The sequence below is a fragment of the Catenulispora sp. GAS73 genome, from assembly GCF_041262085.1.
Lineage (GTDB): Bacteria > Actinomycetota > Actinomycetes > Streptomycetales > Catenulisporaceae > Catenulispora.
The window spans coordinates 170,684-269,819 of the sequence record NZ_JBGCCM010000013.1; the positions used below are offsets into that span (position 1 = coordinate 170,684).

The following is a 99,136-nucleotide window of genomic DNA, read 5'->3' on the forward strand; positions in this document are numbered from 1 at the left end:
AGTTCGAGCTGAGCTCGGCCAACTCCGTGCGACTGAATCCGCGTCGCGTGCCGAGCAGCCAGAAGGCCAGCAGGACGGCGATCGTCAGTGCCACCGCGGGGGTGCCGAGGAACGTGAGCACCGGGAGCGCTGAGCTCTTCTTCAGATAGACCGTCCCGAAGGTCGCGCCGAGGATCAGCACTAGCGGCACCGCGATGAGGCCGATGATCATCGACAGCAGCGGGGCCTTGCGCTCTACTGCCGCGCCCGTCTCCGCGGTGGCCTCTCCCGTCGGCGCACTCAACTCATCGCCATCGCCATCGCCATCGCCACTCCGGCCGTCCATCTCGGGCACGGCGATGATCACTCGCTTGCCGATCCAGCTTCCCCACGCCACACCGGCCACCAGGAACGCCGGCAGACCGCAGATCAGCCCCATGATGAGCATCCACCCGAGACTGACGCCGAGCAGCCCGGTGACGGCGACCGGGCCGGGGTGCGGCGGCAGGAACGCGTGCGTCATCGACAGGCCGGCGAGCATCGGGAGCGCGTAGACCACCAGCGAGTGGCCGCCGCGCCGGGCCGCGACGTAGACCAGGGGCGCCAGGACGAAGATGCCGACGTCGAAGAACACCGGGATGCCGAAGATGAGGCCGGTCAGCCCCATCGCCAGCGGCGCGCCCCGCTCCCCGAAGGCCGTCTGCAGCCGCGCGGCCAGCACGTCGGCCCCGCCGGAGCGTTCGAGCAGCGCGCCGAAGATCGTGCCGAGCCCGATGATGGCCGCGCTGTGGCCGAGGATCGAGCCGAACCCGGTCTCCAGCAACGACTTGTTGCTGACCAGCGCGGTCCCGACGATCGTCGAGACCGGGAGCCCGGCCGCCAGGGCGAGGACCAGGCTGGCGGCGATCAGGGCGATGAAGGGTTCGAGCTTGATCTTGATGATGAGGAACAGCAGCAGGGCTATGGAGCATCCGCAGAGCGTGAGCAGGCCGCCGGTGTCGTGCTGCAGCCAATGGACGAAGCCGTGCAAAGTGAACCTCCGCGCTGATCGGGGTCGAGGCAGACCTTGACAGGTGCAGGGGATGATCAGCCCAGCTCAGCGGCGTTGTCCACCGCCGGAGGGCTTGATGACGGCTGACGTTAGGCGGGCCGGAGGCGGCCGGACAAGGACTTGCGTTGAGTCTTTTGCATAGCAAAATGGCATGTCGAATACAGCGCCAACACAAGGTCGGCCACAGCAGAGGAAGGGGAGCGACCCGATGGCGGAACAAGACGGCAAAGCACGACCGGCTTCAGGAGATCGCAACCAGTCGTCGTCGCTCCGGCGCGCGCTGGCGGTCCTCGGGTACGTCCGCGAACACGCAGACAGCGGCCGCGGCGTCCCGCTCGGCAAGCTGGCCGAAGCCCTCGGACTGAACAAGAGCACCGTGCTGCGCCTGACCGTTCCCCTGCTCGAAGAGCACCTGCTGGACCGCGACCGCGAGACCGGCTGGTTCCGCCTCGGGCACGGCGCGCTCCGCCTCGGCCAGGCCTACCTGTCCACGCTGGACCTGCGGAGCATCGCCGTGGAACACCTCCGCAGACTCCAGCGGGAGGTCGGGGAGACGGTGCACCTGACAGTCTGGGAGTGCCCTGACATCGTCTACGTCGACAAGGTCGAGAACGAGACCAACGTCCGCATGGCGTCCCGGGTCGGCAGCCGCGCTCCGGCCTACTGCACAGCCAGCGGAAAGGCGATGCTCGCCTGGCTTCCGGAGGAGACGGTCCAGCAGGTGGCCGCCGCCGGAATGCGCCCGATCACCACCTGGACCCTCTCCGACGAATCCCAGCTCCGAGCGGACCTGGCCCGCACCCGCGCCCGCGGCTACTCCATCGACGACCGCGAGAACGAACCGGAGGTCCGCTGCGTGGCGGCGCCGATCTTCGACCACACCGGCGAGGTCGCCGCGGCCCTGTCGGTCTCCGGCCTGACCTCGCGGATGACGGTGGCCCGGGTACGCACGCTGGGATCGGTGGTCGCGCAGGTCGGCCAGCGGATATCCCGGGAACTCGGCGCCGACGTCGGCGGTGCGTCGATTGCGTCTTCTCCGGTCTCTCAGCCCTCTTAGTCACCTTCGAGACCGGCGCGCTTCGGCTCAGCGGTTCTTCGTGGAGAACTCGGTGAGCCGGTCGGCGAACCTCGCCCGGTTCAACTTCCTCAACCCGCTCGCCCGCACATACTGGGGGAATTGGGAGTCGTCGGCGAACTGCACCTGTCCTACGAGGTCATGGAGCTACCCGCCGCCCCGGGCCTGACCATGGTCGCGTTCAGCGCCGAAGCAGGCACATCCGACGACGGCGCCCTCAAGCTCCTCGCCAGTTGGAGTGCCACCCACAACCCGGCCGGCACCATTGCCCCGTCTCGGTGGTCACGGGTCTCCCGTCCCTTCTCGCTGAGTCTCAGGACGCGGTGCGTTGTTCGCCGAGCCGCCGCTGTCGCTCGACGACAGCCAGGTAGAGGGCCCAGGGGAAGGCGAAGCTCGTGAACAGGCTGGCGACGAAGAACAGCCATGGGCGCCTGACGCCCCGACGCCGGCCGTCGACGATGGTCATCAGCGGCAGCAGGACGAGGTTCCCGATCGTGTAGTCCTGGCCGGCGGAACTCGCTGCGGGGTTCGCGTACATGAGCTTGATGTACTGAGCCCAGCTGCCGTCGCCCCAGATCGGGTTGGTGTGGCCGTGGGCGTATTCGTGCACGAAGCGGATGTTGAAGTACCAGCCGACGGCGACCGAGGCGATGCCGGCCGTGTAGTAGAGGAATTCGAGCATTGAGATCGCGGGACCGGTCTCCGGGCGGCGGAACACCGCCGGGTTCGAAGCGACGATGAGCCAGACGACCGTCACGCCGAGGATCGCGTGCACGATGAGAGCGACCATTCCGCGAGCGTCGATCCAGCGCCTTGTTTTGTCAATGGTGACAAAACAAGGTCGGGACGTCCGACCGCCGACCGCCCGGCAACGGTATCTTCTGCTCATGGCGAGGTCGGCGCAGACGGTGCGCAGCGAGCGGACGCGGGAGGCGCTGCGGCGTGCCGCGCTGGTGCGGTTCCTCGCTCAGGGCGTCGAGGACACCTCGGCCGAACAGATCGCGGCCGACGCGGGCGTATCGCTTCGGACCTTCTACCGTCACTTCACGTCCAAACACGACCTGCTGTTCGCCGACTACGACGCCGGCCTGCACTGGTTCCGCAGCGCGCTGGCCGCACGCCCGGACGACGAGCCCATCACGGAATCGGTGCGGGTGGCCGTCCTGGCCTTCCCCTACGACGTCCAGGCCGTGACACAGATCGCAACACTGCGCTCCGGCACGCTCGACGCCGAGCGGATCGTCCGCCACATCCGGGGCGTCGAGGCGGACTTCGCGCAGGCCGTCGCCGAGCGGCTGGCGTCCCGGCCGTCCGCACGCGGCCTTGATCGGGACGCGGTCGCCGAGCGCCTGGCCGTCACGGTGACCGCGCGGTGCGTCGCCGCCGCGGTCTTCGGCGCGATGGAGGTCTGGATGCTGCGAGACGAGCGTTCGTTGCCGGATTTGGCAGAGCTCTGCCGCGCCGCGCTGGCGTCGCTGGACGGTGGGCTCGTCGACGGCATGTTTCGTCAATATTGACAATACGAGCCCCGAGTGCGACGGTGCGCCGTGAACGGGAAGGCGGCGGATCCGCGACCCGGGAAGGCGGCGCGCGATGCAGCGCTACGACGCGATCGTCATCGGTTCGGGCCACAACGGCCTGGCGGCGGCCGTCCTGCTCCAACAGGCGGGCCTGGCCACGGTGTGCCTGGAGGCGAACCGCTACGCGGGCGGCATGGCTTCGACCGTGGAGCTCTTCGACGGCTACAGTTTCGAGATCGCGGGCTCCGTCCAGTTCCCGACGTCGGCGGTGGTCAGCCGCGCCCTCGGCCTCGACAAGCTGCCGACCATCGACATGGACGTCATGTCGGTGTCGATGCGCGGCATCGGTGACGAACCCCTCGTCTACTTCACCGATCCGATGCGTATGTTCACGCACCTGGTCGAGGTCCACGGTGAGGAGGCGGCCAACGGCTTGGCCATGCTCATGGCCTGGAGCCAGGCGCCGACTCGTGCGCTCGGCCGCTTCGACGCGGCGCAGCCGGCGAAGTCCTTGGACGAGATGTACGCCTGCGCGACGAACGAGCTCGAACGCACCAGCATCACCGATCTCCTCTTCGGCTCGGTGACGGACGTCCTGGACCGCTACCTCCCGGACAAGGAGCGGCACGGCGCCCTGCGCGGCATGCTCGCGCTCCTCGCCTGCAACACCACCTACCGCGGACCCGCGACACCGGGCAGCGCAGCGGCTCTGGCCTTCGGCCTCGCGGTCCCGGACGAGAACACGGTCCTGACCCACAAGCTCCGCGGCGGCATCGGAACCCTCACCGAGCACCTGGAACGCCGACTCCGGTCCGACGGCGGCGAACTGCTGCTGCGCAGCGAGGTCGCGCAGATCCTGGTCGCTGATTCACGGGTGACAGGCGTGCGCCTCACCGACGGGACGACGTTCGAGGCACCGATCGTCGTCTCTTGCGTCTCCCCGGACCTGACGGTCACGGGCCTGGTGCCGCCCGAAGCGATCAGCGCGGACGTCCGCGACCGCTACTCCCGCGTCGACCACCGTGGCAGCTACGTCCAGATGCACTTCGCCCTGGACGGAGCCCCGCAGTTCGCCAAGCCGTACGAACTGCTCAACGAACCGACAATGCAGGCCGCCATCGGCCTGTTCAGCACACCGGAGGAACTCCAGCAGCAATGGGAGGACTGCCGCCGCGGCATCGTGCCGGCCGACCCGACCATCGCCTTGCAGATCCCCTCAGCCCAGGACCCCGACCTGGCCCCACCCGGCAAACACGCGGCATCGGCGTTCGCCCTATGGTTCCCAGTCGAGGCCGACCACGCGCACTACGGCCGCCTCAAGGCCGAGATGGGCCAACGCGTCATCGACAAGATCACCCGCATCGCCCCCAACTTCGAAAGCCTCATCACAAAGCACACGACGTTCACGCCGCGCCACATGAACACGATGTTCGCAGCCCCAGGCGGCGACTTCTGCCACGGCCTATTCCACCCGGAACAGATGGGCCCGAACCGCCCGGGCCCGAAAGGCCACCCGGACCAGCCCCTGGGCATCGAAGGGCTCTACCTCGGCAGCGCCGGCTGCCACGGCGGCCCGGGGATCACGTTCATCCCCGGCTACAACGCCGCACAGGCGGTACTGGGCGAAGCCTGAAGCCCCGCCCTGACGGGCACGGCGGGTCAGGCAATCGGCTAAGGGATGGCACCGGCCGTTCAGGTGAAGCTGTGAGAACCGGCCACCCGCCCGGGATCACGGCCGGACCGGTGAGGATGGCTTCACCTGCCGACCGACGACGACCAGCCCGCTGATGCCCGACTGGCCGCGACGACAGGCAGTAGCGAGTGGCTTTGGGATGCCGCCGAGTACTTGAGGTTCGACCGCACCTTGTCAGAGTTGGTGCGGCTCATCGCGGCCCTGCCCGCGGACAACGCTCCGGAACCGGATCCTGAAGCCTGGGCGGAGGCGCCGACGGTCACCGGGACCATCGAGCTCGCCACCCCCGGGGACCTCGCCCGAGCGGAAGGGGCCACTCGCTGGATCGACGACGTCCCGTCCGCCGGACCGACGACGCGTTCGTCTGGCCGAGGGCTGCTTCCTGCTCATCGAAAGTGATCGGGTCGCGGGCTGGCAGCTGGAGCGTCCGGCCAGGTTCATCACCGGGGATTCAGGCGGCGCACCGCTGTCCGGTGTCGAGGTGGACGCAGAACTCGGCCGACTGTTCAGCACCTTGATCACCTTCGCTGACGACCACGCCGCCGGAGGACGGAAACGGAGTGGAGCATGAGGCGCCAGACGACGCGCGGAGCGCGGAATAGGGCTGAAAGTGCGCTATTCGAGTAGTCATTTCGAATGGTCAATTCGCATTGGGCGGCGCGACTCCGGCACCATCTGTACATGGCCCGTTCGTCGCGCCGCCGACAGCGACCGGCGTCGCCTAATGCCTCGCCGATAGGTTCTGCTCCCGCACCGGCGGCTCCCGCCCCGCGCATTCCGCCGGCTGTTTTTGCGCCTCCTACTCCAACGTCTGGCCAGCCCGTGACGGTTTCCCAGTACCCGTCTGCGGAAACCGTCTTCGGGTTGGTCGAGCGCGAGTACGATCGCGGGGCCGCCCACTTCCGTGCACTCGACGTGAAGGCCGCGACGCTGGTCACCCTTGCGGGAGCCCTAATTGCCCTTGGCAAGGACCTGGCTGAGCCGTGGAGAGCGTTGTGCGTGGCCTTTGCCGTACTAAGCGCTCTTTGCGGCCTGGGGTGCTATCTGCCACGGGAGCGCGCGGGCTTGGACCCGGCTGGGCTTCAGGAATACATGGTCAGGACTACCGAGGAGACGACCTATCAGATCACGCGGGAATTAGTACTTCACTACCACGCGAACGAGAAGTCGGCGAAGGCCAAGCGGAAGTGGCTGAAGTACAGTCTCGCGTCCCTCTGCGTGACGGCTGTGCTGTACGGCATCGGAACTGTCAATCCACACCTTCCGAAAGGCGGAACAAAACATGTCCACCAACAGCCCAGCCCAGCCCAGCCGGGCCAGGGCGGCCCAGCCCAACAGGCCTCTCCTCCACAGCCAGCCGCGCCGCCGCCTCCGCCAGCGCAGCCTCAGGCTCCGGCGCAGTCCGCTCTGCCAGCGTTCGTCCCTGACCCCCGGCTGACGATCCGCATCCAGGAGGCGGCTAAGCCTTCTCTGAACAAGCTCGTCCAGCCGTCGCCCGAGCGCACAGACAGTTGATCCGCTGCGTACCAGTCACGTGACGTGGAGGCCGTAGTGATGGAAAGCAATGAGATCGAGTCCACTCTGCGAGGCTGGCTCGCGGACGGCACCTTCAGCGCTGGAGACGAACTTTCGTCGAAGAGCCTTGCCGAACGGCTCGGGACTAACGGCTTTAGAGTCCGACGGGTCCTGGTACAGCTGGCCGAGGAGGGTCTGATTCGCCACCGGATCGGGATCGGATACGTGGTGGAGGCGGCACCATCCGCTCCGCCGCCGTTCACCCGTGACCCCCGGTTGACGATTCGGCGCAGGGAAGTCAGGGTCCCCGTGACCCGAGCGCGGACTGGGACGGAAACTGAGACGAACAACGAAATGAGCCGGACCCAGAGGGGTCCGGCTCAACATCTTGAGAGCTGCAAGGCTGCTCAAGTGGCGGTGACGGTGGGATTTGAACCCACGGAGGCTTGCACCTCACACGCTTTCGAGGCGTGCTCCTTAGGCCGCTCGGACACGTCACCGTGGAACACCTTACCGGATCTGTGCCGGTGCTCCGGTCACTTTTGGCGGCGGCCTTTGAAGAAGCGGTCGAGCGCTTCTGTGCACTCCTGTGCGAGGACTCCGGTGATCACTTCCGGGTTGTGGTTGAGGCGTGGATCCCGGAGTACGTCGTACAGCGACCCGGCTGCGCCCGCCTTCGGGTCCCAGGCGCCGAAGACGACGCGGGTCAGGCGGGACAGCACGATTGCTCCCGCGCACATGGTGCATGGTTCGAGCGTGACGACGAGGGTGCAGTCGGTCAGTCGCCAGCCGGCCGGGCTTGTGGGGTCGGTCTGGGCTGCGCGTTTGCGGAGGGTGCGGGCTGCGGCGCGGATGGCGACGATCTCCGCGTGGCCGGTGGGGTCGCCTTCGGCTTCGCGGGTGTTGCGGCCGGTGGCGATCATGGTGCCGGTGGGGTCGAGGATGACCGCGCCGATGGGGACGTCGCCGGTGGCTTCGGCTGCGGTCGCCTCGGCCAGCGCCTGGCGCATCCAGGGTTCGTAGCGGCGCTGGGTGGGCGTCGTCATGGGTTCAGTCTGGCCGTTCGCCGGGAGTTGTGGGGCACCGAGGGTCGCGGGGGGGGGGCGTCGGTGGAGCGGGCGCATGCCAGCCCCATCGCCTGTGACCGAAGCCACAGGCGATCAACCTCACAGGCGATCAACCTCACAATAGAGCGCCGCCGTCCCCATCGGGGGAACCGGCGGCGTCGCAACCGATCAGCGTTATCGGCCCAGGACCGCCCAAGCGGCGTCCCGTGGCGAACCCTCTGGCCTAATCGAACCTCTAGTAAAAGAAAGTCCTCAACAGCTGCTGCTGCCTGAGGCGCGCCATCCGGGCCCGCCGCGGCGCCACGCGCTCGCGCAGGCGCTGGGCCTCGGCCAGGTCGGCGAGGAAGTCCTCGCGACGGCGTTTGCGCTCTCGTGCCTCCCGCGCGGGTGCGGGCTGCGGTTGCGGCTGGTCTGCGGGCATCTGCTCGTCACCGCCTTCCCATAGCGCCGGTCCCCATTTCCGGAAGCCGGCGGTTTGACCTTTTTGAGAGGTTACCTTGTCACCGTATGTGCTTGTCCAGTGCTTACCGGTGCAGCACCTCGGCTCGTCGGATACCGTTTGCCCATGCCCACCGTGTCCATTCATGTCGTCGACCACCCGCTTGTCGCTCACAAGCTGACCGTGCTGCGGGACGCGCGCACCGACACCCCCACTTTCCGCGCGCTCGCCGACGAGCTGGTGACGCTCCTGGCCTACGAGGCCACCCGCAACGTGCAGGTGGAGCCGACCACGGTGGTCACCCCCGTCGCCGAGGCGCGCGGGGTCACCTTCACCGGTCCGCGGCACCTCGTGGTCCCCGTCCTGCGGGCCGGCCTCGGCATGCTCGACGGCATGGTCCGCCTGCTCCCGACCGCCGAGGTCGGCTTCCTGGGCATGGTCCGCAACGAGGACACGCTGCAGGCCTCCACTTACGCCACCCGCCTCCCCGAGCACCTGGCCGGCCGCCAGTGCTACCTGCTGGACCCGATGCTGGCCACCGGCGGCACGCTCATCGCCGCCATCCGCCTGCTCGCCGACCGCGGCGCGGCCTCGGTCACCGCCGTCTGCCTGCTCGCCGCGCCCGAGGGCGTCGCTGCCGTGCAGGAGGCGTTGGCGGACCTGGACGTGCCCGTGGCGATCGTCACAGCGGCCATCGACGAGCGGCTCAACGAGAACGGCTACATCGTCCCCGGCCTCGGCGACGCCGGAGACCGCCTCTACGGGACCGTCTCGGCCTAGAACACACCTGAGCGAGAAAACATCTGTGGGGCCGGAGATCCGGCCCCACAATCGTCTCTGATGCCCACTGGGCCCTCTGCCCGCGCAGGCCTCACTGCGCCTTGAGCGCCGCCAACACCTTCGCCATGCTCTCCTTCGCGTCCCCGAAGAGGAGCGAAGTGTTCTGCGCGTACAGCAACTCGTTCTCGACCCCCGCGAACCCCGGACGCATCGACCGCTTGCAGAACACCACCTGCTGTGCGAGGTCCACGTCCAGAATCGGCATCCCCGAGATCGGCGAGCCGGTCGGCTGCCGGGCCGCCGGGTTCACCACGTCGTTCGCGCCGATCACCACGGCCACGTCCGCCGAGGCCAGCTCCGAGTTCGCCGCGTCCAGCTCCAACAGCGACTCGTAAGGCACGTTCGCCTCCGCCAGCAGCACGTTCATATGCCCCGGCATCCGCCCCGCGACCGGGTGGATCCCGTACGACACCTGCACCCCGCGCGAAGTCAGCAGGTCCGCGACCTCGCGCACGGTGTGCTGGGCCTGCGCCACCGCGAGCCCGTAGCCCGGCACGATGACCACCTTGCGCGCGTACCCCAGCAGGATCGCGACGTCCTCCGGCGAAGACGTCCGCACCGGCCGCGCCGCGCCGTCACCACTGGCCCCGGCACCGCCGGCGGTAGCGGTGAACGCCCCGAACAGCGTGCCGGTCAGCGGACGTCCCATCGCGGCGGCCATCATCCGGGTCAGCAGCGTCCCGGACGCCCCGACCAGCGTGCCCGCGATCACCAGCAGCGTGTTGCTGAGCACGTAACCGCTCGCGGCGACCGTGAGACCGGTGAAGGCGTTCAGCAGCGAGATGACGATCGGCACGTCCGCGCCGCCCACCGGCAGCACGAACAGTACGCCGAAGGCCAGCGCCAGCAGCCCCAACAGCACCATCAGCGCCGTGCTCGGCCACGGCACGAGGAACACCGCGAACAGCACGCTCGCCGCCGCGACCCCGATGGTCAGCCAGCGTCCCGCCGGCAGTACCACCGGCCGCGTCGTCATCAGCTCCTGCAGCTTGGCGAACGTGATCAGCGATCCGGAGAACGAGACCCCGCCGACCAGGATGGTGAACGCGGTCGCCGCCAGATCCGCGGTGGCCGCGTGCTCGATCCCCTTGCCGGGCCGCAGGAACTCCACGGAGGCCACCAGCGCCGCCGCCCCGCCGCCGACCCCGTTGAACAGCGCGACCAGCTGCGGCATCGCGGTCATCCGCACCTGCCGGGCGGTCGGCAGGCCGATCGCGGTGCCGACCACGATCGCGCCGATGATCAGACCCAAGTGCTTCAGATGCGGCGTGGTCAGGGCGACGATCACGGCCAGCGCGGCACCGCAGGACCCGAGAAGCGTCCCCAGACGCGCGGTGCGCGGCGCCGACAGGCCCTTGAGGGTGAGGATGAAGCAGATCCCTGCGATCAAGTACGCGGTGTCTCTCCAGGCGCTGCTCACTTGCCGCCCTCCCCGGAGGAAGCGGAGGAAGAGGAAGCAGAGGGAGAGGCCGGCGAGGTCGAGGGGGCACCCGCCGCGCCAGCAGCACCGCCAGCCCCGCCCCCGCCCCCGGGATCACCGGGAGCCCGCCGCGGTTTCGCGAACATCCCCAGCATCCGGTCCGTCACCGCGAACCCGCCGACCATGTTCACCGTCGCCATCACGATCGCCAGCAGCCCGATCACCAGCTGCAGGTTGTCGGTCGTCGACCCGGTGGCGATGATCGCGCCGACCAGGATTACGCCGTGCACCGCGTTGGCGCCGGACATCAGCGGGGTGTGCAGGATCGAGGAGACCTTGGAGATGACCTCGAAGCCGAGGAAGACGGCCAGCACGAAGACCGTCAACCACGCGGTGGAACTCATCTGAACTCACCCTTCAGCAGCACGCAGCAGGCGGCGGCGATCTCGTCGGCGGCGATGTCCTCGGGAGTTGATAAAAGCACTCCGTCCTGGCAGATGGCCAGGATGAAAGCGGACATGTTCGCGCCGTAGAGCCGCGAGGCGTGCGCGGCGAGCTGACTGGGGACGTTGCGGCCGCCGTGGACCAGCACGCCCTGGTGCCGGACGTCCTCGCCGGGGCGCGAGACCTCGCAGTTGCCGCCGTTCGGGTTGTCCGCGGCCAGGTCGACGATCACCGAGCCGGGGCGCATCTTCTCCACCATCTCGGTGGTGACCAGCAGCGGGGCCGGACGGCCGGGGACCGCGGCGGTCGTGATCACGACGTCGGCGGCGGCCACGAACGGAGTCAGGGCCTTGCGTTGCCGGTCGGCCGCGTCGGCGGCCTGCTCGCTGGCGTAGCCGCCGCTGCCCGAGGTCTGACTTTCGACGTCCAATGTGATCGACTTGGCGCCCAGCGAGCGGATCTCCTCGGCCGCGGCGGCGCGCACGTCGTACGCCTCCACCACCGCGCCGAGCCGTTTGGCCGTCGCGATCGCCTGCAAACCGGCCACGCCGGCGCCGAGGACCACGACCTTCGCCGGCGGCACGGTTCCGGCGGCGGTCATCAACAGTGGGAAGAAGCGGGGGAGTCGTTCGGCGGCGATCAGGGCGGCGCGGTAGCCGGCCACCATCGCCTGGGAGGACAGGGCGTCCATGGACTGTGCGCGGGTGATGCGGGGCAGCAGTTCCAGGGCGAAGAAGCTGGCGTGCCGGCCCACCAGGACGCCGGCCGGGCCGCGGCCGTCCTTGGGGGAGGACAGGCCGATCACCGCGGTGCCGGGCTTGAGTTTGGCGGCGGTCTGCTGATCGAGTTGTCCGACGGCGGTTAAGAGATCGATGTTCGCCAAGACTTCTTCCGGGCTCTTCGCGATGATCGCGCCCGCCGCGCGGTACGCGTCGTCGTCTTCGGCGGACGCTTCGCCCGCGCCGGATTGGACGTACACACTGTGGCCGGCCGCGATCAGGCGCCCCGCGGACTCGGGAGTGAGCGCCACCCGGCGCTCGAACGGGGCGTTTTCGGTCAAGACACCGATCTGCATGCGATCAACCTAGCCGGGGAATGGTCCGTATGTGTGCCCCCTGACACAGAAGTCCACTGAGTCGTTATCGTCAGCCTTGCCGCTGGACGAGATCAAAACCCTTTGCCCCGGCTAGGCTTTGACACAGTGGGGAAGCTGTTAGGTAGGAGTGAACCGGGAACGCCTCGCATGATGCTGACTCCGGTCGCGCGGCACCTCGACCGTCCAGATGAAGGGGATCTGACGTGAAACTCAAGCCGGCCGTGCAGTGGGGCATTGTGCTCTTCTTGATCTACTTTGTGGTCCAGAACCCGTCTGGCGCGGGCAACCTGGTCCAGGGAGCGTTGAACTGGGTGGCCAGCGTCGGCAAGACGCTCGGCGACACGTTCCACAACCTGGTCGCAAGCTGATCGACGCGAGACGGTAACCCGACGTGTCCGACTCATCGCCACCGCTCTATGGCCGGAAGTTGCTCAGGCCCGAGCTCGAAGACCGCGCCAAACGGTTCCTCGTGCCGGGTGAGCGTCTGGTCATAGCGGTACGACATCATCTGGCCGCGATCATCATTCCGGTGCTGATCGCGGTCGCGGCGGCGGTCGCCGCCATGGGTATCGACATCTTCTCCACTCCGGACGCGGACAAACTGCGGCTCGGGGCGTGGGTGGTGGCCGGTATCGCGTTCCTCTACACGGCTTGGAACGTCGCGGTGTGGAACCAGGACCTGCTGATCGTGACCAACAAGCGGATCCTGCACACCCACGGCGTGATCACCCGGTCCTTCGACGCGCTGCCGTTGGGCAAGGTCAACGACATGCGGGTGGAGCAGGACCTACTGGGCCGGATCCTCGGCTACGGCAGGTTCAACGCCAAGGCCGTGGGTGATGCCCCGCTGGGCAGACGCGGTCTGGACTACATATCGCATGTCGAGCAGACCTGGCTGGAAATCAGCAACCTGTTGTACGGCCCGGGCGCCAAGTCCGGTCCGAAGGATCCACAGGAGGTCCGCCTGGTCGGGGTCGTCCTGCCGGACATGAACGGCGAACCGGTCGAGATCGTCATGCCTCCGGCGTCCGTGAAGAGTCCTGCCGATGACGACAAGGCACACCCTGTGAACGCCGCCATGCTCCCGGTGCGGGTATTCCGTGACGACAAGGGCGAGCGGGCGTTTGAGACGGACGTCACAACGTCGAGCAACAAACGTCGCAGGATACGCTTTTTCCGCTAACCGGACATCTGGCTCTCAGGCCCAGGTCGCGCCCGAAAACGGCACGCCTGGGCCTTTGATTTCGTTTACAGCCGGTGCTCGTCCCCGCCCGAAGGGTGGCCGGTATCTAAGCGTTCGCTGAACGAATCATGGACTTGTCGCTTGTTAGGCAGGCTGCCGGTGACTAACGTCCACAGGGCTTCGCCGCTCCCAACGGGCCAGCAGGTTCCGGGCGTCGAGGCACCGCCGAGTCCGCGCACGTTGCGGAGCCGGGGAACCAGGTTCGTCGGCGCGACCCGAGCGGCAACGCGGGGGTGGCGCCAGTGGGGTGAATCGGTCGGCGTGCACTCGCCGTCGTGTGTGCGCGTGCGACCGTAGGGCTACTTCTTCAGTCCGAATCCGTCAGCTAACCCGGTAGGCGGACAAGGAGGAGATGGAGCCCAGAAGCTCGCATGACTGTCAATGCCCGACATCGTCGTCCGCGTGCCCCTAAATACACCAAGCTCGCGATCGGCGCGGCCGCGGCCGGGACCATGGTCCTGGTGCCCAGCGTCGCCAACGCCGACCCGCAGCCCACCATCGCCCAGGTGAACGACCAGCTGAACAAGCTCTACCAGCAGGCCGCCCACGCCGACGAGGCGTACAACACCGCGCAGGACGCGGAAGCCAAGCTCCAGCAGCAGGTCGACGGCATCAACCGTGAGATCACCGCCGAGCAGGCGACCATGACGCAGACCAAGTCTCGCCTCGGCAGCCTGGCCGCCGCGCAGTACCGCAGCGGCGGCATAGACCCCACCCTGCAGCTGCTGATGCAGTCGGACCCCTCCACGATGCTCAACATGTCAGCGACCGTGGGCCGGGTCCAGGCCGACAACGCCGGCACGCTGGGCCTGCTGGCGCAGCAGAAGGCGGACCTGGCGGCCAAGGCCAGGGAGGCGGCGGCCAAGATGGCGCTGCTGGACCAGCAGACCAAGTCCGCCGAGGCGACCAAGAAGGAATTCGACGGCGACGTGGCCAAGGCCCAGGCGCTGCTGAACTCGCTCCAGGCGCAGCAGCGGGCCGCGCTGAAGGCCGAGCAGGACCGGCAGCAGGCCGCGGCCCTGGCGGCGGCTCAGGCGGCGGCGCAGCACTCGACCACGACGACGTCGTCTTCGGGCTCAGGCTCGGGGTCGGGTTCCGGCTCGGGCTCGGGCACCACCAACGGCGGCGGCACCAAGGTGACGATCCCGACGGTGTCCGGCCGCGCGGCAGCGGCGGTGGCGTTCGCCCAGGCACAGCTCGGCAAGCCGTACATCTTCGGCGCGACGGGCCCGGGCGGCTACGACTGCTCGGGGCTGACGCAGGCGGCGTGGAAGGCGGCCGGGGTGGCGATCCCGCGGACCGCCACGGCGCAGATGCAGGGGCTGCCGGCGATTCCGGGGTCCTCGGCGCAGCCCGGTGACCTGGTGTTCTTCTATGGGAACAGCAGCTATGTGGACCACGTCGGGATGTACATCGGGAACGGCATGCTGATCCACTCGCCGCACCCGGGTGCTTCGGTCGAGGTTGTCGCGGTGAGCTCGATGCCGCTGGTTTCTTACGCGCGGCCGTAGGGCTTCCCTTTTTGGTTGGTGAATTTCGGCCGGCTGCCGGTCGGTGCGGCGATAGCCGGCCGGCCGGTCGCCACCAGGCCGCCGTTCGGCTCGTCCCGGGCTGTGTGGGCCCGGGACGTCAGCGGTGCCCGGTCGGCCCCGGCCGGTGTCGCGTACTCCTCCCCAACGCGACTCCGGCCGGAGCCCGCCGGGTCCCCGCACGACGCCATTCGGGCGCCTCCCGGGCGCCCTCCGGACATCAACGCGCCACGCCGTGCCAGGCGGCCGCCCCCGAGCCGCCAGACCCTGGACAGGGCGCGTAGACATCCGTACCCGGGACGAGTGGAACAGCTCCGCATTTTTGCGTAGTACCGCTCACAGCTCCTATTGGGCCCCGCTGCTGTTAAGCTCAGGGGCACAGACGTTTACCAGAAGGGAGGTGGCCACGTGAAGAAACTGCTTCTGCTCGTAGTGGCTGCCATCGGCGGTCTGCTGGTCTACCGGCAGGTCCAGTCCGACAAGTCGGAGCAGGACCTCTGGACCGAGGCGACCGACCCGGTTCCTTCGGCCTGAGAACCGCTCATCCGGCTTCCTCGGCAGCTAGAGCCGGGGCACGGTCCGTCTCCCGGGTTCGGGAGGCGGACCGCTCTGACGGGGCCATGGCGCAATTGGTAGCGCACCTGCTTTGCAAGCAGGGGGTTAGGGGTTCGAGTCCCCTTGGCTCCACAGGTAGTACAAACCAACCCGTTTCGGAGATACCCGAAACGGGTTGGTTCCGCATTGGCGCCGAGTCACAAGGTTCCCGTTGGACGTCACAGCGCTCACTGCCGGGTCACGCCGATTGGGTCCAGCGCGTGTGGGTGCTGACGTAGCCCTGGTCGGCGAGCCAGGCGGCGGCGCGTTGGTGCTTTCGCGCGTTTGCAAAGGCGAAGTACGGTTCCAGGGTGCCGGTGCGGTCTGCGAGGACGTCTTTGAACCGACGGAAGGGGCCGCGGCCGGTGACGGCTACGGTAAGTAGGTCGGCCAGGTGATCGTCGGTGAGGGTGGCGATGTAATCCACCATGTCCTGGTAGGCCTCGTGGGAGCCGAGGCGGTCGACACCCAGCTGGTTCTCGACCGTCTCGTACAGGTCGATGCCCTCGTCGTCGCGCATGTACTCGATGACGCACTCGGGGAAGACTTCGCCGGTCTCCAGGTCGAGGATTCCGCCGCCGGTCATGGGATCGCCTTCGAGCGCGTCGGCAAGATCTTCCAGGTCCACGGGGACCGGTTTCAGGCTATCTTCGCCGCTCTCCATGCTCGTGAGTGTAGGTCTCGTCGGCGCGTGGCAGGCCGGGACCAAAGTCGGTCGGCCTTGTCGGGAAGACCTCAACGGGACCGTGGAGGTGTCGCAGGGCTGGGAGGATGGGATCGTGCATGACCTCTTCAGTTCTCTGGCACACCATGTCGCATCGCTTCCGCAGGATGGGGTCGATGCGCTGATGGGCGCCCGGCCCGATGTCGCCGAGGTGCTGTTCGGCGATGTACCCGACGGGCAGGAGGCGCAGACCGATGTCGGATCGATCACTGAGGCACTGGTGGATCCCGATGGGGTCGCCGAGGCGGTGCTGCGGCTTTCCCGACCCGCGGTCCAGGTGCTCATGGCATTGGTCGACGCAGCTGAGGGGGACTACGGCGGGCCTCGTGACTGGTTCGGCGGGCCGGGGTTCGCCGACCTGGCGCGTAGGGGAGCCGGCCGGATCGGAGCCGCGGAGGTCGTTCGCGTGTTGTCGATGGCCGGCGGTGCGGTCGAGGTGGAGCCGCACTCGGTGCGGGCCGCGCTGTGTGAGTCGCTGACGGCGGCTGCCAGACCTGCCGCGATGGAGGAGTTTGACCGGATTCTCGTTGGCTTGACGTATTCCTGCCTGGTATGGCCGGAACCCGGGGGCCGGTCCTTCCGGATCCACGACGCCGTGATGGATGTCCTGCCCGTACCGGCACCGGAGTGGGAGGGTTTCGACCTGGTGCAGCCGCTGCCGGAGGTGGCGCGTCGCCTCCCGATCGCGGACGTCGCCGGCGAGGCGCAGGCCGCGGCGACCGCGGCCCTGGAGAGCGTCGAGCGGCTGCTCAGGCAGGTCGCAACCGATGCGGTGCCGTTACTCAAGGCTGGCGGGGTCGGCGCTCGCGAGGTCAAGCGGCTCGTGCGGGCCAGTGGACTGACCGAGGAGGCGATCAGGTTCTGGCTGTACATCGCGGACAGCGCCGGCCTCGTGGCATGCCAGGACGGCAAGCTGTGGGCGACGCCGGAATACGACCAGTGGATCTCAGCCGAGCCGAGTCAGCGCTACGCGGTGTTACTCGGGGCGTGGCTGGTCCTGCCGACGTCGGTGCTCGGCCCGTTCGCCTTGACTGATGCGGCGGGGAAGCCGCCTGCGGTGTTCTCCGGCTCTGCGTTCGACGGCGTCGGGCACTACGTTCGGGCGGTCGTCCTGGAACTGATGGCCACTCGTGGCAGCGGTGCGGTCGTGGAGGTCGGATCCTTGGCCGATGCGTTGGTGTGGCGCATGCCTCTGGTCATGGAACCGGAGGACGAAGGTATTGCCTGCGGCTGCGGCGAGTGCAACAGTCAGCCAGCTGGCGATGGCTTGTCGGGAAAGGAAGCGGCCACGGCTGCCGTGGCCACCGTGTTCGCCGAAGGTGGCCTTCTCGGCGCTGTGGTGTTCGGCGCGCTCGCGCCGGTCGCTCGGGCACTTCTCACCGGATCGCAGGATGATGTCTCGGCCATGGTGGCTGACTTCGCTGCGGCGTTGACCGCGACGGTGCCGGAGTCTGTTGGACATGTCCGATTGCAGGGCGACATGACTGTGGTGGCCGCCGGGTTGCCGTCAGCCAGGCTGACAGCGTTCTTCGACGCTGCCGCCGAGCGCGAAGCCGCCGGCGCCGCGACGGTCTGGCGGATCACCGACAGCTCGGTTCGCAGATGGCTGGACTCAGGTCGCTCTGCCGAGGAATTGCGCTCGGGTCTGGCGGAATTCTGTGCGGATGAGCCGTCTCAGGCTCTGAGCTACCTCATCGAGGACGCCGCCCGCCGCCATGGCCTGGTGGACGTGATCGCGGCTCAGGCCGTGATCGTGACCGCCGACGAGAAACTCGGCGACGAACTGGCGATGGTCCCTGTTCTGCTCCGCCTCGGCGTGCGCCGCATCGCTGGCACCGTGCTGGTCCTGGACGCGCCCCAGCAGGAGGTACTCAGCGTGCTGCGATTCGCCGGATATCTGCCGTCTGCTCACAAAGCGGATGGTGCGGTGACCGTGACCGTGGTCGCCCCGCCGAGAGCTTCGCCCGAGGCTTTGCCGCGGTTCTGATCCGGGCTATGGCAATCGTCGTGACGCGCTCTTGGCACTGAGGGGCATCACGGGCGGTTCATCGCCTGAAGATATCCACGGATCCGCTGTTCGTGGCCGAGGTTGTGAGCACTCACAGACTGGGGCACGCGAGGTCAGCCAGCAGGCTCTCGATAACGTGTTCTTCTTCGATGCGGAGTGCGTGAGTTGCAATGTGGTGTCGCAGCTCTGGATCCCACGGCGTGTCGCGGGGCTCGGCCGGTTGGAGGGGGGCGCCGAGTCCTCGGGCCACGGCGTCGAGATAGGCCGCGTGGTCGTAACGCCATGGGGTGGCGGGGGTCCCGGCGCGTTCGGCCAGGGCGAAGACGCCGGCGGCGATGCGGGTGCCTCCCCAGTCGAAATCGCCGTGGTAGCGGAATGCGGCGCCGCGCGCGATGAGCCAGCGGAGGGTGCGGATCGCGGCCACCGATGGGCTCCCTTCCAGGCAGATCAGTGGTGGGCAGGTGGGGCCCAGTTCGGTGGCTGCCGCTGATACCACGGCGGGGTTTTCGCAGACGCTGATGGTGATTCCGGACAGGTCACGGTTGATCGCGGGCGCGGTGGATGTCGTTCCCGACAGGGATTCGAGGTGGCGCAGGGTGAGTACGAGCGGTTCGCCGGCCGTGATGCCGAGAGCGAGGACGCTGGACAGGAAGCACTCATCGTGCGGGGGCGGGATGTTGAAGACCAGGGCGCGGGAGGACAAGTCGTCCGTGGCGACGCCTGCGGTGGCCCAGGCGTGGCGGCGGCCTTCGGCGTCGGCCGTGTCGGCGGCCGCCATGCCGGCGAGTGATCGGACCGCGCTCATCACCAGTGCTGTGAGCGGGCGGCCGTCGTCCAGGGCGTGGGCGTCGCCGACGGCGCGGGCGGCCAGGACCGGCCGGACGATGCCGGGGTGCGGCAGCATGGCCAGGACGCGTGCCGTTTGGCGGGCGAGATCGGCGCCGTCGGCCGGGTCTGACGCCTGCCGCTTGAGCAGGCCGGTGGTGCGGACCCGGTGCAGCCATGCGGTGAGGTCGGGGTGCTGGGCCGCCACCAGGTGGTCGAGCGGTTCGTGGGCGGATGCCCACGCGGCCTGCGCGGCGGACACGGCTTCGTGGCGGACGGTGATCGGGCCGCGGAGTGCCCCGACCGCGGCGGCCAGGCCGGCGGGGCAGATGCCTGAATCCTTCAGGACGGCGTCGACGTCTGACAATCTGACCGACAAGGATCTACCACGGCTGGGAGGTCTTCCCAGCAGCCGCTCGACGGCGCGGCGTTGCTCCGGCGTGGGGTCGGCCAACGTCGCGGTTCCCCCGGTCGCCGGGGACCCGCCGGCGATCCGTTCCGTGACGCGGTCCACCAGCCATTCCAGGTCTGGCGCGCCGAGCAGCCGGTGCAGGCGTGCGGTGTCGACGGCTGCCGAGTGCCCGTGGTCCTCAGCCATGTGGATCAGGCATCGAACAAGGTCGGGCCGGGCTCGCCCGACGGCGTGGTGGTCTCGCGTGCCCGTTGCGGCGGCAGATACGGTTCGGGCCGTTGCACGCGCACGCGGTCGTGTCCGTCCCAGCGCCACGGGGTGACCAGGACCGCATCGATGCCCTCGTGCCGGGCCAGCTGGGCGATACCGATGCCGGGCACGGTGGGGTAGCAGGCCCATTCCCGTTCGGAGGTCATGACGACGTCCAGGTCGAAGGCCGCGAGCAGGCCGAGGCACTTGGCGCGGGAATCGTCGTCGACGCCCGCGAAGGCCTCGTCGAGGGCGATCAGGCGTGGGGCATGCGGGTGCCCTGAAGAGTAATGCGAGGACGCCGCCGCGAACAGGGGTACGGAGGCGGCCAGGACGCGCTCGCCGCCGGAAGCGGGTCCGGCGGCCGAGCTCCAGGCGCCGTCGGTGCGGCGCTGGATGGCGAACGCGTGCCACGCGCGATAGTCGAAGGCGCGCGCCAGTTGGTCGTGCCAGGTGTCGGCCGGGTTGGCGGCGCGCTCGTCGGTGATGCGGCGCTGGAGGAAATCGCCGACGGTGGCGCGGTCGGCCGGACTCCACGCGTCCACCGCCTTGCGCAGCAGTCGGGTCCGGACCGCTTCCAAACCCTCGGGCGCGGCTTTGGAAGTGCGCCAGACCAGCCGCAGCGCCATGCCGGTGGAGGTGGGGCGGGACTCCAGGTCCTGGTTCATGGCCGCCACCATGCCCTCGGCCTCGGTGATCAGCTCCTGCAGGGCGCCGGCGACCTCGCCGACCAGATGGTTCTCCAGCAGCTCCCGCTCCTTGGCCGACAGCAGCCGGTCCCGCTGAGCCACCTCCGTGTCCAAGACGACGGCCAGCGACGGTACGTCCTGGACACGGCCGGCGAACAGGACCTCCACGACCATCAGGCCGTCCTGGGAAAGCGTCATGGAAACCTGGTGTCCGTGGCGGGCCAGGGCCCCGGACAGTTCCTGCTGCTCGCGCGAGACACGTTGCTGGACGCGCTCCCAGGCGCCGTCGGTCTCGTCGAGGGCGGACAGGGCGGCGTCGGCGGCGCGGGCCAGGGCCACAGCCGGGGCTGGAACCCACGGCTCGGCCGGGTCGGGATGTTCGAGGTCCGGAAGGGCCGCGGTGAGCAGGCCGGTCATGGTGAAGCGGCGTAGGGAGGCGATCGCTTCGTCGCGAACGGCGGTCGCTTCGGTGATGGTGTCTTGAAGCTGCTGAAGACGGCCCTCAGCGCGCTCGCGCTCAGTGAGAGCCTGTTCGCGGCGGGCACCGACGGACGACGCGGCGGACTCCGCGGCGGCGAGCGCGGCGCGCACCTCGTCGAGCCGGCGGTAGAGCTCTTCCACAGCCGCACCGGACGTCGCGATGAGCGTGCGATGCCTTTCGGCGGCTGCCTCGGCGTCGTGACGGGCCTCCAGTTCTGCCTCGTCGGCCTCGGCCAGGCGGGCGGTGGCCAGCCGACGCTCGTTCTCGGCCTCGGCGGCGCCCGCCATGGAGCGCGCCGCCGCTGTCAGCGCCGGCCACAGCTCGGACAAGGTGTTGCGATAGTTGTTCAGGGCGTCGGCGACGGCGTCCAGAGCGCCCGCCTCCGGCGGGAGACGGGCGTCCTTGGCGAAGGTGAGCACAGCCGAGGCGGCCTGGGAGGCGGCCTCGGAGGCGGGCTCGACGGCCGCCACCGCCTCGTCGCGACGCACGGCGGCGATCCGGGCCGCGTCGGCGTGCTCCGCGGAACGGACGTGGGAGTCGCGGAGCTCGGTGTCGGATGGCTGGGCGAGCCGTTCCTCCGCGACGGTGTCAAGCCGCCGGGAGACCGCGTTGGACTCGTCGATCAGCGTACTGATGTCAGCGTCGAGCCGCTCGGTCTGGACTCTGAGCTCGGCCAGGCGGGCCCGCCGCGCGGTCTCGCGGGCGCCTTCACCGATGTGGCGAGCCGAATCCTTGCGCCAGGCGCCCCGCAGCGCTCCTGTTCGGAACCGCCCGTCCGCGCTGATCCAGGTGTGATGGCCGAGCTCGGCCGCTCCCGCGGTGATCAGACCGATCCCGGCGAGCACTGCGGAGACCGCCGACTCGGACAGGGCTGCCGTCTGCGGATTCGCCGCGTCGATCGCGGGGCGCAGTGCCGAGGCGAGATCGGCGGCCGGCGCGGGTCCGAAAGGCGCCACGACGGTGTCCCCGGCGGCGTCGAGCAGCCGGCCGTCCGGAGCGACCCAGGCGTCCAGCAGCCCGGATGCCTCAAGCGCGGCCTCCAGCCCGGCCCGATCGGCATCGGTGACGTGCTCGTGGAAGTCCACGACCTTCCACAGGGGCGCGCCGGGCCGGTTGCTGCGGATATCCGCGTCGCGAGTGTGCGGGATCGGCGGAGCGTCGTGGTGCCCCTGTTCCAGACGCCGGGTCTCCTCGGCTAGTGCGGACCGTTCCTGTTCGGTCCGCACTCGGCGGCCCTCGATGTCCGCGATGCGCCGGTTCAGCTGTGCCTCGTGGTGGCGAGCAGCCTCCTCCGCACGGCGTGCGACCGGGTTCGGTCCGTTGACCGTGGTGACCCACAGCTCAAGTTCGGACAGAGCCGCATCCCGGTCTGGCAGCGTGATCTCGGCGCACCCGGCGCTCCATGATTCCCACGCGCGCACCAAAGACTGGCCGTTGGCCGCCACGGTGTCGGCCGCTTCCGACGCGCGTTCCGCCGCCGCGGTAGCCTCGCCCGCGGCTGACTCGGCAGCCACCCGCGCGGCGGCGAGGGTGCGGCTGGCGGCCTCGCCGGCACTGTGCAGCTCGCGAAGGCCGCTGATCGCTTGATGCCGATTGCGGATCAGCGCATCGGCAGACTGCCGGGCCGGCGAGACATCGCCGTCGCCCGCGGCGAGCACGGTGCGGACCGCGGAATGAGCGATGCCGGCGGCGTCGGCGGCATCACCGGCGGCACGGTGCAGGTTCTCCACCGCGACCGTGTCGGTGTCAGCACGGGCGCGGGCCTGGTCGGCGCGCGCCGACCAGGTTTCCGTGTCGCTCACGGCCCGACGCCGGTCTTCGCCCCGGCTGTGCGCGACACCGGCCAGCGCCCTGGCGGACTGAGCCAGCCGTTCGATCTCCCGGGCCGCGTCCATCGCGGGATCGCGGTTCAGCGCGTCCTTCTGCGCGGTCAGCAGGATTCTCCGCTCGCCGAGCCCGGCCAGCTCCTCCTCGGCGGCAGTGAACATGGTGTGCGCCTGGTCCCGTGCGGCTGTCGCGGCTCCGAGATCACGGCCCAGCTGCTCGTACCGACTGTGGGCCTGCCGTACCCCGGTAGCCGTGCGTTTGGTCGCGACCTGGGCGTAACGGCGGTAATGGGCCAGGAATGCCGAGGCCGCACCTTGAGCCTCGACCAGGGCGGCCAAGGCATCGCGTTCGTCCTGCAGGCCGCGGAAGGCTTCGGCGATCTCACCGATCAGGCTGTCGGACAGCGGCGGCAGCGCCTCGGTGAGCGCTTTCGACAGCAGCTTCTCGTCGGGCTTCTTCGACAGCTGTGGCTGTCGCAGCTGGATCAGCAGGTTCACCAGCGCCTCGTAGCGTCCCGCCCCCAGCCCGAACAGCGCTTCGTCGACCGCGCGCCGATAGGCCTTCGCGGTGGTGAACACCGCGTGCGTGCCGATCTTCTCCTCAAGCGTTTTGCGGGAGTAGGAGACCCGGTGTTCGTTGCGCAACGGCAGATCTGGTCCGATCCGCTGGTCGGTGACGAAGAACCAGTGGTCGGCGATGCCCCGGTGGCGGACGGCCTTCAGGCCACAGCCGATGGTGCGGTAGTGCGCCGCGCCGTCCTCGCCGATACGGCCGAACTCAAGCCAGGTGTAGCCCAGCCGTTCGTCGTGCGGGTGCTTGTCGCCGAGCAGGAGATTCCACTCCATGCGCTTGGCGCGGTCACCGTCGGGCTCGACACGGGACGGGATGAGTTCGCCGTCCAGGAGGAACGGCAGCGTGAGCGCCAGGACCTTCGACTTGCCGGTGCCGTTGTTGCCGCGCAGCAGCAGACGGCCGTCGTGGAACCGGAATTCCTCGGCATCGTAGTAGAACACGTCGATCAGGCCGGCGCGCAGCGGCTGCCAGCGGTCACGACCCGGCGTGGGCAGCGCCTGGGCCGCGAGCATGGTCGGGGTGGTCACGGGTGGGCTCCGGCCTTCTTGATCGTGGGTTCGGCCATAGCGAAGCGCATCAGCGCCGAGCGAGGGTGGATCCGTGTCCGGCCCTGGTCGTCGGGGAGGCGGGCGACGAGGTTGAGGGCCTCCAGCTTGGTGACGGCCTGCTCGGCCAGGTCCGCGGCGGCGGCCGGTTCGGTCGCGGTCTTCCGCCAGTACGAGGCGTGTGCTTTGGCCTGTGCTTGGACGAACCGGATGAGTTCGGGCACGGTCGGCGCCGAGCCGTCGGTGGCGATCTTGGTGGCGATCAGCAGGGTGACGTGACCGTCGGTGCCCTGCTCGGGCATGCGGACGTCGGTGAGCGTGTCCTCGGGGTCGACCATGGAGATGCCTTCCGCGCGCATCTCCGGGATCAGGCCGGTCAGCTCGGTGATGCGGCGGCTGATGGAGACGCGCTGGCTGACCAGGTAAGCGCGTTCGGCTTCGGTGAGGTCGGCGTAGTAGACGACCGGATCGTCCAGCAGGCGACGGGTCATCGCGTGCCGCAGGGAGCGCAGACGCAGGTCGTCCGTTTCCGGCAACGGTTCGGCGGCCAGCGCGGTCAGGCGTTCTTCGAAGGACGCCGCGGTCACCGTGGAGGCGCCGCGCGACGTGGCGAGCAAACCGCCGCTGATCCGGCGGTCCACGTCGTAGAGCACGTCGTTGCCGCCGTCGGCGACGAAGGCCTCCTCATCGCCCTGCACGCGGGTCAGCACGCCCCAGGACAGCAGCAGCCTGACGACGGCGACCAGGTCGGCGCGCTCCTCGCGGCGACCCATGCCGAAGCTGATCCCGGCCTCCGTCAACGCCGGGTCGGTCGCACCCGTCAGCACACCCTCGGCCAGCCGGCCGAGAGTGGTCTGGGATTCCGAACGCTCCAACGCGGCCAGGGCGAGGCACAGCAGGACGTAGCGACGCCTGGTGAACGGGACCTTGGTCTTCGGGGCGCGCGCCGGCCGGGTCGCGTCGTCCAGCGCGGCCGGCTTCTTGACCAGCCGCGCGGTCTCGGCGTCCACGGTCAGTCGCCAGCCGGCCTGGTCGGCGAACCAGCCCGCCAGCTCGGCGGCGTGCTTGCGGACCAGGCGGAAGTCGTCGTCGCGCGCGGTCAGCAGCGGGTGCGCCAGCAAGGCGCGAGCGGCTCGGCGGAGTTCGACGTCGTGGTCGGTCGGGAGCGCCGAAATCGTCGTGGTCGTGGTCGAGACGGTCGTGGTCGAGGTCGAGGTCGAGGTCGAGACGGTCATCGTGCTGCGGCCTGCCGCTCGCGTGCCGTGAGGTCGATGATCTCCACGACGTGTTCCGGGCCGGACAGGACGCCGTCATCGGTGCGGACGGTGACGACCCGGCCGGCGTCCACAAGCTTGAGGCGGATCTCCATGGTGCCGTCACCGCTGGTGGCGGTCGTGGTGGTGGCGCCGGGACGGCGGGCGGCCAGCGCGTCGCCGAGAACCGACAGGAACAGCCGGAACGTCCTGGGGTCCAGGCCGTCCGGCCCGGCAAGCTCCGACAACAGCACCGGACCGTCTGTGGCCAGCAGTCGGCGGGCCTCGGCGATCTCGGCCGCCTCCCGCTCGGCTCTGTCAGCCAGCAGACGGCGGCCGACATCCCGGTCGATCGCCCGGTTCGGGGAACCGCGGCGCTCGTAGGAGCCGGTCTCGCGCAGCCTGGGGCTGATCCGCAGCGGCGCCGCGTCGGCCCATGGCGTCCCCGGCGGGTATTCGGCCGCTTCCCAGATGTCCTCGGTCTGCGCGTCGACCGTCAGGTGGCGGGCCGGCGCGAGGGCGAACGCTGCCCGCCACAGGCGATGCGCGGCAGCGTCGTCCGGAGCTTGGGCGAAGAACCGGGCCAGGGCGCGCAGGTCGGCCGATCGGTCGGAGCGCCCGCCGCGGCGTTCGTTGAGCGCGGCGACGGTGTTCACCAAGTTCGTGATGCCGCTGACGGCGGCATTGCGCAGCAACCGGGCCTGCGACGGTCGTCGGGTCCCGGCGCTGACGAACCACTCACGCAGCCCCCGCCAGCGGTTCTCCCAGTCCCGGGTCGCGGCGTGGACGGCCGCGGCGTAGATGTCGTGAACGTCGGCGTCCGCGTCATGGTCGGGAACCGCGTCCACAGCGTCGCGGCGGGCCGCTGCCTCCAGGATCCGCTCTATGCCCGCCGCCTCGATCCGCTCGATCAGGCCCGCGATCTGCGCACCGCGGTTGGCCAGGTCGGCGATGAACTTGTCGATGTACTCGATCAGCCGATCCTTGTAAGCGAGGAACGCGTTCTCGTCGCCGTCGGTGAAATCGATGGTTCGGCGCAACGAGGACATGAACGCTTCGGCGTTGTCGGCCAGGCCGGTGAACCGCTCTGTGAGCGCGAACAGCAGCAGGCCGACCGTGGCCTGGTCCGGCGGCTCCGGGGCTTCGGCGTGGGCCAGGACCGCGGTGAGTTGCTCGGCGATGTCGGCCAAGGCCACCGTCTGCAGGCTTCCGCGCTGACCGAGAGCCTGTTCGTAGTGATCGATCGCGGCCAGGGCGGCCTGGCCGTGCCGGGTCAGCTGGTAGATCTTCCGGGCCCGGTTGAAATCCTCGACCGTGGTCACCCGCCCGGTGTCGGCGTCCGAGCGCAGGTTGCCCCACTCGACGAGCTTGTCGAGGGCCTGGACAAGCGCCTCCGTGTCGGGCAGGGACATGGTCCGACCAGGTTCGCCGGGCCAGTCGGCCAGGACGTCCTCGGGCCGCAAATGGACTGTGAAACGCTGCTTGGCCAGGGAGAACACTCCGAGGACGGCCGCGTACAGTTCGACATTCGGGGCGCCGAGGTAGGCAAACGGCTGCGGCGTCGGCACGTCAGTCACAGCGCCAATTGTGACATCTCGGCGAACCCGCCCTGACTCAAACGGGTGAATCAGGCACATAGTAGGCGCGGACCGGGCCGTCTCCGCCTCGGCGAGCCGACCGCGGCTCCGACACGCTACCTCGTCGGTTGCCATGGCACCTCCACGTCGACGTCCGTCCAGCGAAGAGTCACGCCGATCGCGGCGACGGGCGCGTATCGGTGGGCCTGCTTCGTGGATCAACTGTCGCCAGCCAACGCGATCAACCGCAAACCGCGCCTCGGGAGCCTGTGGAAAACCGATGCTGTGTCAGCGGTCGCATCGCCCAATTGCCGCAGCGGCCAGCCGTCGTAGCAGGTGACCGGCAACGCCTCAGCTCACACCCCTCTGGCCGCGAATCCGGCGAGCATCTCGTCGTAGTACGTGGTCGGCGCGACCAGGACGCCGCGTAGATACACCGGCATCGCGGTGTCGTCCTCGTCGATGTCGGCGTCGAAGGGGATGTCGTCGCGGGGATTCCAGTTGAGGCCGAAGGAGAGTCCCGGGACCAGCGGGTTCCAGCGCTCCCGGTGGTTGATCGGATGGCCCGCGGCCTCGATCTGCTGCATCAGCTCGCGGGCCGGGGTGCGGAACACGTCGATGCCGCGCCAGGTCACCGTCACGTCCGCGTCGTCCTCGTAGGGGCGGGCGATGTCCAGGGAGGTCAGGGTTTTGCCGTCCTCGGAGGCGAACATGATGTCGAAATCCGGGAGCTGGGTGTAGATCTGCATGAAGCGCACCTTCGTCGGCGGGCCCTCGTTGCTGACGCTGATGTCGCCGAGGGCCGCCGCCGCTTCCTTGAGCTCCTCGACGGGCATGCCGAAACGGAAGCCGGTGATGCCGTTCGGGGGGTCGAGTTCGATGTGCATGGCCGTCATTTTAGGATGCACGTCCTGATCGTCCACCCGTTCTTGGACAGGAAGTCCTGGAGATGGGTGTTGTTCGGCAGGTCGGCGACCATCTCGGCGATCGCTGCGTCGTACTTCGTGCCGAACTGCGCGCGGATGTTGACGATGTCCATCTTCATGGCCACGTCCATCCGGCCCCTGGCGATCAGTTTGGCCTGGAACTCGCGGTACTGGGCGGAGGCGGTGCCGCTTCCGGTGCTGATGAAGGCACGGTGGTCGGCGTACTCCATACGGATCGAGGGCCCGTAGTTCGAGTTCATCGAGTTGGCCAGGTGGAGCTGCTCCCACGCGTTCTTGGCCGGCATGTGGTTGATCTCGAAGGAGCCCGCGCTGCGCGGCTTGACGCCGGGCGGGTTCGACGGCCGCATGTCGTACCAGTTGCCGCCGTCCTTGTCCCACTGCGTGCCCTTGCCGGACGCCAGGCCCATCGGGTCGATCCATGCCGTGGGATTCGCGACGTAGGCGTAGGGGTTCGGCGACGGGTCCAGGCCGAGCGGGTCGCTCGACAGGTACCGGCCGGTCTCCGGGTCGTAGTACCGCGCGTTGTTGTAGTCCAGGCCGGTCTCGTCGTCGTGGTACTGGCCGGGGAAGCCCAGCGGGCAGCGGCCCGGCGCCTCGGCGGCGACGCGGCGTCCCCACAGATCGGTCGTCGCGGTCGGCAGCACCTGGCCGTCCATCGTCACCAGTTCCGCGGGCGCCCCGACGAGGTCGCCGACGATCGCGAAGAACCTGCGGTCTACGTCGTCGGAGTCGGAGCCCGAGCCCGAGTCCGGCCCGGTACCCGGCACCGTGGCCTCGCGCCCGGTCTGTGCGACGGCCTCGGCCCGCGTGACAGCCTCGGTCTGGGCGACGACCTGCCAGGTCCCGGGCTCCCAGTCCCAGGTGACGGTGCGCCGCCGGCCGTCGCCGTCGGTCCGGACCTGCTCGGCGAGCTGGGCGTCGTCCCAGACGAACAGCACCTCCTCGGCGACCGAGACGCCGTCCGCGGCGAGTCGCTGCTTGGCCGTCCGGCGGCCGAGCGGGTCGTAGCGGTACGTCCACACCGTGCCGTCCGGCAGGACCACGCGCGAGAGCCGGTCCTCGGCGTCCCACTCGTACCGGCGCTCGTGCCGCCCGCCGGACAGCAAGCGGGTCAGGACCCTGACGACGCGTCCGCGCTCGTCGTACTCGTAGGTCCGGCGGCCCGCCGAGCGAAGCCGGGTCCCGCTGTACACGCGATCGCCGCCGACCGGATCGCCGGCGACCGCATCGCTACCGACCGCATCGCCGCCGACGGCGCTGTTCACGGCGCGGGTGATGTTGCCGACCCCGTCGTACGTGTACGCCTCGGTCCAGCCCTGCGCCTCGACGCGCGTCACCCGGCCGCCCGGCGAGACCTCCAGCCGCCGCGATCCGCGCAGCTGGTCGGCGACGGACACCAGCGTGTTGTCGGCCCGGTAGCCGTACGAGCGCTGCTGAGCGGGACGCTGCGCGTCGCGCCCGCCCTCCGACGCGGTCGGCGGCGCCAGCAGTTGCCCGGTCAGCCGGTCGGCGACGTCCCACTGCTGGGCCAGCACCAGCGAGCCCAGCGACCGGAAGCTCTCGCGTCCGGCCTCGTCGTGGGCGAACCGCACCGCCCCGCTGTCCGACTCCAGCGCCGACGGCTGTCCGGCGAGGTCGTAGCTCCAGGTCGAGACCACGCCGCCGGGCGTCGTGCGCCGCACCCGGCGGCCCAGCGCGTCGTACTCGTAGCGGCTGGTCCGGCCGTCGACCGTCTCGGCCAGGACGCGGCCCATCGCGTCCCGGGCGTACTCGATGACGCCGTCGGGCCCGGCGATCCGCGACGGCTCTCCGAGCGGCCCGTACTCGATCGTCGACCGGCCGCCGCCGGTTTCCCACGCCGCGAGCCGGCCGGCCGCGTCGAAGGCGAAGCGCGTGCCGGCCCCGGCGTCGACCCGCTCGACGACCTGCCCGGCGGCATCGTGCGTGTAGGCGGTGCGGTGGCCGTTGAAGTCGGTCTCGGCGACCAGGCGTCCGGCCGCGTCCCGCTCGTAGGACCAGATCCGTCCGTCCGGGCCGGTGACGGAGACCAGGCGGAGCTCGGTGTCGTACCCGAACTCGTGCCGCGCGCCGTCGGCGGTGACCCGGGCGCGCATCATCCCGAAGGGCCCGAACTCGAAGTGCGTGGCGTTCCCGGCCGCGTCGTATTCGACGGCCAGCCGCCCCTGCGCGTCGTACTCCCAGGACTCGACGGATCCGTCCGGCAGCGTCCGCGACACCATCCGGCCGTCGATCCCGCGCCGCTTCTCGCTGCGCCGGCCCAGCGGGCCCACCGCCGCGACCTCCAGCCCGAAGGCGTCGTGTTCCAGCCGGCTGACGCGGCCCAGCGGATCGGTGATCTCGACGGCCTGCCCGGCGGCGCCGGTGACGAACCGGTGGGTGCCGCCGAGCGCGTCCGTGCCGGCGACACAGTGTCCGAACTCGTTGTACTCATAGCGGGTGATCGCGCCGCTCGCGTCCGCCCGGGCGATCAGGTTCCCGCGTTCGTCGTACGTGTAGAGCCCGCGGACCGTTTCGCCTTCCCGGACCGAGGTCAGCAGTCGCAGGTCGTTGTAGCCGAGCTCGGCGACGGCGCCGTCCGGTCCGGTGATCCGCACGATGTCGCCGTGCTCGTCCAGCTCGAACGACGTCACCCGGCCGAGCTCGTCGGTCCGGGACAGCAGCCGCCCGAACGCGTCGTACGCCGTCTCGACCGCCGCGCCCATCGGGTTCACGACCCGGACGACGTGCCCGAGCTCGTCGTAGTGGAACTCGGTCGCGTGACCCAGGCTGTCCCGGACGACGGTGACCCGATCGTCCGGGTCGTAGGCGAAGGACGCCGACAGGATTCCTTCCAGGCCGACGCCGCGTGCCACGCGGCTGTCCGGACCGTATTCGTACGCGTACCGGTACCCCGTACGGTCGGTCCACCCGCACAGCCGGTCCTGGTCGTCATAGTCGTAGACGAGCGCGCGCCCGGCCGGGTCCAGCACCGCGGCCAGCCGGCCGCGATCGTCGAAGCGGAAGCCGCGGACGACCGCCTCTGTGGATTCGCCCGGCTCCGAGCCCTCGACGAGGCGGATCTCGGAAGCCCGCGGGCCGTGAGCGCTCGCGACGGTGTCGATCACCAGCCGGTAGCCGGGCAGTGAGACGCCGGTCGGCGTGCCGTCCTCGGTGCGGTGGAAGTGGATCCGGTTCCCGTTGCGGTCGGAGATCGCTGTCAGATCCCTGATCTGACCGTCGTCGGCGGCGTGGTGGACGACGGCGAAGTGCCGGACGTTTCCGGTCGCGGGATCGGTGATCCGTATCTCGTCGGCCACCCGGTCCCAGATCAGCGGCCACCGCAGTCCCTCGGTCGGAAGCACCGGCGCACCGCCGTCGGCCGGCATCGGGTAGTGCAGCTGCTGCGCGTCGTCCCCGACGAAGTGGATGCCGGCGGCGTTGACCGCCACCCGCTGGTCGAGTGTCGAGGACCACCCCGGCCCGAACAGCCGCCCGAACTCGTAGTCCGAGGCGTAGGCACGGGACAGGACCAGCCCGAGCACGCCGGGCAGTCCGAGATCGACCTCGGACATGATCATCTGCCCGGACACGACGTCGACGGGGTCCCCGGCGGAGAAGCAGCCGATGTTGCCCTCACCCCGCTGCCCGAACTTCTCCAGCAGCTTCCCGCCGTACTTGTCCATCAGCTTGCCGCCGACCTTCTCGATCGCCTTCCCGCCGACGAAGGTCAGACCGAGCATCCCGGCGCCCATCAGGGCGTCGCCCCAGTGGCCCTGCATGGCGTCGCCGGCGATCTGCATGCCGGTGCCGACCAGCGCGATGATGTTGTCGGCCTCGGCCAGCGCGGCGGTGATCACGTCCACGCCCGGGATCCACGAGGTGGCCAGGGCCAGGACGTCGAGGAACGGTGCGAGATCGTTGGCGATCTCGGCGATCTTGCCGCCCCATTCGGAGAGGTCCTCGGCGACGTGGTCCCACCAGGACTTGTTGTGGATCCCGTCGGATTGGGCGTGGTGCAGGGCGTTGGCACAGGTCTTGGCGGCGCTGACGCGGTCGTTGTAGGCGTCGTGGGCCTGCTTGGCCAGGTCCGCCATGCGCGCCTTGGCGTTGGTCAGGTTGGTCTGCGCGGTGTTGTGCGCGTTCTGCGCGTCGGTGACCGCCTGCGGGTTGGGGCTGGCGGTGTGGTTCTGCTGAGCCGTCTTCAGATCGGCGGCGGCGGTGTTGGCCGTGGTGGTGGCGCGTTGCAGGTCGGAGTTGGCGTCTTGGGCCTGACGCAGGGCACTGTCGGCCTTGGCTTGTGCCGCCTGCAACTGCGGCGCGTAGGCGTTCAAGGCGTCGGAGGCTTCGCTGTAGGAGGTGTACAGCTTCTGCAGCCGCCCCGGCAGCGGGCCGAACTGGCCCTTGAACGCATCAGCGGTCTGACCCACCCACTCCAACGCCGTGGCATCCGAGCCGAACGAGTTCAGACTCCGATACGCCGACTCCACATCGTGGGCGAAGTCGCCGAACTCCTTGGCCAGAGCCTGGACAGACTCCACCACACCCGGCGTCGGATCCCCATCCAGACCCAGGATGTCCCACCCCGTAGGACGCGCCATCAGCGAACCCCTCCCCCGTGTTCAAAAGTCAAGCAGACGCCTATGACAGTGTCTTGTTACAAGAGCGTCGAGCCAGATGGGGAGTTTACCCAGATGGGCCGGTCTGAGTAAGTGGGCGGTAGTGGAGACCCAAGGCGCGCCCACTTACTGAGAGCCGTGCGATGCTGAGCGCTTTCCAACGCTACGAGTGCGTGGCAGGCACCGTGATCGCGTCGATATCCGGCGCTGACGCGCTCGGGTTCGTGATGGTGATCGTGTTCGTCCCAGCGGCCAGGGCGAGGGCGACCGCCTGGTTCCCCGGGGTCGAGAAGGAGCCGGTGGTGCCGAAGATCACAGACTGCGCCGGGCCGCCGTTGACGCTGATCGAGGCGGCGCGGCTCGCGGAGCCGTCGGTGAAGGCCACCGTGATCTGATACGTGCCGGCGCCGTCGGGGGCGACGATGCCGTTGAACTGCAGCGTGCCGGTTCCGGTGCTCTGCTTCCCGATGTGGCCGACGCGGGCGCCGCCGGAGCAGGCGGTGCAGGTGATGACGCTTGCGGGTGCGGTGATGGTGTTCGCCGTGGACTCGGCTTCGTACAGGGTCGGGCCGGTAGTGGTTCCGGTCACGGTCAGGGTGAACGTCGTGCTGTGGGTGGCTGAGGACGTTGCGCCGGTGATCGTGATCGGGTAGGTGCCGGCGGAGGTGTTTGCGGCGGTGGTGATGGTCAGTGTCGAGGTGCCGCCTGCGGTGATCGAGGCGGGCGCGAAGGTGGCTGTCGCGCCGCTCGGCAGGCCTGAGGTGCTCAGTGCCACCGGCTCCGCGGTGCCGGAGGTGAGAGCGGTGGTGACCGTGGTGCTCGATGTCGAGCCTGCGGTGGTTGTTGCCGACGCCGGGCTCGCGCTCAGTGTGAAGTCGTTGCCGACGGAGCTCGACGGCAGCAGGTAGAACGGATCGGTCGCGGTGGCAGCCAGCAGGTACCACGAGGTGGCGCCGGTGTGGGGCGCTGCGTAGTAGTAGTCGGAGTCGCAGTCGGACAGCTTGTCGTGCGATGCGGCGACGATGCCCTTCCCGTTGTTGTGCGGTGCCGTCGTCTGCGCGAGTTGGATCGCGTTCAGGTAGTTCTGGGCCTTCGTCGCGTCGCCGCCGCCGTTGCGGATCGCCAGCGCGTCGGCCAGGTGTGCCGTGCCCTCGAACCAGACCTTGGACTTGTCGCAGGCGCCGAAGCTGACGCCGCTGAAGGCGCCGTCGGTCGCCGCCAGGTTGGTCACGTCCCAGTCGATCGACGCGGCGCGGGCGGGGTCCTTGAACGCCAGGTACGTCCAGGTGTTGACGTCCTCCGGCAGGAAGCCCTTGTTCAGGCTGGTGCCGTCGGGGTTGGTGCCGACCCAGTACTTGCTGTTCGTGCTGTCCCACATCGCGGCGACGAACGACTTGGCATGCGCCGCACGCGTGGTCCAGGTGCTGTCGCCGGTTTCGGTCGCCAGCATTGCGAACAGCGCGTAGACGTCGAGGTTGTGCTCGGTCGACTTCCACGTCAGCTTGCCGCTGGAGTCGTAGCCGCCGGTGTATCCGCCGGGGCCGTTGGTGGCGTACGCGTTCGTCTGGATCCAGGTCGCGAGGTTTGTCGCGCCGGTGAGGTAGGAGGCGTCCGCGGTCTTGGCGTAGAGCTGGACCAGGGCCTGGCCGACCCAGGCCATGTTGCCGACGTCGCTGGTGTCGTCGGTGGCGCTGACCTTGCTCGGCGAGGTCAGCGGGGTCGGCGCGTAGGCGGCGCGGATGCGGCCGTCCTTCGACTTGTCGTTCGCCTGCACGTACAGCAGGGCGTTGCCGATCACCTTCGCGCGCGCCAGGTCGTCGGCGGTGCCGCGGGTCAGCAGCGCGTCGATGACGAGCGCGTCGTCGTACGTGACCGAGTCGGTGAACGAGCCCATCGCCGAGTCGGGGACGAAGCTCTGCACCAACCGGGGCGTGCTGCCCGTGGCGTACTTGTCCATCATCTGGTCGAGGAAGAGGTAGCCGTTCGCCGTGCTGGTCGGCGTGATGGATGCCGGCGTGGCCGCGGCTGTGGTCGCCATCACTGTTCCGAGGGCGACGGCGGCCGCGGCGGCTGCGACCCCCAGCTTTCTGATTCTGTTCTTCACTGACGTCACGCCGGTCATTCTTGAGCTGACAAAAGGTCAAGTCAAGAGTCTTTACTAGAATCTCCGGTTGGCAGGTGATGACAGCATGTGGTGGCGCTCGATCATGGCGCCGCCCGCGCTGAAGCCTTACCCTTTGTCAATGCGATCGGCCGTCAAGCGAACCCGCGCCCGCGAGGCGATCCTCACGATGGTGGCTTCCACCGGCGCCGGCGACGCGCTGCCGTCGGAGCACGAGCTCTGCGAAGCCCTCGGCGTCTCCCGGCCGACGCTGCGCGCCGCCGTCGACGAACTCGTCGAGGAGGGTGTGCTGATCCGCCGGCCGGGCCGGGGAACCTTCACCGCCCCCTCGAAGGTCGCGCAGCCGCTGGCCCCGACCGCCGGCGTGGCGAACTCGTTCCGGGTCCCGCTGTCCGAAGGCGTGTGGGAGAGCCGCACGCTCGGCTTCGAGCGGGCCAACGCCGACGCCCGGCTGGCCCGCGCGCTCGGCGTCTCCCCGAGCGAGCTGCTGGTGAAGGTCGAGCGGCTGCGGATCGTCAACGGCGCCCCGCTGGCCATCGAACGCATCCACGTCCCGGACAAGTACGTCCCCGGCATCACCGGCGACGACTTCCAGCGCGGCTCCTTCTACCAGCTGCTGCACTCCCGGTACGGGATCACGATGGCGCGTGCCGCGCAGTCGATCGAGGCCACGGTCACCGACGAGCGCGAATCAGGGCACTTAGAGGTACCGCCCTACAGCCCGGCGCTGCTGTTCGACGTGACGACCCGGGACTCGCGGGATCTGATCATCGAGTACACGCGCGCGGTCTATCGCGGGGACCGCTATCGGATCGATTCCGACTTGGTGTTCGCTCCGGGGTGAGGTCTGTGTCCGCGAGCGCGCTCAGCCGTTCCAGCCCTCATAGTTCTCGAACTCATAGAAGTCCATGTTCGCGATCTCCAGATTGGCCGCCAGCGATCCGGCGCCCGCCAGCGGCATCCGGATCGACTGGCCGGGCGTGTCGTGGAGGTCCACGACGAGCAGCCGGTGGACCGGGTCGGCGAGCGTCTGCGCGTCGGCGAGCGCGACCATCGTCGTGTGCTGGTCGTTTCGGCCCACGGTCGGAACGAGGGCCGGTACCTGGCCGGGCTGCAGCGACTCGAACGCGGGGTCGTCGACGACGAGGGCGGACAGGCCCAGGTCGGACGATCCGGTGTCGCTGAAGTCGACCTGCGTCTCGTTGTCCTCGGTGAGGTCGCCGAGCGCGGACAACAGGCTGCTCCAGCCCTCGTGGTTCTCGAAGTCGGTGCGCACCAGCAGCGTCAACGGATACACGGGCAGCTGCGGGAACGAGGTCCGGACCACGCCGGTCGGGGTGGGATTCGTCGGCTCGCCCGCGTCCCCGAGGTACGTGCCGCACCGGTCCATGCCGCGGATCAGTTCGTCGAAGCTGATCGTGCCATCGTGCAGCCCGGGGAGGACGCGCCCGAGCTCCGCCGTCGGGATGCGCACACCGCGCCCGGGAACCTCGCGAAGGTCGATGAGCATCATGGCGTCGGCGCCGTACACCGCGGAGATGTCCGCCTGCGCGATGACCGGGGCGTCGAAACCGGGCGGGAGCAGCGCGGGGAAGTCGCCGCCGTGCAGGTAGTCCCAGCCGGGGTTCTCGGTCAGGCGCAGTCGGACGTCACCGTCACCGTCGCCGAGTATGACCAGGTCTTCGTCACGGCGGCCGCCGACGGTCTGCAGGATCGCGTCCCACAGGGGAGTGCCGTCGTCTTCGTAGCAGGTGTTCACGAGCAGGACCTCGCCGGGCGCCGGGAGGGGGAGCATCGGGAACGGCATGGGACGTCTCCATTTCAGCGGGGCATGTCGAGCTGTGTCAGAACCCCGCGATTGTGTCGCATGACTCTGACACAGACGTTTATCCCGGCCTCAGCCGGGCTGCCCCGCCGGCAACGGCGTCGTCCATTCAAGCTGGTGGGCCAGCTCCTCGTCGGTGAGCGCCGGTGGCCGCTCGTTCGTGCCGGTGCCGGTGCCAGCGCCGGCGGTCGCACCCGGCTTCGGCGGCGTGCGGCTCGCGGTCAGGGCGGCGCTGGCCGCGATGTTGTTCTCGACGCGGGGGCGGCGGAGGCGGCGTCGCCGATGATCACGGCTCGTGATGTGTTCCAGCGCAGGCCCAGCGGTAGGTCGACGGACTGTCCGCGGGCATCCTGCTGGTGCCGCAGGGGGTGGGCACGATCCTGTCGCGCACCGTCACCGGCGGCGCCATCGACCGGCTCGGCGCGCGCGTCCTGGCGCTGAGCGGATTCGCGATCGTCGCCGTCGCGACCGTCCCGTTCGCGCTGGCCGGGCCGCACACGGCCGAATGGCAGCTCGCCGGCTGGATGGTGTTGCGCGGGTTCGGGCTTGGGGCCGTGACGATGCCGGTGATGGTGGCCGGGTACGTCGGGCTGGAGAGGCACCAGATCCCGCATTCCAGCGTGCTGACAAGGGCCGCGCAGCAGATCGGCGGCTCGTTCGGGACGGCGGTGCTGGCGGTGATCCTGCAGAGCGGCATCGCGGCGCATCCGCGGACGCCGGTGACCGCGTTCCATTCGGCGTTCTGGTGGTCGGTGGGGTTCTCCGCGGTCGCGGTGCTGCTGTCGCTGGCGCTGCCCGATGCGCAGCGGGCGTCTGTGGAGGCGTGAGGGGTGTGAGACGTGGAACGGCCCCGCCGCTGTTGCGACGGGGCCGGACGGTGCGCGTCGCGGTCTACAGGAACGGGATGGTGACCCAGTAGACGGCGGGTCCGGAGGTGGCCCGGTTGCACGCGACGGTCGGGGTGGCGCCCTGGTCGAGGCCGGTGGTTCCGTTGAGTTTGCAGATGAGCTCGGCCGCGTGGCCGCCGGCGGTGACGACGTTGACGTAGAGATGGTCGTGCTGGATGGCTTCCGAGACGTCGACGACGGGGTCGGCGGTGGTGCCCGGGTAGCCGGAGGCGAGGGCTCCCGTGCTCAGGGACTGGGCGGCGCCGCGGACGTTGTTGTCGATCAATCGGTAGTTCAGGGCGTTGCTGTTGAGGGTGACCTGCTCGGCGAACTCGTCGCTGTGGAAGGCGATGTCGATGTCCGGGCCGGCGGGGCCAGTCGCTCCGGTCGGGCCGGCAGGACCAGCGGGACCAGCGGGACCGGCAGGACCGGCCGGACCAACAGCGCCAGCAGTACCGGCGGGGCCAGCGGGGCCTGCAGGGCCCGCAGAACCGGTCGCGCCGGGGGTACCAGCAGGGCCGGCGGGGCCAGCAGGGCCGGCCGCGCCCGGAGTTCCAGGGATACCTTGAGGGCCGGCGGGACCGGCGGGGCCAACGCCACCGGCAGGACCGGCTGGACCAGCCGGTCCGGGGTTACCGGTCGCGCCAGCAGGGCCGGCGGGGCCGGCAGGACCAGCCGGACCCGCAGAACCGGTAGCGCCGGCAGGGCCGGCCGGACCGGCAGCGCCGGTGTCACCCTTCATCCCTGGCGCGCCGGTCGCGCCGGTGGCACCGGCTGGACCGGCGGGCCCCCGCAGCCCCATCGGTCCGCGAGCCCCCTTCGGCCCGCGCGGACCGGCAGGCCCCTGTTTCCCGACGCACTCGCACTTCTCGTGCCGCTTGTGGTGGCACGCCATGTGCTCCGCGCGGTGGTGGTGTGCGGGCTCGAAGTGCCGCCGGGGCACAAACACGCGCGGCGGGGGAGGCAGCGGCAGCCCATCGGCCTTCGGCGTAAATGCGTGCCGGACCGCCGCCTGGTGCAGTGCCGGGTGCACAGCCGCGCTGAGCGTCGTCCGGTCCGCGACCCGACCCGCAACCCGACCCGCGACCCGGTCCGCGACCCGAGCCGCGACCCGGGCCGCCGGCGGCGCCGAGAACGCGGCGACGTTGACCGGCGCGGCGACGCTCAGCGGCGTGGTGCTTGCCGCAGCCTCCGTGCGGGTGTGGTGGTCGTGCGCCGTGCCGTGCTGAACGCCGACGACGGTCAGCGTCGCGCCGGCGAGCACCGTCAGACCGGTGGTCACCATGACGCACTTCTGGAGCGTCCCCACCGACCTTTGAGATTCTTGCGGCATGCTGGAGTAGCCCTTTCCCGAGTGAATCTGAAGAATGGCGACTGGCCTCAGACCTCTGGTTGCCCGAAGCTTGATCGCACCGAAACGGCATCGCCGTCTTCCTCACTCGCTCGGCCGATCTGCCGAGGTCAGGCCACGCTCAGCGGGTGATCGGGCCGCGACAGTGCGGCGCATTCCTCATATCAACGACGAGAATTCAACGACGAGAATCGACGAGCCGCCGCACCGACATCTCGCGATTGGCGATCGTCTGTTCCCGGTGTGGATCCGGCAGGTCCGGCATCTCCAGCAGCATGTCGCAGGCCCGCACCGAGCCGCGGAAGTCGTCGACCCAGTACGCGCTGATGGACAGCTCGAACAGCAGCCCCCACCGGTAGACCCACGGTCGCACGAACAACACGTCGTCCGGCTGCGGCTCACCGATCCCGGCGCTCGCGAACGAGTAAGCAGCCTGATACTGCGACCGCAGCCTCAGTCGCGAGGTGAGCTCGTACAACGCCTCCAGCCGCTGCGGCCGGTACTCCCAGGCCTGGACGAAGGCGTCCATCGCGGCCGGCCAGTCGCCGGCGTCCGCCAACAACTCCCCGATCTGCAGCAGCGAGAAATAGACCTCCTCGGCCCAACCGCCCATCTCCACCCGTCGCCGGTACAAGGCGATCGCCGCCTCGCGCTCGCCGCGGTCGCGCCGCGTCTGCGCCAGGTAGAAAACGGTGCGGGTGTTGTCCGGATCCCGTTCGAGGTCCGCGGACAGCAGGCGGATGTCGCGCTCGAACTTGTCGGCGCGCGAGCCGCCGTCCGCGAAGTGGTCGACCACCAACTCGTCGAGGTGGAGTTCGTGGAGTTCCCGGTCGGCGCGGTCGGTGGTGAGGTATTCGTGGGTGGATCCGACGTAGCGCCACGGCAGGCTGCCGCGGACCAGCCGCTTGTTGCGGTATTCCAGATCGCCGCCGTGCCGGATCATGTACGAGTCCGCGGTCAGCGCCGGCAGTTCGCCGTGTTGGCGCAGGACCATGTCGGCGTCGATCAGGAGCAGGTAGTCGGCCTTCCCCCGCGCGTGTTCGAGGTTCAGCGAGCGGTTGTGGCCGAAGTCGCGCCACGGGTCCTCGTGCAGCTCGCCGGGGACGTCCGCCATCGCCGCGCGGATCAGGTCCTGGGTGCCGTCGGTCGATCCGGTGTCGGAGACGACCCAGTAGTCGACGAGTCCGCGCACCGAGGCCAGGCAGCGTTCGATCACCGCGGCCTCGTTCTTCACGATCATGCACAGGCAGATCGACGCGCGCCGGGTGAGGCGGAACGCCGCCGCCGTGTCGGCCAGGCCCCGTTCTTCGGGGGTCGCCGCCCCGTCCACGCCATCGGGCCTGGGCGCCGGCAGGATCGACGGCAGCTGCGCGGGTGTCGGCTGGCTCACGGCGGCGTCCCTTCAAGCGGGCGGTATGTCCGTTACGCGCACATACCGTAGCGCTCCGCCATCCGGGAAATGCGCAGGACGACGCCTCCCCGCGTGCTGGGGCGTGTCGCGGAATCAGGAACGGAACGACGCGTACAACGCGTCCAGGGCCTCGTCCATCGCAGCCTTGTCGGGCGCCGCGCACCGGTAGTTCAGCGCTCTGATCCACGTCAGCAGATCGTCCTCGGGCGCCAGGCCGTGAACCCGGACGTAGTACGCGAGCCCGTCGCTCCATACCCACGTGCCGTCGGTCCGGAACGAGGCGCCGACGACCTTGCCGCGCGAGGGATCGAGCTTGTCCGGGCTCAGGGCCGTCGTCATCAGGATCGGCGCGCCGGCGGCCAGGAACGCGGCGACGCGCTCGCGTTCGGCGTCGTCGAGAATCGGGCCGACGATGCCGTTGTCCACCGGGACTCGGGCGATATGAACCTGCTCAGGCATCGGCGACGTCGGCTCCTCGTTCCATCCGCCGCAGGTGTGCGAGCAGATCCGGATGCGGCGCGAGCTGGTACTCGGCCAGGTAGTACGCGGCCGACGCGCGCCAGATCCACTCCCCGTCGGTACGGTGCTCCTGCGGCACGACCCGGCCGCGGTCGGGGTCGATCACGTCCTCGGCCGCCGCGAGGCTCGTCACCACGGCGTCCCCGGACATCATCCGAGCGGCCAGGCGATCGCATTCGGCTCGGTCGGGCAGCCGGACGTGGTCGGCGCTGAAGCGCGGCACGCCGTCGGCGTCGGCGAAGTCGTAGACGCCGGTGGTCCGGATGCCGCCGGTGTGCGGCGACTCCTCCAAGGTAGCGATCCACAGCGGGTCCGCGTCCTTCAACGCCGCCAGGTGGAACTCCGGCAGCGCCTCGCCGCTCCAGAACACCTCGACCTGCGCGGGCCCGGCCGGGGCCTGCGCCAGCTGCGCGTCGAAGGCGACGTCCCAGGCGGCCAGCCCCGGATCGACCTCGATCAGGAACACCGGGATCACCGCCGCTCCGCTGCCCCGCCAGGCCCGCCACACCTGCATCACGCCCGGCTGCGAGGCCATCATCAGTACCACCGTGGGACCGGCGTCCAAGCCCTGGTCCGGAGCCGGGCGGAGGTCGAAGGCGGTCACCGGCTTGGGGGTGTCGGCGATGCTGACCGGGACCCGGTCCAGGGCCGACAGGTCCAGTCCCGGCTCCTCGATCTGCCGGGGGATCTCCCGCAGCAGCGCGACCTCCGTCGCGGTCAGCGCCAGACTCGACTCGGCCAGGACCGAGACGAGGCCGACGGAGAAGCCCGCCAACTCGCCCTCGGCCAGCGAGCGCCGCAGCCCGGCCAAGCGCTCGGCGGGCACGTCCGCGGCCAGCCGCAGCAGCAGCCGGTGCAGCCGGGTCATCGTGGCCCAGACCTCGCCGGACCACTGGAACCACTCGGTCACCCGGGCGGCGCGCTCGCGGTCGACCGCCGCGCCGAACACCGACGCGCCCCGTTCCGGCAGCTCGGGCCGGGCCCACAGCCGTAGCGACGCGGCCAGTGCAGCCTGCTGATACCCGGTCTGCGGTTCGCCGGTCCAGTACGCCTCGATCTGCGGTGCACCCTCGCCCCGCGTCTGAAGGGCACGCCCCGCCTCGGCCGCCAGCCGCCACAGCTCGGCGCCGGGCGCGGCCTCCAGGAGATACACGCGCCGGTCGCCGTGGCCGATCCCGGACCTCGTCGACCGGCGGATCGCCACGACCTTCGGGTCGCGGAACACCGACGCGACCATCGCCCGGTCGAGGTCGTCGGCGATCGCGGGCGGCCCGGTCCGGAAGGCCACAGCGGGAGGAAGCCGCGCGGCGGCGTCGGAGATCCGGAGCTCAGGAGGCAGGCCGGGCCGGCGGCCGGGAGCGGCCGGGAGCGCGGCGAGCGTCTCGGCCTCCTGCGGCGTCACGCTCACCCCGAGCGTCATCGCGGCGTTCACGACGACCTCGGCGAGCCCGAGCACGTCCTCCTGGCCGACCCACTCCCGGGCCTGCGTGATCAGCGGATCGGGCAGCCGCCCGGCCAGCCCCGAGACCAGCCGGTGGACGCGGGACAGCATCCGCCACCGGTCGGCGGCCGTGCTTCCGGTCGTGCTGTCCGCGGGTTCCTGCTCGGTCATGGATCAGCCCTCCTCCATGACGATGATCTCGCATCCGTCGGGCAGACCGGGCACCCGCGCCAGGATCGCCGCGACCCGCTCCGGATCGGTGACCCGGTGGGTCCGTGCTCCGGGCGGGAACACGTACTCGCGGGTGCCCCGGTAGACCGTGAACGGCGACAGGTCGCGGGCGTTCTTACCGGTGAGCTCGTACAACACCAGGGTCGGCGTCCCGCTGCCCGGATTGGTCTCCATGAAGTGGACCGCCGTGGCCAGGTCCGGGCTGAGGCTGAACACCTGCCGGGTGGTGGCTTGGTCGACGTAGCGTCCCCGGCTCAGCAGGTTGACCTTGTCGCCGCGGAACACCAGCATCGGATGCTCCGGGCTGCCCATCGCCGGAAGCTGGTGCAGGGCCTCCATGAACATGTCGGTGTGGACGCGGATCTCGTCGAACAGCGCGGGCAGCCGTTCGTTCACCTGCTCCTTGATACCGGTCCAGGCGTGGGCCCGCTCGTCGGACGCGCCGTCGATCCACTGCTGGGCCTCGGGAGTCAGCGGGGAGTTCTTGTTCAGCGGCTCGGGACCGGTGTGGACGATCGGCCGTAGGGCGATCGGCAGCCGGCCCGGGTTCTCACCCTTGGCGAGGGCTGACAAGTAGCGCTCGACGGAGACCCGCGCCGTGTGGCCGAACTCGGCACGCATGAGCCGGTCCGAAACGGACTCCGGCAGCGATCCGGTGAACGAGTCCACGGTCAGCGCGTGGTTGATCGCCGTGTGGCTGTGCGTGGTGTAGACGGCCAGCGCGGTCAGATGCGCCTCGGACAGCCCGGCGACGGCCGCGCGCACGGCCTCGGGGTCGTTCGGGTCGATGCCGTTGCGCTCGGCCCAGGCGTGCAGCGTGTACTCCGGGATGTGCGCGGCCGGCGGTGTGTGCTCCGGGATCTGGCCGGCCGGCGGCTCGCCGTCGGTGATGCGGCCGTCGGACAGCTGCTGCCAGATCTCGTGGACCAGCTCGTTCAGCTCGGGCTCGTCGGCGCGGTTGTGCCGGGCCTCGGTGAAGCCCTGCGGGTCCGTGGCCAGGTGCTGGTAGTGGGTCTGGTGCGGCAGCGGGACGTCCGGGGCCGGCCCGGACTCGCCGTGCCAGTCCAAGACCCGTCGATAGAACTCCACCGGGTCCACGCCGTCGCGGATGCGGCCGCCGGCCAGCGGTCCGCTTCGGGCGATCTGCGCGCCGAGCGCCATCTCGTAGAGCGAGTGGTCCCGGCCGGGCAGCATCCAGGCCATCAGGCCCTTGAGGAACTGGTCCCGCTGCGCCGGATCCAGGCCCAGCAGCTCGGCCGAGGTGAGCATCTTGGTGGTGGTCAGGGAGATGCCGTCGGCCGTGGGCAGGCCGGCTTCTTCGGTGGCGTCGGTCCAGGCGCTCTTGGTGTCGTGGACCGTGACGCCTTCGCGCCAGGGCAGTTTGGCGCTCGGGTCGTCGACCGGTAGGTCCATGTGCTGCTGGACGAAGTCGCGGGAGAGCCGGCCCAGCGGCGCGCCGAGATCCTCGTAGTGCTGCGCGGTGCGCGCCAACGCCTCCTGCTCGGCGTCCGGGCGGTCGTTCCGGCCCTTCTGGCTCCGGATCGTGGCCAGCTGGTTCTCGATCGGGTGGTCGGAGTTGAGGATCACGTTGCCGGTGGCCACCGGGTCGCGGTCGAAGCGGTGGCCGCCGGCTCCGAGGATCTTCTCTCCCAGCGGTCCGGCTTCGAAGGCCCCGAGCGCGCGCCGCAGCGGGCTGTTGAGCTGGCGGTAGCGGGCTCGCAGGCTCTCGATGTTCACGCCGGCGTCCTGGAGCCGGTTCCAGTCCCCGGCGTCGGCGACCCGGATGATGGCGTTCTTGAAGACCTCCGGGCGGTCGTAGTTCATGTAGAGCGCGTTGTAGATGGCTGTCATGGTCTCCCGGACGTCGCCCTGCTCCAAGATCGTGTCGACCGGGACGTGCGTGCCGACGTTGCCCGCGTTCCCCGCGTTGTCGCTGAGGAAGACGCTGTCGATCCGGTGCTCGAAGGCGGTCTGGGACTCGTCCGGCAGCTTGTCGTTGAGCGTCCGCAGGGCCGTGCGCAGGTCTCGCAGGGTACTGCGAGTCTGTTCCAGTACCGCGGGGTCCTTGAAGTCGAATGCGCCCAGCTTCTGTTCGAAGTCCCTGGATGCCTGGAGCGAGCCATCGCGGTCGTTGCGCCGCAGCTGTTTGAAGCCCCATGGCGCCGGCTGTTTGTCGCCGGCCAGCCGGAGGACGTCGCCGCTCGGGTCGAAGTGCGCCGAGGGCGGTCGGAGCGGGTCGCCGGGCGGCAGGTCGCGGGTCTCGACGCGGCCGTCGGAGGTGGGGTGCGCGAGCTTCCAGGTGCCGTCGCCGGCCAGGTGTCCGGTGCCGGTGCCGTCGTCGACCAGGTCCGGGCGCGGGCCGTGCGGGCTGTCGACCTGGTGGGCCGTCGCGACGACGGTCCCGCGGTGGTCGATCCAGACCGGCGCGTCGGCGGCGATGACGTCGTGCCCTGACACCCGGGCCAGCTCGGCCGCGCCGTCGGCGGCCTCGCAGCCGTAGAGCCGGATCGGGACGTCCTTCGGCACGCCCGCGAGGTGGTCGGCGAGCTCGGAGAACGGCAGGTGCATGCCGTCGACGACGATGCCGTCCGCGTCGGAGTGGGCGAAGATCGTGAAGGCGCCGGAGCCGGTGCCGTGGTCGGCCGAGGCCGCCATCTGGCGCAGGATGTCGCCGTTAGTGTCGAGCGTGCTCACGACGAGGCCGGATTCGGTGGTGTCCAGCCGGATCTGCGCGTTGTGCTCACCGTTGGTGATGGTCAGCAGCTGGTGATCGCCTTCGCCGGCGACCGCTGCGACGCGTGCAGGACGGTCGGGGAGGCCGAAGGGGTCGCCGTGACCGCCGCCACCGAAATCCGAGCGCCCACCACCGCTACCGCTTCCGGTGTGGCTGCCGAGCGCCGTGAACGCTGCGGCATGGACGGCGCCGACGCCGACCAGTTCCCGCTGTTGTGCCGCGGTCCCACTGAGTTGGGATTCGAACCGTTGGGCTTGATCGCTGAGCGCCTGTGCGGCCTGCTGGTGCTCGGCGGCGTACTGCTGCTGGTACCGCTCCAGGTCGTTCTGGCCGTGGAAGGTCCCATCCTGCGTGATGTCGCCGGGCACCGCTGTGGGATCACTGGAAACGGCCGGGTCCTCCTGGCCGATCCCGCTCGCGGCGCGCGTGTGCGCGGCGGCCATGTCGCCCGGCGCGCCTTGCGGACGCAGGAAGTCATTGAGCGGCTGGACGCCCTGGAACGAGCCGTCCGCATTGAACACGGCCTGGTGGCCCGGCGGGATCGGGTTGTCGCCGGGGTAGGTGTAGACCTCCCGCAACTGCCCGGTGTCGTAGTTGTAGACCGCGGCCTCGTTGGTGCCCAGCGGACGGTTGAAGCCCTGCGGCACGGTCTGCCCGTCGCCGGAGACCACGACCACCGGGTCCTTGCCCAGCTGGAAGACGTGCGAGGCGCCGGGATCGACGGGGCGCGTCGTCGGGTCGTAGACCGGTGCCGAGGCAGACCCCGAGTCCGGGGCCGGGACGTTCCGGACGGCCGTCCCCTGGTGCTGACCGTTGGCGTCGTAGAGCTCTGATGTTCCCGCGGGCAGCGGGCCCTTGCCGCCGCCGTGCGACACGACGCCGGTCGGCTCGTACGCGCCGCCGCCCTCCGAGGGCGCGTAGGTGACACTGCCGGTCGGGCTGCCGCCTCGGTCGAGCGTCTGCGCGCGGACCGCCTGGTAGTCCGTCGTGGCGCCGTTCTTGTCGCTGACGGTCAGGGTTCCGGTCTCGCCGTCGAAGCTGCCGCGTCCGAGGCGGGTCGGCGGCTGGGAGGGGTCCGGCCCGGTCCGGTAGACGGTCACGCCGTTCGCGCCGTTCGGATCGATCGCGCCGCCGTACCGGTGCACCAGCAGGTTGTCGCCGCCGGTGGTGTCGATCGTCATGCGCGGGGTGGTGATCTGGTCCTTCGCGAGGTCCTTGGCGCCGTGGATCCCGCTTTGGAACATGCCCTGCAGGAACGCCTTCTGCCAGTTCGCGAACGGGCCCTGCTCGCCGGCGGCCCAGTTCTTGGCGCCGAGGGCTTGGATCCCCTGGTCCGCGTAGTAGGTCGCCGCGTTGCCGCCGATCATCGACGCGCCGCCGTAGACCATGCCGGCGCCCTTGCGGACAAACGGGTTGTTCGTGAAGGAGTTGTCGAGCAGGGGCTTGGCGAACGTCGGCATGGCCAGGTCGAACCGCTTGGCGAACTGCCCGCCGAGGCCCGGCAGCGCGAACAGGCCGCCGAGCAGGATGCCGTGCTCGAAGTCGTGCAGCAGCAGCGAGCTGTCGTAGTCGCCCCAGTTCCGGTGGCCCTCGACCATCTGGACCGTCTCGGAGATCAGGTCCGGCAGCAGGGTGAACGCCAGCGCCTCTATCAGGCCCTTGATGAGCATGCGTAGCGCGCTCTGGGCCGCCCAGCGCTCGGCCGCCACCTGTACCGCGACCAGCGGGGTGTCCAGGCCGAAGGTGGCGGCGATCTCCGCCAGCGCTTCGAGGATCTGGATGTAGAGGATGACCGCGACGACGTTCTCGGAGATCTTCGTGGCTTCGATCTGCAGGGCTGCGGCGTCGGCGTAGTTGGCCATCGCGGCGCACTGGCCGGCCAGCTGCTCCAGGATGCCGTTGCCCTGGACGTATCTCGACCAGTAGTTGTTGAACTCGTCGCAGGACACCGACGTGATCGCGGAGTTGACCTTCGAGACCACGTCGCTGCCGTAGCCGGCGGCGTTCAGCAGCGAGCCGCACGCCTCCTGCCAGGCCTCACCGCAGCGGCGCAGGGCGTCCTCGTCGCCCTGCGGCCAGGACAGCCCCAGCATCTCCTGGGCCCAGCCCCAGGGTGGGACGAACTGCGGGACGGACATGGCCTGGCCCCTCCCTAAGCGTTCTCTACGCTTTGGTAGCTCTTGGCCCAGCTGGCGGTGGCGTCGGCCATCGCGGACACGCCGCCGTCCACCGCGTCCATCTGCTCCAGTGCCTTCATCGCCGGTTCGACGTAGGTCTTGGCGATCTGGGCGCCGGCCTCGTCGTTGCCCCAGCACGCGCCCTCGGCGTTGAGTTTGGCCAGCAGCGTCGTCTGTATCGCGCGCACCTGGTCGGCGACCGCGGCGAACTCGGCGCCGTTGGTCTGGACCTCGCTGGGGACGACGGTGAATCCTCCGCCGGTCACAGGTTCCCCTCCTTGAGCCGGTCGAGCCAGTCGCCGAGGTCCAGGCCCTGGTTCGGGGTCGAGGACGGCAGCCGTGAGGGCCGCGGCGGCTGCGTGTCGCCGCGCAGGTACGCCTCGACGTCGAAGTCGCGGCCGAGCACGGACTTCATCAGGTCGCCGACCTTCTCGCCGGCGTCCCGGTGCGCCCTTTCGCAGAGCTCGACGATCTCCTGGGCGAGCTCGGTCGGGCCGAGTTTGCGGTAGGCGCGCGGGTCGATCTCCAGGGTGCGCAGGTCGCCGTGCGGGCCGACGGTCACCCGGATGTCGTCCTCGGGGGTGCGGGCCCGGCCCTCGATGGCAGCGCTGCGCTGCTTGAAGTCCGTGACCCGGGCTTTGACGTCGTCGGCCTCGTCGAGCAGCTGCGAATACAGGGCCTTGAGTTGCGCCACGGATTGCGCGGTGGCGAATGTCGGTAACTCGCTCACGGTGCCTGCCTTCCGCCAGTGGCGCGTTGTTCTGGATTGGACTATGGGGATCTGGCGGGCCCGGGCGGTACGGGCCCGGTGCCGTCTAGGACTCGCTTCCGATGACCGGCGGGGCGGCCGAACCCTCGGCCAGACCCCACAGGTCCTCTTCCTCCGGAAGCCAGGACTTGCGGTTGCGATCCCCGTTGCCGCCGTTCATCCCCATCGGGGCCATCGGCGGCATCATCGGCATGCGCCCGGCCGTTCCGGCCTCGGCCATCGCCGCCTGCTCGCCGAGCGCGCCCTGCGCGGCCGTGGTCTCGCCGGCGGCCAGCGGCGCGCCGGAGGCCGTGGTGCCCAGGCCAAGGCCGCCGTTGGCGCCCGTGGTCGGTGCGCCGCCGCCGTATCCGCCGGTGCCCAGAGCCCCGAGGCCGCCGGCGCCGCCGAGGGCTCCGAGGCCGCCGCCGGTCCCGGCCAGGCCGGTGGCCGCGCCGCCGGGGCCGAGGCCGCCGCCGGCCCCGAGACCGCCGAGGCCGCCGGTGCCGCCGCCGGGCAGGCCCGAGGTCATCGTCGGGAGTTGGTTCGGGTTGAAGCCGGCGGTCTGCGTGGACGTGTAGCCGCCCGGCGTGCCGACCGGATTCGGGAGCCCGGTCGGTGTCGGGAAGCCGCCGTTCGCGCCGCCGGGCGGGTTCGGCAGGCCGTTGTTGCCGCCGGGCAGGCCGCCGTTGCCCGGGCCTGGCAGGCCGGTGGCCGGCGGGTTCGGCGTCGGGAGGTGGTAGGGCGGCGGCGTCGGGGTCGTCAGACCGGTCGGCGTCTTCGGCGCCGGGGGCTGCTTGAGGCCGGTGGCGCCCGGGCTGCCGATCTTGCCGCCGGTGCCGAGGCCGCCAGTTCCCAGACCGCCGGCGCCCGGACCACCGGTGCTCAGCCTGCCGGTACCGAGACCGCCCTTTCCGCCCGGGCCGGTCCCGTCACCCGTCGGCGGCTTCAGGGCCTTGGCGGGCTGCGGGAGCGGCGGGAACTGGGACCGGGCGTCGGTGAAGTGCTGCCCGGTGATGGTCATCAGGTCCTGCAGGTGCGTACCGTACTGCTGCCCGAAGTGCTGCTGGAAGTATCCGGCCGTGAAGACACTGGGGTCCTTCTCGGTGACCATGTTGTTCCCGTCGGCCGAGTCGAAGACCGTGATCTTCTGGACCTGCGGATACGTGTCGTTCGGGTTGTAGGAGCACCACACCAGGCCCGAATAGCCGTAGTCGCCGGAGCCGTTCTGGTCCGGCGCGTACAGGTCGAAGGTGCTGGCTATGTACGGGTTCGACGGGTCCGCGTGCATGTTCTGCGCCGGGACGTAGATCATGGCGCTGACGCTCATCGGGCCGGACTGGTCCGAGTAGCTGGTGTACTGCTCGCTCTGCTGGGTCTGCACCCAGACGCAGTTGGCCGGCAGCCAGGTCGAGAGGATCGTCGCCATGGCGTTCGGCACCACCGCCTTGCTGCCCGAACTCGGCGTGCCCCAGGCGTCGAAGATCGGCTGGAAGGCGGCCTTGCTCTTGCCCAGGTTGCCGGCCAGCCCCGAGAGCACGCCTTGGATCTTCGGCATGGTCTGCGCGATCTGGTCCCCGTACGCGGCGGTCGCCGTGGCCTTGGTGCCGTAGTCGCTGGCCGCCGCCCCGGTCCACTTCAGGTCGCCGGTGTTGGCACTGATCAGGCCGGCCATCGAGGTCGGCGTCGCCGGATCGCTGACCGTCTGCTGCAGGACGCCGGCGTTGATCTTCCAGTTCTGCGCCACGGTGGTGAGCTGGCCGATGTAGTCGTCGATCGGGGTCGACTTGCCGTTGGGGCGGAAGATCGCCTCGATCTGGTGGTTGGCCAGCGCGGCGTTGGCCGCCGACGGCGCCGTGGTGGTCGAGCGGCTCGGGCTGTAGCTGGGACCCGGGTCGGGGCGGCTCACTGGGCGCCTCCCGTTTGGGTCGTCGTGGGGCCGGTCGTGCCGGTCGTCCCAGTCGTTCCGGTGGCTCCGGTCGTGCCGGTGGTCGTCCCGGTCGGGTCGGCCAGCACCTGGTTGAGCCGGTCGTTGATGACGGTCGCGCCGGCCTTCTCCAGATCCGCCGCGCTCTGGTAGTTGGTCGTCGTCCACCGCGCGACGTCGGACAGCGCGGTCACGTGCGTGACCAGCAGCTGCATGCCCGCGTTCGGCTGCGGGCCGACCAGCTGGTCGAGCACTGACGTGTAGTAGTCCCCGAACGTGCCGGCGTCGGGGAACGCCACACCGCTGGCGAACTGCAGCGGTGTGCTGCAGTCCTTCTGCAGCGAGCTCAGCGACGTGATGACCGCGGGCAGGCCGCTTCCGGCCCCCGCCCCCGGCCCCCCGCCGGCCAGCCTCTGCAGTGCGGTGAATTCCGCGGTGATGTCACCGTCGGGGCTGCCGCCGGTCACCTTTCCACCTCACTTCCGGCTCCGTTGTCGACGTTCAGGATCCGTCGGCCTACTGACCGCCCCACAGGGAGATGTTCTGGGCCTCGATCTCCTGGTAGAGCTCCTGCGTCTGGTTGCCGTGGTTCTGCACTTCGCTGAGGATCGTGCTCATCCGCTCGAACTGACCGTTCCACTTGCGGTGCACGTCGTTGTAGCCCAGCTTCGCGATGCCGTTCCAGAGCTCGGTATTGCTCTGCAGCGTGGTGGTCAGGTCCTCGATCAGCTGCCGACCGGCGGTGTTGATGGCGGTCAGCTCGGTGACGAAGTCCGAGATCGTCGCGTACTGGATGTTCATGAAGTCCGGGTTGCCCACGGTGTTCCCCGCCTTTCGGATGGAATGGAAGAAGCCTGCTTGCCGCGAGCCGGAGAACCGGCCCGGCGGAATCGTCAGCTCTGGCCGCCGAGAAGACTCGACAGGCGCTTCACACCCGCGGTCTCATTCTCGATGCTGACTGCGTAGTTCCGCTGGTTGGCACCCATGTTGTGCAGGATGTTCTCCAGATCGCGGACCATGGACTGGTACTCGTTGTGGAACTCCAGCATGACCTCACGCATCAAGTCCGCACCCTGCGACTGCCAGCCACCGTGGGTGGCGTCCCGGGCCGCGTCCAGGCGGCTCGCCAGGTTCTGCAGGTTGTCGATCGCGTCCTGGATCGCGGTCTGCCCCGACTGCATCCCATGGAGATCCGCTCCGACCAGGCCGCTCGCACCGTCGCTCATATCGCCTCCTCGATTACGAACCAGACCGGCGCACGCCGTTCCATTTCCCTCAACACCATACGAGGTCACAGGCGTCTGAGTCGCCCTGCAGGGGGTTGATATTTGTACCGCGACGGGGGTGGAACCGGTTTCGGGGCGAGGATCGCTACGGCCCTGGCGGAACGACTGCCGTTCGCGCCGCATCCGCAGTCAGGGCCGGCCCGTCGGGCAACAGATCCAGCATGGTCTCCGGCACCGTGACCGGCGCTACCGAGCTGTAGCCGAGAGCCTTCAGCGTGGTCGCCGGATCCGGCCCGAGCGAGTCCTTGGCCGTGTACTCCCCGTTGCCGCTGACCAGGTATACCGCCGCCGCCACACCTGCGTTCGTGCGGCTGCGCACCACGGCGGCGGTGCCGGGAACCACGTTGACGCAGTCCGCCAGGTAGGTCGCGGACGGCGTCTGGGGCGGCAGGCGGTAGCAAGTCGGTTGGGTGGTTGTGGCCGGGGCGACTGACACGGACATGGTGCCGTCGGCGCCGGTCGTGCTTGCACAGGCTGTGGACGGACCCGCCGCCGCAGCATTCACCAACGTCGGTGGCGTCTGCGGCCACTGCCCGTCGCCCGAAGACACCGTGGCGGCGTCCCCGGACTGGCCGTTGCCGACGTCCAGGGGCGTGCCGGCCATCGGCTGCAGGTCCGAGGCCGTCGCAAGCAGCTGATACTGCAGGTTGTCGATCTGCACGAAGCCCTTGACGGTGACCACGAAGAGCCGCTCGGCCACGCCGTTCTGCGCCGGCACCCGCACCAACTGCCCGACCGACACCTTCTGCCCGGTCACCGTTACGTTCGCCGGCGGCGTGCCGTTGTCCAGGTGCGGCGCGCGCAGCGGAGCCAACGCACTGAGACTGTCCAGCCAGGCCTGGCTCACCGGCAGCGCCTGGCCCGGAGACCAGCCGAGGAAAGTGAGCACTCGGGCAGGGGTGTCGCCGTTGGCTGCCGCAGTGGGGTCGCCGATCTGGAACCGGTGGCCGTGCCACACCAGCCAGTAGCCGCCGCCTGCTTGCACCACCAGGCCCTGGTCGCCGAGCGGGGAGCCGAGTGCGGCATCTGTGGCCGCGCCGATGGTCAGCCGCGTCAGCGTCACGGGTAGGTTCTGGGCGTTGGTTCCAGGTAGTGAGCACACGGTCCACGGCCCGCCGTGCACGTTGCCAGCGCTCGGCAGGTCGTCTGGTGCGCCGACGATGCCGATATCAGCGGCACGGGGAACGCTGGCGAGCGACTTCTCGGACACCGAGACCGTCTTCCACCCCGACGTACCCAGCAGCAGCCGGGCCGAGGTGTAGTTCAGGATCTGATGGAGCGCGGGCGGCGATCCCGGCGGAGCCGGCGTCGGGTCGTAGATGAAGCGGCTGCCGGTCTCCTTCACGACGATGACCACGTTCGGATCTCGCCATGAAGCGCTATGCCCTGGGCTGAGTGCGCCGAGGACTCCGGCGCCGGCGGCCATCAGCGTCGCGAGCATGATGCTCGCGAAGGTCGCCGTGCTCAGCTTGCGGAGCGGCGCCTCCGGGGAGTCCGGATCACCGCTGAGCAGCGTCGCGTGTCGCCGACGCAGCAGGAAGCGGTAGGCGAGGACCTGGTCTCGTCTGCTCTGGACCGCCATGTCAGCCGCCGAGTGAGCGGAAGTAGCCGAAGGTGCCCAGCATCAACAACGCCAGCGGCACGGTTGCCATGACGCCGGTCAGTTCCAGCAGGTCCGCCCAGCGTGCGAGGGTCGGAGCGAACCGGCGTTCCGGCTGAACCGCGATCCGGCCGACGATCGCGGTCGCGAGCAGAACCACGCCCACGACCACGCCGAGCCCGACATCGCCGCTGCGCCAGCGCTCTGCGACAGTGGCGGCGGCCGGTACCGCGACGGCCAGCGCGGCCCCGATGAGCCACCACCGCTGCGCGACACCGCCGAACAGCCGCGCACGCAACGCCAGCAGGACCGCGATCACCGCGGCCAGCACCGGCGGCGTCCAGCCGGGCCAGCGCAGCGCGAAGGCCGTGCACGCGGCCACCGCCAGCGCCGAGCCGGCGACCAGCGCGGTGACGAGCCGGTCGGCGGTGACGCTGCGTCCGGCCAGGGCCGCTGTGGACAGTGGGGTGCTTTGTGCGCGCAGATCTGTGGCGTTCAACGGGACTACCGCGCCGGGCAGTCCAGCAGCGCGATAGGCGATGCGCGGTATGAGGACGCTGATGGCCAGCATCAGCGCAGCTGCGAGAGCCGCGCAGCCTTCGGCATTCCAGCGCAGGGACGCCAACGCGGCCAGTGCTATTGCGGCAGCGGTCATGGCCGGGGCCAGCAGCGCTGCGCCAGCTGGCGGGTTGTCGGGCCGCGGTCCGGCGCCTGCTCTACCGGCAACGCCACCGCCACCGCCACCGCCACCGGCACCGCCACCGCCACCGCCACCGCCAAAGCTGCCGCTAGCACCGGCACTAACACCAGCGCCACTGGCACCGCCACCGCCACCGCCACCGCCACCGCCACCGCCAAAGCTGCCGCTAGCACCGGCACTAACACCAGCGCCACCGCCAACGCCGACGAACCAGGCTCCCAGGATCGACGCCGCGAAGGCCGCCGCGCCCGCGGTGGCCAAATGTGCCGCGCCGATGCTGCTCAGCGCGTGGTCGCCGAGCGGCGCCAGCAGCCCGGCGACGGCGGCGAACGGTACGGCCGCAATACCGAAGAAGGCCCCTGCGACGCTGTCGCCGACCGCGCGCGAGAGCGCCCCGGCGGTCAGAAGCAAGGCCAGCGCGATGATCCCGGCGGTGAGCGCCGGGCCGGACCAGCTCGGGCCAGCGTGCAGCAGGGGATACAGGATGATCTGCGGGAGCAGCGCGGCGCAGGCCAGCGCGCAGCGCCGCGTCGCCTCCGGCGTCCAGCGCCGCGTCCGGTCGCGCAGGATGGTCCCGATCCCGTCCACCGGATCGTCGAAGACGGCTTCCGGTGCGGCGGCGGCCCGGGGCCGGAAGTAGACGATGTCGCCGTCGAGGATGCCGAGCCCCGCGCAGGTCCCATTCGTGTCCAGCGGTGGCTCGCCGAGGCGCTGCAACGCCCACCCGCCGTGCGCCGCCCCGGCCTCGACGGCCTGCTCGCCGGTGTGCAGGAGCAGCGTCGGCACCAGCGCCGCCAGCGGGACGTCCGCCGGCACCGCGATGTCCAGCCTCATGCGCGGCGCGACCACCGTGATGCGGCAGGTCTCTGAGAAGGACAGTGCCGGGCTGGTCTCCATGGCCTAGCTCGCCCCCTGCGAATAGTCTGGGTCCGGCGACGGCCGCAGCGCCCAAAAGCCTGTGACCTCCCGTCGCCTCGGTACAGTAGCGGACTCCTGACTTGGCAGGAGGGGCGGCGACGCCCGGAAAGCCGCCGACCATGGGGGCAACACCTTGACGACCCGACCGTTCCACCGTCCCGCCCGGCGCCCCGGCCCCGAACGCCCCCGCGGCGATCTGCTTCTGGAGTCGCCTCCGGAACTCCCCGAGACGGTCGCGGGTAACTTCGGACAGCTGTTGGTGTACCTGCCGATGGCCGCCGGCGGCGCGGCGATGGTCTTCATGTTCGCCGGCCCCGGCGGCTCCATGGCGACGTACCTCGCCGGCGGCCTGTACGGCATGTCCACGATGGGCATGATGGTCGGCCAACTGGGCCGCGGATCGGGGGAGAAGAAGCGGCGGTTGGAAGGCGAGCGGCGCGACTACCTCCGCTATCTTTCCCAGGCCCGCGCACGGATCCGCGCGACAGCCTCGCGGCAGCGGGAGGCCGCGTACTGGGACAGCCCCGATCCGGACGCCTTGTGGTCGTTGGCGATGACGTCCCGGCTGTGGGAGCGCCGAGCCACCGACCCCGACTTCGGCAACGTGCGCATCGCCGTCGGCCCGCAGCGGCTGGCGATGCGGCTGGTCGCCCCCGACACCAAGCCGCTGGAGGACCTGGACCCGATCGGCGCGGTCGCGCTGCGTTCGCTGATCCGGGCGCACGCCGAGGTCCCGGAGCTGCCGGTCGGCGTCGCGTTGCGTTCCTACGCGCGGATCGCGCTGCGCGGCGACGAGGTGGTCGCCCGCGATCTGGCCCGCGCGCTGCTCAGCCAGCTGACGACGTTCCACGCGCCGGCCGATCTGCGGATCGCGGTGTGCACGTCGCGGACGCGAGCCGCGGAGTGGTCGTGGGTGAAGTGGCTGCCGCACGCGCAGCATCCGACGCTGGTCGACGGCGCGGGCCCGGTGCGCATGGTCGCCGAGGACCTCGGCGACCTGGAGGAGATGCTGGGAGGGGACCTGGCCGACCGGCCGCGGTTCCGGCCCGGGGGATCCGGGCATCCGGAGGCGGCGCAGTGGGTGATCGTGCTCGACGGCGGCCGGGTGCCGCCGGAGACGCAGCTGGCGATCGGGGACGCCGCGGGCGTGATGCTGCTGGATCTGACGGGTGCGACGTCGCGGGACGGGGACCGGAATCTGTTGCGGTTGCAGGCGGATACTGACGGTGTCGGGCTGCTGCGGCGGGGTGCGGACGGTACTGATGACGTGCAGCCGATCGGGCGTCCGGATCGGTTGTCGGTGGATCAGGCCGAGGCTTTGGCGCGGGTGTTGGCGCGGGTTCGGATCGGGAGTGGTGCGGCGCTTCCGCAGCCGTTGGACGCGACGTGTGATCTGCCTACGCTGCTCGGCTTGTACGACCTGGATTCCTACGACCCTGAAGAGTTCTGGCGGCACCGTACTGCGCGGGATCGGCTGCGGCTGCCCATCGGCGTCGGCGCCGACGGGGCGCCGGTCGAGCTGGACATCAAGGAATCGGCGCAGGGCGGGGTCGGGCCGCACGGGCTGATCATCGGGGCGACCGGGTCGGGCAAGAGCGAGTTGCTGCGGACGCTGGTCCTCGGGCTGGCGGTGATGCATTCGTCGGAGACGTTGAACTTCGTACTGGTCGACTTCAAGGGCGGGGCCACCTTCCTGGGGTTGGAGCGGTTGGCGCACACCTCGGCGCTGATCACGAACCTGTCCGAGGAACTGCCGCTCGTCGCGCGTATGGAGGATGCGCTGCGTGGGGAGTTGGTGCGGCGGCAGGAGCTGTTGCGGTCGGCGGGGAACTTCACTTCGGTCTACGACTACGAGCGGGCTCGGGCGCAGGGGGCGCTGTTGGAGCCGCTGCCGACGTTGCTGGTGGTCGTCGACGAGTTCAGCGAGTTGTTGTCGACGCGGCCGGAGTTCGCGGAGCTGTTCGTGATGATCGGGCGTCTCGGGCGAAGCCTCGGGGTGCATCTGTTGCTGGCGTCGCAGCGGCTTGAGGAGGGCAAGCTGCGCGGGCTGGAGACGCACCTCTCGTATCGCATCTGCCTGCGGACGTTCTCGGCTATGGAGAGCCGGATGGTGATCGGGGTGGCGGATGCTTATGAGCTGCCCGGGGAGCCGGGGCATGGGTTTGTGAAGTCTGATGTGTCCACGTTGACGCGATTCAAGGCGGCTTATGTGTCCGGCGCGCATCAGCGGCGGAGTGGGTCGGTGATGCGGGAGGCGGTGCGGGAGTCGCGGATTGTGCCGTTCGGGACTTCTTGGATCGATCCGGCTGTGCCGGTTGCGGGGGCTGCTGCTTCGGACCCTGTCGCTTCGGGTTCTGGTTCTGGTTCCGGGTCCGGCTCCGACGCGCGGGCGCCGCGGATGTTCGACGTCTTGCTCGACCGGATCCAGGGGCACGGGCGGCCGGCGCACCGGGTGTGGCTGCCGCCGTTGGACGTCCCGGTGACGTTGGGCGAGCTGGTCGGTCCGGTGGTCGAGGATCCCGAGCACGGCCTGCTCGCGCTGGATTCGCCGTGGCGGGGGACTTTGTGCGCGCCGGTGGGTGTTGAGGACCGGCCGTTTGAGCAGCGGCGGGATCCGTTGGTCGTGGATCTGTCCGGGGCCGGCGGGCACGTGGCGATCGTCGGTGCGCCGCTGAGCGGGAAGAGCACCTTGCTGCGGACGTTGATCAGCTCACTGGCTTTGACGCATACGCCGGCCGAGGTGCAGTTCTACTGCCTGGACTTCGGCGGCTCTCTCGGGGCGCTGGAGGGGCTGCCGCACGTCGGCAGCGTGGCGTCACGGTTGCGGCCGGAGGCGGTGCGGCGGACGGTCGCCGAGGTCTCGGCGCTGGTGGAGGGGCGGGAGGCGGCGTTCTCGCTGCACGGGATCGACTCGATGGCGGCTTATCGGCGGGCTGTGCGGGAGGGGTCTGCGGTCGCGGACGGGTACGGGGACGTGTTCCTGGTCGTGGACGGCTGGAACCAGCTGCGGCAGGAGTACGAGGCGCTGGAGCAGACGATCACGCGGCTGGCCGCGCGGGGGTTGGCGTACGGGGTGCACGTGGTCGTGGCCACGAACCGGTGGGCCGACATCCGGCAGGCGTTGAAGGAGAGCTTGGCGACGCGGCTGGAGCTGCGGCTCGGGGAGCCTTTCGAGTCGGAGATGTCGCGGCAGGTCGCGGCGGACGTGCCGGCGGCGATGCCGGGGCGCGGCGTCACCTCGGACCGGCTGCACTTTCTGGCGGCGATGCCTCGGATCGACGGCCGCACCGACGACGAGGGGGTCGGCGAGGCGCTGCGGGCTCTGGTGCAGGCGTCGAAGGCGGCGTGGCCGGGGGAGGTGGCGCCCGAGGTGCGGTTGCTGCCTCGGGAGCTGACGCCGGAGGGGCTGTTCGCGGGGCGTCCGCGCGATTCCGAGACGCCGGGGGTGGCGCTCGGGCTCGGGGAGGACGACCTCGCGCCGGTGATGGTCGACTTCGCGGTGGATCCGCACTTCATCGTGTTCGGCGAGAGCACGTCGGGGAAGTCGTCGGTGCTGCGGCACCTCGCGGACTCGCTGGTGCGCGGGTACGAAGCGGAGCAGGCGCGGATCGTGATGGTCGACTACCGGCGCGCGCTGCTGGAGGCGATCGGCGAGCCGCACCTGATCGCGTACGCGGGGTCGCCGACGGTCGCCGAGACGACGATCCGGGACCTGGCGCAGGTGCTGCGCGGCCGGCTGCCGGGCCCGGAGGTGTCGCCGGCGCAGCTGCGGGAGCGGAGCTGGTGGAGCGGGGCGGACCTGTACATCGTGGTGGACGACTACGACCTGGTGGCCACGTCGGCCGCGAACCCGATGCTGCCGCTGGTGGAGCTGCTGCCGCACAGCCGGGACATCGGGTTGCACCTGATCGTGGCACGCACGTCGTCGGGCGCGGCCCGGACCATGACGGACCCGGTGATCAGGGCCCTGCGAGAGCTGGCGACGCCGGGGCTGCTGCTGTCGGGCGGCCGCGAGGACGGGCCGCTGATCGGGACGGTGAGCGCGGTGGCCCAGCCGCCGGGGCGGGGGATTCTGGTGCGGCGGAATCGGGCGAATCTGCTGGTGCAGACGCCTTGGCGGCCGCCGGCGGGGTGAGGGGCTACGTCACCGCACGGCTGGACGACGACCCGCCGGGCGAGTCCGGGTTCGACGGCCCCGGCGTCGTCACCAGAGCGCACTGGTTCGGCGGCGCGGTGTGCGGGCCGGAGTCGCCCGGCGCGACGGCGAATGTCACGACACTGACACAGTAGGTCGTCGAAGGCGTGAGGCCCTTGAATCTGGCGGTGAGCGTCTGGCCGGCGACGGTCGTGCTCTGCACGGACTGGTTGTGCAGGTTCACCACGACGATGTAGCTCTGCACACCCGCGGTCACGCGCGGTGCGGACCACGTGACCGTGACGTCGGCCCCAGACGCGGCGGCGGCCTTGGCATCGGTGACCTGGTATTCGGCCAGCTTCGCGCCGCTGAAGGGCGAGACGGTGACGACGGGTCCGGAACCCGCCGACTGCGCGGCCTTCTTGGGCGCGGTCGCCACGCCCCACGCGACACCCGCCGCCAGCGCGGTCGCACCTGCGGCAACCAGCAGCACGAGCCCGGTGTTGCGGCGGCGCGGCTCGACCGGCTGCGGCTTCGGCGGCGTGGTGGCGGATGTGGTCGGGGGCGTGGGACGCGGGATGGGGAACTCGTTGGGCTGCGCCTGCTGCGCGAAGGGCGGCGCGCCGTGCTCGGGCGGTGGGGGGACGAGGAGGGTCGGCTGCTGCGCGAAGTCTTGGGGAGCCGGTACCGCGACATGAGCTGTGGGCATCGGCGAAGCGAGGTGCGGCGGAGCGGCGGGCTGCGAGGGGAAAGCAGGTTGTTGCGGGGGTGCGGGCGGTGCTTGCGGAGCGAGGCTTGGTTGCGCGGCGAGCGGCTGCGCTTGAGCGGCGGGCTGGCGCGCGGGGGCCGGTGCTTGAGGTGCGGGAATGCTCGGGCTCTGGGTTGCGGGCGCTGGTGGAGTCAGGCTCGGCGGTTGCTGTGTGGGCGCGGGTGCGGGGGCCTGCGGTTGGTGCGCGATGACTGGCTGCGGTGCACCAAGCACCAGCTCGGACAGAGGCCGCGGCGGCACCAGGGGCGCCGATTGCGGCTGTGGCGCTCCGAGTATCGGCTCGGGCAGAGGCTGGGGCGGCGTCGGCGGTGCCGATTGAGGCTGCGGCATGAGCCCCTGTGCCACCAGGGCGGCCGGCGGCGTGAGCCCGCGCGCCTGCTGTGGCGGCGCCGCGGCCGGCGGCCGGGCAGCCATCAGGCCGGGGATCCGCGCGACCTCCTCCAGCGTCCGGGTCACGTCGTCGAGTGCCGGGCGGCGGGCCGCGTCGGGGTCCATCATGCGGTCGAGGAGCGTGGCCAGTTGCTCGGGTACGCCCGGGTGGTGGAGCTTCGGCGGGGCGCCTTGCACCAGGCGGTGGTAGAGGGCGGCGCGGCCGGTGCGGGCCTCCGTCTCGAAGGGGGCGCGGCCTGTCAGTGCGGTGCGGAGGACCGATGCCAGGCCGTAGGTGTCGCTACCGACGGTGGGGCCGGACCAGCCGAACAGTTCGCGGGGGGCGTGCATGATCGCGGTGGCGGGGACGTCGGGTTGCGACGGCGGCCGGACCGCCCACGCGAGGCCGAAGTGGCCGAGGGCGGGGCCTTCGGGGGTCGGGAAGACGACATCCGGCGCCACGCCGAGGTGCAGGATCCCGTTGCGGTGCGCCGCTTGGAGCGCGCGGGCGAGGGTCAGGCCGAGGGCCACCACTTCGCCGACCGGCAGTGCGCCCTGCTGCTCGATGCGCGTCGCGAGGGTGCCGGGCAGGACCACGTCGGTCACCAGGAAGGGCCGGTGGTCCTTGGTGAAGCCCAGGTCGCGGACGGCCAGCACGCCCGGCTCGGAGTTGATCGCCACCGCCCCGAGGCAGTCGCTGCGCAACCGCTTCGCGTCACGGCCGCGCATGGGGGCGTCCACCAGAGTGACGGCCACCTGCTCCACCCGACCGTCGGCGGTGGCGACGCGCGCACGGTAGATCTGGCCGCACCCGGTGAGAGCGAGCGGCTCGACGTCGTCGAATCCCGGTGGCAGCGGATTGCTCTGGGCTTCATCCCCGTTCACCCTTGCAGGATAATGGACACCCGCCGCGCTGCTCTGGGGGAAAGCCGCAGGAAATCAGGGCCCGCGGGTGCCGACCGACCAGCGAGCGGCGAAGATCGGCCAAGATCGGTGAGACGACCGACGAGGGGGGCACACCGCGTGCGTATCAGATCGCTGATCGCAGCGTCCGCGCTGGCCGCCGGCCTGGTCCTGCTCGCCGGCGTGGCCCCGTCCGCGGCGTACGCCGACGACACCTGCCACCCCTCCGACGGCCAGGGCGTGCCGAACGTCCCCGTGACCGTGCCGTGGGCCCAGACCGCCCTCGGCCTGACCGATACCGGCGTCTGGTCCCAGTCGCGGGGCCAGGGAGTCGTGGTCGCCGTCGTCGACACCGGCGTCAGCCCGGCCGGCCCGGTCCTGCCCGCCTCCGCCGTCCAGACCGGCGTCAACCTGCTGCCCGGCGGCGGCCCCGGCGACATCGACTGCCACGGCCACGGCACGATGATGGCCGGCGTCATCGCCGGCCGCCCGGGCCTGGCGACGTTCGAAGGCGTCGCCCCGGACGCCACGATCCTGCCGGTCACCGTCACCGACGAGAGCACGAACGACCCGTCCGCCGCCGCCCGCATCGGCGCCGGCATCAAGTGGGCCGTCGACCACGGCGCGCAGGTCGTCAACGTGTCGATCACCACGACGCCGGACACGTCCGCGCTCGACAGCGCCGTGGCCTACGCGCGTGATCACCACGTCCTGATCGTCGCGGCGGCAGGGAACGATCAGAACGCGGGACCGCTTTACCCCGCTTCGATCCCCGGCGTGCTGTCGGTCGGCGGGATCGAGGCCGACGGCTCCGTCTACGCGCAATCCGAGGTCGGAGGTCATGCCGGGGTGGCGGCACCGGCCTCAGCCATCTGGTCGGTCGGGATCCAGCCGACGTCGCCCAATCAGCCATACATCCTCAGCGGCGAGGGCACGAGCTACGCCTCGGCGTTCGTAGCCGGGACGGCGGCGCTGATCCTGGCCGTCCACCCCGGGCTCACGCCAGACCAGCTGATCCAGCGCATCGAGGCGACTGCAGATCGCCCGAACACCGGCTATCTGCCTGACCCGCGCATCGGGTGGGGCGTGGTCAATCCCTATCGAGCCGTCACCGCCGAGCTTCCCAACGAGCCGACCGCAGCCGCACCGACCACCGCGAAGGCGATGACGCTACCGGTCGCGCGTTCGGCGCACGCCGACCCCGTGAAGCGCGGCGCGGTGCTGGCCGTGATCGGTGCGGGAGTGCTCGCGCTGGCCGTGCCCGGAGCGGCGGCAGCGGTGCGCAGCGGCCGGCGCCGCGGTTGGAAGCCAGGCGTGAAGTAGGGCCACCTGTAAAGGTGTCAGTGCCGCTAAAGGTGTCAGTGCCGCCGGGTCCGCGACGGAGGCCGCAGCAACCGCACCACTCGCACCCGCCGTGGGGTCCGCCGCTGTGACAACACCCTGATCTGATCCGCATACGTCCACGCTCGCTCAGCCTGCTCGGCGTCCGGAGGCGCCGGCGCATACGCGGCGACCTCGGCCAGCCCCGCGAGCTGCCGGATCGGCTCGGCCCCGTCGGCCCCCAACAGCTCACCGGCAGTCACCGCCAACTCCGACGGCGTGGTCGTCGTCCGCGCGTCGATTCCCAGCGCGTCCAGGCTCTCCAGCCAGGCCCACTGCGTCCGCTGACGCGGGTCCGGATCACGCCGCCGGAGCGCGAGCCGTCGCCGCCGCGAAACGAGCGCGACGACCAGAAGCCCGCCGACAGCCGCGATCACCAGGACGGCGATCAAGCCCAGGAGCAACAACACCCACGGCGTCTTGTGGTGCGGCACAGGGTTGTTGAGCTGCACCGAAGGGCCTGTGTACGGAACACCGGACTGCGACGCCCCAGACGACGGAGTCGCCGACGTCGGCACTGTGGACGCCTGCGCCTGCACCGGATTGATGTCGCCGCTCGTTCCCTTGCCGTCGGGAACCGCGTCGTAGAACGGAACCCAGCCGACGCCCGCGAAGTAGACCTCGGGCCATACCTTCACGTCCTGATTCGTGACGGAGTACGTCCCCGCACCGCTCTGCGTCCCCGGTGCGAACCCGACGACCAGCCGCGCCGGATACCCCACCTGCCGTGCCGCGACCGCGAAGAGCGAAGCGAAAGCGTCGGCGCTCGCTCCCACGTGCTTGCTCGGGTCCTTGCCGTAGGAAACCAGGGCACTGAGTCGGCCGAGACTCTGCCCGGCCGCCGAATCCGGGGCGTAGCCGAAGGCCGCGCGAACGGCCGTGGCCAGCGCGTTCATCTGGTCGTAGGGCGTGTTGCCGACCGCGGCTGTCGCGGCGAAGGCGGTCAGGTCGTCGGGCACCTGCGACGGCAGGTGCGCGAAGGGCTGGAGCGCCGAGTCGGTTCCCGGCTGTGCGGCACGCAGTCGACCCGCGTCGCTGAAGTCCGGCACGCTCGTGTCGACCTGGTACGACAGCGACGCGGGCGCAGCGTGGCCGTCTCCGGTGGCGATCATGCCGAGGTCGCCGGCCACGCGGACATCGGTCCCCGACACCGTCCGCACGCGACCGGTCGCCGGAAGGAACACGCTCGACAGGTCCTGGATGTGCACGGTCTCCGTCACCGGAACGCTCGGCCCGGACGGGTCCCAGAGCGCGGGCGGCGTCGGAAGGCTCTTGCCTGCCAGGCGGTACTCCGCCGAGGAGGACCAGTGCCTGCCGTCGTAGGTGTCGAGCACCTGCCAGCGGAGGCGCTGGCTGTTGTCGGCGGTGGTGACGGTGAACAGCGGCGAGACAGTGCCCTGCTTCAGCCAGGCGACCGCCTGAGTGAGTGGGTCGGTCTCGTCGAAGATCTGCTGCGCCGGCGCGATCAGGGTCCGCGGGTCCCAGGCGCGGCGTTGAGGCAGGCCGGGGAGGTGCGGTGCCAGCGACGCGGCGACCAACGTCAGCGCGGTCACCGTCGCGAAGAACGGGGCCGTGCGCACGGCGGAGGCCCACGGCCGCGCGCTCCGGCTGCGGATGACAACGGTGTCGGCCGGATTCCCGCGCGTGGCCTGGTCGACGCCGACGAAGATCACGGCGGCGACGAGGAAGGCCGCGGCGGTCAGGATCGTCTGGGGATCGCCGGCTCCGGCGGAGGCGGCAGTGCCCAGGGCGAGCAGGATCGTCGGCGGGAGTAGGACGGTCAGAGGCGAGGAGCCACGGATTGCGCAGAAGGCGGCCCACACGGCGCTCCACCACAGGCACGTTCCGGCCGTGGTGAGCAGGACGGCGGTGGGACGTGCCGGCGACGTGGTCGACAGGAGTTGGCGGGCGCCGTCGGTGACCGCCGATCGCAGGATGCTGAGGAAGTTGGCCACGGACTGGTGGTCACCGCCGCGCCAGCTGGCGAGGACGATCGAGCCCGCCGGGAGGATGACGAGCCAGCCCGCCAACGCTCCGCCGAGTGCGAATAGCTCGAATCCGCGCCTTTGGCGACCGGCTGCCCACGCTGCCAGAGCGACGATGCCGGAAGGGATGACGGTCGCCAGGATGCAGACCGGGACGACGTCCGCGAGGTCGAACGCTCCGTGGAGCGAGAGGCCGGTGATCGCGCACAGCACTGCTGTCGGAAGTGCCAGCAGGATCCTGATGTTTCTGGGGGCGGCGTTGATTCGCGATGTCATCGCACGACTCCTCGCGCCGCTGCCTGCGCCAGGCGTTCCCAGCGATCGCAGATCTCGGCGGCCGTCGGGGCGTCGATGATGGAGAGTCCGGCGGCGCTGCGTGCGGTTCCTGATCCTGATCCCGATATAGATCCCGATCCGGGGCCCTGGCTTTCGGGGGTGCTGATCCGGGTCAGTGCGGCCAGGCCGAATCGTCCGGCGATCCTGGTCAGCGTGCCGATTTCCCCAGGCTGTGGATGGCCGCCGACGACGATGAGGACGCCGCCTCGTTCGGCGTGTTCGAGGTGTTCCAGCGTGTCGGCCAGGCCTTCGCCGGTGCGGCCGGTGGATTTGGCGGCCTTGGCGGGCCTGGTGGACTTGGGGGAGAGCAGGGTCACTCCGGCCAGGCGGTCGAGGAAGAGCATTGATTCCTCGGGGGATCCGTTGGCGCTGAGCCGGAGGCCGCCGGTGGTCCACAGAGAGACGGCCTGGCCGGCTCGGACGGCGCCGATGGCTGCGGAGGCGGCGACGTCCACGGCGTGCTCGAAGTCGTCAGGGTTCGCATACAGTGCGGCGTCGGTGATGAGGACGATGGTCGCCTTGGGCGGCGTCACGTCGATGTTCTGCCGCACCATCAGCTCGCCCCGGTGGGCGCTGGCACGCCAGTGGATGCGGCGCAGGTCGTCGCCGGGCACGTATTCGCGCAGGGTGTGGAAGGTGATGGAGCCTTCCAGCGCCAGGTCGGTGCGGGCCTGCTCGCCTTGGGCGTTCTGGGCGGCGGTGCCGAGCGGGAAGCGGTGGACGGCCGGGTGGACGTGCAGGACGGCTTTGCCGGGGAGGGCGGAGCGGCGGCGGACCAGGCCGAGGGGGTCGGTGCGGTCCCAGTGCAGCGGTCCGACGTCGATGACGCCGCGGCGTGCGGTCGGGAGTTCGTAGCGGACTTCGACGGCGGCGTGCGGCGGGAGTTGGCCGATGCGGACCGGGATCTCGCGGCTGCCGACGCGCTCCCGGGCCGAGAGGCGCTGGCCCCAGGTCGGGGACTGGTTCCGGACGGTGAGCAGGCCCACAGCGGTTTCGCCGCGGGCTACGCGCAGGGGGTAGACCTCGCGGTGGAGTTCGACCGGTGCGTCGCGTGCGGTCAGGGGGATCACGCACAGGAGGATGACGAGGCCGGCGGTGCCGAGGGCGGCGAAGGCCGGGTAGCCGAAGGCGTAGGCGAGGACGACGCCGGCCAGGGAGGACAGGCCGAGGGCGGTGCCGGTGGAGGTCAGGCGGAGGGTGCGGTCGGATTCGGGGGGTGGCGGGGCGTCAGGGAGGTCGGGGGTGTCGTCTGGGGTCTCGGCGGTGTCTGTGGCGTTCGCGCCGTTGGTCGCGCCGTCGGCCGCGTCAGACATTCTCGGCGGTCTGCGGGACCGGCGTGGCGGCCACCGCCGCGGCGACCACGGAGGCTGCGGTCCCGCCGCGCATCAGCGCGTCCTGGTTCAGCAGGATGCGGTGCGCCAGGACCGGTTCGGCGAGGGCCTTGACGTCGTCGGGCGTCAGGTAGACGCGGCCCTGCGAGGCGGCGCGGACCTGGGAGGCGCGCAGCAGCGCCAGGCTGCCGCGGGGGCTGGCGCCGAGCCGGACGTCGGGCATGGTGCGGGTGGCGGCGGCTATGTTCACGACGTAGGAGTAGACGCTCGGCGCCACGAAGACCTGCTCGGCCTGGTGGATCAGCACGGCCACCTCGTCGATGCCCATCACCGGCGGCAGGTCGGCCAGCCGCCGGGTCCGCTCGCGGCCCTGCAGCACCTCGACCTCGGCGGCGTGGTCGGGATAGCCGAGCCGGATGCGCATCAGGAACCTGTCGAGCTGCGCCTCCGGGAGCGGATAGGTGCCGTCCATGTCGACCGGATTCTGCGTCGCGACGACCAGGAACGGCCGCGGGACCGGATGCGTGGTCCCGTCGACGGTGACGTTCCGCTCCTCCATCACCTCCAGCAGCGCGGCCTGAGTCTTCGGCGAGGCGCGGTTGATCTCGTCGGCGAGCACGACGTGCGCGAACACCGGACCGGCATGGAAGGCGAACTCCTGCGCACGCTGGTCGAAGACCGTCACACCGGTGACGTCCGACGGCATCAGGTCCGGCGTGAACTGCACCCGGTTCCACGACGCGCCGAGCGAAGCCGCCAGCGCCCGAGCCAGCGTGGTCTTCCCGGTACCGGGCACATCCTCGACGAGCAGGTGGCCCTCGGCCAGCAGGCAAGTCAGCGCGAGCTCAACCGCCGCCACCTTGCCCCGCACGACTTCGCAGATCGCATCACGCAGCAGGGCGAAACCGGCGGCGAAGTGCTCGCCGGACAGCATCGGGCGGGGCTCGGTGACGGTCACGGTGGTCCTTGGCGGGTGGGGAGTCGGGGTGATCAGGGTAGTGGGTGCGGGGTTTCTGCGCGGGTGTCAGCCGGTGGGTGGGGTACCCGAGCAGCGAGGAAGGCCATAAGTGTTGGAGTTGTCGGCGAACCAGTATGTCGAGGCGTAGCCCCAGTGACCGTTCGCGATGACGTAGAGCCAGGTGGTGTTGACGGTGCCGCCATTGTCCTTCGAGGGGTAGCCGCCGGTGACATAGCAATATCCGGTGACCTGATTGCCGATGTTGACGGTCGTGACCCAATCTCCATGCGCTGAGGTGTCGTTGTACGAAGACGGTGTGCGCTGGATCCAGGTCGGGCAGTTCGGAAAGGTGCAGCTGATGATCTGCTGGCTCTTGGCCCAGATGTAGTAGCTCTTGACCGCGTTGAGGTCGACCGTGAGGGTGGGGCCGTCGACGACAGTGCGGCTCGCGGTTGCCGGGTTCGAGGTGCCGCCATCTGTGTGCGCCTTGACATAGACCGTGTAACTGCGGCCTGGGAGGAGGCCCGGGATGGTGGTCGACGTGCCACCCACGCTCTGTTCAGTGGTCGGAGCGCCGGGGCCGGTCACCGTCACCAGATACGTCAGGGTTCCGATGCCGGGGTTGCTCGGCTTGTTCCACGTGGCGTGCAGGCTGCTGGCGCTGCTTGACGGAGTGCTCAGCACCAGACCAGTCGGGTCTCCGGGCGAGAAGCAAGCACGGCTGGCGACAGCCTTGGCGGGAGTGGTGAGGCCGGTCGGTCCGACCGCCGTCACCGTGAAGTCGTAGCTCGGTCCGCAGGCCAGGCCGCTGACGGTGACTTCAAGCGGGTTGTTCGAAGTTTGCGTGCCAGCGTTCTTGCTCACCGAGACCGTGTACGTCTTGATGTTCGTCGTGTCGCTCGGGTTCTGCCACTGCACGGTCACACTGCCGTCGTTGGCCTTGTTCGGCGTGACCGTCACCGCTTGCGGAGCCAGCGGCGGCACCGGCGCCGGCGTGCTCGACGTCGTGCTCGGCGGGGGCGGAGGCGTCGAGGACTTGCTCGGCGGCGTCGAAGGCTTGGTTGAAGGCTTCGTCGTCGGTGTCGTGGAAGGTGCCGAAGTCGGTGTCGGCTTGCTACTCGTCGAAGGTCCCGGGACCGCCACGCTTGTGCTCGGTGGGCCCTCCGGGCTGCTCGGGACCACCGGCTTCGTCGTCGGGGGTGCGCTCGACGTGCTGGTCGAGGTGACCGGTGGGGCCGACGTCTCGTGGTTCTGCGTTGTGCTCTGCGTGGTCGGGGGTTGGGTCGGGTGCGGGTCCGCGACCGTGGTCGAGTCGCCGGGGGTGGGGATGGTGCTGCCGTTCTTCGTGATGGTGTGCGGGACTCCGTCGGCGGAGACCGAGACCGCGGCGCCGCTGGAGGGGTCGTTGAAGTACACGATGCCGTCGACGATCTCCGACTGGAACGAGCCGCCGTGGGCCAGGACGGGGATCGGGTTGTCGAAGTGGTTCGTGGTGCTGTCGTAGACCAGGACCGCGCCGCGGGTGAAGTCGGGGATGTAGGTGCGCTGGCCTGCTTGCAGCGGCGGCTTCAGGTCGTCGCTGGTGTAGGCGGCGGGGATGCCGATCGAGGTCGGGATGCCGCTCGTGAGGTTCACCAGGACCAGCTGCGCGGTCGGTGCGGATTCCACGAGGGGGAGCGGCTGGTTGCTGTCGACGCTGGCGACCTGGAGGTTGGTGCCCGAGTTCGCGGCGCCCGGCAGCTTGATGACCTGGCCGGCCACGCCGCCGGTGATCGCGGTGAGGGTGCCGGTGGTGCGGTCCACGACGGTCGGGGTGCCGCCGGCCAGGGCCATCACCATGTCCGAGCCGCCGGGGTCGACGGTGATCGCGGCGCCCGCGGTGTCGCCGTTGACCGGGACGACGGTGCCGCTGGCGGTGACCGGCGCCCACAGGACGCCGTTGTGGTCCACGATCGGGATGCCGAGGCTGCCGGAGAGCTTGACCTGGGTGCCGTCGGCGGCCAGCGTCGTGGGGTCGACCCGCTGCACCGTGCCGGCGGCGGCGTCCACCAGGTAGGCGACTCCGCCTCCGGCCAGGACCGAGGTGTCGGTGCTGTGCGGGATCTGCACGGTCGCGACCAGCTGCGAGGTGTCGATGACGGTGATGGCCCCGGTCACGGTGTCGCGCACGAAGACCAGATCGCCGTTCTGCGTCACGTCCATCGAGTGCCCGGAGGCGCCGGGGACCGGGACCTTCGCGGCCGATCCGCCGCTGATCCCGTCGACCAGGTTGACGCTGCCGTCGGCGGTCGTCGACAGCCACGCGCTGCCCGGGTGCGTCTGCGCGCGGCTCGCGGAAACGTTGCGGCCCAACGCGAAACCGGCCCCGGCCAATGTCACCGTGACCGCCACGCCGACGGCCAACAGGACCCGGGAGCCCTTCGACCTTCCGGCCCCGTCCTGCTGGTCCTGGACCGCTGTACCGGAAACCCCGTTTGTATCCGGTTCTTGCCGCACGTTTCGCCACATTTCGGGCCCCCATGAGGTCAGAACGTTTTCTGCGCTAGCCCATGTCCGGTCTTAGCATACTGACTTGAACGCCCGAGCGAAGGGGCCCGGAGCGTGAGGTGCCCAGTCGCGGCCGGGGAGCTTACGCTGGTGGGGTGCGTACGCGACCGACGTTGACGTGGGAACCCACCGGCGAGGACCTCCCGCGCACGACAAGCCTGGACGCCGTGGTGGAGCTGGTGGCCGGGCGCGGGGTCGTCGTGCTGAGCGGCGCGGGGCTCTCCACGGAATCCGGTATCCCCGACTACCGCGGCAAATCCGGCGCGCTGCGCAGGCACACGCCGATGACCTACGAGGACTTCGCGGGCAGTGCGCAGGCGCGGCAGCGGTACTGGGCGCGGAGCCACCTCGGGTGGCGGGCGATGGCCGGGGCGCAGCCGAACATCGGGCATCGGGCGGTCGCCCTGCTGCGCGCCTCCGGGCACGTGGACGGCGTCATCACGCAGAACGTGGACGGCTTGCACCAGGCGGCGGGCACGTTGCCCGAGGTGGTCGACCTGCACGGGAGCCTGGATCGGGTGGTCTGCCTCACCTGCGGGGCGTTCAGCGCGCGGACCGAGCTGGAGCGCCGGCTGAACGAAGCCAACCCGGTCTTCGACGGCGTCGCGGCGCGCATCAACCCCGACGGCGACGTGGACCTCGCCGAGGACGCGGTGCTGCGGTTCCGGGCCGTGGACTGCGACTCATGCGGCGACGGGGTGCTGAAGCCGGACGTGGTGTTCTTCGGCGAGAACGTGCCCAAGGCACGGGTCGAGCGGTGCAACGAGCTGGTGGACGGAGCCGAGGCGCTGCTGGTCCTGGGCTCGTCGTTGACGGTGATGTCGGGGCTGCGGTTCGTGCGGCGCGCGGCCGAGGCGGGCAAGCCGGTCGTGATCGTCAATCAGGGTGTGACGCGCGGCGACCGGTACGCGTCGGCGCGTATCGAGGCACCGTTGGGGAGTGCGCTCGTGGAGTTGGTGGGACGCGTGGGGGCGGCCCCGGATTTCGGTTAGGTCCGCAGGTCAGCCGGGGCCGGTGATCCGGACACCGGGGACGTTCACGTTCTCGGCGCCCGCGTCGAGCGGCGTCGTCGAGTTCGACTACGTGCTCAACGGCTCGCTGAGTGTGCTGCCCGGCAGTAATGCGCACGTCGCCGCGGGAGCCGACGGGACCGCGACGACACCGGAGCTCCGGTCGGCGCGGTACAACGCCTTCGGCGACGGTCTCGGCGGCTTCTCGACCGGGCAGGAGGTGGTGGTGCCGCCGCCGGCCGGGACGACCGCGTGGCCCGCGTTCACGCAGCTGGTCTCGCCCGGCGACCTGACCGGGCACCGGCGCGCGGACCTCATCGGCAAGGTCGGTGACCAGCTGTTCCTGTACTCGTCGGTGGTGATGAACCGCTACAACGCACCGGTGGCGATCGCCGGCTCCGGCTGGAGCAGCCGCACGGTCATCGGCGTGGTCCCGGCCGCGAACGGGCTGCACGACCTCATCGCGCGCGACGACGCGTCGGGCCAGATTTGGCGGTACCCGGGCCAGGCAGGCGGGACCTTCGGGGACGAGACGACGCGCGTCTTGATCGGCCACGGGCTGACTGCCAAGCGTTTCCCGCTGGTGATCACCAAGGGCGACGCGAACGGCGACGGGCTGGCCGACATCTGGGCGGTCGACAAGCGCGGCAACCTGTTCCTGCTGCCGGGTGTCGCCGGCAGCGGGTTCGGACACCCGCAGAAGGTCGCCGAGCACAAGGCGTGGGCTGGGGTTACGGCGCTTGGCTGAGGCCTGAGAGGCGAGCGCTGGGCGTTAATACCGGGTATTGATATACGAGTACTGATGTCTGGCGCTCAGGTGGCGCGGGGCCGGTGATCTGAGAGTTCATCTCGCGATCACCGGCCCGTTTTTGCTGCGACGCCGCTGGGACGCCTGTACGGTGGCGCGGTGACTGCGATGCTGCTGCCGCGGGAGAACGCGCGGTTCGTGCTGGGTCCCCTGCCGTTGCTGGTCGTGGGAGCGGCGCCGGGGGTGCACGGGGAGTTGCCCGCTCTGGTCGCGCCGGAGGGGCGGGTGCCGGTGTGCGACGGGTGGCAACTGATGGCCGGGCTGACCGTGTGTGTGCTCGACGGGCCGAGCGGTGGGTGCCTGATACCCACGTTGGCGGAGACCGGGGACGTCGACGGGATGGTCGCCTGGTGTGACGCCGTCGCGCAGAGCGGCGGCGGGGTGGTGGTCTCGCTGCCGGAGATTCCTGAGGACTTCGACTGGGACGAGATCTTCGGGGGCGGCCGGGCCCGGGGTGGATTCGTGCGAGGCATGGAGTTGGAAGAGGCCGAGTGAGGCCTCTTCCAACTGGGGCTCTCTGTCGGCCCGGTCAGGGTCGCGCGGGGGATACCGCCTCGATGTAGCGGGGTGCGTGGCGCGGCCAGGAGAGATGCGCCTCGAAAGTGGCACGGGCCGCCGCCGCGATCTCGGCGCGGCCGGCCGGGGCGTCCTTGAGGAGCGTGGCCAGGGCGTCGGCGAAGGAGCGGATCGTCATGTCAGCGGCCTCGTAGGCGTGGCCGTCGGTGAGGCGGACGTTCTCGCGCAGCGGCCGCAGGGCGATCGGGATGCCGCGGGCCATCGCGTGGGTGACCTTGTTCATCGCGCAGAAGTGGTTGAACGGGTTGTCGGGGTCGGGTACGGCCATCGCGTCGATGCGCCCGAGGAAGGTGTCGACGGCGCCGGGGCCGAGCCAGCCGTGGAAGGTCACCAGCGAGTCCAGGCCCAGGCGGGTGGCGTGCGCGCGGGCCGCCGGCAGGGCGGGGCCGTCGCCGGCGACCTCGACACGGAAGCCGGTGGCGCCGTCGGAACGCAGGAGGGCGACGGCGTCGAGGAGGTCGGTGAGGCCGTCTTGTTCACCGATGACGCCGAGGTAGCCGATGACGAGGTCGGGCGGCGCGGCTGAGGCGGCTGAGGCGGCGGAGAGGTCAGCGTCGGCTGCGTCAGCCTCGACCGGTGCGGTCAGATTGCCCGGCGCTCCGGTCTCGCCCTCATCCCGCTCGGCGGGCACCTCCGCCGTGCGGATGATGATCGCGTCCCGGCCGTACCGCTCCAGAATCCGGGCCCGCTGTTCCTCACTAGGGGTTATCACCACATCGGCCGTCGTGATCATGCGCCGCTCGGCCGCGAGGAACATCGGCGTCAGCCTGCTGAACCCGGCGCGCGACTCCGCCAGCACCGGCACCACGTCGCGCTGGTCGTACACCGTCCGGATCCCCTTGCGGCGGGCCCACCAGGCCAGCGGGAACAGCAGGTCCGGGGGGTTGCCGATCTGCAGCATGCGGCGGCCGCCCCGGGAGCCGCGCAGCGCACTCCGCGCCGCCTTCGCCGCCGCGGAGGCGGTCCAGAAGCCTTCGGCCGCCGTGGCCAGCGCTCCCTGCCCCTCGAACGAGCGGAACCGGATCACGTCGATGCCGTCGATCCGTTCCCGGCCCGGCCGGCGCCCGCGGATCGCCGGGCACACCACGCTCACCCGCGCGCCGTCGTCCCGCAACGCAAGGGCCTGAGACCACGCGCGCTGGTCGTCGGGCACCGGAAGATTCAGCAGTACCAGCACAGCGTGCGGTGTTCGGATACGTTCCGTCATGGTTTCCCCACCCCCTGTCGGCGGACGCTACCCAAGAATCAGAAACCTGACACTTTGATCAAGCTCCCGGGCCGGGATCACGCTCCCCGGCTCGTGTCGTCGCGCTGCCAGGTCTTGAAGTCCCTCGCACGCACCGCCCGCCGAGCGCGTATTTTGGTCGCGACTGTGAGCGCGAGGAACCACACGACCTTGGGCCCGTCGCGGACCGGCGAAGCCGAGGCGATCGCCCGCAGATCGGACAGCGACGTGCGCGCCGACCCCGACGCCGAGGCGAGTTCCGGATCGTCCGCGGCCTGAAGGGTCGAGACCAGCGCCCGGGTGCGGATCTTGAGCAGCGCGCCGGCGGTGCGCGGCGGATGAACGACCACCGACGCCTCCGGCACCACCCGCCGCTGCTCCGGCTCGAAGAGCAGCGAGGCCGCGAGGTCGTCGCCGAGCAGCGGCGGCAGCGCGCGCAGCCGCTCCCAGCCCTCGTGCGAGACCCCGACCACGCCGCGCCCGAACAGCCCCTCGCGCACCACCGGCAGCTCGTCCCACACGTCGTAGAACCACCGCACGGTCCACGGCAGCCCCTCGGGGGGCATCGCCCGCGACGGTCCGGCCGCCAGGACGCCGGGATCGTCGAACACGGCGGCCAGGGCGCGCACGTCCTGCGACCCGAGCTCGACGTCCGCGTCCACATACAGCCGCGGAAAGCCTTCGGCGTGCTCGTCCGCGAGCCGCATGGCGGCGTGCTTGTTCGCCTGCGGAGTAATCAGCACCTTGACGTCGGCGAACGTCCCGGCGATCTCCGCCGTGTCGTCCGTGCAGCCGTTGGCGACGACCCAGATCTCGAATTCACCCGGCGCGGCTCCGGCCAGAAGTCTGCTGAGCAGACGTCCGACCACGCTCGCCTCGTTGTGCGCGGGGATGACCACTGACACCACGATTGCCCAGTATCGCATCGGAATCCGCACGCGTCCTGTCAGGGTTCTAATGCTCTTGTGGGGTTGTTCCCGACTTTGCGAGCATGGCCGCGTGACGGACAGCCGGATTCTGGTCCTGGTGTCGGCGGGCTGGTTCCCGCCGTTTCTCGAAGAAGTCGCCGAACAGGCGAAGGCAGGGGAGCGCCCGAAGGTTTGGCTTTACGACCTGCCGTACGACCTGACGGTTCTGGACCAGCGGTTCGTGACCGGCCCGTCGAAGATCCGGAGGATGGTCTACGGCAAGCTGCCGCTTCCGTTGGCCTTCGCCGCCGAGGCGTTCCGCGTGCGCAAGAAGTACGACGCGATCTTCGCCTGGGGCGCCGAGGCCGCGAGCCTGCCACTGGCTCTGGCACTGCGCTTCACCGGCCGACGGAAGCGGACGCCGCTCGTCGTCCTCTACAGCTGGATCTCCTCCGGGGCAAAGGCGAAGCTGCTGCGCCATGCGTGGCCGGGCATCAGGACCCTGGTTCTCCCGCCAACGGCGCAGGCCGAGTTCGCGGTCAAGCAGCTCGGGGTCCCCGCGGACCGGATCGTCTCGCCGAAATGGGTCGTGGACACCGAGTTCTTCGACCCCGCCCTGGCCAAGCCGGACCCGGACGACCCGGACGCCGTCATGATCTGCTCCGCCGGCCGGGAGATGCGCGACTTCGCCACGCTGATCGCCGCCCTGGACGGGACCGGCGTCCGCTGCCACATCGCCGGGTCGCTGGTCGCCGGGATGGACGACCGCTGGCGCGCCGAGCTCGGCGACCGCGGCGAACGCGTCGGGCTCCCGGACGGCGTCACGTTCGGACCGCTGACGCCGGTGGAGATGCGCGATCTGTACGCGCGCTCGCGCTTCGTCGTCTTGCCGCTGCACCCCAGCGACACGGACAACGGCATCAGCTGCATGATCGAGGCCTTCTCGATGGGCCGCGCGGTGGTGTGCACACGGGTCGACGGCCAGCGGGACGCGCTGGAAGAAGGAGTCAACGGCGCGTTCGTGCCGGCGCACGACGCCGCGGCGCTGCGTGCGGAGATCCTGGAGCTGATCGCCGATCCGCAGCGGTCGGAGGCGATGGGGCACCAGGCGCGGCAGTTGGCTGAGACGGAATTCGGGATGGCCCGGTGGGTCGCGGCGTTGACGGAGGTGCTTGATGCAGTCGTCCGATGAGGACCTGCCCCAGGGTTCAGGTTCAGGGGAACCGGCCGGCGGCGGTGAGGACTTGCCCGGGGCGGTGCTGATCGTGGTCACGTGGAACAGCGCCGACGTGCTGCCGGGCCTGCTGGACTCGCTGGAGTCCGGGATGAGCGGGCTGCGCTGGCAGCTGGTGGTCGCCGACAACGACTCCGCCGACGGTACGGCCGATCTGGTGCGGACCACGGCGCCCGACGCCCTCGTCGTACAGACCGGCCGCAACGCCGGCTACTCCGCGGCGATCAACGCGGCGCTGGACGCCGTCAGCCCGCTGGACAAGAGGACGGACGCGGTCCTGGTCTGCAACCCGGACATCCGGATGCGGCCGGGATGCGGCGCGGCATTGGTGCGCGGCTTGGAGCGCCCGGGCACGGGGATCACGGCACCGACGCTGTTCGACGGTACCGGACGGATGATCAGGACCCTGCGCCGCGAGCCGAATCCATTGCGGCTGCTGGGAGAGATGGTCCTGGGTGCGCACCGCTCGGGGCGCTTCGCGGCGCTCGGCGAGCAGGTCGCGGATCCCCAGGCGTACCAGGGCCCGACTCGTGCCGATTGGGTGGCCGGGTCGCTGATGGCGCTGTCGCGGGAGTGCGTCGAGGTGTGCGGGCCGTGGGATGAGTACTTCTTTCTCTATTCAGAGGAGACGGAGTACGCCCTGCGGGCGCGGTCGCACGGACTCGCGACGCGGTTGGCGCCGGACGCGGTCGCGGTGCACCTGGAGGGCGAGTCCACGGTCTCGCCGAAGCTGTGGACGCTGCTCACGCTGAACCGGGTGCGGCTCTACCAGCGGACGCACGGAGCCCCGGCGGTGGCGGCTTTCTGGGGCGCGTTGCTGTTGCGCGAGTCGTCGCGCGCGCTGCTGGGGCGCGCGAGTAGTCGTGCGGCGGTGCGGGCGTTGGTGAGCCCGGCTCGGATGCGGGCCAAGCCGGGGCCGTGACGCCTATCTCCTCGTGTTCAGCGCGGCCCGGACGGTTCGGGCCGCGACGGCGCGGGCGGCTTCGGCGGCGGCCAGGGCTATTCCGCCGACGCCCGACGTCAGCCGCAGCGCCGACCGGCTGAACGCCAGCGGCTCGAACCGCCCGTCGCGCAGCGCGTCCTCCACGGTCACGCGCGTCGCCGGCCCGCTGAGCGTCAGCTCCATCGCCAGCGGGAAGAACTGCCGGGCGCTGTGGAAGTCCAGCGCCACGAACGGCGGCAGACCCAGCCGCTCCGCGTACGCGCGGGCCTGGCGGTTCGGCGCCCAGCCGTCGTACTTGCGGTTCCAGATCTCGACCGCGGTCAGGTCCTTGGCCCACGCCGGGTCGAAGCGGCGCCAGGCGTTGCGACGCCAGGGGTGCGCGAAGACGGCGACGCCGTCCGCCTCGCGGGTGTGCGCCAGAACGTCGGCGATGTCCGGGGTCTGGCTCAGGAACGGGACGTCGCCCCAGACCGGGATGTGGACGACGTTGTCGGCGTCGTTGTACTCCAGCCCCGGTACGACCAGGACGCCGTTTCCGGAGGCCGCCGCGCAGGCCTCGACGTACTCCTGCCACTTGTCCTCGGTGAAGGTGCGGCTGTGCTCGCACATCAGCAGGACGTTGCGGCCGCGCTTGCGGAACGCGGCGGCCAGGCGGTCCAGCGGCCACGAGGCGTCGTCGGACCATTCGGAGTGGATGTGCGCCACCGCGCGGACCGTGGTCACAGGGCTGGTCACGAAGCTCTCCGTCTCATCCGAGCAGCCTGGGTGGCGAGCGTGGACCACGTATCCCGCCAGAACACGCGCCGCTCGCCGGCGCGCAGGTTGTACCAACGGTCGGCGCGCGTGGGCCGCAGGGCAGCCAGCGTCGCTGCGCGCCTGGGCCAGGGGCCCGGGTGGTCCTTCATCGGGCCGCGCATCACGGCGGCGAGGTGGATCAGCTCGCGGCCGAGGTGGCGGCAGACGATGTGCGGCGGCTCGGGGTCCGGCGCCTCGGGGACGAACGCCGGGTCGAGCGCTTGCCGCACGGCCCACGCCGGGTAGTCGAAGCCGCGGCGGACGGCCAGCGCCATGCTGCCCCACGGGCGGCCGTTGACCTCCATGAACCACGGCGTGCCGTCGGCGTCGCGGAGGAGTTCGAGCATGAACATGCCGCGCCAGCCGACGGAGGCCAGGAGCTTCTCGGTGCACTGGCGCAGTTCGTCGTCGACCGCGATGGAGCGGCACGCGCTGGAGGCCGAGCCGCGCGGGTCGGTCATCCGGACGCGGCGGTGGCCGCTCCAGGCGCGGACGCCGTCGGGCGTCGCGAAGCCGAAGACCCCCTCGCCGACGCCGGTGAGGAGCTGCTGGACCAGGACGGGACCGGCCAGCTCCGCGGTGGCGGCTTCGACGTCGGCCTCGGTGGCGGCGGCGCGACCGCCGGGGCGGATCAGCTTGTCGTCCTGCTCGATCGCGGCCATCGCGGCTTTGACGATCCATGGGCCGTCCGGAGTGCGGGCCGGAACCGCGAACCCGGCCCCGGCGGCCGCCTCGACCTGCAGGCGCTTGTCGAGCGCGAAATCGGCGGCCTTCCCGGTGGCGCCGGCGACGCGCAGCCCGGTCCGGTCGGCGACCCAGACGGCCAGATCGTCGAGCGGCATGAGCACCGAGGCGCCGAGGCGGTGCGCGGCGTTGACGACGTCGGCGACACAGGCCGCGGCATCGTCCTCCGGCGCGGTGACCGGCACGACGCGCACCCGGCGCGACGCGGCCAGCGCCGGCGACGTGCCGCGCCGCGCGAAGGCGAAGACCTCGTGGCCGGCGTCGGCGAGGGACCAGGCGGACTCGATCGCCGCGAAGGCGTCGGCGAAACCGATGAGGACGCGGGTGGGGGAGGCGGCGGTCATGCGGGGCGGCTCGCTTTCACGGCGGGGTGGCCGGCGCGGGCCACGCGGCCGGAAGCAGCGGGACTGGTGGCGAGCAGGCGGTTCGTCACTGCGGCGGGGGTCGGGTGCGCGCCCGGGCTCGAAGCGGCGCGCTCGATGGTCAGCGAGCGGTCAACCGCTGTCGCCGGACCGCGGCGGCACTCACAAGCCTCAGTGGCAATAGAGGGCTTTCTCTTCGCAATTAAATGTCTTTCAGCAGCACCGGATTTGAGATTGGGCTTGAGCCTCACGGCGACGTTTTCACGCCAATCGGCCGCAGCGAGCGCGCCGATGATTGCGGTGCGGCAGCCGCGACCCCTCATCGCCAAGCCTTAGCCATCAGCCACGCGCGATCCACCGCGCGGCCGCCGGCCGGGCGCGGTGCCAGCATTCGCGTGCGCACCGTTTCGGGGGTGTCATCAGCCTCGACGCTGTAGCGCGGCTGCAGCCAGTTCCCGCTGTGCGCGGGGCGGGCGTCGCTGGTGAACACCGTGCGGTAGCCCGCCGTGCGCAGTGCCTGCAAGACCTTGCGGTCGTAGGCGCCGAACGGGCACGCCGCCGTGTCGACCGGGCGGCCCGCGGCCTCGGCGATGCGCGCGCGTGCGTCCTGCAGTTCCGCGTTCTGGTCTGCCGGCGGGACTTTCGTCCAGGGGCGGTGCGCCGCGCCGTGGGTGCCGATGGTCATGCCCGCGTCGGCCAGGGCCTGGACTTCGTCGTGGTCCAGGTTGCCGGGGGTGCCGAGGCGGTCGGCGATCGGGAAGAAGTCGGCGGTGAGGCCGCGTTCTCGCAGCGCCGGCAGGGCTATCGCCGCGTCGGAGGCGTTGCCGTCGTCGAAGCTCAGGCGGACGTTGGGCTGTTCCGCGCAGAGGTCCAGGACGCGCAGGAACGCCGACTCCGTCACCCAGTAGCGGTGCTCGTCCGGTTCGCGTTCCGGGCCGTTCGGCGTGCCGATTCCGTGGAACGAGATGTTCCGCAGCTCTGTCCCGCTCATTCGCCCTCCCCGGCCGGCTGGGGGGCCGGCGTGCCCTGGTGGTGCTGGATGCCGTTCAGCTGCGCGTCCTTGTTCTCGGACTGCGTCTCGTCGTTCTTCTTGTCCTTGTCCCACTGCGTGTAGAAGCTCGACGGGTTCACCAGGTAGCGAACCGTGGGAGTCGGCAGGTGTGTGATGCGGTGGCGGCGCGTGAAGCGGTACATCATCTCCCAGTCCTCGCGCGGGAGCAGGCCGATGGGCCGCGGCATCCGGCTGAAGGTCAGGGCCCTGCTGCGGACCGCGACGAAGGCGTTGCAGTCGAGGAACGAGTCCCACGACGCACGCTTGCGATCGAAGGGCACTGACAAGACGTCCAGATCCGACCCGTCCGGCAGCACCCGGTGCAAGGCGGTGTACACGCCGGACAGCCGAGGCGAGTCCATGAGGGTTTTCACTGTCAGGGCCAGGTGGTCCGGCTCCCACGTGTTGTCGTCGTCCAGGAACGCCACATAGCGCGACTCGGTCAGCCGCATCCCGACGTTCCGGACCAAGCCGAGTACATGTGAGTTCTCTGACAGTGACACCGTGCGAAGCCGTGGATCCGCAGGTAGCCGCGCCGCCTCCAACCCGCCGCCGCCGTCGTCCACGACGACGACCACGAAGTCCGACCAGGTCTGCGCCAGAACCGAGGCCACCGCGGCGGAAAGGCCCTCCGGCCGTTTGTAGGTCGGGATCACCACGGCGACCCGGGCGGACAAAAGCGGCGCTTCGCTCCGCAGGCGCCGTACTTCACGATCTTCGAAGCCGCGCATGCGTAGCACACTCGGCCATTTCATGGTTCTGTTCCGCCACTCGAAGATGACTTGCCAGCCAATGAGCCTGTTCAGTGCGTCTTTGCTCCAACGCAGCGCGTTACGCGCCATCCCTTTCCCCCCAACCCACCGGCCTCGCGAGGCTTCGGTGGTTGTCCCACAGGCGACCATGTTTGGACACAGTACGTATAACAGCAGAACGACGCTAAGTGTTAGCCATGATATCTCTCCATGACATCTCGCGCGAAGTATCACAGGACCACTAGCATGCTTCACGTTCGACGGTGTTCGGGCAGTTACGCAACGGTCATGGCCGGGGGAAGTGCGGGGCGGGCGGCGTTAGGCGGTGCGATGAGATTCCGTGGGGGGATTTCGGCATGGCGGTCGGGTCAGGCGTGGAGAGTCAGGTCGTGCGGCGGCTACAGCCGGCGCGAACCTGGACCATGAGATACGGCAGGCGCGCCGGTACGGCGCTCCTGGTAGCGATGGATTGGACATGCGCGATCGCGGCCACTTGGTTCGCGGTGCCGGTCCAGGAGCAGTGGCCGGCGCTGGTCGCCGTGCCTGTGGCATGGGTCGGCGCGTCCAGTGCGCACCGGCTGTACGAGCGGCGGCACGTGGGGCCGGGCACCGAGGAGTACCACCGGATCCTCAGGGCCTGTCTCGCGGCGATGGCCGCTCTGGCGGCGTTGTGTGCGCTGGTGGCACGCAACGACCGGCTTCTGCGCGGGCTGCTCGTGGCAGTCCCGACCGCGGCGGTGGGTTCGCTGTTGGCCCGCAGGGCGTTCCGCGCCATGCAGGCCCGGCATCCCGGGCTGTCGTCGCGGCCGGCGCTGTTGGTCGGCAGCACGATTCAGTGCTCTGCGATGGCGGCGATCCTGCGGCGAGAACGCTCGTCGCTGCGCGCGGTCGCCGCGCTGGAGGTGGCGGGCCCCGGACAGGGCCCGTTGTCGCAACCGTCGGGCTCGGTCCCACCGAGTCCGCAGGACCCGTTGGACCCGCTCAACGTGGGCACGCTGACCGCGCACGGCGGTCCCAGCGACGCCGAGCAGGTCGCGACGGCTTTGCAGGTGACCGGATGCGAGGTCGTGGTGCTCATGCCCGGCCCGCACCTCGGAGCGGCGGCGCTCAGCGGGCTGGGCTGGCGCCTGGCGAACCAGGGTGTGGACATCCTGGTCGCCCCGTTCCTCAGTGAGATCTCGCCGGCGCGGCTGGCGGTCCGGCGAGACGGCGGCGTGCCGCTGTTCCACGTCCGAGCGCCGCGGTTGTCGCGCGGGGCGCGGGTCCCGAAGGAGATCAGCGAGCGGGTGATGGCGGCCATCGGCATCCTGCTGCTCTCGCCCATCTTCCTGGCGGTGTCGCTGGCGATCATGTTCGGCGACGGGCGTCCGATCTACTTCCGGCAGGTGCGTGTGGGCCTGCGCGGAGAGCACTTCGTCCTGTTCAAGTTCCGCACCATGTCCACCAACGCCGCGGCGGCGAAGCAGGAGCTCGCGCACCTGAACGTGAACTCCGACGGCTTGCTGTTCAAGGCGCGGCGGGACCCGCGGGTGACGAAGGTCGGCGCCGTGCTGCGCCGGTACTCGCTGGACGAGCTCCCGCAGCTGCTCAACGTGGTGCGCGGCGACATGTCCCTGGTCGGGCCACGTCCGCCGCTGCCGGAAGAGGCGGCGAAGTACAGCGAGGAGGTCCGGCGCCGGCTGCTGGTCAAGCCGGGCCTGACCGGGCTGTGGCAGGTGAGCGGCCGCTCCGATCTGGCGTGGGCGGACGCGGTGCGGCTGGACCTGGGATACGTCGAGAACTGGTCGCTGGGCCTGGATGCGGAGATCTTGCTGCGCACCGGCTCGGCGGTCGTCAAGGGCAAAGGAGCTTACTGAGATGTCGGGGGGATCGCCGGCCGCTGAGCGGCCGGGTATCGCGGTGGTCGGTGCCGGGTATTGGGGACCGAACCTCGTGCGGAACTTCATGGCCTCGCCGGACTGGGACCTGCGTTGGCTGGTCGATCTGGACACCGAGCGGGCCCGCAAGGTCGCGGCGCCGTACGCGAGTGTCCAAGTCACCGGCGCGTTGGCCGAGGCGCTGGCCGACCCGCAGGTCTTGGCGGTGGCGATCGCGACGCCGGCGCGCACGCACCGGGACGTCGCGCTGGCCGCGCTGCGGTCGGGGCGGCACGTCTTGGTCGAGAAGCCGCTGGCCGCCACCGAGGCCGAGGGCGCCGAACTGGTCGCCGAGGCCGCGAAGCGCGACCTGGTGCTGATGTGCGACCACACCTACTGCTACACCCCGGCCGCCCTGGCCATCAGGGAGTTGATCCACTCGGGCGAGCTCGGCGAGGTGCACTTCGTCGACTCGGTGCGGATCAACCTGGGGCTCATCCAGCCGGACGTCGACGTGTTGTGGGACCTGGCTCCGCACGACCTGTCGATCCTGGACTTCATCCTCCCGCCCGGTGTGAAGCCGGTGGCGGTGGCCGCGACCGGCGCCGACCCGATAGGGGCCGGCCGCACCTGCGTGGCGTACCTGACGCTGGCGCTGTCCTCCGGCGCGATCGCGCACGGCCACGTGAACTGGCTGTCCCCGAGCAAGGTGCGCACCACCATCGTCGGCGGCTCCAAGCGCACCCTGGTCTGGGACGACATGAACCCCGCACAGCGGGTCAGCGTCTTCGACCGCGGAGTGGACCTGGCGACGCCGGAGGAGCTCGGCGCGGACCAGCGGCGCGCGGCCCTGGTGTCGTACCGGATCGGCGACATGGTCGCCCCGGCCCTGAACGAGCGGGAGGCGCTGGCGGCGGCGGTCGAGGAGTTCGCTCGCGCCGTGCGCACCGGCACGCCGGCGGCCACCGACGGCCGCGCGGGTCTGCGGGTCCTGCGCATCCTTGAGGCCGCCTCGCGCAGCCTCGCCGAGAACGGAGCCCTCGTGGCTGTGAGCGACGACGCCTTGGAGGGCGAATGAACGACACGGTTCCCACCGGCGCGGCGGTCGACCTGGCCGGCAGCCGCGCGCTGGTCACCGGCGGGGCCGGAACGATCGGCTCGCACGTCGTGGACCGGCTGCTGGACGCCGGCTGCGCGTCGGTGGTCGTGCTGGACAACTTCGTGCGCGGCCGCCGGGCCAACCTGGCGACGGCCCTGCCGAGCGGCCGGGTGCGGATCGTCGAGGGCGACATCGGGGACTGGGGCCTGCTCGCGGAGCTGACCGCGGGCACGGACGTGGTGTTCCACCTGGCGGCGATCCGGATCACGCAGTGCGCCGAGGAGCCGCGGCTGGCCAACGAGGTGTTGGTGGACGGCACGTTCAACGTGCTGGAGGCCGCCGCGGCGGCCGGGGTGAAGAAGGTTGTGGCGTCGTCGTCGGCCTCGGTCTACGGACTGGCCGAGCGTTTCCCGACCGACGAACGCCACCACCCCTACAACAACGACACGTTCTACGGTGCGGCGAAGGCCTTCAACGAGGCGATGCTCCGCAGCTTCAAGAGCATGTACGGGCTCGACTATGTGGCGCTGCGCTACTTCAACGTCTACGGCCCGCGCATGGACATCCACGGCCTCTACACCGAGGTCCTGATCCGCTGGATGGAGCGCATCGTCTCGGGAACGCCGCCGCTGATCCTCGGCGACGGTACGCAGACGATGGACTTCGTGCACGTCGCGGACATCGCGCGGGCTAACGTGCTGGCCGCAGCGTCGGACCTCACCGACGAGGTGTTCAACATCGCATGCGGCGTCGAGACCAGCCTGAACGACCTGGCGAAGACGCTGCTGGAGGTCATGGGCTCGGATCTGCCGGTGGAGTACGGGCCGCCGCGCGCGGTCAACGGCGTCACCCGGCGCCTGGCCGACACCTCGCAGGCCGAGGCACGGCTGGGCTTCAAGGCCGAGATGGGGCTGCGCGAAGGCCTCGCGGACCTGGTCGAGTGGTGGCGAACTGAGCAGTTCCAGCCGGATCAGTCGCAGCCGGTGTCCGGTGTGGCCGCGGCGGCCTCGCGGGCTGCGGCGGCGGCCAAGTCCGGGTCCGGGGCCGCGGTCGAAGGAGCCTCTTCGTGAGCGCGACGCTGGACGGTCCCGTGGCTGCCGTGGCCCCGACGGCCTCGGCGGCCCCCGCGACCGCGGAAGCCGCCGAGAGCGCGGACCTGACGCGGATCCCGGTGATGATCCCGTGGCTCGGCGAGGAGGAGGCCGAGGCGGCGGCTGAGGCCGTGCGCTCCGGCTGGGTCGCGCAGGGCCCGCGGGTCGCGGAGTTCGAGCGGGCCTTCGCCGCGGAGGTTGGCGCGGCGCACGGCGTCGCTGTGAGCTCCGGGACCACCGCGCTGCACCTCGGCCTGGTGGCGCTCGGCGTCAAGGCCGGCGACGAGGTCGTGGTGCCGTCGCTGTCGTTCATCGCGACCGCGAACGCGGCACGGTATGTCGGCGCCACTCCGGTGTTCGCCGACGTGGATCCGGTGACTGGGAATCTGACCCCTGAGACGATCACCGCCGTCCTGACGCCCAGGACGCGCGCCGTGATTCTGGTGCACCAGGGCGGGGTCCCGGCGGATCTGGACGCCTTGCGCGGGCTGTGCGCGGACCGCGGTCTCGCACTGCTGGAGGACGCGGCATGCGCGGCCGGCGTGCGGTACCGGGACCAGCCGGTCGGCGCCGGCGCGCAGGTGGCCGCCTGGTCGTTCCACCCGCGCAAGCTGCTCACCACCGGTGAGGGCGGCATGGTCACCACCGACGACGCCGAGTTCGCCGCGCGGATGCGGCGGCTGCGCGAGCACGGGATGAACGTCTCGGCCGCGGACCGGCACGCCAGTACCAAGCCGGTGCTGGAGGCGTATCTGGAGACCGGCTTCAACTACCGGATGACCGACATCCAGGCCGCCGTCGGGCTGGTGCAGCTGCGGAAACTGGCCCCGACGGTCGCCGAGCGGCGCCGGCTCGCCGCGCGGTACCAGCGCGAGCTGGCCGATATCAAGGGCCTGACGCCGGTGACGGACCCCGAATACGGGCAGACCAACTACCAGTCGTTCTGGGTGCACCTGGACGAGCGGTTCCCGGTCACCCGCGACGATCTGCTGCTCCGGCTCTCGGACGCCGGGGTGTCCGCGCGCCGCGGCATCATGGCCGCGCACCTGGAGCCCGCGTACGCGGACGTCAGCACGCCGCGGCTGCCCGCCACCGAGGACCTGAGCCTGAACTCGTTGATCCTGCCGGTGTTCCACGGCATGACCGACGGCCAGCAGGACCGCGTGGTAGCCGTGCTGAAGGGGCTGGGCGGTGACTGAACTACGGATCGCGATAGCCGGAGCGGGTGGTTTCGGCCGGGAGACGGCTGACGCCGTGCGTGATCTGTATCCGGGCTCCGACGTGTTCGCCGGGTTCCTCGACGACGCGAATCCCGGGCTGCTCATCGCCGACCAGGTGCTGGGTCCGGTCGATCTGGTGCGCGAGCTGCCGGGCGTGCGGCTCGTGGTCTGCGTCGGCAACCCGCGCAACTACTTCGCGCGGGCCGAGATCGTCGAGCGGCTCGGGCTGCCCGAGCGCCGGTACGCCACGGTCGTCCACCCCTTCGCGCAGGTGTCGCGGAGCTCGACGGTCGGCGCCGGATCGGTGCTCCTGGCCGGGGTGGTCCTGACCGCTGACGCCACGATCAGCCGGCATGTGGCCGTTATGCCGCACGCCGTGGTGACCCACGACGTCGTGGTCCGGGACTTCGCGACCCTGGCCTCCGGGGTGAAGCTCGGCGGCGGCGTGGTGGTCGACGAGGGCGCCTACATCGGGGCCGGGGCGATGGTCCGGGAGGGCGTGCACATCGGCGCCTGGTCGCAGGTCGGTATGGGATCCGTGGTGCTCCGCGACGTCCCGGAGGGCGAGGTGTGGGTCGGGAATCCGGCCCGCAAACTGCGGGATGTCCGGCGCCCCGAGCCTTTAGCGCACCGAGCCGCACTCCGGTGAGCGCGGCGAAAGGAGACGGCGAGGGTCAAGGCAGATGCCCTCGCCGCTGTCGTCATAGCACCACCGCCTGTCATCGATCACTCACCCACCGCGCCGGGCAGCGCGGTGTCACCGACCGGAGGAGCCATCCATGAGCCCGCGCATACCCCTGGTCGACCTGGCCGCCGCGCACGCGGAGATCGCGCACGCGGTCCAGGCCGGGTTCGCCGAGGTGCTGGCCACCACGGGATTCGTCGGCGGTCCGCAGGTGGCGGCGTTCGAGCGCGAGTACGCGGCGTTCGGCGGCGTCCGGCACTGCGTCGGCGTGGCCAACGGCACCGACGCGGTGGAGCTGTCGCTGCGGGCGGTCGGCGTCGTCCCGGGCGATGAGGTGATCGTCCCGGCGAACACCTTCGCCGCGACCGCCGGCGCGGTGGCCAGGATCGGCGCCAAGCCGGTGTTCGTGGACTGCGATCCGGTCAGCTGCCTGATCGACGTCCCCGCCGCGCTGGCCGCGATCCGGCCGGCCACCAAGGCGATCGTGCCGGTCCATCTCTACGGACAGCTGGCACCGGTCGAGGAACTGCTCGCCGGTCTGGCCGGCAGTGACGTCCGAGTCGTCGAGGACGCCGCCCAGTGCCAGGGCGCCAGCCGCCTGGGCCGGACGCCCGGTTCGGGGCCCGGGGCGATCGCCGCGACGAGCTTCTACCCGGGCAAGAACCTCGGCGCGTACGGGGACGGGGGCGCGGTCCTCACCGACGACGAGGAGCTGGCCGAGACGGTGCGCAAGCTGGGCAGCCACGGCGGCCTGGTGAAGTACGCGCACGACATCGCGGGCGTCAACAGCCGGCTCGACGCGCTGCAGGCCGTGGTCCTGCGGGCCAAGCTGCGCCGGCTCCCGGAGTGGAACGCCGCACGCCAGGCCGCGGCGGCGTACTACGACAAGCTGCTCGCGGACGTCGAGGACGTCACGCTGCCGGCCGTGTTGCCGGGCAACGAGCACGTCTGGCACTTGTACACAGTCCAGGTCCCCGCGCGCGACGCGGTCCTGGCCGGCCTGGAGGCCGAGGGCATCGGCGCGGGGATCCACTACCCGGTGCCACTCCACCGGACCGGCGCGTTCGCCACCGACGCGTCGTTCCCGCACGCCGAACACGTCGCGGCGCACACGCTCTCCCTGCCGCTGCACCCGCACCTGATGCGGGAGCAGCAGGAGACCGTCGTCGCCGCCCTGGCCCGGGCGCTCTCAGCGCACCAGAGCCGTTCGTAGCAAACCAGAGCACTTCGAACGAGGTTGCCGAACGATGTCGCACAAAATTTTCAGAGGGCTGAAAAAGCCTGTATACGCCGCCGTAGCGGCGGCGGTCGCCTCTGTGGTGACGGTGTGGGGCGCGGCCGTGCCGGCCCATGCCTCGACGTGTTCCAACGCGGTGGCGTGTGAGAACCAGCAGACCTCCGGTGTGGAGGATCTGACGGACGGCGCCGGGAACCTGGCGACGTACACCAGTGCCTACGGAGACATCCAAGGGTTCACCAACAGCGAGAGCGTCCTGCCCGGCGGCACGATCACCTTGAAGGTGGAGTCGCCGACGAAGTACGCGGTCGAGGTTGACCGGCTGGGGTACTACGCGGGCAAGGGCTCCCGGATGATGTCCTGGAGCATGAACACCTCGACCGGCACATACCCGGCCGACTACGGCAGCACCCTGCCGGCGTGTGACTCCGACAAGTCCACCGGCTTGGTGGACTGCGGCAACTGGCCGACCACCGTGTCGATCCAGGTGCCGTCCACCGCGGTGTCCGGGGTCTACATCGTGGCACTGGAGCAGTGGGACAGCACCGACGCGCTGATCGGCTACATGCCGGTGCCGGTGGTGGTCCGGGAGCCGGACAGCGCCTCGCACCACAGCGACATCGTGGTGCAGACCTCCGACCAGACCTGGCAGGCCTACAACACCTTCGGCGGCCAGGACGTGTACGTCGGCAACGGCCCGGCGCCGGACGGACGCGCCTACCGCGTCAGCTACAACCGGCCGCTGCCGGACATCGGCCAGAACGGGATCTTCGGCTCGGAGTTCTCGCTGATCTACTGGCTGGAGGAGAACGGCTACGACGTCAGCTACATCTCCGGCATCGACGCCACGACGGATGCGCAGTCGGTGAGCAACCACAAGGTGTTCATCTCCTCCGGCCACGACGAGTACTGGAACCAGGCTCAGTGGAACAACGTCATGGCGGCGCGCCACGCGGGCCAGAACCAGATCTTCATGTCGGGCAACGAGGTGTTCTGGCGGACCCGGATGGAGAACAGCATCGACGGGTCGAACACGCCGAACCGGACCATGACGACCTACAAGATGACGAAGCTGTACGGGACCACCCCGGTGGACGGAGTCCCAGACCCGACAGGGCAGTGGACCGGAACCTGGATGGACGCGCACGGCTTAGGGTCAGGCGCGGCACCCGAGGACCAGTTGACCGGCACGTTGTTCTCGGTCAACGCGAACCAGTACTCGCCGATCACGTTCTCGTCGCAGTTCTCGAACTTGCGAGTCTGGCGGAACACGACGGTCGCGAGCCTCATGAGCGGTTCGGAGAGCACGCCCTACGGTCTGCTCGGCTACGAGTGGGACTCGGACTACGCCGACTCCACCCGGCCGCCCGGTGAGATCGACCTGTCCTCGACGACGCTGACTGTGGACCAGCTCCGCACGGACTACGGCAACAGCTACTCGACCGGGCAGGCCACGCACAGTCTGGTGGAGTTCCGCGACCAGACCTCGCACGCGCTGGTGTTCGGCACGGCCACGGTCCAGTGGGCCTGGGGCCTGAACAACCTGCACACCGACAACACCGGTGTCGCCAACCCGCCGAACCCGCCCAACCAGAGCACCACGGCGGACCGCGACGTCCAGCAGGCGACCATGAACATGCTCTCCGACGAGGGCGTGCAGCCGACCAGCCCGCAGACCGGGCTGGTCGTCGGGACGCCGCTGCCGGCCGGGACCACCGGTCCGGCCACGGTTGTGACCGCACCGGCTTCCGGCACCACGGTGCAGGTGCTCAAGCCGCTGACGGCCACCGGCACCGCGGCGCCGACGGCCGGGACCGTGGTGGCTCGGGTCGAGGTCTCCGTGGACGGCGGCACCACGTGGAACGCCGCCAGCACGACGCACACCGCCGGCGGCTCGGTGTCCTGGAGCTACGCCTGGACGCCGACCACGATGGGCAGCGCGACCATCCAGGTGCGGTCCGAGGACGACAACGCGGACATCGGAGCCACGCAGTCGGTCACACTGACCATCGGGCCGCAGATCTGCCCCTGTGTGATCTTCCCGTCCACGGCCTCGCCGGCGCATCCGGACAGCGGGGACGGCTCGTCGGTGGAGATCGGGACGAAGTTCAAGACCTCGACCGCCGGCAAGATCACCGGCGTCCGGTTCTACCAGAGCCCGGCGAACACCGGCTCCCACGTGGCGAGCCTGTGGACCTCGAACGGGATCCTGCTCGGGTCCACCCCGGCCTCGACGGCGACGGTGACCCAGCCCGGCTGGCAGACCTTGAACTTCACCACTCCGGTGTCGATCAAGGCCAACGCGACGTACGTCGTGTCGTACCACGCGCCGGTCGGGCACTACGCGGCCGACGCCGGGTACTTCACGAACGCCGGGGCCGGCGCGCCGCCGATCCAGGCGCAGCAGTCGTCGTCGTCCGGCGGGAACGGCGTCTACGCCTACGCGGCGTCGACTTCCTTCCCGAACAACTCCTACAACGACACCAACTACTGGGTGGACCCGGTGTTCGACAACACCGGGATCCCGACCACGCCGCCGACCGTGACCTCGACCTCGCCGGGGTCGGGGGCGACCGCGGTGTCTCCGACGACGCAGGTGACCGCGTCGTTCAGCGCGGCCATGGACCCGACGACGGCGACCTTCACCGTGAAGGACGGGACGGGGACCGCGGTGCCCGGGTCCGTGAGCTACACGGCGGCGACGAACACGATCGTGTTCACGCCGGACAGCCCGCTGGGGCTGAGCACCGGGTACACGGCGTCGATCCAGGCGGACGACGCGTACGGGAACGCGATGACGGCTCCGGTGACATGGTCGTTCACCACGGCCGCCACGATGCCGGCGCCGGCGTGCCCGTGCACGCTGTGGCCGTCGTCCACGGTGCCCACGACCGGGGACTCCGGGGACGGGAACTCGGTGGAGCTCGGGGTGAAGTTCTCGTCGTCGCTGGCGGGGAACGTGACCGGGCTGCGGTTCTATAAGAGTGCTGCGAACACCGGCACGCACACCGGGACGCTGTGGAGCGCCACCGGACAGCAGCTGGCGACGGGCACGTTCACCGGGGAGAGCGCTTCGGGGTGGCAGACCCTGTCGTTCTCGACGCCGGTGTCGATCGCGGCGAACACGACGTACGTGGTCTCGTACCACGCTCCCGTCGGGCACTACGCGGCGGACGCGGGGTACTTCACCAACCAGCACACGTACTATCCGCTGACCGCGCCGGGCACTTCCAACGGCCTGTACTCCTACGGGTCGACGACCACGTTCCCGACGAACACCTACAACGCCACGAACTACTGGGTGGATCCGGTGTTCCAGACGACGGCGCCGGCCGCGAGCCCGGCCGCGACGCCGCTGAAGAGCCCGAGCATGCGGGTGAGCGGTACCCGGACGGCGGGGGCGACGGGGACCGCGGTGGTTCCGACGCTCGCGGGCAACCGGCTCGCGCTGCGCGTGGACCCGGTGATGGACCCGGCGCATCCGATCACGACGGTGCTTCCCCCGACGGCCGATCCGGCGTCGGTGAAGATGACCGTGGTGACGGCGGCGCCGGTGCCGGGGCAGGAGTGGTCGGCGGGGACGAACATGCCGGGGTACGTGACGTTCGATCCGGCGACGCATGTGGTGGCGTTCCATCCCTACGGGCTGCTGCCGCGGAACGCGTCGTACCGGGTGACGGTGAACGTGAACGTCGACAACGACGATCCGACGCCGCCGCTGACGTGGGTGATCCAGCCGACCATCGTGGCCGGCGGGACGCCGCACGTACCGGGCTCGGGGACGCCGCTGGGGGTGGCGCCGGGCGTGTTGCCGTCGCCTTCCTACGGGAGCCGGAGTAACAAGCCGGGGATTCGGTAGGGCTGGTGGCCGGTCGGGTTCCGCGTCTTCGGGCGCGGGGGCCGGCCGGCCGCTCGCTGGTTTGTTCTTGTTCTTGATCTTGATCTGTTGTGACGGCAAGTCTTTAGCGGCGAGGGACCGGGCGGATTGTTATGGGCAGTGTCAGTGTCGTGATCCCGTGCTACCGGTACGGGCACTTCTTGGCCGACTGCGTGCGGAGCGTGCTGGACGAACAGCCCGGCGTGGACGTACGGGTCCTGATCATCGACGACGCCTCGCCCGACGACTCGGCGGACCGGGCCCGGGAGCTGGCGGCGGCCGACCCCCGGATCACGGTGCAGGTGCACGAGGCCAACCGGGGGCACATCGCGACGTACAACGAAGGGCTGCTGGAGTGGGCCGACGGGGACTACAGCGTCCTGCTGTCGGCCGACGACCGGCTGACGCCCGGGGCGCTGGTGCGCGCGACGGCGCTGCTGGACGCGCACCCCGCAGTCGGGTTCGTCTACGGGCACCCGCTGACCTTCCAGGACGGCTCCGCGCTGCCGCCGGCGCGCGGCGCGGACTGGCACAACGGCCAGTGGGCGGTGCGTCCGGGCCTGTGGTGGCTGCGGCGCCGCTTCCGCACGGCGGAGGGATGCATCACCTCGCCGGAGGTGGTGATCCGCACCTCGGTCCAGAAGCGCATCGGCGGCTACGACCCCGCACTACCGCACTCGGGCGACATCGAGATGTGGATGCGCGCCGCGTCCGTGTCCGGCGTCGGGCACATCCGCGGCGCGGACCAGGCCTACTACCGGCGGCACGGCGCGAACATGTCGACGGTCGACTTCGGCGGCCAACTCGACGACCTACGGCAACGCCGCGCAGCCTTCGAGTCGGTCCTGGTGAAGTGCGGCGACGCCCTACCGGACGCCGAGGCGTGGGCTGCGGACATGCGACGGAGGCTGGCGCGGCAAGCGCTACGGCGGGCGGTGCGCGCGTACGACAAGGGGCTGACGGGCACGGTTCCGGTGACGGAACTGGTCGCATTCGCGGAGGACTGCTGGCCCGAGTACCGACGGCTGCCGGAGTACGCGGGCCTGAAGGTGCGGCGCGCGGTGGGGGAGCGGGCGATGCCGTATTTGCGGCCGCTGGTGGTGAGCGCGGCGGTGAATCGGGGGCGGGAGTGGGTTTGGTGGCAGTCTTGGCGGCGGCGGGGGTGGTAGGAGTGCGCACGCCGACCGCGAACGAACGGCCGCGAATCGCTTAATGACTGGCTGCCGATCGAACACCGCTGGCCGATCAGTTGCCGAGCACCGCTTGCGTCGCAAGCCCAGTCGCGCCGCTCGACTGCTAGCCGTGTGCTGCCGACCGAGCACCGAGTGCTGACCGACCAGCTGCCGAGTACAGGTCGCGCCGCGAACTCCTGGCCGCGCCGCTCGACTGCCGCCAGCCGAGTGCTGCCGACCGAGCACCGAGTGCTGGCCGATCAGCTGCTGAGTACTGGTCGCGCCGCGAGCCCCTGGCCGTGCCGCTCGACTGCCGCTAGCCGCGTGCTGCTGCGCGACCGCCGACCATCGAGCGCAGGCTGACCGGCTGGCAAGGATCGGCTGATTGCCGCTCGGCTGCTGCTGGCTGAATGCTGCCGCGAGACCGCAGACTCACCGGCTACCGAGCACCGGTCGCGCCGCCGATTCGCTGCTCGACTGCTGCTGGAGGCGTGTTCTCGGGCGCTGACCGGTTGCTGATCGGTGACTGCCGGCTGCCGCTGGCGGCGGCTGGCCAGCAAGAGCCTCGCGTGCCCCTCAGCCAGCGCTCACCGGCAGCTGCCGCAGCCCCCTGATCGTGGACCCCGACTTGCGGCGCACCGGGCCCGCGAGCTTCAGCTGCGGCATGCGTTCGGCCAGCAGCTGCATGGCGATCGTCAGCTCCATGCGGGCCAGGGGTTGGCCCACGCAGTAGTGGGCGCCGCTTGAGAAGGCCAGGTGGTCGGCTGGGTCCTTGCGGTCGATGTCGAAGTGCTCCGGGTGGTCGTAGACCTCGGGGTCGCGGCCGGCGGCGCCGAGGAGGGTCACCACCCATTGGCCTTGCTTGATGTGGTGGCCTTCGAGTTCGACGTCTTCCAGGGCGATGCGGCTCGTCGCCTGGACCGGGGGGTCGTAGCGGAGGGCCTCCTCGACTGCCTTCGGGGCCAGGCGTTCGGGGTCCGCGCGGAGCGCCTCCCACTGGTCTGGGTTGTTCAGGAGGGCCAGGATGCCGTTGCCGATGACGTTGACGGTGGTCTCGAAGCCCGCTATCAGCAGGAGGAAGACCATGGGTTCCAGCTCGCTCGGCTTGACCTGGTCGCCTTCGGCGGCGATCAGGCGGCTGATCAGGTCGTCGGCTGGTTCGCGGCGGCGGAGCGCGAAGAGGTTCTCGAAGAGGGTGTGGAGTTTGGCGTCCGAGGCGGCGAAGCGTGCGGCCTGGCGCAGGGACTGGATGCCGTCGAGAGCGCCGCCGATGACGGCGCCGTGCTCGGCGAACTCGCGGCTGTCGGCGTCGGGGATGCCCAGCAGTTCGGTGATGACGCTGATCGGCAGCGGTGCGGCGAAGCCGGAGACCACGTCGAAGCGTCCGCCGGCGGACGCGGACGCGCGGTCGAGCAGTTCGCCGACCGTGCTCTCGATCCGGGCCCGGAACGCCGGCAGCGTCTTCGGGCTGAACGCCGGTTGGGCCAGCCGCCGCAGCCGCGTGTGGTCCGGCGCGTTCATGCCGAGGAACGACATGTCCAACTGCTCGTCCTGCACCACCCCGAACCTGCGGTCCCGCAAGACCGCGTCGCACACGCGGTGGCTCGTCGTCGACCAGTTCCCGCGCGGCGTCAGGGCCAGCGTCCCCCGGTCACGCATCCGCCGGTAGATGGCATACGGATCCTCGCGCCCCTTCCGCGTCATGAGCATCGCCATCGGCTCGCGCCGCACGTGGGCCAAATACCGTGTGCTGGCGCGTTGCGTATAGAGGGCCGCCGCGAATCCGGCTGTCTGCGAGAAGTCAGAGAACTTGCTCATGCCCGCACGCCCAAACCGTGCAGCAGAGTGCTGAGCGCGAGATCCGGCGCGTCGAGCGGCGCCAGCTTCCCGAACTGTACGGAGTCGGCGGCCGTGTAGACGAGCGAATACACCGTCTGCAGCATCCACCAGTCCGGCGTCGACGCGGCGAGCAGCCCCTGGCTCCGCGCCCGGTTCAGCACCGCGAGGCAGCGCTTCTCCGCGTCGAGGTACCGCTCGGTGAGCTCGTGGTCCTCGTCGAGCACGGGGTTCCGCCACAAGAACGTCAGCTGCGGCCCGCTCTCGATCATCGCCGCGAGCAGCTGCCGCAGCCCCGCCTCCGTCCCGGGCTCGTCGGCGACGCGGTCCACCGCCTGCCCGTAGATCTCCGTCGCCCGCAGACCCACCGCACGCACCAGATCGTCCCTGGTCGCGTAGTGCTTGTGCAACGTCGTACGGCTTATCCCGGCGGCCTCGGCCACCTCGGCGAGCGAGGCGCCGGGCTGGGCCAGGAGCACTTCCGCGACGACGTCGAGCAGGGGCCGCTTCATCGCACGTCGGGAGCGGCCGAGGAGGCTGGACTGAACACTCATGTTCAGAACGGTACGTCAACGTTCTCCGCTGGGCAATGATGTATAGGTATGAACGCCACTGACCAGCCGAGGATCCGCACCTGGACGCATGATCCGCACCTAGACCGAGGCCGACTCCCCCGAAGCGAGGCGCTCGTCGGCGATCGCGGGCAGCGGCGTCGCCTTCGAACGCCGGCTGAGCCGGGATCCTGCCGTGCCCCACAGCTTCCGCATCGCCGACGCGGGCACCGCGACCGGCACGTACGCGGCCATCGCCGCCAGGCTCGCCCCGGCCAGCGCGAGGTCGGAGTCGCCGGCGACGTGGTTCACCGCCATGGCCACCGCGACCACCACGGCGCCGCCGATGATCGGTCGCCAGGCGACCGCGAAGACGCGCAGCGGGTGGATGCCCACGGCGCGCAACGTCAGGAGGTAGGCCGGGCCGATGAGGCCCGCGGCGACGATGACGTGGCCCAGGCCCACGCCGCTGATGCCGTGCCGGTGCGCGCCGATGATGAGCGCGGGGATCAGCGCGGCCAGCCAGATCGCCTGGACGGTCAGGAGTGCCCGGGAGCGTCCGGCGGCGACCATGAAGTCGTAACAGAGCTCGAAGATGATCCGCAGCAGGCCGAGGATCGCCAGGTACCGCAGGGCCCCGGCGGCGCCGGTCCACTGGTCGCCGTAGACCGAGCGGATGATCGGGCCCGGCAGGGCCGTCAGGAGCGCGCAGGCCGGGACCGAGGCGATCAGCAGCGGCGACAGTCCGCTGGTGAACCCGTCGGTGAGGGTCTGCGCGGAGACAGCAGCGCGGGAGAAACCGGCGAAGGAAACGCGGCGCGCGGTCTCGGAGATCGCCCGGACCGGCCAGCTCGACATCGTGAACGCCACCCGGTACAGGCCCAGCGCCACCGGGCCGAGCGTCGCCCCGACCACCGCGCTGTCGGTGTTCATCGTCGCCAGGACGAACAGGCTCGCGCCGGCCAGCGGGGCGCCGTAACGGACGAGTTCGCCCGCCACCGCGCGGTCCCAGCCCGGCCGCAGATATCCGGGGGCTGCGATACCGCAGCCGATCAGCGCGACCATCACGCCGGCCACACCGCCCCAGGCGAAGCTGGACGCGCCCCAGCCGCGGAACGCCAGGATCAGCGTCAGGCCGGAGCTCACGACGAAGGTCAGCAGGTCGATCGTCAGTCGCGCGCGCTGTCGGAACTCGCGCATCAGCACGGCGTTCGGGACGCACGCTACTCCGTCGACGACCACGGCGAAGCACAGGATCCGCAGCACACCGGTCGCGTCGGGGGAGCCGAGCATGATCGCGATGTCGTGTGCCAGGAACCAGAGCGCGACGTACAGCAGCGTGCTGGACGCCGTCGCGAGGGTGACCACCGTCGGCGCGAACGTGCGCGGATCGCGGTCCCAGCGCACCACGGCCAGGCTGACGCCCAACTCGTTGAACGACAGCAGCACCGCCTGCGCGACGCCGCCGACCGCGTACAGGCCCCAGTCCCGCGGCGTCAGCGCGCCGCGCGCCAGGATCACGCCGGTGGCGAAGGTGCCGATCCGGATCAGCAGGGTGTTGATCAGGCTCCACTTGGCGGCGGAGCGGACCCGGTCGCCGAGCGACTCCGGGGCGGCTTGCGTCTGGCTCATCCGGTACCTGCCTGGGCTCGGGCTCTGGCGGCGGCTTCCGAGCGGGCTATGCCTAAATAAGCACCCGAACAGCCGAAGAGGAGGAAGAGCAGTCCGCTGAGCATCGGGAAGCTGAGCGTGTCGAAGGTGGCGCTGATGAAGAGCATGACCGCGAACGCCGCGGCGAAGCACTGGCCGAGGTCGCGATACGGCTCGTCCACGCTCAGCTTGCGGCCCAGCCGTCCGGCGCGGATGCCGGTGAAGTAGATGACGAGCACGGCCAGGACCCCGACGACGCCGACCTCGACGAGCGCGAGGAGGTAGTAGTTGTCGGTGTAGCGGTAGAGGCTCGGGATGAAAGTGGCCGGGCCGCGGCCGAACCACGGCCTTTGTTTGATGTACGGCGCGACACCCGCATAGTCCTTCGTGCGGGCCTGCGAACTGTTGTCGGAGGTTCCGGAGGCCGAGGAGAACAGCACCAGGATGGTCCCGAGCAGGCCCGGGACGAGGACCCGGACGGCCGCGGCCCCGACCAGCGTCATGAGGTAGGCGGGCCGGCGCCGGGCCTTGGGCCAGGACGGCATCAGCACCGCCAGGACCACGACCAGGCCGATGATCGCGGTGCGGGACACCGTCATCGGCAGGCTGATGATCATGGTCGTCACCGGGCCGTAGCGGCGCAGCATGTTCTTCAGCCCGGAGCCCCACCGCGCGGCGTCGCCGGCCTGCTGGAGGGCGAAGGGCAGGTGGACCGCGATCACCGCGCCGAACTCCAGCGGCTGGGTGGTGGTGGCCTGCGCGCGCAGGTGACCGCCGCGGGCGCCGGTGGCGGCCGGGTCGCTGTTGGTCGCCAGCCCCGGGATGATGACGTGCTCGGTCAGCTGCCAGCCGGAGAAGAACTCGAAGATGCCGATCACGGCCACGACCGTGCCGAGCAGGACCAGCCGGCGCAGCAGGACCTCCAGGCGGGCCCGCTCGGTGATCCCGGCGGAGGCCACGACCACCAGGCCGCACCAGATCAGCATGAGGATCAGGGCCCTGTCGGCGGCCTGGGTCTCCAGCGGGCTGGCCGAGCGGCCGGACAGGCCGATGTAGGACAGCGTGAAGGCGACGGTGAGGACGCACATCGCCTTGCGCACCGAGCTGGATCCCGGGTCGAGGCTGAGGCGCCCGGTGAGCCGTCCGGCCAGGAACCACAGAAGAGCCAGGACCGAGAAGATGGTCGCCGGGGCACCCAGGGCGCCGAGGTTGGCGAACGTCTGGGTGGCCGGGGCCAGCATCACCAGGACGGCGTAGACGGTCAGGATCGAGGTGGCATCCCGCTTCGGGGGTTTCGCATCCGGCACGGCCAGCTCGGGCTTGCGGGCCGGGGTGACGTCGCCGCCGCGGCGGATGGGGCGACGCAGGCGCGGAGGCGCCGGAGCGCTCACGTCCCGCCGCCCGTCAGCGCGAGCCCGGATCGCGATCGGTGACCGCGAGGTGTTCGAGCGGGAGCGGCTCGATGTCGATCCACGGCTCGGTTTCATCCTCGTCCTCTGGATCGAACTCGGGATCGCGGTAGCGGGGGAGCTGGGAGGCGGAGGACAGGGCCGGGGTGCGCCGGGCCAGGGTGCCGTTGCCGGCGCTCGCGGTTCCGGTGCCGTTGCTGTTGCCGTTTCCGGAACCGATCCGGCGTCGCGGCTGGCCGGCCCGCTCGCGGGCCCGGCGCAGCGCCATCGCCTCGCTACCGAAGACCGAGAGGAACAGGATCGCCAGGCCGAAGACCCCGGCCCCGGCCACGTCCTCGAACTTCTTCTTCATCGACGTCGTCGGCTTCTGCGGCGGCACCACGACCACCGCACGGATCAGCGTCGAGCTGGGCAGCGAGGCCGTGGTGCTGGTCTGGATCACCGCGAGCTGCTCGATCGCGTACTTGTCGAACGTCTGCAGCTCGGTCAGCACCAGGTTCTCATTCTTGCCGCTCACAGTCAGGGTGAGGAACGGCCCGGAGGCATTCGGCGCGAGCTCGGCCGAGGCCGGATCGACGACCCCCCGCGCGGCCAGATCGGCCGCCGACTGATCGGAACCCAGGCGGCGCGCCAGAAAGTCCGCCATCGGCGTCAGCGAACTGTCGAAAGCAAGGAACGGATTCCCGGTCCGCTGGTTCGCACTGGCAGCCGCCGACGAGTTCAGAAGACTGATCGTCGACGTGGTCTGATACGTGGACGAGATCATCGTCCAAGCCGCCCCCGGAAGGGCGACCGCCACTATCAGCGCGGGGATGGACACGTACCATCGCCGCAGCATGACGCGCAGCATCGTGCCGAGATCCATGGTCCCCCCACGTTTCGCTTCGGCCCGCGTGCCGAATCCCAAACGGAACCCGACGGTGGTCCATGATAGGGCCGTATAAGGCCACGGGGAAGGAAACGGACAAGGTCGCGGTTGAGGGGATCTCCCTCCGCCGACAGCCTTCCGCACCGCCCCACCGGCCTGCATCATCGAGAACGTCGTCGCGAGCCACCACCGGCACCCGCGACCCAGCCGACAGGGGGCGAGTGTGAGGGCGCACGACGAGCTCGGCGGCCGCAGCACGACGCAGGGCTGGCGCAACACCCGCGTGGCCCGCGAGGTGCGGCTCCGCGCGCGCGCCTGGTGGCTGGCAGTGCCGATCCTGGCGGCAACGATGGCCGGCGGCTACGCCGCAACCCACCCCGCACCCCGCTACCGAACACAGGCGGTGGTCCAGGTCGAGGCCCCGGCAGTGGAGCAGGCGAAGGCGGACAACCCGAACCCCTACGCGGACCAGAAGGCCTCGCTGGCAGCCACGGCGGCCCTGATCGCCGAGGGCCTGTCAAGCGATTCGAGCGCCGCGCAGCTACACGCGGCAGGCATGGCGGCGGGCTACTCGCTAACGCCCCGCAACAGCGGAACAACGCAGGAGCCGTACTACTGGCTGCCGCGCCTGGACATCACGGCAGACGGACCAAGCGTCGCAGCGGCCTCATCGTCGCTGAAGATCTTGCTGAACGCCCTGAACGCAGACCTCGACGACCTACAGAACCGAGTCGGAGTCGACGCCGGAGACCGAGTGCGGACGCAGCTGCTGGTATCGCCATCGACGGGCCCGGTGCCGGTACGAAAGACGAGGGCACTGGCGGGCGTACTACTGATCGGCGGCGGCGCTGCGGCGCTGATCCCCGGATGGGTGCGGCGGGAGGCTCGGCGCCGGAGTGAGAGCCGGGGCGGGCGCAGGTTGGAGGTTGCGGGGGCGGAGTGGTGAGGGTGGTGACGGGCCAGCGTGGCCGACCACGTGGTGAGTCGTGTCCGAAGGACCATGCGGGGTGTTGGTTCTGGGTCCCTCGCCGCGTCGGCGGGCTCTGCCAACCTGCCCGGGCCGGTGGTGTCCAGCCGAACGGAGAACGACCACAGCAGCAGCGATGCGGCTGGACACCACCAGACCGGGCTGGTTCCGTCTACGGCGACGACGCGGCGAGGGACCCAGAACCCGGCGACCACAAGCAACACCGCCACCGGACAACGCAACGCAGGCAACAGCGGATACAAAGCCGACCAGTCGCGGACCGCCGCCAAACAGCCCGACGCGCGGGTCGCCCCCTCGCTGTAGAGCGCCCGCCGGAGGCCTCAAGGCACCCACCACGCACGACGATTGCCGCCTACGACATGCGCAGTGAC

At 70.4% G+C, this 99,136-nt stretch carries 73 protein-coding genes, 2 tRNA genes, 1 pseudogene and 1 riboswitch (1 of these 77 only partly in view); of the genes and pseudogenes, 30 read left to right on the forward strand and 46 right to left on the reverse strand.

What is annotated here, in order from left to right:
• On the reverse strand, positions 1–1,009 hold the 5' portion of the coding sequence (locus ABH935_RS21195) for a GntP family permease (RefSeq protein ID WP_370379645.1). It extends 443 nt beyond the left edge of the window; the window shows 1,009 of its 1,452 coding nt (coding positions 1–1,009); its start codon is at positions 1,007–1,009; its stop codon lies off the left edge, out of view.
• A 229-nt stretch (positions 1,010–1,238) separates the two neighbouring features.
• Here ABH935_RS21195 and ABH935_RS21200 point away from each other — a divergent pair, with 229 nt between their 5' ends.
• On the forward strand, positions 1,239–2,087 hold the full coding sequence (locus tag ABH935_RS21200; RefSeq protein ID WP_370379646.1) for an IclR family transcriptional regulator: 849 nt from the start codon (positions 1,239–1,241) through the stop codon (positions 2,085–2,087).
• A gap of 331 nt (positions 2,088–2,418) precedes the next feature.
• On the opposite strand, the gene ABH935_RS21205 is transcribed toward ABH935_RS21200, so the two are convergent.
• On the reverse strand, positions 2,419–2,895 hold the full coding sequence (locus ABH935_RS21205; protein WP_370379647.1) for a DUF2834 domain-containing protein: 477 nt from the start codon (positions 2,893–2,895) through the stop codon (positions 2,419–2,421).
• A gap of 97 nt (positions 2,896–2,992) precedes the next feature.
• On the opposite strand from ABH935_RS21205, the gene ABH935_RS21210 reads away from it, so the two are divergent.
• From ABH935_RS21210 to ABH935_RS21225, 4 genes and pseudogenes are all read left to right on the forward strand, one after another.
• On the forward strand, positions 2,993–3,622 hold the full coding sequence (locus ABH935_RS21210) for a TetR/AcrR family transcriptional regulator (protein WP_370379648.1): 630 nt from the start codon (positions 2,993–2,995) through the stop codon (positions 3,620–3,622).
• Positions 3,623–3,698: 76 nt separating this feature from the next.
• Positions 3,699–5,258 carry a phytoene desaturase family protein gene (locus ABH935_RS21215; RefSeq protein ID WP_370379649.1) on the forward strand — a complete coding sequence of 520 codons (1,560 nt, stop codon included), beginning with the start codon at positions 3,699–3,701 and terminating at the stop codon, positions 5,256–5,258.
• 924 nt (positions 5,259–6,182) lie between these two features.
• Entirely contained in the window at positions 6,183–6,833 is a 651-nt protein-coding gene (locus ABH935_RS21220) for a hypothetical protein (protein WP_370379650.1), read from the forward strand.
• Between the two features lie 39 nt (positions 6,834–6,872).
• A pseudogene (locus ABH935_RS21225) lies at positions 6,873–7,052 on the forward strand (GntR family transcriptional regulator); the annotation flags it as partial.
• A 193-nt stretch (positions 7,053–7,245) separates the two neighbouring features.
• Here ABH935_RS21225 and ABH935_RS21230 read toward each other — a convergent pair.
• Positions 7,246–7,333 (reverse strand) — tRNA-Ser (locus ABH935_RS21230).
• A 36-nt stretch (positions 7,334–7,369) separates the two neighbouring features.
• Positions 7,370–7,879, reverse strand: a complete 510-nt coding sequence (tadA, locus tag ABH935_RS21235; protein WP_370379651.1) for a tRNA adenosine(34) deaminase TadA — start codon at positions 7,877–7,879, stop codon at positions 7,370–7,372.
• 595 nt (positions 7,880–8,474) lie between these two features.
• On the opposite strand from tadA, the gene upp reads away from it, so the two are divergent.
• The gene (gene upp, locus ABH935_RS21240; protein WP_370379717.1) at positions 8,475–9,119 is read left to right on the forward strand and encodes a uracil phosphoribosyltransferase; all 645 of its coding nucleotides are present in this window, start codon (positions 8,475–8,477) and stop codon (positions 9,117–9,119) included.
• A 91-nt stretch (positions 9,120–9,210) separates the two neighbouring features.
• On the opposite strand, the gene ABH935_RS21245 is transcribed toward upp, so the two are convergent.
• The 3 genes from ABH935_RS21245 to ABH935_RS21255 are packed head-to-tail and all read right to left on the reverse strand — an operon-like array spanning position 9,211 to position 12,118.
• Positions 9,211–10,599: an NAD(P)(+) transhydrogenase (Re/Si-specific) subunit beta gene (locus tag ABH935_RS21245; protein ID WP_370379652.1), complete on the reverse strand. Its 1,389-nt coding sequence runs from the start codon at positions 10,597–10,599 to the stop codon at positions 9,211–9,213.
• A complete protein-coding gene (locus ABH935_RS21250) occupies positions 10,596–11,003 on the reverse strand; it encodes an NAD(P) transhydrogenase subunit alpha (protein WP_370379653.1) in 408 nt (135 codons plus the stop codon). Before ABH935_RS21250 ends, ABH935_RS21245 begins: the two co-directional genes overlap by 4 nt.
• Positions 11,000–12,118 carry an NAD(P) transhydrogenase subunit alpha gene (locus ABH935_RS21255; protein ID WP_370379654.1) on the reverse strand — a complete coding sequence of 373 codons (1,119 nt, stop codon included), beginning with the start codon at positions 12,116–12,118 and terminating at the stop codon, positions 11,000–11,002. The genes ABH935_RS21250 and ABH935_RS21255 overlap by 4 nt, the downstream gene beginning before the upstream one ends.
• A 224-nt stretch (positions 12,119–12,342) precedes the next feature.
• Between ABH935_RS21255 and ABH935_RS21260 the strand changes: the two genes are divergently transcribed.
• The 5 genes from ABH935_RS21260 (at position 12,343) to ABH935_RS21280 (ending at position 15,598) form a co-directional block, all read left to right on the forward strand.
• Complete coding sequence (locus ABH935_RS21260) at positions 12,343–12,507, forward strand: hypothetical protein (protein WP_015797108.1); 165 nt, start codon at positions 12,343–12,345, stop codon at positions 12,505–12,507.
• A gap of 59 nt (positions 12,508–12,566) precedes the next feature.
• Entirely contained in the window at positions 12,567–13,322 is a 756-nt protein-coding gene (locus ABH935_RS21265; protein ID WP_370379655.1) for a PH domain-containing protein, read from the forward strand.
• 213 nt (positions 13,323–13,535) lie between these two features.
• Positions 13,536–13,736: riboswitch (cyclic di-AMP (ydaO/yuaA leader) on the forward strand.
• 17 nt (positions 13,737–13,753) lie between these two features.
• Positions 13,754–14,893, forward strand: a complete 1,140-nt coding sequence (locus ABH935_RS21270) for an NlpC/P60 family protein (RefSeq protein WP_370379656.1) — start codon at positions 13,754–13,756, stop codon at positions 14,891–14,893.
• A 426-nt stretch (positions 14,894–15,319) separates the two neighbouring features.
• Complete coding sequence (locus ABH935_RS21275; RefSeq protein ID WP_015797105.1) at positions 15,320–15,445, forward strand: DLW-39 family protein; 126 nt, start codon at positions 15,320–15,322, stop codon at positions 15,443–15,445.
• An 80-nt stretch (positions 15,446–15,525) separates the two neighbouring features.
• Positions 15,526–15,598, forward strand: a tRNA-Ala gene (locus tag ABH935_RS21280).
• A 106-nt stretch (positions 15,599–15,704) separates the two neighbouring features.
• Here the strand turns inward: ABH935_RS21280 and ABH935_RS21285 are convergent.
• A complete protein-coding gene (locus tag ABH935_RS21285) occupies positions 15,705–16,169 on the reverse strand; it encodes a UPF0158 family protein (protein ID WP_370379657.1) in 465 nt (154 codons plus the stop codon).
• Between the two features lie 115 nt (positions 16,170–16,284).
• Between ABH935_RS21285 and ABH935_RS21290 the strand changes: the two genes are divergently transcribed.
• The gene (locus ABH935_RS21290) at positions 16,285–18,216 is read left to right on the forward strand and encodes a helicase-associated domain-containing protein (RefSeq protein WP_370379658.1); all 1,932 of its coding nucleotides are present in this window, start codon (positions 16,285–16,287) and stop codon (positions 18,214–18,216) included.
• 112 nt (positions 18,217–18,328) lie between these two features.
• On the opposite strand, the gene ABH935_RS21295 is transcribed toward ABH935_RS21290, so the two are convergent.
• From ABH935_RS21295 to ABH935_RS21325, 7 genes are all read right to left on the reverse strand, one after another.
• On the reverse strand, positions 18,329–19,660 hold the full coding sequence (locus tag ABH935_RS21295; protein ID WP_370379659.1) for a TIGR02679 family protein: 1,332 nt from the start codon (positions 19,658–19,660) through the stop codon (positions 18,329–18,331).
• Between the two features lie 5 nt (positions 19,661–19,665).
• Positions 19,666–23,820 (reverse strand): TIGR02680 family protein, encoded by a 4,155-nt coding sequence (locus ABH935_RS21300; RefSeq protein WP_370379660.1) that lies wholly within the window; start codon positions 23,818–23,820, stop codon positions 19,666–19,668.
• The gene (locus ABH935_RS21305) at positions 23,817–25,073 is read right to left on the reverse strand and encodes a TIGR02678 family protein (protein ID WP_370379661.1); all 1,257 of its coding nucleotides are present in this window, start codon (positions 25,071–25,073) and stop codon (positions 23,817–23,819) included. The genes ABH935_RS21300 and ABH935_RS21305 overlap by 4 nt, the downstream gene beginning before the upstream one ends.
• Positions 25,070–26,668, reverse strand: coding sequence for a TIGR02677 family protein (locus tag ABH935_RS21310; protein ID WP_370379662.1), 1,599 nt, complete (start codon positions 26,666–26,668; stop codon positions 25,070–25,072). The genes ABH935_RS21305 and ABH935_RS21310 overlap by 4 nt, the downstream gene beginning before the upstream one ends.
• 356 nt (positions 26,669–27,024) lie before the next feature.
• Complete coding sequence (locus ABH935_RS21315) at positions 27,025–27,555, reverse strand: hypothetical protein (RefSeq protein ID WP_370379663.1); 531 nt, start codon at positions 27,553–27,555, stop codon at positions 27,025–27,027.
• A gap of 5 nt (positions 27,556–27,560) precedes the next feature.
• Complete coding sequence (locus ABH935_RS21320; RefSeq protein WP_370379664.1) at positions 27,561–32,213, reverse strand: RHS repeat-associated core domain-containing protein; 4,653 nt, start codon at positions 32,211–32,213, stop codon at positions 27,561–27,563.
• A 181-nt stretch (positions 32,214–32,394) separates the two neighbouring features.
• Positions 32,395–34,269: a CBM35 domain-containing protein gene (locus ABH935_RS21325; protein ID WP_370379665.1), complete on the reverse strand. Its 1,875-nt coding sequence runs from the start codon at positions 34,267–34,269 to the stop codon at positions 32,395–32,397.
• A 205-nt stretch (positions 34,270–34,474) separates the two neighbouring features.
• Between ABH935_RS21325 and ABH935_RS21330 the strand changes: the two genes are divergently transcribed.
• A complete protein-coding gene (locus ABH935_RS21330; protein WP_370379666.1) occupies positions 34,475–35,197 on the forward strand; it encodes a GntR family transcriptional regulator in 723 nt (240 codons plus the stop codon).
• Between the two features lie 21 nt (positions 35,198–35,218).
• Here ABH935_RS21330 and ABH935_RS21335 read toward each other — a convergent pair whose 3' ends face one another.
• On the reverse strand, positions 35,219–36,160 hold the full coding sequence (locus ABH935_RS21335) for a hypothetical protein (protein ID WP_370379667.1): 942 nt from the start codon (positions 36,158–36,160) through the stop codon (positions 35,219–35,221).
• A gap of 374 nt (positions 36,161–36,534) precedes the next feature.
• On the opposite strand from ABH935_RS21335, the gene ABH935_RS21340 reads away from it, so the two are divergent.
• Positions 36,535–37,005, forward strand: a complete 471-nt coding sequence (locus ABH935_RS21340) for a hypothetical protein (RefSeq protein ID WP_370379668.1) — start codon at positions 36,535–36,537, stop codon at positions 37,003–37,005.
• Positions 37,006–37,069: 64 nt separating this feature from the next.
• Here ABH935_RS21340 and ABH935_RS21345 read toward each other — a convergent pair whose 3' ends face one another.
• From ABH935_RS21345 to eccD, 14 genes are all read right to left on the reverse strand, one after another.
• Complete coding sequence (locus ABH935_RS21345; protein ID WP_370379669.1) at positions 37,070–37,351, reverse strand: hypothetical protein; 282 nt, start codon at positions 37,349–37,351, stop codon at positions 37,070–37,072.
• Between the two features lie 8 nt (positions 37,352–37,359).
• Positions 37,360–37,800, reverse strand: coding sequence for a hypothetical protein (locus tag ABH935_RS21350; RefSeq protein ID WP_370379670.1), 441 nt, complete (start codon positions 37,798–37,800; stop codon positions 37,360–37,362).
• A gap of 794 nt (positions 37,801–38,594) precedes the next feature.
• On the reverse strand, positions 38,595–39,806 hold the full coding sequence (locus ABH935_RS21355; protein ID WP_370379671.1) for a glycosyltransferase: 1,212 nt from the start codon (positions 39,804–39,806) through the stop codon (positions 38,595–38,597).
• A 114-nt stretch (positions 39,807–39,920) separates the two neighbouring features.
• Positions 39,921–40,286: a hypothetical protein gene (locus ABH935_RS21360; protein WP_370379672.1), complete on the reverse strand. Its 366-nt coding sequence runs from the start codon at positions 40,284–40,286 to the stop codon at positions 39,921–39,923.
• A complete protein-coding gene (locus ABH935_RS21365; protein ID WP_370379673.1) occupies positions 40,279–41,958 on the reverse strand; it encodes a hypothetical protein in 1,680 nt (559 codons plus the stop codon). The genes ABH935_RS21360 and ABH935_RS21365 overlap by 8 nt, the downstream gene beginning before the upstream one ends.
• 3 nt (positions 41,959–41,961) lie before the next feature.
• Entirely contained in the window at positions 41,962–46,890 is a 4,929-nt protein-coding gene (locus ABH935_RS21370) for a hypothetical protein (RefSeq protein WP_370379674.1), read from the reverse strand.
• Positions 46,891–46,904: 14 nt separating this feature from the next.
• On the reverse strand, positions 46,905–47,195 hold the full coding sequence (locus ABH935_RS21375) for a hypothetical protein (RefSeq protein WP_370379675.1): 291 nt from the start codon (positions 47,193–47,195) through the stop codon (positions 46,905–46,907).
• Positions 47,192–47,659, reverse strand: coding sequence for a YbaB/EbfC family nucleoid-associated protein (locus ABH935_RS21380; protein WP_370379676.1), 468 nt, complete (start codon positions 47,657–47,659; stop codon positions 47,192–47,194). Before ABH935_RS21380 ends, ABH935_RS21375 begins: the two co-directional genes overlap by 4 nt.
• A gap of 85 nt (positions 47,660–47,744) precedes the next feature.
• Positions 47,745–49,583, reverse strand: a complete 1,839-nt coding sequence (locus tag ABH935_RS21385) for a hypothetical protein (RefSeq protein WP_370379677.1) — start codon at positions 49,581–49,583, stop codon at positions 47,745–47,747.
• Positions 49,580–50,068 carry a hypothetical protein gene (locus ABH935_RS21390; RefSeq protein WP_370379678.1) on the reverse strand — a complete coding sequence of 163 codons (489 nt, stop codon included), beginning with the start codon at positions 50,066–50,068 and terminating at the stop codon, positions 49,580–49,582. The genes ABH935_RS21385 and ABH935_RS21390 overlap by 4 nt, the downstream gene beginning before the upstream one ends.
• A 49-nt stretch (positions 50,069–50,117) precedes the next feature.
• A complete protein-coding gene (locus ABH935_RS21395; RefSeq protein WP_370379679.1) occupies positions 50,118–50,420 on the reverse strand; it encodes a WXG100 family type VII secretion target in 303 nt (100 codons plus the stop codon).
• A gap of 74 nt (positions 50,421–50,494) precedes the next feature.
• On the reverse strand, positions 50,495–50,827 hold the full coding sequence (locus tag ABH935_RS21400; RefSeq protein WP_370349238.1) for a WXG100 family type VII secretion target: 333 nt from the start codon (positions 50,825–50,827) through the stop codon (positions 50,495–50,497).
• Positions 50,828–50,972: 145 nt separating this feature from the next.
• Positions 50,973–52,469, reverse strand: coding sequence for a type VII secretion protein EccB (gene eccB / locus ABH935_RS21405; RefSeq protein WP_370379680.1), 1,497 nt, complete (start codon positions 52,467–52,469; stop codon positions 50,973–50,975).
• Between the two features lies 1 nt (position 52,470).
• Complete coding sequence (gene eccD, locus ABH935_RS21410; protein ID WP_370379681.1) at positions 52,471–54,084, reverse strand: type VII secretion integral membrane protein EccD; 1,614 nt, start codon at positions 54,082–54,084, stop codon at positions 52,471–52,473.
• 154 nt (positions 54,085–54,238) lie between these two features.
• Between eccD and eccCa the strand changes: the two genes are divergently transcribed.
• The gene (gene eccCa, locus ABH935_RS21415; RefSeq protein WP_370379682.1) at positions 54,239–58,240 is read left to right on the forward strand and encodes a type VII secretion protein EccCa; all 4,002 of its coding nucleotides are present in this window, start codon (positions 54,239–54,241) and stop codon (positions 58,238–58,240) included.
• Positions 58,241–58,244: 4 nt separating this feature from the next.
• Here eccCa and ABH935_RS21420 read toward each other — a convergent pair whose 3' ends face one another.
• Entirely contained in the window at positions 58,245–60,263 is a 2,019-nt protein-coding gene (locus tag ABH935_RS21420; protein WP_370379683.1) for a fibronectin type III domain-containing protein, read from the reverse strand.
• A gap of 138 nt (positions 60,264–60,401) precedes the next feature.
• Between ABH935_RS21420 and ABH935_RS21425 the strand changes: the two genes are divergently transcribed.
• Positions 60,402–61,604 (forward strand): S8 family serine peptidase, encoded by a 1,203-nt coding sequence (locus tag ABH935_RS21425; RefSeq protein WP_370379684.1) that lies wholly within the window; start codon positions 60,402–60,404, stop codon positions 61,602–61,604.
• Positions 61,605–61,639: 35 nt separating this feature from the next.
• On the opposite strand, the gene ABH935_RS21430 is transcribed toward ABH935_RS21425, so the two are convergent.
• The 4 genes from ABH935_RS21430 to ABH935_RS21445 all read right to left on the reverse strand — a co-directional run bounded on the left by ABH935_RS21430 (position 61,640) and on the right by ABH935_RS21445 (position 68,767).
• Entirely contained in the window at positions 61,640–63,922 is a 2,283-nt protein-coding gene (locus tag ABH935_RS21430) for a transglutaminase domain-containing protein (RefSeq protein ID WP_370379685.1), read from the reverse strand.
• On the reverse strand, positions 63,919–65,295 hold the full coding sequence (locus tag ABH935_RS21435; RefSeq protein WP_370379686.1) for a DUF58 domain-containing protein: 1,377 nt from the start codon (positions 65,293–65,295) through the stop codon (positions 63,919–63,921). The genes ABH935_RS21430 and ABH935_RS21435 overlap by 4 nt, the downstream gene beginning before the upstream one ends.
• Positions 65,288–66,247: an AAA family ATPase gene (locus tag ABH935_RS21440; RefSeq protein ID WP_370379718.1), complete on the reverse strand. Its 960-nt coding sequence runs from the start codon at positions 66,245–66,247 to the stop codon at positions 65,288–65,290. The genes ABH935_RS21435 and ABH935_RS21440 overlap by 8 nt, the downstream gene beginning before the upstream one ends.
• Positions 66,248–66,337: 90 nt before the next feature.
• Complete coding sequence (locus ABH935_RS21445; RefSeq protein ID WP_370379687.1) at positions 66,338–68,767, reverse strand: fibronectin type III domain-containing protein; 2,430 nt, start codon at positions 68,765–68,767, stop codon at positions 66,338–66,340.
• Positions 68,768–68,913: 146 nt separating this feature from the next.
• Here ABH935_RS21445 and ABH935_RS21450 point away from each other — a divergent pair, with 146 nt between their 5' ends.
• From ABH935_RS21450 to ABH935_RS21460, 3 genes are all read left to right on the forward strand, one after another.
• Positions 68,914–69,810, forward strand: coding sequence for an NAD-dependent protein deacetylase (locus tag ABH935_RS21450; protein ID WP_370379688.1), 897 nt, complete (start codon positions 68,914–68,916; stop codon positions 69,808–69,810).
• A 22-nt stretch (positions 69,811–69,832) separates the two neighbouring features.
• On the forward strand, positions 69,833–70,576 hold the full coding sequence (locus tag ABH935_RS21455) for an FG-GAP repeat domain-containing protein (RefSeq protein WP_370379689.1): 744 nt from the start codon (positions 69,833–69,835) through the stop codon (positions 70,574–70,576).
• Between the two features lie 159 nt (positions 70,577–70,735).
• Positions 70,736–71,131 carry a hypothetical protein gene (locus tag ABH935_RS21460; protein ID WP_370379690.1) on the forward strand — a complete coding sequence of 132 codons (396 nt, stop codon included), beginning with the start codon at positions 70,736–70,738 and terminating at the stop codon, positions 71,129–71,131.
• A gap of 34 nt (positions 71,132–71,165) precedes the next feature.
• Here ABH935_RS21460 and ABH935_RS21465 read toward each other — a convergent pair whose 3' ends face one another.
• Positions 71,166–72,419: a glycosyltransferase gene (locus tag ABH935_RS21465; RefSeq protein WP_370379691.1), complete on the reverse strand. Its 1,254-nt coding sequence runs from the start codon at positions 72,417–72,419 to the stop codon at positions 71,166–71,168.
• Between the two features lie 77 nt (positions 72,420–72,496).
• Positions 72,497–73,363 carry a glycosyltransferase family 2 protein gene (locus ABH935_RS21470; RefSeq protein WP_370379692.1) on the reverse strand — a complete coding sequence of 289 codons (867 nt, stop codon included), beginning with the start codon at positions 73,361–73,363 and terminating at the stop codon, positions 72,497–72,499.
• A gap of 73 nt (positions 73,364–73,436) precedes the next feature.
• Between ABH935_RS21470 and ABH935_RS21475 the strand changes: the two genes are divergently transcribed.
• The gene (locus ABH935_RS21475) at positions 73,437–74,537 is read left to right on the forward strand and encodes a glycosyltransferase family 4 protein (protein WP_370379693.1); all 1,101 of its coding nucleotides are present in this window, start codon (positions 73,437–73,439) and stop codon (positions 74,535–74,537) included.
• A complete protein-coding gene (locus ABH935_RS21480) occupies positions 74,521–75,501 on the forward strand; it encodes a glycosyltransferase family 2 protein (RefSeq protein WP_370379694.1) in 981 nt (326 codons plus the stop codon). Before ABH935_RS21475 ends, ABH935_RS21480 begins: the two co-directional genes overlap by 17 nt.
• A gap of 3 nt (positions 75,502–75,504) precedes the next feature.
• Here ABH935_RS21480 and ABH935_RS21485 read toward each other — a convergent pair whose 3' ends face one another.
• From ABH935_RS21485 to ABH935_RS21500, 4 genes are all read right to left on the reverse strand, one after another.
• A complete protein-coding gene (locus ABH935_RS21485) occupies positions 75,505–76,257 on the reverse strand; it encodes a PHP domain-containing protein (protein WP_370379695.1) in 753 nt (250 codons plus the stop codon).
• Positions 76,254–77,405 carry an ATP-grasp domain-containing protein gene (locus tag ABH935_RS21490; protein WP_370379696.1) on the reverse strand — a complete coding sequence of 384 codons (1,152 nt, stop codon included), beginning with the start codon at positions 77,403–77,405 and terminating at the stop codon, positions 76,254–76,256. The genes ABH935_RS21485 and ABH935_RS21490 overlap by 4 nt, the downstream gene beginning before the upstream one ends.
• A gap of 337 nt (positions 77,406–77,742) precedes the next feature.
• Positions 77,743–78,414 carry a polysaccharide deacetylase family protein gene (locus ABH935_RS21495; protein ID WP_370379697.1) on the reverse strand — a complete coding sequence of 224 codons (672 nt, stop codon included), beginning with the start codon at positions 78,412–78,414 and terminating at the stop codon, positions 77,743–77,745.
• The gene (locus tag ABH935_RS21500; protein ID WP_370379698.1) at positions 78,411–79,205 is read right to left on the reverse strand and encodes a glycosyltransferase family 2 protein; all 795 of its coding nucleotides are present in this window, start codon (positions 79,203–79,205) and stop codon (positions 78,411–78,413) included. The genes ABH935_RS21495 and ABH935_RS21500 overlap by 4 nt, the downstream gene beginning before the upstream one ends.
• A 485-nt stretch (positions 79,206–79,690) precedes the next feature.
• Here ABH935_RS21500 and ABH935_RS21505 point away from each other — a divergent pair, with 485 nt between their 5' ends.
• From ABH935_RS21505 to ABH935_RS21540, 8 genes are all read left to right on the forward strand, one after another.
• Positions 79,691–81,082 (forward strand): sugar transferase, encoded by a 1,392-nt coding sequence (locus ABH935_RS21505; RefSeq protein WP_370379699.1) that lies wholly within the window; start codon positions 79,691–79,693, stop codon positions 81,080–81,082.
• A gap of 1 nt (position 81,083) precedes the next feature.
• A complete protein-coding gene (locus ABH935_RS21510; protein ID WP_370379700.1) occupies positions 81,084–82,160 on the forward strand; it encodes a Gfo/Idh/MocA family protein in 1,077 nt (358 codons plus the stop codon).
• Positions 82,157–83,251: an NAD-dependent epimerase/dehydratase family protein gene (locus ABH935_RS21515; RefSeq protein WP_370379701.1), complete on the forward strand. Its 1,095-nt coding sequence runs from the start codon at positions 82,157–82,159 to the stop codon at positions 83,249–83,251. The genes ABH935_RS21510 and ABH935_RS21515 overlap by 4 nt, the downstream gene beginning before the upstream one ends.
• 104 nt (positions 83,252–83,355) lie before the next feature.
• Complete coding sequence (locus tag ABH935_RS21520) at positions 83,356–84,471, forward strand: DegT/DnrJ/EryC1/StrS family aminotransferase (protein ID WP_370379719.1); 1,116 nt, start codon at positions 83,356–83,358, stop codon at positions 84,469–84,471.
• Entirely contained in the window at positions 84,464–85,141 is a 678-nt protein-coding gene (locus tag ABH935_RS21525; protein ID WP_370379702.1) for a NeuD/PglB/VioB family sugar acetyltransferase, read from the forward strand. Before ABH935_RS21520 ends, ABH935_RS21525 begins: the two co-directional genes overlap by 8 nt.
• A gap of 130 nt (positions 85,142–85,271) precedes the next feature.
• Positions 85,272–86,390: a DegT/DnrJ/EryC1/StrS family aminotransferase gene (locus ABH935_RS21530; RefSeq protein ID WP_370379703.1), complete on the forward strand. Its 1,119-nt coding sequence runs from the start codon at positions 85,272–85,274 to the stop codon at positions 86,388–86,390.
• A gap of 103 nt (positions 86,391–86,493) precedes the next feature.
• On the forward strand, positions 86,494–90,273 hold the full coding sequence (locus tag ABH935_RS21535; RefSeq protein WP_370379704.1) for a DUF4082 domain-containing protein: 3,780 nt from the start codon (positions 86,494–86,496) through the stop codon (positions 90,271–90,273).
• A 131-nt stretch (positions 90,274–90,404) separates the two neighbouring features.
• The gene (locus ABH935_RS21540; RefSeq protein WP_370379705.1) at positions 90,405–91,460 is read left to right on the forward strand and encodes a glycosyltransferase family 2 protein; all 1,056 of its coding nucleotides are present in this window, start codon (positions 90,405–90,407) and stop codon (positions 91,458–91,460) included.
• Between the two features lie 579 nt (positions 91,461–92,039).
• On the opposite strand, the gene ABH935_RS21545 is transcribed toward ABH935_RS21540, so the two are convergent.
• From ABH935_RS21545 to ABH935_RS21565, 5 genes are all read right to left on the reverse strand, one after another.
• The gene (locus ABH935_RS21545; protein ID WP_370379706.1) at positions 92,040–93,281 is read right to left on the reverse strand and encodes a cytochrome P450; all 1,242 of its coding nucleotides are present in this window, start codon (positions 93,279–93,281) and stop codon (positions 92,040–92,042) included.
• Positions 93,278–93,853, reverse strand: a complete 576-nt coding sequence (locus ABH935_RS21550) for a TetR/AcrR family transcriptional regulator (RefSeq protein WP_370379707.1) — start codon at positions 93,851–93,853, stop codon at positions 93,278–93,280. The genes ABH935_RS21545 and ABH935_RS21550 overlap by 4 nt, the downstream gene beginning before the upstream one ends.
• Before the next feature lie 99 nt (positions 93,854–93,952).
• Positions 93,953–95,482 carry an oligosaccharide flippase family protein gene (locus ABH935_RS21555; RefSeq protein WP_370379708.1) on the reverse strand — a complete coding sequence of 510 codons (1,530 nt, stop codon included), beginning with the start codon at positions 95,480–95,482 and terminating at the stop codon, positions 93,953–93,955.
• Entirely contained in the window at positions 95,479–96,891 is a 1,413-nt protein-coding gene (locus ABH935_RS21560) for an O-antigen ligase family protein (RefSeq protein WP_370379709.1), read from the reverse strand. Before ABH935_RS21560 ends, ABH935_RS21555 begins: the two co-directional genes overlap by 4 nt.
• A 13-nt stretch (positions 96,892–96,904) precedes the next feature.
• The gene (locus ABH935_RS21565) at positions 96,905–97,774 is read right to left on the reverse strand and encodes a hypothetical protein (RefSeq protein ID WP_370379710.1); all 870 of its coding nucleotides are present in this window, start codon (positions 97,772–97,774) and stop codon (positions 96,905–96,907) included.
• 226 nt (positions 97,775–98,000) lie between these two features.
• On the opposite strand from ABH935_RS21565, the gene ABH935_RS21570 reads away from it, so the two are divergent.
• Positions 98,001–98,723 (forward strand): hypothetical protein, encoded by a 723-nt coding sequence (locus ABH935_RS21570; RefSeq protein ID WP_370379711.1) that lies wholly within the window; start codon positions 98,001–98,003, stop codon positions 98,721–98,723.
• The last annotated feature ends 413 nt before the right edge of the window (positions 98,724–99,136 follow it).

Excerpts from the sequence above, each read along its gene's own strand:
- eccB (WP_370379680.1), bottom strand. The coding sequence starts at position 52,469 with ATGGCGGTCCAGAGCAGACGAGACCAGGTCCTCGCCTACCGCTTCCTG.
- eccD (WP_370379681.1), bottom strand. The coding sequence starts at position 54,084 with ATGGAGACCAGCCCGGCACTGTCCTTCTCAGAGACCTGCCGCATCACG.
- ABH935_RS21255 (WP_370379654.1), bottom strand. The coding sequence starts at position 12,118 with ATGCAGATCGGTGTCTTGACCGAAAACGCCCCGTTCGAGCGCCGGGTG.
- ABH935_RS21335 (WP_370379667.1), bottom strand. The coding sequence starts at position 36,160 with ATGCCGTTCCCGATGCTCCCCCTCCCGGCGCCCGGCGAGGTCCTGCTC.
- ABH935_RS21530 (WP_370379703.1), top strand. The coding sequence starts at position 85,272 with ATGAGCCCGCGCATACCCCTGGTCGACCTGGCCGCCGCGCACGCGGAG.
- ABH935_RS21305 (WP_370379661.1), bottom strand. The coding sequence starts at position 25,073 with ATGACCGTCTCGACCTCGACCTCGACCTCGACCACGACCGTCTCGACC.
- ABH935_RS21330 (WP_370379666.1), top strand. The coding sequence starts at position 34,475 with ATGCGATCGGCCGTCAAGCGAACCCGCGCCCGCGAGGCGATCCTCACG.
- ABH935_RS21270 (WP_370379656.1), top strand. The coding sequence starts at position 13,754 with ATGACTGTCAATGCCCGACATCGTCGTCCGCGTGCCCCTAAATACACC.
- ABH935_RS21490 (WP_370379696.1), bottom strand. The coding sequence starts at position 77,405 with ATGACCGCCGCCTCCCCCACCCGCGTCCTCATCGGTTTCGCCGACGCC.
- ABH935_RS21210 (WP_370379648.1), top strand. The coding sequence starts at position 2,993 with ATGGCGAGGTCGGCGCAGACGGTGCGCAGCGAGCGGACGCGGGAGGCG.
- ABH935_RS21480 (WP_370379694.1), top strand. The coding sequence starts at position 74,521 with ATGCAGTCGTCCGATGAGGACCTGCCCCAGGGTTCAGGTTCAGGGGAA.
- ABH935_RS21360 (WP_370379672.1), bottom strand. The coding sequence starts at position 40,286 with ATGCCTGAGCAGGTTCATATCGCCCGAGTCCCGGTGGACAACGGCATC.
- ABH935_RS21565 (WP_370379710.1), bottom strand. The coding sequence starts at position 97,774 with ATGGATCTCGGCACGATGCTGCGCGTCATGCTGCGGCGATGGTACGTG.
- ABH935_RS21465 (WP_370379691.1), bottom strand. The coding sequence starts at position 72,419 with ATGACGGAACGTATCCGAACACCGCACGCTGTGCTGGTACTGCTGAAT.
- ABH935_RS21365 (WP_370379673.1), bottom strand. The coding sequence starts at position 41,958 with ATGACCGAGCAGGAACCCGCGGACAGCACGACCGGAAGCACGGCCGCC.
- ABH935_RS21435 (WP_370379686.1), bottom strand. The coding sequence starts at position 65,295 with ATGTCTGACGCGGCCGACGGCGCGACCAACGGCGCGAACGCCACAGAC.
- ABH935_RS21550 (WP_370379707.1), bottom strand. The coding sequence starts at position 93,853 with ATGAGTGTTCAGTCCAGCCTCCTCGGCCGCTCCCGACGTGCGATGAAG.
- ABH935_RS21520 (WP_370379719.1), top strand. The coding sequence starts at position 83,356 with ATGATCCCGTGGCTCGGCGAGGAGGAGGCCGAGGCGGCGGCTGAGGCC.
- ABH935_RS21370 (WP_370379674.1), bottom strand. The coding sequence starts at position 46,890 with ATGTCCGTCCCGCAGTTCGTCCCACCCTGGGGCTGGGCCCAGGAGATG.
- ABH935_RS21295 (WP_370379659.1), bottom strand. The coding sequence starts at position 19,660 with ATGGCTGAGGACCACGGGCACTCGGCAGCCGTCGACACCGCACGCCTG.
- ABH935_RS21205 (WP_370379647.1), bottom strand. The coding sequence starts at position 2,895 with ATGGTCGCTCTCATCGTGCACGCGATCCTCGGCGTGACGGTCGTCTGG.
- ABH935_RS21545 (WP_370379706.1), bottom strand. The coding sequence starts at position 93,281 with ATGAGCAAGTTCTCTGACTTCTCGCAGACAGCCGGATTCGCGGCGGCC.
- ABH935_RS21430 (WP_370379685.1), bottom strand. The coding sequence starts at position 63,922 with ATGACATCGCGAATCAACGCCGCCCCCAGAAACATCAGGATCCTGCTG.
- ABH935_RS21440 (WP_370379718.1), bottom strand. The coding sequence starts at position 66,247 with ATGCTGTCCGGCGAGCACTTCGCCGCCGGTTTCGCCCTGCTGCGTGAT.
- tadA (WP_370379651.1), bottom strand. The coding sequence starts at position 7,879 with ATGACGACGCCCACCCAGCGCCGCTACGAACCCTGGATGCGCCAGGCG.
- ABH935_RS21400 (WP_370349238.1), bottom strand. The coding sequence starts at position 50,827 with ATGAGCGACGGTGCGAGCGGCCTGGTCGGAGCGGATCTCCATGGGATG.
- ABH935_RS21515 (WP_370379701.1), top strand. The coding sequence starts at position 82,157 with ATGAACGACACGGTTCCCACCGGCGCGGCGGTCGACCTGGCCGGCAGC.
- ABH935_RS21250 (WP_370379653.1), bottom strand. The coding sequence starts at position 11,003 with ATGAGTTCCACCGCGTGGTTGACGGTCTTCGTGCTGGCCGTCTTCCTC.
- ABH935_RS21215 (WP_370379649.1), top strand. The coding sequence starts at position 3,699 with ATGCAGCGCTACGACGCGATCGTCATCGGTTCGGGCCACAACGGCCTG.
- ABH935_RS21325 (WP_370379665.1), bottom strand. The coding sequence starts at position 34,269 with ATGGCGACCACAGCCGCGGCCACGCCGGCATCCATCACGCCGACCAGC.
- ABH935_RS21495 (WP_370379697.1), bottom strand. The coding sequence starts at position 78,414 with ATGAGCGGGACAGAGCTGCGGAACATCTCGTTCCACGGAATCGGCACG.
- ABH935_RS21505 (WP_370379699.1), top strand. The coding sequence starts at position 79,691 with ATGGATTGGACATGCGCGATCGCGGCCACTTGGTTCGCGGTGCCGGTC.
- ABH935_RS21285 (WP_370379657.1), bottom strand. The coding sequence starts at position 16,169 with ATGGAGAGCGGCGAAGATAGCCTGAAACCGGTCCCCGTGGACCTGGAA.
- ABH935_RS21320 (WP_370379664.1), bottom strand. The coding sequence starts at position 32,213 with ATGGCGCGTCCTACGGGGTGGGACATCCTGGGTCTGGATGGGGATCCG.
- ABH935_RS21510 (WP_370379700.1), top strand. The coding sequence starts at position 81,084 with ATGTCGGGGGGATCGCCGGCCGCTGAGCGGCCGGGTATCGCGGTGGTC.
- ABH935_RS21470 (WP_370379692.1), bottom strand. The coding sequence starts at position 73,363 with ATGCGATACTGGGCAATCGTGGTGTCAGTGGTCATCCCCGCGCACAAC.
- ABH935_RS21315 (WP_370379663.1), bottom strand. The coding sequence starts at position 27,555 with ATGCACATCGAACTCGACCCCCCGAACGGCATCACCGGCTTCCGTTTC.
- ABH935_RS21500 (WP_370379698.1), bottom strand. The coding sequence starts at position 79,205 with ATGCGCGGCTTCGAAGATCGTGAAGTACGGCGCCTGCGGAGCGAAGCG.
- ABH935_RS21540 (WP_370379705.1), top strand. The coding sequence starts at position 90,405 with ATGGGCAGTGTCAGTGTCGTGATCCCGTGCTACCGGTACGGGCACTTC.
- ABH935_RS21200 (WP_370379646.1), top strand. The coding sequence starts at position 1,239 with ATGGCGGAACAAGACGGCAAAGCACGACCGGCTTCAGGAGATCGCAAC.
- ABH935_RS21555 (WP_370379708.1), bottom strand. The coding sequence starts at position 95,482 with ATGAGCCAGACGCAAGCCGCCCCGGAGTCGCTCGGCGACCGGGTCCGC.